At 69.9% G+C, this 107,059-nt stretch carries 96 protein-coding genes and 1 pseudogene (1 of these 97 running past the window's edge); 60 read left to right on the plus strand and 37 right to left on the minus strand.

The genetic code is table 11. The annotated features are described in order from the left end of the window. On the minus strand, positions 1-447 hold the start of the coding sequence (locus BMZ18_RS14135; RefSeq protein ID WP_068099851.1) for a Re/Si-specific NAD(P)(+) transhydrogenase subunit alpha. It extends 675 nt beyond the left edge of the window; only the first 447 of its 1,122 coding nucleotides appear in the window; it begins with the start codon at positions 445-447; its stop codon lies beyond the left edge, outside the window. A gap of 304 nt (positions 448-751) precedes the next feature. Here BMZ18_RS14135 and BMZ18_RS14140 point away from each other — a divergent pair, with 304 nt between their 5' ends. Both BMZ18_RS14140 and BMZ18_RS14145 read left to right on the plus strand, forming a co-directional pair. Beyond that, on the plus strand, positions 752-1,585 hold the full coding sequence (locus BMZ18_RS14140; protein ID WP_068361024.1) for an SIR2 family NAD-dependent protein deacylase: 834 nt from the start codon (positions 752-754) through the stop codon (positions 1,583-1,585). Next, positions 1,582-2,004: an HIT family protein gene (locus BMZ18_RS14145; RefSeq protein ID WP_068361023.1), complete on the plus strand. Its 423-nt coding sequence runs from the start codon at positions 1,582-1,584 to the stop codon at positions 2,002-2,004. The genes BMZ18_RS14140 and BMZ18_RS14145 overlap by 4 nt, the downstream gene beginning before the upstream one ends. Positions 2,005-2,012: 8 nt before the next feature. On the opposite strand, the gene BMZ18_RS14150 is transcribed toward BMZ18_RS14145, so the two are convergent. Next, a complete protein-coding gene (locus tag BMZ18_RS14150) occupies positions 2,013-3,722 on the minus strand; it encodes a dihydroxyacetone kinase family protein (RefSeq protein ID WP_068361021.1) in 1,710 nt (569 codons plus the stop codon). A gap of 81 nt (positions 3,723-3,803) precedes the next feature. Here BMZ18_RS14150 and BMZ18_RS14155 point away from each other — a divergent pair, with 81 nt between their 5' ends. Then, on the plus strand, positions 3,804-4,451 hold the full coding sequence (locus BMZ18_RS14155; protein ID WP_068361018.1) for a Type 1 glutamine amidotransferase-like domain-containing protein: 648 nt from the start codon (positions 3,804-3,806) through the stop codon (positions 4,449-4,451). Positions 4,452-4,521: 70 nt separating this feature from the next. Here the strand turns inward: BMZ18_RS14155 and BMZ18_RS14160 are convergent, their stop codons facing one another. Further along, positions 4,522-4,923 carry a hypothetical protein gene (locus tag BMZ18_RS14160; RefSeq protein WP_342028304.1) on the minus strand — a complete coding sequence of 134 codons (402 nt, stop codon included), beginning with the start codon at positions 4,921-4,923 and terminating at the stop codon, positions 4,522-4,524. 325 nt (positions 4,924-5,248) lie between these two features. Between BMZ18_RS14160 and BMZ18_RS14165 the strand changes: the two genes are divergently transcribed. Together BMZ18_RS14165 and BMZ18_RS14170 are read left to right on the plus strand one after the other, a co-directional pair. Then, the gene (locus BMZ18_RS14165; protein WP_068361015.1) at positions 5,249-6,616 is read left to right on the plus strand and encodes an FAD-binding oxidoreductase; all 1,368 of its coding nucleotides are present in this window, start codon (positions 5,249-5,251) and stop codon (positions 6,614-6,616) included. A gap of 143 nt (positions 6,617-6,759) precedes the next feature. Then, the gene (locus tag BMZ18_RS14170) at positions 6,760-7,059 is read left to right on the plus strand and encodes a DUF1540 domain-containing protein (protein WP_068099845.1); all 300 of its coding nucleotides are present in this window, start codon (positions 6,760-6,762) and stop codon (positions 7,057-7,059) included. Between the two features lie 9 nt (positions 7,060-7,068). Here BMZ18_RS14170 and BMZ18_RS14175 read toward each other — a convergent pair whose 3' ends face one another. Both BMZ18_RS14175 and BMZ18_RS14180 read right to left on the minus strand, forming a co-directional pair. After that, positions 7,069-8,646, minus strand: a complete 1,578-nt coding sequence (locus BMZ18_RS14175; protein WP_068361012.1) for a carboxylesterase/lipase family protein — start codon at positions 8,644-8,646, stop codon at positions 7,069-7,071. A 23-nt stretch (positions 8,647-8,669) separates the two neighbouring features. Further along, complete coding sequence (locus tag BMZ18_RS14180) at positions 8,670-9,059, minus strand: SRPBCC family protein (RefSeq protein WP_068105121.1); 390 nt, start codon at positions 9,057-9,059, stop codon at positions 8,670-8,672. A gap of 88 nt (positions 9,060-9,147) precedes the next feature. On the opposite strand from BMZ18_RS14180, the gene BMZ18_RS14185 reads away from it, so the two are divergent. The 10 genes from BMZ18_RS14185 to BMZ18_RS14230 all read left to right on the plus strand — a co-directional run bounded on the left by BMZ18_RS14185 (position 9,148) and on the right by BMZ18_RS14230 (position 19,574). Next, positions 9,148-10,593, plus strand: a complete 1,446-nt coding sequence (locus tag BMZ18_RS14185) for a sugar porter family MFS transporter (protein WP_280141994.1) — start codon at positions 9,148-9,150, stop codon at positions 10,591-10,593. Positions 10,594-10,804: 211 nt separating this feature from the next. Next, complete coding sequence (locus tag BMZ18_RS14190) at positions 10,805-11,539, plus strand: TenA family protein (RefSeq protein ID WP_068361007.1); 735 nt, start codon at positions 10,805-10,807, stop codon at positions 11,537-11,539. Further along, positions 11,524-12,540 carry an ABC transporter substrate-binding protein gene (locus tag BMZ18_RS14195; protein ID WP_074922262.1) on the plus strand — a complete coding sequence of 339 codons (1,017 nt, stop codon included), beginning with the start codon at positions 11,524-11,526 and terminating at the stop codon, positions 12,538-12,540. Before BMZ18_RS14190 ends, BMZ18_RS14195 begins: the two co-directional genes overlap by 16 nt. A gap of 7 nt (positions 12,541-12,547) precedes the next feature. Then, entirely contained in the window at positions 12,548-13,348 is an 801-nt protein-coding gene (locus tag BMZ18_RS14200; RefSeq protein ID WP_371828505.1) for an ABC transporter permease, read from the plus strand. After that, entirely contained in the window at positions 13,345-14,073 is a 729-nt protein-coding gene (locus tag BMZ18_RS14205; protein ID WP_068361001.1) for an ABC transporter ATP-binding protein, read from the plus strand. The genes BMZ18_RS14200 and BMZ18_RS14205 overlap by 4 nt, the downstream gene beginning before the upstream one ends. Positions 14,074-14,111: 38 nt before the next feature. After that, on the plus strand, positions 14,112-14,411 hold the full coding sequence (locus BMZ18_RS14210; protein ID WP_068360996.1) for a GNAT family N-acetyltransferase: 300 nt from the start codon (positions 14,112-14,114) through the stop codon (positions 14,409-14,411). Positions 14,412-14,472: 61 nt separating this feature from the next. Continuing rightward, on the plus strand, positions 14,473-15,810 hold the full coding sequence (locus BMZ18_RS14215) for a T3SS (YopN, CesT) and YbjN peptide-binding chaperone 1 (RefSeq protein ID WP_068360995.1): 1,338 nt from the start codon (positions 14,473-14,475) through the stop codon (positions 15,808-15,810). Between the two features lie 37 nt (positions 15,811-15,847). Then, positions 15,848-17,074, plus strand: coding sequence for an alkaline phosphatase family protein (locus tag BMZ18_RS14220; RefSeq protein WP_068360994.1), 1,227 nt, complete (start codon positions 15,848-15,850; stop codon positions 17,072-17,074). An 86-nt stretch (positions 17,075-17,160) separates the two neighbouring features. Continuing rightward, complete coding sequence (locus BMZ18_RS14225) at positions 17,161-18,357, plus strand: LLM class flavin-dependent oxidoreductase (protein WP_068360993.1); 1,197 nt, start codon at positions 17,161-17,163, stop codon at positions 18,355-18,357. Beyond that, on the plus strand, positions 18,354-19,574 hold the full coding sequence (locus BMZ18_RS14230; protein WP_068360990.1) for an SfnB family sulfur acquisition oxidoreductase: 1,221 nt from the start codon (positions 18,354-18,356) through the stop codon (positions 19,572-19,574). The genes BMZ18_RS14225 and BMZ18_RS14230 overlap by 4 nt, the downstream gene beginning before the upstream one ends. A 21-nt stretch (positions 19,575-19,595) precedes the next feature. Here the strand turns inward: BMZ18_RS14230 and BMZ18_RS14235 are convergent, their stop codons facing one another. From BMZ18_RS14235 to BMZ18_RS14245, 4 genes are all read right to left on the minus strand, one after another. Continuing rightward, positions 19,596-20,366: a YqjF family protein gene (locus BMZ18_RS14235; protein ID WP_244516539.1), complete on the minus strand. Its 771-nt coding sequence runs from the start codon at positions 20,364-20,366 to the stop codon at positions 19,596-19,598. After that, the gene (locus BMZ18_RS19775) at positions 20,359-20,502 is read right to left on the minus strand and encodes an MFS transporter small subunit (RefSeq protein WP_156511591.1); all 144 of its coding nucleotides are present in this window, start codon (positions 20,500-20,502) and stop codon (positions 20,359-20,361) included. The genes BMZ18_RS14235 and BMZ18_RS19775 overlap by 8 nt, the downstream gene beginning before the upstream one ends. Further along, on the minus strand, positions 20,499-21,848 hold the full coding sequence (locus tag BMZ18_RS14240) for an OFA family MFS transporter (protein ID WP_068360987.1): 1,350 nt from the start codon (positions 21,846-21,848) through the stop codon (positions 20,499-20,501). The genes BMZ18_RS19775 and BMZ18_RS14240 overlap by 4 nt, the downstream gene beginning before the upstream one ends. A 104-nt stretch (positions 21,849-21,952) precedes the next feature. Continuing rightward, positions 21,953-23,038 (minus strand): hypothetical protein, encoded by a 1,086-nt coding sequence (locus tag BMZ18_RS14245; RefSeq protein WP_068360985.1) that lies wholly within the window; start codon positions 23,036-23,038, stop codon positions 21,953-21,955. Between the two features lie 99 nt (positions 23,039-23,137). Here BMZ18_RS14245 and malQ point away from each other — a divergent pair, with 99 nt between their 5' ends. Next, entirely contained in the window at positions 23,138-25,276 is a 2,139-nt protein-coding gene (gene malQ, locus BMZ18_RS14250; RefSeq protein WP_371828506.1) for a 4-alpha-glucanotransferase, read from the plus strand. Positions 25,277-25,316: 40 nt separating this feature from the next. On the opposite strand, the gene BMZ18_RS14255 is transcribed toward malQ, so the two are convergent. Then, positions 25,317-26,498, minus strand: coding sequence for an NAD(P)/FAD-dependent oxidoreductase (locus BMZ18_RS14255; protein ID WP_074922263.1), 1,182 nt, complete (start codon positions 26,496-26,498; stop codon positions 25,317-25,319). 253 nt (positions 26,499-26,751) lie between these two features. Here BMZ18_RS14255 and BMZ18_RS14260 point away from each other — a divergent pair, with 253 nt between their 5' ends. Genes BMZ18_RS14260 through BMZ18_RS14275 form a run of 4 tightly spaced genes read left to right on the plus strand, consistent with a single transcriptional unit; the run spans position 26,752 to position 30,519 of the window. Continuing rightward, positions 26,752-27,762 (plus strand): ATP-binding cassette domain-containing protein, encoded by a 1,011-nt coding sequence (locus BMZ18_RS14260; RefSeq protein ID WP_068360979.1) that lies wholly within the window; start codon positions 26,752-26,754, stop codon positions 27,760-27,762. Then, complete coding sequence (locus BMZ18_RS14265; protein WP_068099832.1) at positions 27,759-28,562, plus strand: ABC transporter permease; 804 nt, start codon at positions 27,759-27,761, stop codon at positions 28,560-28,562. Before BMZ18_RS14260 ends, BMZ18_RS14265 begins: the two co-directional genes overlap by 4 nt. 59 nt (positions 28,563-28,621) lie before the next feature. Further along, positions 28,622-30,085, plus strand: coding sequence for a DUF2079 domain-containing protein (locus BMZ18_RS14270; protein ID WP_244516540.1), 1,464 nt, complete (start codon positions 28,622-28,624; stop codon positions 30,083-30,085). A 47-nt stretch (positions 30,086-30,132) separates the two neighbouring features. Beyond that, positions 30,133-30,519 (plus strand): hypothetical protein, encoded by a 387-nt coding sequence (locus tag BMZ18_RS14275; RefSeq protein WP_068360977.1) that lies wholly within the window; start codon positions 30,133-30,135, stop codon positions 30,517-30,519. A gap of 16 nt (positions 30,520-30,535) precedes the next feature. Here the strand turns inward: BMZ18_RS14275 and BMZ18_RS14280 are convergent, their stop codons facing one another. The 5 genes from BMZ18_RS14280 to recC form a co-directional block, all read right to left on the minus strand. Beyond that, positions 30,536-31,576: a hypothetical protein gene (locus BMZ18_RS14280; RefSeq protein WP_139203978.1), complete on the minus strand. Its 1,041-nt coding sequence runs from the start codon at positions 31,574-31,576 to the stop codon at positions 30,536-30,538. Continuing rightward, positions 31,573-32,832 (minus strand): DUF8176 domain-containing protein, encoded by a 1,260-nt coding sequence (locus tag BMZ18_RS14285; protein WP_139203979.1) that lies wholly within the window; start codon positions 32,830-32,832, stop codon positions 31,573-31,575. The genes BMZ18_RS14280 and BMZ18_RS14285 overlap by 4 nt, the downstream gene beginning before the upstream one ends. A 363-nt stretch (positions 32,833-33,195) precedes the next feature. Beyond that, the gene (recD, locus tag BMZ18_RS14290) at positions 33,196-35,076 is read right to left on the minus strand and encodes an exodeoxyribonuclease V subunit alpha (RefSeq protein ID WP_068360971.1); all 1,881 of its coding nucleotides are present in this window, start codon (positions 35,074-35,076) and stop codon (positions 33,196-33,198) included. Continuing rightward, positions 35,073-38,384, minus strand: coding sequence for a UvrD-helicase domain-containing protein (locus BMZ18_RS14295; RefSeq protein WP_244516541.1), 3,312 nt, complete (start codon positions 38,382-38,384; stop codon positions 35,073-35,075). The genes recD and BMZ18_RS14295 overlap by 4 nt, the downstream gene beginning before the upstream one ends. Before the next feature lie 68 nt (positions 38,385-38,452). After that, entirely contained in the window at positions 38,453-41,776 is a 3,324-nt protein-coding gene (gene recC, locus BMZ18_RS14300) for an exodeoxyribonuclease V subunit gamma (RefSeq protein WP_068361068.1), read from the minus strand. Between the two features lie 245 nt (positions 41,777-42,021). Between recC and BMZ18_RS14305 the strand changes: the two genes are divergently transcribed. The 5 genes from BMZ18_RS14305 to BMZ18_RS14320 all read left to right on the plus strand — a co-directional run bounded on the left by BMZ18_RS14305 (position 42,022) and on the right by BMZ18_RS14320 (position 47,549). Then, positions 42,022-43,419: an aspartate ammonia-lyase gene (locus tag BMZ18_RS14305; protein WP_068360966.1), complete on the plus strand. Its 1,398-nt coding sequence runs from the start codon at positions 42,022-42,024 to the stop codon at positions 43,417-43,419. 70 nt (positions 43,420-43,489) lie between these two features. Continuing rightward, positions 43,490-44,956 (plus strand): amino acid permease, encoded by a 1,467-nt coding sequence (locus BMZ18_RS14310; RefSeq protein WP_068360963.1) that lies wholly within the window; start codon positions 43,490-43,492, stop codon positions 44,954-44,956. Then, on the plus strand, positions 44,953-45,969 hold the full coding sequence (locus BMZ18_RS14315; protein WP_068360957.1) for an asparaginase: 1,017 nt from the start codon (positions 44,953-44,955) through the stop codon (positions 45,967-45,969). Before BMZ18_RS14310 ends, BMZ18_RS14315 begins: the two co-directional genes overlap by 4 nt. Before the next feature lie 10 nt (positions 45,970-45,979). Continuing rightward, entirely contained in the window at positions 45,980-46,048 is a 69-nt protein-coding gene (locus tag BMZ18_RS20330; RefSeq protein ID WP_371828508.1) for a putative leader peptide, read from the plus strand. Positions 46,049-46,175: 127 nt separating this feature from the next. Then, on the plus strand, positions 46,176-47,549 hold the full coding sequence (locus BMZ18_RS14320) for a dicarboxylate/amino acid:cation symporter (protein ID WP_068360956.1): 1,374 nt from the start codon (positions 46,176-46,178) through the stop codon (positions 47,547-47,549). 40 nt (positions 47,550-47,589) lie between these two features. Here the strand turns inward: BMZ18_RS14320 and BMZ18_RS14325 are convergent, their stop codons facing one another. Further along, positions 47,590-48,015, minus strand: coding sequence for a hypothetical protein (locus tag BMZ18_RS14325; RefSeq protein ID WP_068361065.1), 426 nt, complete (start codon positions 48,013-48,015; stop codon positions 47,590-47,592). 76 nt (positions 48,016-48,091) lie between these two features. On the opposite strand from BMZ18_RS14325, the gene BMZ18_RS14330 reads away from it, so the two are divergent. Genes BMZ18_RS14330 through BMZ18_RS14340 form a run of 3 tightly spaced genes read left to right on the plus strand, consistent with a single transcriptional unit; the run spans position 48,092 to position 52,059 of the window. Further along, positions 48,092-49,111 (plus strand): GTP pyrophosphokinase, encoded by a 1,020-nt coding sequence (locus BMZ18_RS14330; RefSeq protein ID WP_157889487.1) that lies wholly within the window; start codon positions 48,092-48,094, stop codon positions 49,109-49,111. A 21-nt stretch (positions 49,112-49,132) separates the two neighbouring features. Next, positions 49,133-51,394: an ATP-binding cassette domain-containing protein gene (locus tag BMZ18_RS14335; protein ID WP_068360953.1), complete on the plus strand. Its 2,262-nt coding sequence runs from the start codon at positions 49,133-49,135 to the stop codon at positions 51,392-51,394. Between the two features lie 20 nt (positions 51,395-51,414). Beyond that, on the plus strand, positions 51,415-52,059 hold the full coding sequence (locus BMZ18_RS14340) for a DedA family protein (protein ID WP_068360949.1): 645 nt from the start codon (positions 51,415-51,417) through the stop codon (positions 52,057-52,059). On the opposite strand, the gene BMZ18_RS14345 is transcribed toward BMZ18_RS14340, so the two are convergent. Both BMZ18_RS14345 and BMZ18_RS14350 read right to left on the minus strand, forming a co-directional pair. Further along, on the minus strand, positions 52,060-52,500 hold the full coding sequence (locus BMZ18_RS14345) for an SRPBCC family protein (RefSeq protein WP_371828507.1): 441 nt from the start codon (positions 52,498-52,500) through the stop codon (positions 52,060-52,062). A gap of 65 nt (positions 52,501-52,565) precedes the next feature. Beyond that, the gene (locus BMZ18_RS14350) at positions 52,566-53,048 is read right to left on the minus strand and encodes an OsmC family protein (protein WP_068360946.1); all 483 of its coding nucleotides are present in this window, start codon (positions 53,046-53,048) and stop codon (positions 52,566-52,568) included. Positions 53,049-53,135: 87 nt separating this feature from the next. Here BMZ18_RS14350 and BMZ18_RS14355 point away from each other — a divergent pair, with 87 nt between their 5' ends. Then, positions 53,136-53,582: a DoxX family protein gene (locus BMZ18_RS14355; protein ID WP_068360943.1), complete on the plus strand. Its 447-nt coding sequence runs from the start codon at positions 53,136-53,138 to the stop codon at positions 53,580-53,582. Here the strand turns inward: BMZ18_RS14355 and BMZ18_RS14360 are convergent. Beyond that, positions 53,560-54,084: an O-acetyl-ADP-ribose deacetylase gene (locus BMZ18_RS14360; RefSeq protein WP_068360939.1), complete on the minus strand. Its 525-nt coding sequence runs from the start codon at positions 54,082-54,084 to the stop codon at positions 53,560-53,562. The genes BMZ18_RS14355 and BMZ18_RS14360 overlap by 23 nt on opposite strands. Continuing rightward, positions 54,081-55,028 (minus strand): ADP-ribosylglycohydrolase family protein, encoded by a 948-nt coding sequence (locus BMZ18_RS14365; RefSeq protein ID WP_068360936.1) that lies wholly within the window; start codon positions 55,026-55,028, stop codon positions 54,081-54,083. The genes BMZ18_RS14360 and BMZ18_RS14365 overlap by 4 nt, the downstream gene beginning before the upstream one ends. Before the next feature lie 61 nt (positions 55,029-55,089). Here BMZ18_RS14365 and BMZ18_RS14370 point away from each other — a divergent pair, with 61 nt between their 5' ends. Continuing rightward, entirely contained in the window at positions 55,090-55,749 is a 660-nt protein-coding gene (locus BMZ18_RS14370; protein ID WP_068360933.1) for an NUDIX hydrolase, read from the plus strand. A 30-nt stretch (positions 55,750-55,779) separates the two neighbouring features. On the opposite strand, the gene BMZ18_RS14375 is transcribed toward BMZ18_RS14370, so the two are convergent. Further along, positions 55,780-56,817 (minus strand): SMP-30/gluconolactonase/LRE family protein, encoded by a 1,038-nt coding sequence (locus BMZ18_RS14375; RefSeq protein ID WP_068360930.1) that lies wholly within the window; start codon positions 56,815-56,817, stop codon positions 55,780-55,782. A gap of 146 nt (positions 56,818-56,963) precedes the next feature. On the opposite strand from BMZ18_RS14375, the gene BMZ18_RS14380 reads away from it, so the two are divergent. Next, positions 56,964-57,401, plus strand: coding sequence for an SRPBCC family protein (locus BMZ18_RS14380; protein ID WP_068360928.1), 438 nt, complete (start codon positions 56,964-56,966; stop codon positions 57,399-57,401). Between the two features lie 38 nt (positions 57,402-57,439). Here BMZ18_RS14380 and BMZ18_RS14385 read toward each other — a convergent pair. Continuing rightward, positions 57,440-57,820, minus strand: a pseudogene (locus tag BMZ18_RS14385) (RidA family protein); the annotation flags it as partial. Positions 57,821-58,010: 190 nt separating this feature from the next. On the opposite strand from BMZ18_RS14385, the gene BMZ18_RS14390 reads away from it, so the two are divergent. Then, positions 58,011-58,262, plus strand: coding sequence for a helix-turn-helix transcriptional regulator (locus BMZ18_RS14390; RefSeq protein WP_068099809.1), 252 nt, complete (start codon positions 58,011-58,013; stop codon positions 58,260-58,262). Positions 58,263-58,461: 199 nt separating this feature from the next. Here BMZ18_RS14390 and BMZ18_RS14395 read toward each other — a convergent pair whose 3' ends face one another. From BMZ18_RS14395 to BMZ18_RS14415, 6 genes are all read right to left on the minus strand, one after another. Beyond that, on the minus strand, positions 58,462-59,241 hold the full coding sequence (locus BMZ18_RS14395; protein ID WP_068360925.1) for a DeoR/GlpR family DNA-binding transcription regulator: 780 nt from the start codon (positions 59,239-59,241) through the stop codon (positions 58,462-58,464). Positions 59,242-59,267: 26 nt separating this feature from the next. Continuing rightward, on the minus strand, positions 59,268-60,290 hold the full coding sequence (gene pdxA / locus BMZ18_RS20080; RefSeq protein ID WP_068360922.1) for a 4-hydroxythreonine-4-phosphate dehydrogenase PdxA: 1,023 nt from the start codon (positions 60,288-60,290) through the stop codon (positions 59,268-59,270). A gap of 9 nt (positions 60,291-60,299) precedes the next feature. Continuing rightward, a complete protein-coding gene (locus tag BMZ18_RS20085; protein ID WP_244516542.1) occupies positions 60,300-61,406 on the minus strand; it encodes a four-carbon acid sugar kinase family protein in 1,107 nt (368 codons plus the stop codon). A gap of 67 nt (positions 61,407-61,473) precedes the next feature. After that, positions 61,474-62,151, minus strand: a complete 678-nt coding sequence (locus BMZ18_RS14405) for an SDR family NAD(P)-dependent oxidoreductase (RefSeq protein ID WP_082894890.1) — start codon at positions 62,149-62,151, stop codon at positions 61,474-61,476. Beyond that, positions 62,139-63,320, minus strand: a complete 1,182-nt coding sequence (locus tag BMZ18_RS14410; RefSeq protein WP_068360912.1) for a sialidase family protein — start codon at positions 63,318-63,320, stop codon at positions 62,139-62,141. Before BMZ18_RS14410 ends, BMZ18_RS14405 begins: the two co-directional genes overlap by 13 nt. 14 nt (positions 63,321-63,334) lie before the next feature. After that, positions 63,335-64,909 (minus strand): ABC transporter substrate-binding protein, encoded by a 1,575-nt coding sequence (locus tag BMZ18_RS14415; protein WP_068360909.1) that lies wholly within the window; start codon positions 64,907-64,909, stop codon positions 63,335-63,337. 280 nt (positions 64,910-65,189) lie between these two features. On the opposite strand from BMZ18_RS14415, the gene BMZ18_RS14420 reads away from it, so the two are divergent. Genes BMZ18_RS14420 through BMZ18_RS14445 form a run of 6 tightly spaced genes read left to right on the plus strand, consistent with a single transcriptional unit; the run spans position 65,190 to position 70,582 of the window. After that, a complete protein-coding gene (locus BMZ18_RS14420) occupies positions 65,190-66,218 on the plus strand; it encodes an ABC transporter permease (RefSeq protein WP_235606427.1) in 1,029 nt (342 codons plus the stop codon). Next, positions 66,219-67,184 carry an ABC transporter permease gene (locus BMZ18_RS14425; RefSeq protein WP_068360906.1) on the plus strand — a complete coding sequence of 322 codons (966 nt, stop codon included), beginning with the start codon at positions 66,219-66,221 and terminating at the stop codon, positions 67,182-67,184. 1 nt (position 67,185) lies between these two features. Continuing rightward, positions 67,186-68,016 (plus strand): ABC transporter ATP-binding protein, encoded by an 831-nt coding sequence (locus BMZ18_RS14430; RefSeq protein ID WP_068360902.1) that lies wholly within the window; start codon positions 67,186-67,188, stop codon positions 68,014-68,016. After that, positions 68,013-68,846 carry an ATP-binding cassette domain-containing protein gene (locus BMZ18_RS14435; RefSeq protein ID WP_068360901.1) on the plus strand — a complete coding sequence of 278 codons (834 nt, stop codon included), beginning with the start codon at positions 68,013-68,015 and terminating at the stop codon, positions 68,844-68,846. Before BMZ18_RS14430 ends, BMZ18_RS14435 begins: the two co-directional genes overlap by 4 nt. 17 nt (positions 68,847-68,863) lie before the next feature. Then, complete coding sequence (locus tag BMZ18_RS14440; protein ID WP_211267462.1) at positions 68,864-69,811, plus strand: aldo/keto reductase; 948 nt, start codon at positions 68,864-68,866, stop codon at positions 69,809-69,811. Positions 69,812-69,820: 9 nt separating this feature from the next. Further along, positions 69,821-70,582 carry an HpcH/HpaI aldolase family protein gene (locus tag BMZ18_RS14445; protein WP_068099798.1) on the plus strand — a complete coding sequence of 254 codons (762 nt, stop codon included), beginning with the start codon at positions 69,821-69,823 and terminating at the stop codon, positions 70,580-70,582. A gap of 109 nt (positions 70,583-70,691) precedes the next feature. On the opposite strand, the gene BMZ18_RS14450 is transcribed toward BMZ18_RS14445, so the two are convergent. Further along, complete coding sequence (locus BMZ18_RS14450; RefSeq protein WP_082894889.1) at positions 70,692-71,597, minus strand: type IV toxin-antitoxin system AbiEi family antitoxin domain-containing protein; 906 nt, start codon at positions 71,595-71,597, stop codon at positions 70,692-70,694. 203 nt (positions 71,598-71,800) lie between these two features. Between BMZ18_RS14450 and BMZ18_RS14455 the strand changes: the two genes are divergently transcribed. From BMZ18_RS14455 to BMZ18_RS14465, 3 genes are all read left to right on the plus strand, one after another. Next, positions 71,801-72,229, plus strand: a complete 429-nt coding sequence (locus tag BMZ18_RS14455; RefSeq protein ID WP_068360898.1) for a DUF4262 domain-containing protein — start codon at positions 71,801-71,803, stop codon at positions 72,227-72,229. Positions 72,230-72,307: 78 nt separating this feature from the next. After that, the gene (locus BMZ18_RS20090) at positions 72,308-73,711 is read left to right on the plus strand and encodes a hypothetical protein (RefSeq protein WP_139203980.1); all 1,404 of its coding nucleotides are present in this window, start codon (positions 72,308-72,310) and stop codon (positions 73,709-73,711) included. Further along, entirely contained in the window at positions 73,708-74,439 is a 732-nt protein-coding gene (locus BMZ18_RS14465) for an HD domain-containing protein (protein ID WP_068360895.1), read from the plus strand. Before BMZ18_RS20090 ends, BMZ18_RS14465 begins: the two co-directional genes overlap by 4 nt. Here BMZ18_RS14465 and BMZ18_RS14470 read toward each other — a convergent pair. The 3 genes from BMZ18_RS14470 to BMZ18_RS14480 are packed head-to-tail and all read right to left on the minus strand — an operon-like array spanning position 74,436 to position 79,575. Further along, positions 74,436-75,734 carry an amidase gene (locus BMZ18_RS14470; protein ID WP_244516543.1) on the minus strand — a complete coding sequence of 433 codons (1,299 nt, stop codon included), beginning with the start codon at positions 75,732-75,734 and terminating at the stop codon, positions 74,436-74,438. The two genes, BMZ18_RS14465 and BMZ18_RS14470, sit on opposite strands and share 4 nt — an antisense overlap. Beyond that, the gene (locus BMZ18_RS14475) at positions 75,683-77,497 is read right to left on the minus strand and encodes a hydantoinase B/oxoprolinase family protein (protein WP_082894887.1); all 1,815 of its coding nucleotides are present in this window, start codon (positions 77,495-77,497) and stop codon (positions 75,683-75,685) included. Before BMZ18_RS14475 ends, BMZ18_RS14470 begins: the two co-directional genes overlap by 52 nt. Further along, entirely contained in the window at positions 77,494-79,575 is a 2,082-nt protein-coding gene (locus BMZ18_RS14480) for a hydantoinase/oxoprolinase family protein (protein ID WP_068360890.1), read from the minus strand. Before BMZ18_RS14480 ends, BMZ18_RS14475 begins: the two co-directional genes overlap by 4 nt. Before the next feature lie 397 nt (positions 79,576-79,972). Between BMZ18_RS14480 and BMZ18_RS14485 the strand changes: the two genes are divergently transcribed. The 8 genes from BMZ18_RS14485 to BMZ18_RS14520 all read left to right on the plus strand — a co-directional run bounded on the left by BMZ18_RS14485 (position 79,973) and on the right by BMZ18_RS14520 (position 88,494). Continuing rightward, positions 79,973-80,692 (plus strand): FadR/GntR family transcriptional regulator, encoded by a 720-nt coding sequence (locus BMZ18_RS14485; RefSeq protein WP_068360887.1) that lies wholly within the window; start codon positions 79,973-79,975, stop codon positions 80,690-80,692. A 138-nt stretch (positions 80,693-80,830) separates the two neighbouring features. Beyond that, positions 80,831-81,379 carry a MaoC family dehydratase gene (locus BMZ18_RS14490; protein ID WP_068360885.1) on the plus strand — a complete coding sequence of 183 codons (549 nt, stop codon included), beginning with the start codon at positions 80,831-80,833 and terminating at the stop codon, positions 81,377-81,379. After that, the gene (locus tag BMZ18_RS14495) at positions 81,376-82,584 is read left to right on the plus strand and encodes a CaiB/BaiF CoA transferase family protein (RefSeq protein ID WP_068360882.1); all 1,209 of its coding nucleotides are present in this window, start codon (positions 81,376-81,378) and stop codon (positions 82,582-82,584) included. The genes BMZ18_RS14490 and BMZ18_RS14495 overlap by 4 nt, the downstream gene beginning before the upstream one ends. Further along, positions 82,581-83,951: an MmgE/PrpD family protein gene (locus tag BMZ18_RS14500; RefSeq protein WP_068360879.1), complete on the plus strand. Its 1,371-nt coding sequence runs from the start codon at positions 82,581-82,583 to the stop codon at positions 83,949-83,951. The genes BMZ18_RS14495 and BMZ18_RS14500 overlap by 4 nt, the downstream gene beginning before the upstream one ends. Positions 83,952-83,968: 17 nt before the next feature. Continuing rightward, positions 83,969-85,132 carry an acyl-CoA dehydrogenase family protein gene (locus BMZ18_RS14505; protein WP_068360876.1) on the plus strand — a complete coding sequence of 388 codons (1,164 nt, stop codon included), beginning with the start codon at positions 83,969-83,971 and terminating at the stop codon, positions 85,130-85,132. Continuing rightward, positions 85,129-85,947 carry an HpcH/HpaI aldolase/citrate lyase family protein gene (locus BMZ18_RS14510; RefSeq protein WP_068360874.1) on the plus strand — a complete coding sequence of 273 codons (819 nt, stop codon included), beginning with the start codon at positions 85,129-85,131 and terminating at the stop codon, positions 85,945-85,947. Before BMZ18_RS14505 ends, BMZ18_RS14510 begins: the two co-directional genes overlap by 4 nt. Before the next feature lie 48 nt (positions 85,948-85,995). Continuing rightward, entirely contained in the window at positions 85,996-86,793 is a 798-nt protein-coding gene (locus BMZ18_RS14515; RefSeq protein ID WP_068360870.1) for an acyl-CoA thioesterase, read from the plus strand. 75 nt (positions 86,794-86,868) lie between these two features. Beyond that, positions 86,869-88,494, plus strand: coding sequence for a long-chain fatty acid--CoA ligase (locus BMZ18_RS14520; protein ID WP_068360867.1), 1,626 nt, complete (start codon positions 86,869-86,871; stop codon positions 88,492-88,494). On the opposite strand, the gene BMZ18_RS14525 is transcribed toward BMZ18_RS14520, so the two are convergent. After that, a complete protein-coding gene (locus BMZ18_RS14525) occupies positions 88,478-89,350 on the minus strand; it encodes an alpha/beta fold hydrolase (protein ID WP_139203981.1) in 873 nt (290 codons plus the stop codon). The genes BMZ18_RS14520 and BMZ18_RS14525 overlap by 17 nt on opposite strands. Before the next feature lie 29 nt (positions 89,351-89,379). Then, positions 89,380-89,913: a dihydrofolate reductase family protein gene (locus BMZ18_RS14530; protein ID WP_068360862.1), complete on the minus strand. Its 534-nt coding sequence runs from the start codon at positions 89,911-89,913 to the stop codon at positions 89,380-89,382. Positions 89,914-89,975: 62 nt separating this feature from the next. Between BMZ18_RS14530 and BMZ18_RS14535 the strand changes: the two genes are divergently transcribed. Together BMZ18_RS14535 and BMZ18_RS14540 are read left to right on the plus strand one after the other, a co-directional pair. Further along, positions 89,976-91,832 (plus strand): helicase-related protein, encoded by a 1,857-nt coding sequence (locus tag BMZ18_RS14535; protein ID WP_244516544.1) that lies wholly within the window; start codon positions 89,976-89,978, stop codon positions 91,830-91,832. 22 nt (positions 91,833-91,854) lie between these two features. Continuing rightward, positions 91,855-92,415, plus strand: a complete 561-nt coding sequence (locus BMZ18_RS14540; protein ID WP_211267461.1) for a GNAT family N-acetyltransferase — start codon at positions 91,855-91,857, stop codon at positions 92,413-92,415. 47 nt (positions 92,416-92,462) lie between these two features. Here the strand turns inward: BMZ18_RS14540 and BMZ18_RS14545 are convergent, their stop codons facing one another. Then, positions 92,463-94,358 carry a flavin-containing monooxygenase gene (locus tag BMZ18_RS14545; RefSeq protein ID WP_068360858.1) on the minus strand — a complete coding sequence of 632 codons (1,896 nt, stop codon included), beginning with the start codon at positions 94,356-94,358 and terminating at the stop codon, positions 92,463-92,465. A 174-nt stretch (positions 94,359-94,532) separates the two neighbouring features. Between BMZ18_RS14545 and BMZ18_RS14550 the strand changes: the two genes are divergently transcribed. The 5 genes from BMZ18_RS14550 (at position 94,533) to BMZ18_RS14570 (ending at position 99,761) form a co-directional block, all read left to right on the plus strand. Further along, on the plus strand, positions 94,533-95,180 hold the full coding sequence (locus BMZ18_RS14550) for a nitroreductase family protein (protein WP_068360855.1): 648 nt from the start codon (positions 94,533-94,535) through the stop codon (positions 95,178-95,180). A gap of 26 nt (positions 95,181-95,206) precedes the next feature. Next, positions 95,207-96,769: a class I adenylate-forming enzyme family protein gene (locus BMZ18_RS14555; protein WP_068360852.1), complete on the plus strand. Its 1,563-nt coding sequence runs from the start codon at positions 95,207-95,209 to the stop codon at positions 96,767-96,769. Further along, a complete protein-coding gene (locus BMZ18_RS14560; protein WP_068360851.1) occupies positions 96,766-97,392 on the plus strand; it encodes a TetR/AcrR family transcriptional regulator in 627 nt (208 codons plus the stop codon). The genes BMZ18_RS14555 and BMZ18_RS14560 overlap by 4 nt, the downstream gene beginning before the upstream one ends. 43 nt (positions 97,393-97,435) lie before the next feature. Continuing rightward, the gene (locus BMZ18_RS14565; RefSeq protein ID WP_244516545.1) at positions 97,436-98,545 is read left to right on the plus strand and encodes a serine hydrolase domain-containing protein; all 1,110 of its coding nucleotides are present in this window, start codon (positions 97,436-97,438) and stop codon (positions 98,543-98,545) included. Positions 98,546-98,666: 121 nt separating this feature from the next. Next, complete coding sequence (locus BMZ18_RS14570) at positions 98,667-99,761, plus strand: hypothetical protein (RefSeq protein ID WP_139203982.1); 1,095 nt, start codon at positions 98,667-98,669, stop codon at positions 99,759-99,761. Between the two features lie 115 nt (positions 99,762-99,876). Here the strand turns inward: BMZ18_RS14570 and BMZ18_RS14575 are convergent, their stop codons facing one another. Next, positions 99,877-102,111, minus strand: coding sequence for an NADP-dependent isocitrate dehydrogenase (locus tag BMZ18_RS14575; protein ID WP_068360843.1), 2,235 nt, complete (start codon positions 102,109-102,111; stop codon positions 99,877-99,879). 232 nt (positions 102,112-102,343) lie between these two features. On the opposite strand from BMZ18_RS14575, the gene BMZ18_RS14580 reads away from it, so the two are divergent. The 4 genes from BMZ18_RS14580 to BMZ18_RS20095 all read left to right on the plus strand — a co-directional run bounded on the left by BMZ18_RS14580 (position 102,344) and on the right by BMZ18_RS20095 (position 105,429). Beyond that, positions 102,344-103,030, plus strand: a complete 687-nt coding sequence (locus tag BMZ18_RS14580; protein WP_068361047.1) for a GNAT family N-acetyltransferase — start codon at positions 102,344-102,346, stop codon at positions 103,028-103,030. Then, positions 103,027-104,259 carry an MFS transporter gene (locus BMZ18_RS14585; RefSeq protein ID WP_074922265.1) on the plus strand — a complete coding sequence of 411 codons (1,233 nt, stop codon included), beginning with the start codon at positions 103,027-103,029 and terminating at the stop codon, positions 104,257-104,259. Before BMZ18_RS14580 ends, BMZ18_RS14585 begins: the two co-directional genes overlap by 4 nt. Before the next feature lie 121 nt (positions 104,260-104,380). Continuing rightward, a complete protein-coding gene (locus BMZ18_RS14590) occupies positions 104,381-104,677 on the plus strand; it encodes a hypothetical protein (protein WP_068360836.1) in 297 nt (98 codons plus the stop codon). A 50-nt stretch (positions 104,678-104,727) separates the two neighbouring features. Beyond that, positions 104,728-105,429 (plus strand): hypothetical protein, encoded by a 702-nt coding sequence (locus tag BMZ18_RS20095; protein WP_244516546.1) that lies wholly within the window; start codon positions 104,728-104,730, stop codon positions 105,427-105,429. Between the two features lie 492 nt (positions 105,430-105,921). Here the strand turns inward: BMZ18_RS20095 and BMZ18_RS14600 are convergent, their stop codons facing one another. After that, complete coding sequence (locus BMZ18_RS14600; protein ID WP_082894885.1) at positions 105,922-106,842, minus strand: DUF1942 domain-containing protein; 921 nt, start codon at positions 106,840-106,842, stop codon at positions 105,922-105,924. Between the last annotated feature and the right edge of the window lie 217 nt (positions 106,843-107,059).

The raw sequence follows: 107,059 nt of genomic DNA on the forward strand, positions 1-107,059 counted from the left end.
GAGCAGCACGGCCTTGTAGCCGGCCACGTTCGCCTGGGAGGACAGCGCGTCCATCACCTGCGCGCGAGAGATGCGGGGAATCGCCTCCACCGCGAACGCCTGGACGCCGGCCGCGGCGAGGGCCGGGATGACGGTGTCGGCGTTGCGCGGCGCGAGAAAGCCGATGAGGGTGGTGCCGGACGCGAGCTTGCCCACCTCGGACTCCGACGGCGGCGCGACCTTGACCACGACGTCCGCCGACCACGGATCACCGATCTCGGCCCCCGCGTCCACGTAGAGCTCGTCCGGGATGAGCGCACCGAGACCGGCTCCGGCCTCCACGACCACCCGGACACCCTTGCCGACCAACGACGACACGACCTTGGGTACCAGGGCCACCCGCCGCTCGCCCTCGGCGCTCTCGCGCACGACCCCGACGAGCGGCCCGGCGCCCCGAGAATTCTCCACCACTGACGACTTCCTCTACGAACGCATCGACGTCCCGACAGGGGTCGAGACGAGAGATGACCTGCGCATCGCCGGCCCGCCCGTGGTTGGGGACGCGTCGGCAGGGCCGTGGCCATGCAAGAAGGAACGACGGGCGACGGGGGCGGTTCGCACACGCCACGTCACCGATCGGTTCCGCATCACGGCCGGATAGGGCCGACCAGAAACGTAACGCACACCACAGACACACAGCCGCATACCGGACACGGATTGTGAGAGAACTCATAACACCCGTCCGGTCCGCTCACCGGGCACACTCGACGGCGTGACCGCCACCGTTCCCGACGACGTTCTCACCGCGCTGCGCCGCGCCGACTCGATCACCGTGTTGACGGGTGCGGGGATGTCGGCGCAGTCGGGTATCCCCACGTTCCGCGACGCGCAGACGGGCCTGTGGTCCCGCTTCGACCCCGCCGACCTGGCCAGTCACGCCGCTTTCGTGCGCGATCCCGATCTGGTGTGGGGGTGGTACCGGCGGCGGGCCGCGCTGGCCGCACGGGCCGAACCCAACGCCGGCCACGTCGCCCTCGCGCGGTGGCAACAGCACGCGGAGAGCCGCGGCGCGTGCCTGACGATCGCCACGCAGAACGTGGACGATCTCCACGAGCGCGCGGGGTCCGTCGTCGCCGCCCACGTGCACGGTTCGTTGACCGCGGTCCGGTGCTCGGTCTGCGACGCGCCGTACCGCGGTCCGCTGGACGACGACACCGACATCGGCGCCGGCGACGACGCCGGCAACGACACCGACGAGATCCGCGTGCCGCCCCCGTCGTGCGCCGAGTGCGGCAGTCCGGTCCGGCCGGACATCGTCTGGTTCGGCGAGGCATTGCCCGAGGACGCCTGGCGGGCCGCGGAGAGTGCGGCCGAGGAGGCCGACGTCGTCCTCGTCGTCGGCACGTCCGGCGTCGTCTATCCGTTCGCGGGCCTGCCGGCACTCGCCCGCAGCGCCGGCGCACTGGTGGTCGAGATCGACCCCGCGGAGACGGCCGTGTCGGACATGGCCCACCACCACCTGCGGGCCGGCGCTGCCGACGTACTCCCCGCGCTGCTGGACAGCGTTCTCGATCTCAGCGTTCCCGACCACGGAGAGGTGCGATGACCCCCGACTGCATCTTCTGCGCCATCGTCGCCGGCGCCGCACCGGCCACCGTGGTGCACGAGACGGACACGACGCTGGCATTCCTCGACATTCGACCCGTCACGACCGGCCACACGCTCGTGATCCCGAAGGCCCATTCGGCCGGGCTGGCCGACCTGGACCCCGCGATCGCCGGGGACGTGTTCCGCACCGGTCGACTGCTCGCGGCCGCGGTCCGGCGGGGCCTCGGCGCGGACGGGGTCAACCTCGTGATGAACGACGGGCGGGCGGCGTTCCAGACGGTCTTCCATTCGCATCTGCACGTGGTTCCGCGGCACGACGGCGACCGCATCCGGTTCGTGGCGGGTTTCGTCACCCGGCGTCCGGGCGACCTCGCCCGCACCGGCGAGGCCATCCGGGCGGCCGTGGTCGCCGACTGACTCTGCTCTCAGGAACGGCCGGCCGCGTCGGCGCCGGCGGCGAAGAACCACGCCACCGGGAGCGCACCGGGGTCGACGACGTCCCGAGCGGCGTTGCCCACGTAACTGGCGCGGCCGCGCCGCGCGGTCATGCCGGCGGTGTCCTGCGCCCCTCGCGCCGCGGTATCCGCAGCGGCGGTCAAGGCCGCCGCCAGCGTCTCCGCCCGCGCGTCGTGCAGGGCGTCGGCCGCCGGGGCGAGCGCGTCGACCATCGTGCGGTCGCCCGGGGCGGCGCCGCCCAGTCGCACGACGATCTCGAGCGCGCCCCGCACGGCGTCCGCCATCGTGTCGGCGTCGACGTCCCGCCCGGCGAGTCCGTCGGCCAGGCGGTGGAACACCGCCCCGAAGAGCGCACCGGACGTTCCCCCGGCGTTCTCCAGGAAGCTGCGGGACAGCGCCGCGAACATCGCCGCGGCGGGCAAAGCGGACGACGCGTCGGGCGCATCCCGCAGGCCCGCCTCCATGGTGACGCCGAAGTCGCCGTCGCCGGCGCGCCGGTCCAGCTCGGTCAGCTCATCGACGGCGTCGCGCACCCGTTCCGTGAATCCGGTGATCCACGCGGTGATCACCGGATCGGGCTCCCCCTCGCCGGCCGACGCCGAACCGGCCGCATCCGACCGACTCTCCCCGTCCACGACCGAATCCGAGCTCGGGTCACCGGCCGGCGCGTTGGGCCACGCGGGCGCGGCGGTGGGGGCGTCCCACAGGGTGAGGACCTCGTCGGTCGGCAGGTCGGGACCGCACCGCACGACCGTCAGGGACACACCGGCCATGTCGAACGCGGTCACGTAGGTCCCGACGAGGTGGCGGCGCACCCGCACCCCGCGGGCGGCCAGGGCGTCCAGGGCGTCGCCGAAGACCACCGCGATCTCGAGCGCGTGCGTGCCGCCGAGCCCGTTGACCACCAGAAGCACCTCGTCCCCGTCGCCCGCCCCGAGGGCGGCCAGCACGGGATCCAGCAGGGTGTCGACCACCTCGCGAGCGGTCAGGGTGCTCGTCCGGGCGGTGCCGCGCTCGCCGTGGATCCCCACGCCCACCTCCACCTCGTCGTCGCCGAGCTCGAACGACGGCGTGGACGCCCCGGGCACCGTGCACGCACGGAAGGCGACGGCCATGCTGCGCGACGCGGCCGCCACCCGCCGGCCAAGATCGGCGACGGCGGCCAGCTCGTCCCCGCGTGCCGACGCGGCACCGCACAGCTTCTCGACGACGACGGTCGCCGCGGTGCCGCGACGGCCGGGACCGTCGGAGTCCGAAGAGTCCGTGGCGACGTCGTCGTCGACCAGGACCGTCTCGACGTCGATGCCGTCCGCGCGGCAGAGGTCCGCCGCCACACCGAAATTGATGACGTCGCCGGTGTAGTTCTTGACCACGTGCAGCACTCCGGCGCCGCCGTCCACGGCGCGAGTGGCGGCCTCGATCGCGAGACTGTTCGGCGACGTGAACACCGCGCCGGGCACGGCCGCATCGAGCATGCCCGCGCCGACGAAGCCCGAGTGCAGGGGCTCGTGACCGGAACCGCCGCCGGACATCACCGCGACACGGCCCCGGTCCACGGGGACGCGACGGGTGAAGTAGCCGGGCCGCTCGACCCAGCGCAGGTCGTCGGCAGCGCGCGCGGTGGCGCGGCAGGCGTCGGCGACGACGGATCCGGGATCGACGATCTTCGAGGACGGCATGACTCGACCCTACGGCCGAGTGCGGCTCCACGGACCGGATGCGACGGCCGGGGCGGGACCGAGGGGATGGGAGACTGAACCATGCGACTGTTCCTGGCGTCCTACCGATTCGGCGCGCACGGAGACCGCCTGCTCGAGCTGGTGGGCACACCGGGTCGCATCGGCGTGATCGCCGCGGCGGCCGACGCCTGGCCGGTCGCGGCACGGACCGCGGCGCTGACGAGCGACATCGCGCTGCTCACCGAGGCGGGATTCGATCCCGTCGAGATCGATCTCCGCGCGGTGACGCCGACGACCGCCGAGGCCGCCCTGGCCGGACTGTCGGCCGTCTGGGTGCGCGGCGGGAACACGTTCGTCCTGCGTCATCGGCTGGCCACGTCGGGCGTCGATCACGTTCTGCGCGAACGACTCCGACGGGACGATCTCGTCTACGCCGGATACAGCGCGGGCGCGTGCGTCATGGGACCGTCACTCACCGGCGTCGATGCCGCCGACCCGCCGGCCGAACTCGGCGAGATCACCGACGATCCCGTGCCGCAGGACGGACTCGGAGTCATCGACGACGTGCTCGTCCCGCACTGGTCGACACCGACGGCCCCGTCCGCACTGGACCCCGACGGTGCCGCCCGAGCCATGGCCGACGCGTGTCGCGCGGCGGGCGTGCGGTACCGGACCCTGACCGACGATCAGGTGTTCGTCCGGGACGGCGACGACGACCGGGTGCTGTGAGGCCGGTAGTTCGACGAGCGGGTCACCCGCTGTGTCGACGAGCGGGTCACCCGCTGTGTCGACGAGCGGGTCACCCGCTGTGCGCGATGGGGAACGTGAAGGGTGCCAATCGATCCATCGAGGCCCACGCCAGCCGGCACCGCCGGACCGTCATCTCGTCGGCGTCGGTGAGCAGAGCATCGAGCAGCAGCGACGGCCGCTCCCCCCACTCGCGCGCGACGGCGGCGACCTCGGACTCGGCGAGCAGACCCGACTGCGCGAGAGCCTCGATCCACGCGGAGATCTCGCCGCGGTGCAGCGCCTCGAGGGTGTCGTAGTCGACCCCGTCCTCGACGAAGTCGTAGGAGAACATCGCGGCGGCCACCGCGGCCGCGCTGGTGTTCGACGTGCGCTGCTGCGTCGCAGCTGCCGTCGTGCGGTGCTGCGCCGCAGCTGCCGTCGTGCGGTGCTGCGCCGCAGGCGCTGCCGTCATGCGCTGTGTGGTGCGTGACCGGGCCATGGGAACCCTCCTTGCTCGCCCCCTCGGTGTCGGCGGAGGTGCCGAGGTGCCGTGGTCCGACGCTAACTCTCGGGTGCCCCGTTGTCGGCAGCTCGCGAGGCACGATCTGGTAACAGAGTGAACACCGTGACTGATGTGACGACGGCCCGGCGAGGCCCCACCGTGATCGCAGGTCGCCCTGCCGAACCGCTCGGTCTCGTCGGGAAACCCCCTCGGCGGGCATCGGTGCGCGGGTAGCGTCGGTCCCGGGTGCTCGCGCGAACGCGCCCCGCACTCGCAGCAAGGGAGGGAACAGTCGATGACCGACACGCGGGTGCAGGACCTGATCGGACTACTGGACGAGAAGGTCGTGGTGACCGACCCCGACATCCTGGCCGGCTACCGACAGGACTGGGCCCGTGATCCGGACGCCGGAACCCCGCTCGCCGTCGTCCGCGCCCGCAGCACCGACGACGTCGCGGCCGTGATGCGCTGGGCCACGACGCATTCCGTACCCGTCGTCCCCCGCGGCGCCGGTTCGGGCCTGTCCGGCGGGGCCACCGCCGTGGACGGCGGCATCGTGCTCTCCACCGAGAACATGCGGGCGATCACCGTGGACCCCGTCACGCGGACGGCCGTGGTGCAACCGGGCCTGCTCAACGCCGAGGTCAAGGCGGCCGCGGCGGAGCACGGACTCTGGTATCCGCCGGACCCGTCGTCGTTCGAGATGTGCTCCATCGGTGGCAACGCGGCCACCAACGCCGGCGGTCTGTGCTGCGTGAAGTACGGCGTCACCACCGATTACATCCTGGGACTCGAGGTGGTACTCGCGGACGGCGTCGTGGTGCGTCTCGGTGGCGCCCGCCTCAAGGACTCCGCAGGGCTCTCGCTCACCAAGCTGTTCGTCGGCAGCGAGGGAGTGCTGGGCGTCATCACCGAGGTGACCCTGCGGCTCATCCCGGCACAGCCCCCGGCCAGCACCGTCGTCGCGACGTTCGCCGAACTGTCCGACGCCACCGACGCCATCCTGGCGATCACCCGATCGCTGCGCCCCGCGATGCTCGAATTCATGGATCGCACGTCGGTGAACGCCGTCGAGGACGCCATGAACATGGGATTGGACCGCGACGCCGCCGCCATGCTCGTCGCCCGTTCGGACTCCCCCGGCGCGCACCGCACCGAGGAAACCGAGATCATGGCTACCGCGTGCACCGAGGCAGGCGCGGCCGAGGTGTTCGTCACGGACGACCCCGACGAGGGCGAAGCCTTCGCGGCCGCACGCCGATTCGCGATCCCGGCGGTGGAGCGCACGGGGTCGCTGCTGCTCGAGGACGTCGGTGTACCGCTCCCGGCCCTGGCCGATCTGGTGCAGGGCATCGAGAAGATCGCCGACGCCCGGCAGGTGACCGTGGCCGTGATCGCGCACGCCGGCGACGGCAACACCCACCCCCTCATCGTGTTCGACCCCGAGGACCGGGACATGGAGGAGCGGGCGCACCAGGCGTTCGGCGAGATCATGACGCTCGCAATTTCTCTGGGCGGCACCATCACCGGTGAGCACGGCGTCGGTCGGTTGAAGAAGGCGTGGCTGCCCGACCAGGTCGGCGACGACGTCATGGAGCTGACCCGACGCATCAAGAATGCGCTCGATCCGGCGGGAATTCTCAATCCCGGCGCGGTGCTCTGACCGCGGGCGAATCATTTCGGCACACCCGCGTTGCTGAAAGGCAAGCCATACTCAGGTCAGCCTGACCTTGCTGGTGAGAGGGGTTTTTCTCGGTTACCGTCGTGTCCAGACGACCCGACCACGTCACCGAAACGGAGAATGTCATGGCCACCTTGGAAATGCCCGAAGTCACCGACTGTTCGGTGAGCAGCTGCTCCTACAACCACGACGGTTGCCACGCCTTCGCCATCAGCGTCGGCGGCAGCAACGGCACCGCCGACTGCGCCACCTTCATTCCCCTGTCCACCAAGGGCGGACTCGACGTCGTCTCCCCGCAGGTCGGTGCCTGCCAGCGCGCGGACTGCGCCCACAACAAGGACCTCGAGTGCACCGCCGCCGCCGTGCGCATCGGTGCGGGCGAATCCTCCGATACCGCCAACTGCCTCACCTACAGCAAGGCCTGAGACCAGCGCTCAGCTGAAGCCGAGGACCTCGTCGCCCCACACCTCGCGGAGTTCGCGGTCGGGGTCCAGGGCCAGCGAGTCCCGCGAGTCGATGAGCAGCGTTCGCCGACGAGAGTCGTAGGGCGCCCAATGTTTCGAGCCGTCCAGCGCAGCAGGGACCCCGTGCCAGGCGAACGCCACCCAGCGTCGCTGCACCCGCCGGGAGATCTGCTGCGCTGCTCTGCGTCCACCGAGCCAGAACGTCGGATCACGGTCGAACGTGCCGAAATTCCCGAAGACGTAGGGCAGTTCGGTCGCGTGGCCGGCACCGATACGGGCCGCCCGCAGCACCGGTGTCGCGTGATCGAAGCGGTAGACGAACGTCGGGGACCGGCGGCAGTGCGCGTCCGCGATCCACAGGCTCGGCATCCGGAAGCCGGCGTCTCGGGAGAGCGCCGCGGCCCCGGCGCTCGCATCCCGCGAGAAGGCCAGCGCCGCAGCGCTCTTCGGGAGGTCCGGATAGGCCGCCATGATCTCGGCGACACGTTCGGGCGAGAGATCCGGATGGTCGGCGGCGATGGCCTCGAACATGGTGGCCACCGTCTCGGGTGTGACCGGCATCAGCGGTGACTTCATCAGCCGGAACACCGAGGCCTCGTCCTTGTTCGACCCGATGATCAGAGGAACGGGGTGCGAGTAACCCTTCTGGAACGCCGCCACCGGGTACCGGGGCACCACGTCACCGTCCACGACCGGCGCCAATCCCAGTGTGCCCGGTACCTTCTCAGGGATCTCGTACACGAGCAGGTCCGACGCCTCGACGAGCCGCTCGACCGGCATGTCGCGGAGTTCCTCCACCCGATCCGGACTCAGCTCGACCAATTCGAGGAAGCGCTCCGCGACGGTGCGGGCACGCTCGGGCCCGTAGACGGAGGTGGCCGGCGCGCTCTGGGCTATGGCCTTGTGGAACAGACCGGCCGCCGGGGGCGAGGTCATGAGCGTCGTCACCGACGCGCCCCCGGAGGACTCGCCGAAGATCGTGACGTTCTCCGGGTCGCCGCCGAACGCCGAGATCGCCTCGCGAACCCAGGTCAGGGCGGCGATCTGGTCCCGGAGGCCGAGATTGGTGTCGAAGCGGTCGCCGCCGAGCGACGGGTCCGACAGATCCAGCCAGCCGAGCGCGCCCACCCGATAGTTGATCGTCACCACCACCACCTCGCCGAGGTGCGACAGGCGATGGCCGTCGTAGATGCGCTGGGCCGAGGACCCCAGGGAGTAGGCGCCGCCGTGGATCCACACCATCACCGGCCGGAGCACGCCGTCGGGCACCGGAGCCCACACGTTGAGGGTCAGACAGTCCTCGTCGATGGGCAGGGTGGCGTCCATCGGGACCGGTCCACCGCGCCCCTGCGGCGCCATGGCACCGAAGGCGGACCCGTCACGCTCGCCGTCCCACGAGACCGGCGGGCCCGGCCGACGGAAGCGGCGCTCGCCGACGGGCGGCTCGGCGTACGGGATCCCCTTCCAGGAGACCACCTCGCCCCGGACCACGCCGCGGACGCGGCCGAACGGACAGGCGACCACCCGGGTGCTCTCGCTCTGCGGCACCCGGCCGACGCTACCCGGCCCGCTCAGGGCCGGACCAGGCCACCGAGCGCGAGATACGCGGCCGGCGAGTAGGCCAGCACGATCGGGGCGAGACCGTCCACCGTGAGCCAGGTCGAGGACCCGGTGCCCCGCGCTTCCACTCCGTGCTCGAGGGTCAGACCGGCACTTCGCGCGCCGATCCACGCCCGCCAGGCCCATGTACGGGCCGACTCGTCGACTGCCAGCACCTCGAAGGACACGCGAATGCCGACCGGTCCCTTCACGGTGCCGGTGGTACCGACCGCCAGTCGGTCGGTGGAGGCGTCGACCCCGAGGATCTGCGGCGCCCACGTCGGCCACAACGAGATGTCGGCGTAGCGCTCCCAGGCGGTGTCCGCCGTGGCCTGTCCGCGTCGTCGCAGCGTCGTCCTCACCGCGGGCGGATTGACCCCGCGACCCGAATCCAAACCCGCGATCGACACCCGGTGGGAGTCTCGGACCACGGGGAACAGCAGCGGCGTAGTGTCCGAGAACGGACCACGACAGTCGTCAGAAACGGGTACGCCAATGACCAGTCAGGCTTCGGCCAACCACACCGCGAAAGTCATCGGCGTCACCGTGGCCGCGGCGGTGGGCGGCTTTCTCTTCGGTTTCGACTCCTCCGTCATCAACGGTGCGGTCGACGCCATTCAGGGCCATTTCGTCCTCGGTGAGTTCCTCACCGGGTTCACGGTCGCCATCGCGCTGCTCGGGTGCGCCGCCGGGGCCTGGTTCGCAGGTGGACTGGCCGATCGGTGGGGCCGCAAGAAGGTGATGCTGCTCGGCTCGTTCCTGTTCATCGTCTCCTCGATCGGATCGGGCCTCGCGTTCAGCGTGCCCGACCTCATGGTGTGGCGCGTGCTCGGCGGTCTGGGCATCGGCATCGCCTCGGTGATCGCGCCCGCGTACATCGCCGAGATCTCCCCGGCGCGCATGCGCGGAAGCCTGGCGTCCCTGCAGCAGTTGGCCATCACCGTCGGCATCTTCGCGGCACTGCTGTCGGACGCGGTCCTGGCCAACAGCGCCGGCGGCGCGTCGAACGACTACTGGTTCGGCATCGAGGCGTGGCGCTGGATGTTCATCGTCGGCGTCGTGCCCGCGGTGGTGTACGGCGTTCTGGCGCTGTTGATTCCGGAGTCCCCGCGCTACCTCGTCGGGCAGCATCTCGACGAGGAAGCGGCGCGGGTTCTCGCCGAGGTGACCGGTGAACTGCATCCGGACGAGCGCATCCACGAGATCCGGCTGACCCTCCGCAAGGAGAAGCAGTCGTCGTTCGCCGACATCCGCGGCCCCCGCTTCGGACTCCAGCCGCTGGTCTGGATCGGCATCATCATGGCCGTCCTGCAGCAGTTCGTCGGCATCAACGCGATCTTCTACTACTCCACCACCCTGTGGAAGTCCGTGGGGTTCAGCGAGTCCCAGTCGTTCACCACCTCCGTCATCACCTCCGTGATCAACGTGGTCATGACGTTCGTCGCCATTCTCTTCGTCGACCGGATCGGGCGCCGAAATCTCCTCATGGCCGGGTCGATCGGCATGTTCGTCGGTCTCCTCCTGGCCGCGGTCGCGTTCTCCCAGCAGATCGGCAGCGGCGACGACGTCTCGTTGCCCGAGCCGTGGGGTGTGGTCGCGTTGATCGGTGCCAACCTCTTCGTCGTCTTCTTCGCCGCCACCTGGGGTCCGGTGATGTGGGTCCTGCTCGGCGAGATGTTCCCCAACCGGATGCGGGCGATGGCCCTGGGTATCGGCACGGCAGCCAACTGGGTCGCGAACTTCGTCATCTCGCTGATGTTCCCGCAGCTGACGGAATGGGTCGGACTGTCGATCGTGTACGGCGGGTTCGCATTCTTCGCCGCCGTCTCGTTCTTCTTCGTCAAGGCGAAGATCCCCGAGACCAAGGGCCTCGAACTGGAGGACATGAAGTTCTGACGGCTCCTCTGTCGTCCGCTCTCCGCTCACCGAATCCGCGGTCCCGCACGTCGGGGCCGCGGATTCGTTCGCTTCCGGGACCGGTGTTCGGGCACGCGGGGCGGTGCTACTGTCGCGGCGTACCGACACGGGGTGCTTCGCCGACCGCGGCGAGGCTGAGATGACACCCGCGAACCTGATGCAGATAATTCTGACGAAGGGATGTCCGGCGATGCCGCACACCACGCTGCCCGAAACACCGCTGCCCGCACCACCGGGCGAGTCGACGCGCTTCACCGACCACCTCTGGGACGTCACGGCCGACCTGCGCCGCGCCATCGACGGTCTCGAATTCCTGCGCCGACTCGGCGACGGCACCCTCCCGGTGGAGAGCTTCCGCACGTACATCGAGCAGGACGGGCTGTACCTCGAGGGGTACGCGAAGGCGCTGGCGCTGCTCGCCTCCCGCGCGCCCGATCCGGTGGACGGCGCGTTCTGGGCGACGTCCGCGGCCACGGCCGTGACCGTCGAGAAGTCGCTGCACGCCGACCTGCTCGGCGACCCGCGGCTCGGGGACGCACCGACCTCGCTCGAGCACAGCCCCGCCTGCCTCGGCTACGTCTCCTACCTCACCGCCACCGCCGCGACGGACAGCTACGCCGTCGGTGCCGCCGCCGCATTGCCCTGCTTCTGGATCTACGCCGAGGTGGGTCGTACGCTCGCGGCGTCGGCGCGCGAGGTGCTCGCCGCCGATCCCGACCACCCCTACGCACGGTGGGTGACCACCTACGACGCCGAGGACTTCCAGGTCTCCGCGGCCCGCGCTCGCGAGGTGGTCGACGCCGCCGCGCGCGGCGCCGGGCCGGACGAGCGCGCGCGGATGACCCGCGCCTTCGTCGTCGCACTCCGGTACGAGTTGCTGTTCTGGGACACCGCCCTGCACACCACGCCGTGGCCCGCGGCGTGAGGGCGCGCGCGGCAGCGGCCGCCACCCTGATTCTCGCGTCCACCCTGGCCGGGTGCTCGTCGGCCGGCGCGTCCGCGGACACCGTCCGGTTCGCACTGGACTGGACGCCCAACACCAACCACACCGGGTTCTTCGTCGCCCAGCAGGAGGGCTACTTCGCCGACGCCGGTCTCGACGTCGAGGTGCTCCCCTACAACTCGACGTCGCCCGACACCCTGGTCGACTCCGGCAACGCCGAGTTCGGCGTCAGCTTCCACAGCTCGGCCACCCACGCCAAGGCCGCCGGCGCGAACATCGTCTCGGTGATGGCGCCGCTCCAGCACTGGGCCACCGGGATCGGGGTCCGCGCCGACCGTCCCGACATCGCGTCACCGCGTGATCTCGACGGCAAGACCTACGCCGGATTCGGCGACGCGGGCGAGTCGGCCTCCCTCGCGGAGGTCATCCGGAACGACGGGGGCACCGGCGAGTTCGAGACCGTCGTCCTCGGCACCAGTGCATACGAGGCCGTGTACGCCGGCGAAGCGGACTTCACTGTGTCCTACTTCGCCTGGGAGGGCCTCGAAGCCGAGCGCGCGGGCACGCCGATGAAGTACTTCGACTACACGGACTACGGCTTCCCCGACTCGTATGCCATCGTCATCGACGGGAACGAGGACTGGCTTGCCGAGAACCCGGACCGGGCACGAGCTTTCGTCCAGGCACTGCAGCGCGGGTACGCCTTCGCGGCGGAGAACCCCGACGCCGCGGCGCAGGAACTGATCGACGCCAACCCGGGCGCCTTCCCCGACGAAGACCTCGTCCGGGAGAGCCAGCGCATCCTCTCCGAACGGTATCTCCGCGACGAGAACGGACGCGTGGGCACGCAGACGCTGGACAAGTGGTCCGGGTACTCGCGGTTCCTCTACGAGGCGGGCGTGCTCACCGGACCCGACGGGGCACCGCTCGCCGAGGAACCGGACTGGTCGACGTACTTCACCGATGAGTATCTCGCCGACTGAGCGGGCGGTGAGCAGGCCCACCGGTCCGTCGACGTCGCGACGGACGGTGGGCCTGCACCCGACACGATGGGCGCCGTCGCTGATCCTCGTGGTCGCTCTGATCGCGGTGTGGGAGAGCTACGTTCGCCTCGCCGGCGTCTCGCCGCGGATCCTCCCGGCCCCGAGCCGAGTCGCCGCGCAGGGGTGGGCCGCGCGGGACGTGATCGCGGGTCACGCCGCGTCGACTCTGCAGGTGACCTTGCTGGGTTTCGCACTCGCCCTGGTGGTCTCGTGGATCATCGCAACCGCGGTGGACTTCTCGCCGAAGCTTCGTCGCGCCGTCGTTCCCCTGCTCGTGGTCTCGCAGACGCTGCCGATCGTGGCGCTCGCACCGCTGATGATCATCTGGTTCGGATTCGGCATTCTCCCGAAGCTGCTCGTCGTCGCCCTGGTCACGTTCTTCCCGATGACGGTCGGTCTGATCGAGGGATTCGCCTCGGCCGACCGCGAATCCGACCGTCTGCTGCGCAGCATGGGCGCCTCGCGTCGTCAGCAGTTCCGGTACGTGCGCCTGCCGTCGGCCGTCCCGCGCTTCTTCACGTCGCTGCGCATCGGCATCACGTACGCGGTGGTCGGGGCCGTGTTCTCCGAATACGTCGGTGCCACCAGCGGTCTCGGCATCTACATGAGCCAGCAGAAGAACGCGTTCCGCACCGATCTGGTGCTCGCGGCGGTGGTCGTCACGGCGCTGTGCTCGATCGCGCTGTTCCTGTCGACCTACGTGGTCGAGCGCATCGTCGCGCCCTGGGCCGTTCAGGAGGCATCGTGACCCCGCCCGACCCCGTGGTCGATCTGCGGAACGTCCACAAGGGATTCGACGGCCGCCCCGTCCTGGACGGCATCGATCTCGCCGTCGAGGCGGGCCGCTTCGTCTCGATCCTCGGCCCGAGCGGCTGCGGGAAGTCCACCCTGTTCTCCGTGATCGCCGGACTCGACCGCGCGGACACCGGATCGGTGGACGCCCCGCCCTGCGCCTACATGCCGCAGAAGGACCTGCTGTTTCCCTGGCGGACCGTCCTCGCCAACACCGCGCTGGGCCTCGAGGTGCAGGGCGTGCCCGCCGCACGCGCACGGGAGACCGCGAACGAGCTGTTTCCCGCGTTCGGACTCGACGGGTTCCAGGACGCACGGCCCGCGGCGCTGTCCGGCGGCATGCGACAACGGGCAGCCCTCCTGCGCACGGTGGTCCAGGGGCGCGAGGTGGTCCTGCTCGACGAGCCCTTCGGCGCGCTGGATTCGATCACGCGGTCGGCCATGCAGGACTGGCTCGAGGACGTCTGGCAGCGGTACCGGTGGACGGTGCTCATGATCACCCACGACGTGCGGGAGGCGGTGCACCTCTCCGATCGCGTCGTCGTTCTCTCGCCCCGACCGGCGCGGGTGGTCGACGACGTCACGGTGACTCTCCCCCGTCCCCGCGGAGCGGACCGCGTGACCACGCCCGAGTTCGCCGAGTACGAGCGTCGGTTGCTTGCGTCGTTGCGCACCGCGTGATCGGTCCCCGCAGAGGAGTGGGCGAGTAGATTCGGGCCATGGCCGAACCGGACGAGACCACCCGCGTCGAGCACCACGCCGACCGGCACCGCTTCGAGATCCTCGTCGGCGACGAGGTCGCCGGGTACGCCGAGTACCGTCCCGGCGCCGGGTCGCGGGACTTCGACCACACCGTGACGCTGCCGCAGTTCCGCGGGCGGGGGCTGGCGGCCGTGCTGGTGCGTGACGCCCTCGACGACACGCGGGCGGCCGGCCTGAGCGTCGTCCCCAGCTGCAGCTACGTTCGGCACTTCGTGGACACGAATCCCGAATACCGGGATCTCGTCGCGGGAGCCTGATCGGCCGGCCGGTCACGAGCGACGGAGCGATCGTGTCGGTGGTCACCGCTACGGTCGCGGCATGAACGAGGTGGACACGCTCGACGGCGCGACGCACAGCGCCTGGGTGACCTTCCGCGCCCTGCTCGCCGACGGTGTGGCGGCTCTGGCGGCGGGTGACACGCTGCTGGTCACGTGCCCGCGCACACCGTCGGATCCCGCACCGCCGTGTGTGCAGTTCCACGGCTGGGACGAGTCGGTGGTGCGGTGCGAGGTGCTCTCCGACGACTACCTCGCTCCGCACCGAGCCTGGACGTCGTTCGGCTCCGCGCTTCTGACCGAGCTCGGATTCCACGCGCCTCCTCGCACCGCGGAGGACGCGGGCGCCGCACCCGACGACACAGAGGACGCGTCGATACCGGTCAACTGGTACCTCGACCTGAGCCACCGGTACGCGGACCGCGCGGCCGACGCGTGTGTGCGCGTGCTGCGGGACGTCTGGCAGGTGCCGCACCCCAGTTTCCTCACCGTCGCCGGGCGGGCCGATGCGGAGGTGTGCGGCATCGGTCGCACGGTCGCCGAGTCCGCGCCGGCGTTCGATCCGTTCGTCGCCGTCCGCACCGCAGACGCCGCCGGCCGTCGCGCCCTGGTCGAGGCCACCCTGCGGCACCTGCTCGGCTTTCTTCCGGACGCGGACGAGGACGGCGACTACCCGTTCCGGCTCGGTCCCGCCTGGCTGTACCTGTGCCCCACCGAGGACGCACCGTTCGTGCAGATTCTCGCCCCGGTGGCCGCGGGCATCGCGGACACCGTGCACGCTGCCCGGGTGATCGCCGACGTCAACCGTCGGTGGCCGCACGTCAAACTCGTACTCGACGAGGATCGGGTGGTGGCCACCGTCGACGTGACGGTCGTGCCGTTCGTCCCCCAGCACGTGCTCGACATGCTAGCGGTGATGGAGAAGTTCGTCGCCGAGACGGCGGAGGACGTCGTGACGGCTCTGGGCGCACGGCCCTACCTGGACCGCACAGGCGTGGTCACGCCCGAACCGGAGGGCCGTACGCCCCTGCTGCCGGAGTCGTTGTGCCGGCTCGCGGAGGCCGTGTGGGAGCGCGGTGCGGACGTGAGCGTCGGTGAGGTCCTCGCCCTGTGCGGCGGGGATCGGACGCGGATCGCCGACCTGCTCTCTCTCGCCCGCGGTTGCGAGAACCAGTCCCTGACCCGGACGGTGTGGGACGACGAGCGAGTGGCCGCGTCCGCGGGGCTCGACGCTCGCGTGTGGCGGGTGACGGCTGCGCTCCTGACCGCCGCGCACAGGCGACTCGTCGCCGAGGCGAGGGACGGCTCGCCGACGGTGCAGCTCGACCTGTTCGGTGGCGTCGACCCGACGGGCGGTGTCGGTGACACGCTCTTCGACTGAGCCGGTCGGTGCGGAACGCCCGGGTAACGTCGGAGCGATGGTCTCCCCGGTGATGTCGGTGCCCCGCTACGGGGAGAACACGCTGTCCGATCTGTTACCCGCCGTGCTCGGGGCGGTGACGGGAAACGACGTCGCCCCGTCACTCGACCTCGCCGGCGTCCGGCGCGTGTGCGTTCTCCTGATCGACGGACTGGGAGCACAGCAGCTCGCCGCGCGGGCGGAGCACGCTCCGATGCTGTCGTCGATGAGCGGCGAGACGTGGACGTCGACCTTCCCGTCCACCACGGCCACCAGCCTCGCCTCGCTCGGTACCGGCCGCCCGCCGGGTCAGCACGGCATCGTCGGCTACCTGACGGCGGTCGAGGGGTACGACCGGCCGATGAACCCACTGCACTGGCGGTTGCACGGGCAGGCCGGAGGCCGGTCGGGGAAGGACGGGCAGGCCGGAGGCCGGTCGGGGAAGGACGGGCAGGCCGGAGGCCGGTCGGGGAAGGGCTCGTCGGATTTGTTGTCCACCCTCGTGCCGGAGGAGTTCCAACCGCACCCGACGGTGTTCGAGCGGGCGTCGGCGGCGGGGATCGCGGTCACCCGGGTGGCACCGTCCTATCAACGGGAGTCGGGACTGACCCGCGCGGTGCTGCGCGGCGGCGACTTCGCGGCGTCGGTGTCGGCGGGTGATCTGGTGGCGCGCACGCTGAGCGCGCTGAACCGAGGTGACCGCTCGGTGGTGTATTCGTACTGGTCGGAGCTGGACCTCACCGGCCACGTCCGTGGCCCGTCGTCGGATGCCTGGAGTCACGAACTGCGGCAGGTCGATTCGATGGTCGAGGCCATCGTCTCGCGGCTGCCGCCGGACGCGGCGTTGGTCGTCACGGCGGATCACGGGATGGCGGACGTGGAGGAGCGTGTCGACGTCGACACCACCCCGGCGCTGTCGCTGGACGTCACGATGATCGCGGGTGAACCGCGGGCGCGGCACGTCTTCGCTCGCCCGGGTGCGGCCGCCGACGTGGCGCAGCGCTGGCGCGAGACGCTGGGTACGGACTACCTGGTGGTCGACCGCGACGAGGCGATCGGCCGCGGGTGGTTCGGGCCGGTCCGGCCGGCCGTCGCTCGGACGATCGGGGACGTACTGACGCTGGCCCGCGGATCCGGTGCCGTGGTGCGGTCGGGGGCCGAGCCGAATCAGTCCGCGCTGCTGGGCCATCACGGGTCGCTGACCGACGCGGAGACCCGGGTGCCGTTGCTGATCGCGCGGTCGTAACACCGGGTTCGTGGTTCGCGCCGGGGTTCGAATCGCGGCGAGCACAACCGTGGGCTCGGCGCGCCTGCACTCCTAGCGTCGGACGAGTGACTGTCGACAGCGCGACTCCTCCGCCCTCCCTGGCCCTGCACTGGTTCCTGCCCACGTACGGCGACAGCCGATCCATCGTGGGCGGCGGTCACGGCAGCCGGGCGGGCGCGGCCAGTGGTGACCGGCGGGCGACCATCGGCTACCTGTCCTCGATCGGCCGGGCCGCCGAGGAATTCGGCTTCACCGGCGCCCTGACACCCGCGGGGGCGTGGTGCGAGGACGCGTGGCTCACCACCGCGATGGTGGCCCGCGAGACGGAGAAGTTGGCCTTTCTGATCGCCTTCCGCCCGGGCCTGATCAGTCCGACGCTCGCGGCACAGATGGCGGCGACCTTCTCCCGGCACGCGCCCGGCCGACTGCTGCTCAACGTGGTGACCGGCGGCGAGGCGCACGAACAACGGCAGTACGGCGACCACCTGAGCAAGGACGAACGGTACGCCCGCACCGACGAGTTCCTCACCGTCGTGCGGGGACTGTGGCGGGGTGAATCGGTCACCCACCAGGGCACCCACATCCAGGTGGAGGACGCGTCGCTCCCCTTCCTGCCGGATCCGATCCCGCCCCTGTACTTCGGCGGCTCGTCCCTGGCGGCCGGTCCCGTCGCCGCCGACCACACCGACGTGTACCTGACCTGGGGCGAGCCCCCGGCGGCGGTGGCGGCCAAGATCGCCTGGATCCGCGATCTCGCCCGCGAGCGCGGGCGGACCGTGCGCTTCGGAATCCGTCTGCACGTCATCACCCGCGACACCGCGGAGGACGCTTGGGCGCAGGCGGGCGCCCTGGTGGACGCCCTCGGCGAGGACACCGTCGCCACTGCGCAGGCGAACCTGGCTCGCAGCGAGTCGGTGGGTCAGCGCTCGATGCTCGCGCTGCACGAGGAGAGTCGACGCGACGGGTCGTGGAAGGACCCGCGGGCTCTCGAGATCGCCCCCAACCTCTGGTCCGGCGTCGGGCTGGTGCGCGGCGGTGCCGGCACGGCGCTCGTCGGCAGCCACACGGAGGTGGCCGACCGGATCGCCGAGTACGCGGCCCTCGGTATCGACGAATTCGTGTTCTCCGGCTACCCCCACCTCGAGGAGCTGTACTGGTTCGGCGAGGGCGTCCTGCCGATCCTGCGACGTCGTGGGTTGTTCACGGCGGGTGCACAGCAGACCGGGGCCGCGCACACTCCGTTCCTCCCGGCCTCGCGATGACGCCACCCCTGCTCGACGACGCCGGCGCGCTGGCCGCGGCCGAGGCGGTGCGGGCGGTCCTCGCGACGGGCGCCGCGGCCCGCGACCGTGACCGCGTCCTCCCGCGCGCCGAGCTCGACGCGGTGTCGGACTCGGGCCTGTTGGGCATCACGGTGCCCGCCCGGTTCGGCGGTCGCCCGGTGTCCACCCGGACGGTGGCACGGGTGTTCGCGACGCTGGCCCGTGGGGACGCGAGCGTCGCGCAGATTCCGCAGAGCCATCTGACGTTCCTCGACGCACTGCGCCGGACGGGCACCGACCTGCAGCAGAAGCGGTGGTTCGGCGAAGCTCTGGCCGGGCGTCGCTTCGCGAACGCGCAGAGCGAGCGCGGTACACCGACGGTGGGAATCGACCACACCTCGTTCGCGCCGCAGCCCGACGGCTCCTTACGGGCCACCGGGACCAAGTACTACTGCACCGGAGCCCTGCTGGCGCACTGGCTGGTGGTGCGTGGCGTCGTCGGCGACCATCGTGCGCCGGACGCGCAGAGCCGCAAGGTGCTGGCGTACCTGCCCGTCGACACTCCCGGCATCGACATCTCGGACGACTGGGACGGTCTCGGGCAACGGACGACGGCATCGGGCACCGTGACGCTGACCGATGTCGTCGTTCCTGCCGACGCGGTGATTCCGTACTCTGCGATCTTCGACGACGCCACCACCTACGGCGCCCGAGCCCAGCTCGTCCACGCCGCGATCGACGTCGGCCTCGCTCGGGCCGCGATGGACGCGGCGCGAGGCGCGGTGGCGTCCGCGCGTCCCCCGGTGGACGCGGCCGTGGCGTCGGCGGACCGAGATCCGTTGCTGCTCCAGCAGTTCGGCGACCTGGAGATCACGGTACGGTCCGCGGAGGCCCTGCTCGTCGAGGCGGGTGAGGCGATCGATCGCGCCGAGGACGCCCGTGCCGACGACCCCGGCAGCGTCGACCCCGATGCGGCCGCGGCCGCCTCGATCGCCGTGGCCGCGGTCAAGGTGGTGGCCACCCGGGCAGCACTGGAGACGAGCTCCGCACTGTTCGACGCGGGCGGAACCCGCAGTGCCGCAGCGTCGTCGGGCACGGACCGCCTGTGGCGGGACGCCCGGACGCACACCCTCCACGATCCGTCGCGGTGGAAGGTTCAGCACGTCGGGCGCTACGCCCTCACCGGCGCCCACCCACCGCGGCACGGCCTCGTCTGAGCTGGAGTGACGCGACCCGCGTCAGGCCGGCGTCACCCGGAACGGGCGCCCGAACTGAGTCCGTACACCGGGCGACCACAGCACCGAGTCCGGCGGCCGGTTCGCGACGCCCGGCAGGCCCGCCGCCGCCACCAGGTCGTCGCGCAGTCGCACCACCTCCGCGTCGTACAGCGGCCAGCGCCGGTGCGTGTTCGGCACGTAGATCGGTCGGCCCGCGACGGCCGTGTGCATGCCCCATCGGGCGGTGAGGAACACCGCGAGCGGATCGTCGCTCCGGTCACGGGAACCGCGCCGGACGGCGAAGTCGGTGGCGGCGCCGCGATGCGGCGGCGCGAGGCGACTGCTCGCGTAGCCGAACACCACGCCGTCGTCGGCGATCCCGATGCGCGAGAAGCGATACGGCACGCCGGCGAGGTTGGTTCCCAGGACGACGGCGAGCCGCGTCGCCTCCAACGACCGGAACACGACGCCGCGGCGACCGTCGCCGTCCCGGCTGTAGAGGCGGACGTTGATCTCGCCGAACGTGCCCAGGTACGGCACCGGGAGACCGTAGCCCGGTCCGGCCCCCACCATGTGAAAGCCGATCAGGCCGACCCAGGTGGACCCGTCGAACTCGTCGGGCACCACACCGGCGGGGAGCAGCGGTGCCACGCGGTCGGTGTCGACGCGCCAGTGCAGGAACAGCAGTCGTTCCCAGCGTTGGTCGAGCAGGACCGGTCGCGGCAGGATCGGGGGTCGCGGCCACAGACGCGGCCCGCGATCCGGTCGCGGCCGGCCCGCCCCGTCACCCACCGAACAGGTTCTTCGCCTTGAGAATCAGCTCGTACAGACCCCAGGCGAAGGGCACGCCGACCCACAGCCAGGACACCACGACGACGGGAACGGACACGGCCGAGGACGGCGCGCTCGAGCGTTCTTCGGTGGTCACGTGCGGACACCTTCCTCGCGGGTGGGAGCAGCTTCCGAGTACTTCGGATCCACGGGCTTGATCAGTTCGTTGGCGACGAACCCGATGGACAGCAACACGATCATCGTGACGAAGGCCGGTACGTAGCGGCCGGTGGTGCCCGCCTCACCCAGGTCGGCGATGGCGTTGACGATGAGCGGTCCGAGCACCCCGGCGACGGACCAGGCGGTGAGCAGGCGGCCGTGGATGGCGCCGACCTGGTAGGTCCCGAACAGGTCGCGCAGGTAGGCGGGCACCGTCGCGAAGCCGGCGCCGTAGAACGAGAGGATGACCATGGCGCTGACGAGGAAGAGCACCTTGTTGCTGTTGGTGAACAGCGAGATGTACAGGTAGAGCAGCGCTCCCACCCCCAGGTACATCCGGTAGATGTTCTTCCGGCCCACCAGATCGGACACCGAGGACCACACGAAGCGGCCGAGCATGTTGGTCAGGGAGAGGAACGCCACGAAGCCGGCCGCGGCCGCCGCGACGGATTCGGGGGCGGCCGGATCCGGGAAGAAGTCGGTGTAGATGCCGGCGGCGCGCTCGAGGATGCCGATACCCGCGGTCACGTTGAAGCACAGCACGATCCACAGGAGCCAGAACTGCGGCGTCTTCACGGCGTTCGCCGCGGACACACGCTGGTTGTGCTCGCCCTCCTTCGGCTCGGGCGGGGTCCATCCGGCGGGCCGCCAGTCGTCCGCGGGCACGCGGATGAGGACGACCCCGAGTGCCATGAAGATCGCGTAGCCGACGCCGAGGGTGAGGAAGGTGGTGGCGATCGACGACGTCGTGTTGCCGCCGTAGGCGGACAGCAGCTTCGTCGTCAACGGGGACGCCACCAGGGCGCCGCCGCCGAAGCCCATGATGGCGATGCCCGTGGCCATTCCGGGCCGGTCCGGGAACCATTTGATGAGCGTCGACACCGGGGAGATGTAGCCGATTCCGAGGCCGATGCCGCCGATCACGCCGTACCCGAGGACGACGAGCCAGAACTGTCCGATCGACATGCCGAGAGCCGACACCAGCAGACCGGAGCAGAAGAAGAGCAGCGACATGCTCATGGCCCAGCGTGGACCGTGGACCTCCACCTTGGTGCCGAGGACGGCCGCCGACAGGCCCAGCATGACGATGGCGAGCTGGAAGGGCAGCGCGGTGGCGGTGCCGCTCAATCCCAGTGCGGTGTCGGACGATATGGCGGCCTTGAAAACACTCCAGGCGTAGGCCTGACCGATCGCCAGATGGATGGCGAGCGCGGCCGGCGGGACGAGCCATCGACTCCACCCCGGTGGGGCGACGATGCGTGCGCGTTCGAGTACAGCGGGCATGGGCGGTGGGGTCCTCTCCGATCGTCGGCTCGTGGATCGGAGCCGACCGCTCTATCCGATCATTCGGAAGGGGGGCTCGGGTGGGATTCCGCCCGATCGGGTTCTCACCATTGATCGCGCGAGATCTGATCGGACACGGAATGGGTGTTGTCCGCCGAGATCTCGCGGTCGCCCGAGCGACCCAGGAGGTCCTCGATGCGGCGGTCCAATCCCGCCGTCTGCGCGAGGACGTCCAGCGAGCGGTGCTCGACCTCGGCGACGGCGATCTCGTCCACCACGCGGGACAGGGCAGCGACGCGGTCGATCACCTGGTCCCAGACCGGGATGAGATCGCCGCGGCGACGGAGGATCTCGCGACGGCCCTCGTCGTCGATCGCGTCGCCCTGCGCCTCGAACGCGGCGGTCAGGTCCGCGTCGAGGGTCGCCAGCGCCACCACGTCGACCGCGATGCCGACCAGTTCGAGGCCGGGGTCGAGCTGGGCCCGCGCCACCGCGAAGAGGTCGGTGTGCCAGATGCGCGCACCCAGAATGCGGTCGTGGTACGTGCCGGCGAGGAAACCGATGGTCTCGTACCGGTCCGTGAAGCGGTCGACGTCGATTCCCGCCACGGATCGAGCCAGCGCGGCACCGCGCTCGTGCACCGGCTCGAGCCGGTCGGCCGCCAGGCCACCGAGAATCTCCCGTGCCCGACCCAGCGGACCGGGGCCGGCCCCCAGCGGGGCGGGGGTGTGGCACAGTGCCTCGAACAGCGCGGTGCGTTGATCGACGTCCAGATGCAGACCGTCGCGTCGGTCCCGTCGGATCGCCCGCACGCCCGTCGCGTAGTGGGCCGAGCTCATGACGAATCGCGTCCGCAGACCACCGAGACGCCGAGACAACAGCGCCTTTCGCTGCATCAGCGCCACCCGCGTCGGACCCGCGCGGCCATGAGACAGCCGCTCCTCGATCCAGTCGAGCTCCCGCACCAGCGGACGCAGCGCCGCGAAGCCCCCGATGGCCGGGAAGCGGCGACCGGCGCGCAACCGCGCGAGCGCGACGGACCGGACGGTGTCGTCCACCCGACCCAGCGCGTAGAGCAGCGCCGCACGATCGGAGAGCGGCTCGTGGACCGCGTCGATGCGGGCCGACTCCGCGATGCGGCGGACCGTGTCCGCGCGTCGAGCGCGATCGTCGGTGGGATCACCGGGCATGCGTCACACCTCGCTGGAAGCCGAACCGGGTTCGTCGGACCTCTCCATCGTTCCAGACCGTGGACGCATCACCGGTCCACCGCGGCCCTCGGTCCCGGGATGACGCCCCGACCGCGCACCGCCTCTACGATCGATCGGGTGACCGACATCGATCGCCTCCGCACGCTCGCCGACCTCCACGGCGTCGCGACTTCGTACGAAGGATGGGACAAGACCCGTCGCGACGTCGCCGAATCCACCCTGCGCGCGGTGCTCGGCGCGCTCGACGTCGACGCGAGCGACGACGACGCGGCCGACGCCGCCATCTCCGCGCACGAGCAGGCCCCGTGGCGGCGCACCCTGCCACCGTCCGTCGTCACCGTGGCGGGCACGGACCGCGACGTGCCGGTGCACGTTCCCCACGGGCGGTCGGTGACGCTGTCGATCGAGACCGAGAGCGGCGAGCGCCGCGAGACGCAGCAACGTGACGTGTGGGTCGACCCCCGCGAGATCGACGGCGCGCTCGTCGGTCGCGCGACCTTCGCCCTGCCCACCGACCTCGAGCCCGGGTGGCACACCCTGATCGCCGACGTGGACGGTGACGAGCCGTCGACGTGCACCCTGGTGGTGACCCCGCCCGTGCTGTCCACCACCGCGGCACTGGCCGACCGGCAACGCTGGGGCGTCCTGGCGCAGCTGTACTCCGTCCGGTCCCCGCGGTCCTGGGGCGTCGGCGATTTCGCGGATCTGGCCGACATGGCGTCGATCCTCGGCGAGGACCACGGCGCGGACTACGTGTTGGTGAACCCGTTGCACGCGGCCGCGCCGCGCCCGCCGATCGAGGCCTCGCCCTATCTCCCCACCACCCGTCGGTTCGTCAACCCGCTCTACATCCGGGTCGAGAACATCCGGGAGACGGCCATGCTGCCGCGGGACAAGTACGCGCGGATTCGCGACGCCGCCCGTCGCCTGCACCGTGCGAACACTCGCACCGATTCGATCGACCGGGACAAGTCCTTCCGCGCGAAACTGCGTGCCCTGGAGGCCGTGTTCCTGGTGCCGCGCAGCCCCGCCCGCGAAGCGGCGTTCGCCGAGTTCCGTCGCGAGGAGGGCGAGGGGCTCTACAACTTCGCCACCTGGTGCGCGTTGACCGAGAAGTTGTCGCCGTCCGACGAGCGGTGGCGGACCAAGGCCGCCGGGCCGCGCACCCCGTGGGTCGAGCGGCAGCAGGTGAAACTGACGCACCGCATCGACTTCCACTGCTGGCTGCAGTGGATCTGCGATGAGCAGCTGGCCGACGCGCAGGAGTCCGCACACCGCGCCGGCATGGACATCGGCGTCGTGCACGACCTCGCCGTCGGCGTCGCGCAGGGCGGTGCCGACGCGTGGTCGCTGGGATCGGCTCTGGCCGAGGGCGTCACGGTCGGCGCCCCGCCCGACGACTTCAATCAGCAGGGCCAGCAATGGAATCAGCCGCCGTGGCGGCCGGATCGGTTGGCCGAGTTGGGGTATGCGCCGTATCGCGACATGCTGCGCACCGTGCTCAAGCACGCCGGTGGTCTCCGGGTCGACCACATTCTCGGCCTGTTCCGCCTCTGGTGGATTCCGACCGACGCGGCGACGCCGGCCGAGGGCACGTACGTCACCTACGACCACGAGGCCCTGATCGGGATTCTCGTCCTCGAGGCGGACCGCGCGGGCGCCGTGGTGGTCGGCGAGGATCTCGGCGTGTTCGAGCCGGTCGTGCAGGAGTACCTGGCGTCGAGAGGCGTTCTGGGAACGTCCATCCTGTGGTTCGAACGGGACGACGACGGTCCGATCGATCCCGCCGAGTATCGCGAACTCTGCCTCACCTCGGTCACCACCCACGACCTCCCGCCCACCGCCGGGTATCTCGCGGGCGAGCACATCGACCTGCGTGCGCGATTGGGCCTGCTCGAGCGTGACGTCGAGTCCGAGCGGGAGCAGGACGAGGCGCAGCGAGAGTCGGTGCTGGACCTGGCACGTCGGCACGGGTTGCTGTCCGACGACGCCTCGACGGCCGAGACCGTCGCCGCGCTGCACCACCTGATCCAACGCAGTCCGTCACGGCTGCTGGGGGTGGCCCTGGTGGACATGGTCGGCGAGCACCGCATCCAGAATCAGCCGGGGACCGACGAGACTCAGTACGAGAACTGGCGAATCCCGTTGGCGGACAGCGCCGGTCGTGCGGTCTCGGTGGAGGACCTGCGCCGGGCGCCGTCGCTGATCGAGGACTGAGCTCGGCCCGGGTGCGGCGCCCCGCCGCACCCGGCCGAGGTCACAGTGCGCCGACGAGGTCCTCGCGGGAGCGCGGCGCGTCCGACTTCAACATCTCCTTGGCCTCGTCGAGGCCCTCCCAGACGTTCCACATGAGCACCCCGCGCAGCACGGAGTTCTCGTCGAGGTAGTACACGACGCCCTCCTTGCCCGGCGTCTTCCAGTCCTCGACGGTCGTCAGCTCGGTGCTCATCGTCCCGACGGCCTGATAGCCGTTGTCGTAGACGTCCGAGTAGAAGTACGGCGTGTAGGTGTAGGGATCGGTGGAGCCGGCCATGATGCGGCCCGCGGTCGTTCCCATCTCGTTGGCGTTGTCGACGTGCTCGATGCGACGACGCCCGAGGATCGCGTCCGGATAGTTCGCGACGTCGCCGGCGGCGTAGACGTCGGGATCCGCGGTCCGGAGATACTCGTCGACGACGATCCCGTTGTCGACGTCGAGTCCGGCCTGCTCGGCGAGGTCGACGTTGGGCTTCACACCGAGACCGAAGACGACGGCGTCCGCGTCGAGCGTCGATCCGTCGTCGAGCGTCAGGGTGACCGACGAGCCCGACTGCTCACCGGAGGACACCTTCACGCCCGTGCGGATGGTCACGTCGTGGTCGACGAAGCTCTGGTGGAACTCGCGCGCGAGGGTCTCGGGGAACATGTGCCCGCCGACGACGTCGTCGCTGGTGACGAGCGTGACGGTCACGCCGTTGAGCGAGAGCGCGGCGGCGATCTCGGTGCCGATGTACCCTCCGCCGACGACGGCGACGTGCGTGCCCTCCGACGCGAGAGCCCGCAAGCGTCGATAGTCGGCGAACGTCCGGAAGTACACGACGCGTTCCGACGGCGGCAGGTCGAGCTGCGTCGGTGCGGCGCCGGTCGCGAGCAGCAGCGACCGGTAGGTGTGGGTGTCGCCGGCGTCGGTGGTGACCGTGTGGGCGTTCCGGTCCAGTCCGGTGACGGTGGTGCCCGTGACCACGGTGGCGCCGGTCTCCTCGGTACCGAGGGGCACCTTGTCCGTGGTGAACTCCTCGTCGGTCCACAGCTTCTTGCTCAGCGCGGGACGGGTGTACGGGGCGTCGACGTCGTTGCCGACGACGAGGATGGACCCGTCCGGGTCCTGTTCGCGAATTCCCTTCGCGGCATTGTCGGCGACCATGCCGCCCCCGACGATGATGTAGTCGTACTCGGACACCGCGAACCCCGTTCTGTCGTCTACCTGCGAACGCCGAGTCGGAGGCGAGAGCCACCGCACCCGGCCGTGACGGTCGAATAGCCGCACCCGTTCCCTCCTCAAACCACCGACGCACCCCCGGGGGACCGGCCCGGGGTCCGCGTGGGGCGAATCGTGTCGGTGGCTCGTGGTGCGATGAGTTCCGCGGTCGGCCGGAGTCAGTCGTAGGTAGGTCGGCGCGAACCAGGCGAGAACCGGGCGAGAAGGGGAGAACATGGGCAGACGGGGAGACTCCGGACCGGCCATCGTGGCCACCGGGCTGGTCAAACACTACGGGGACGTTCACGCGCTCGACGGCTTGGACCTCGAGGTCCAGGAGGGGACGGTGATGGCGCTGCTCGGCCCCAACGGCGCGGGCAAGACCACCACCATTCGTGTTCTCACCACCCTGTTGACGGCGGATGCCGGCACGGCCACCGTGGCCGGGTTGGACGTGGTGAAGGACGCGGCCGAGCTGCGATCCCGCATCGGCGTGTCCGGGCAGTACTCGGCGGTGGACGAGTACCTCACCGGCTTCGAGAACCTCGACATGGTGGGGCGGCTCTACCATCTCGGAGCCAAGCGCAGCGCCGCCCGCGCGCGCGAATTGCTCGAGAGGTTCGACCTCGTGGAGGCGGGCGATCGCCCGGTCAAGGGGTATTCCGGTGGCATGCGCCGTCGACTCGACCTGGCCGGCGCCCTGGTCGCGGATCCGCCCGTGCTGTTCCTCGACGAGCCCACCACCGGACTCGATCCGCGCGCACGCATCGAGCTGTGGTCCGTCATCGACGAGTTGGTGGCGGCGGGCACGACTCTGCTCCTCACCACGCAGTACCTCGAGGAAGCGGATCGTCTCGCCGACCGGATCGCGGTCATCGACCACGGCGTGGTGATCGAGCGGGGAACGGCGGACGACCTCAAGTCCCGCGTGGGCGGCGCTCGCATCGATCTCACTCTCGGCTCGGACGACGATCTACGCACCGCCGCCGAGGTCCTCGGCCGGACCGCCGGGGACCTGTCCACCGACCCCTCGTCCCGGCGAATCACCATGCCGGCGTCCGACGGTGCAATCACGCTGTCGGACGCGCTGCTGGCGTTGCGCGAACGTGACGTGATTCCCACCGACGCCTCGTTGGCCAAGCCGAGCCTCGACGACGTGTTCCTCACCCTGACCGGCCGCGCCACGGCCGACGACACCGCCGATTCCGACGCCGCGGCGTCCGCCTCGACAGGATCCGTCCGATGACCGCTCCCCTGCTCGCCCTGTCCGACGGCGTCACCATCGCCCGGCGCAACCTCATCAAGCTCAAGCGGGTTCCGGACCTGATCGTCTTCACCCTGCTCTCGCCGATCATGTTCGTGCTGGTCTTCGCGTACATCTTCGGATCGGCGATCGACGTCCCCGGCACCTCCTACCGCGAATTCCTCATCGCGGGCATCTTCGCGCAGACCGTGATCTTCGGCTCGACGTGGACCGGGCTCGGGCTCGCCGAGGACATGCAGAAGGGCATCATCGACCGCTTCCGGACACTGCCCATGGCCCCGTCGGCCGTGCTGGTCGGCCGCACCAGCAGCGACATCCTCATCAACGTGATCTCGCTGGTGGTCATGTCGCTGACGGGCCTGCTCGTCGGATGGCGCATCCGGTCCTCGTTCCTCGAGGCGCTCGCGGGGTTCGCACTCCTGTTGCTCTTCGCCTACGCCCTGTCCTGGGTGATGGCCGTGATCGGACTGTGGATCCGGACGCCGGAGGTGTTCAACAACGCGACCTTCATCGTTATCTTCCCGCTGACGTTCATCGCCAACACCTTCGTGCAGAGCTCGGACCTGCCCGGTCCCCTGCGTGTGGCGGCCGAGTGGAACCCCATCTCGGCCATCACCCAGGCCTGTCGCGATCTGTTCGGCAACACCAGCCCGTTGGCACCGGTCCCGGACGTGTGGCCGCTGCAGCATCCGGTCCTGGCCACCCTCGGATGGTCGGCCCTGATCCTCGCGATCTTCGTGCCGCTCGCCATTCATCGCTACAAGAAGGCCGTCAGCCGCTGACCCGGCGACGGGGTCGTTCACAGCCGCGTCTCACGATCGTCGTGTAGACACTGAATGCTGTGACGGCCCTCGAGAACGCTTCGACCACCGCGGCCGCACCGGCGACCCGAGCCGGTGCGGCCGACCGCGCGCACTCGGCCGTGGCGAGACTGCTGCGTCCCGGCGTCGCTCTCCCGGCCGCGGCGTTCCTGCTCCTCGCTCCGCTCTACGCCGCACTCTCGGTGACCGGCCACTACCAGGGCCGGACGTCCGGCTTCGACCTCGGGATCTTCGTGCAGCAGATCTCGTCCTACGCGGCTGGGCGGGCGCCCACGTCGGATCTGCTCGGCACGGGATGGAACACCCTCGGGGACCACTTCTCCCCGATCACGGTGCTGCTCGCCCCGCTCTACGCGCTGGCGCCCGCACCCGAGACGCTCCTGGTGGCGCAGGCCGTGTTGTTCGCCGTCGGCGTCGTCCCCCTCACCCGATGGGCGTACCGCGACCTCGGGTTCGTCGCCGCGCTGGTGGTCGCCGTCGGATACGGACTGTCGTGGGGACTGCAGTCGGCCCTGAACTTCGACTTCCACGAGATCGCCTTCGCCGTGCCGCTGCTGGCCTTCGCGATGTCGGCACTGGGGCAGGGACGGTGGCGTGCCGCCGCGGCGTGGACGCTCCCACTGGTCTGGGTCAAGGAGGACATGGGCCTGACGGTGGTCGTCGTCGGCGCCCTGATCGCGCTGTGGACCACCGGGCGCACCCGGCTTCTGGGGGTGGCCACCGCGGCGTGGGGTGCCGCGTGGACCGTGCTCGCGGTGACGGTCGTCGTGCCCGCGCTGAGCCCGGACGACGCCTACGGGCAGGGGTCCAAGCTGCCGCCGCTGACCGAAGGCATCGCGGAGACCACCCACGGCCTGGTGAGCGGCGATTCCCGTGCGGCGACGATTCTGCTGCTGCTCGCGATCACCGGGTTCGCCGCGCTGCGCTCACCGCTGACGCTCGTGGCCGTCCCCACGGTGGCGTGGCGGTTCCTCAGCGACAACACGAACTTCTGGAAGCCGATCTTCCACTACAACGCCGTCCTCATGCCGATCCTGTTCGCCGCGCTGATCGACGCCCTCGTGCGAGGGCGGACGCGCGGCGAGCTCTCGCCGCGGGCGGAACGCATCGTGCTCGCTGTGGTCGCCGCCGTCGCCCTGATCGCGCTGCCGTTCCAACCCTTGGCTCGGCTCGCCTCCGCCGACGGATGGCGCGTCGATCCACGCATCGAGACGGTGCGCGAGGTGAGCGCGGACATCCCCCGCGACGCCCGGGTGTCCGCGTCGAACGATCTGGTGCCCCACCTCGTCGCCACGCACCCCACAACGGTCTTCCCGCAGCGTCCGTCGGACTCGACCACTCCCGACTGGATCCTGGTCGACCAGGCGAATCCGCCGGGCTGGCCCCAGAACGCCGAGGGCGACCGCCGGGCGGTGAGCGCCGCGCTGGACGACGGGTACCGCGTGGTCGACGACGTGAACGGCATCCTCGTTCTCCGGCGCTGACGGGCCGGCAGGTGGAGTGGACGGCGAATCGGGGTATGACGCCGGGTATGACATCGACGACGTCCTCCCTGCTGACCCGCGCTCCCCGCGTGCTCGGCGCTCTCACCGTGGCGTACAGCGCCGTGGTCCTCGCCTCCCCGCGGACCCTGGCCGCGCCCGCCGGCTTGACGTCGGATTCCGGGTTCGTCTCCCCGTCCGTCGCCACCGCGGTGCGCGGCCTCGCGTTGCGGGACGTCGCGAGCGGAGCAGCCATGGTGGTGGCACGGCGAGGAACCCCGCTGCGCACGGCGATCGGCGTGCGGGTCGCCTCGGACCTCGGTGATGCGGCGCTGTTCGCCGTCGCGGCCCCCGACGCCGCGACGCGGGCCAAGGCCGTCGCCGTCGCACTCGGTTGGGGTGCATTGTGCGCGGCCTCCGCGCGTGTGGCGGGCTGAGGCGACCGTCCTCGCCCTAGCCGGGAGTCGGGTTGGTCCACCCCGGATCGGCACCGTGACCACCGCCGTCGTCGGACCCGGACGGAGCCGGATTCACCCACGACGGTCCGGACGTCGACTCGGTCCAGGTGGCCTCCGCGCCGGCCGGCGGTCTGTCGGCAGCCGCGTGTCGGCTGCCCGACTCCCCTGGTCGCTCGCCCGCGGGCCACGTCGCCCCGGCGCCGGCCACCCGATCGGCCGGTCCATCGGGGCCACCCGGCAGGTCGGGATCAGGACCGCCCGCGTCGGGATCGGGACCGGCGCCTCCCCCGCCGTGCGGTCCGGGCCCACCCGTCGGCGCCGACGGGGCGGTCTGGACCTGGGGCGTCGCGGGTAGCGGTACCGGACTCGGCACGGGGGCACGCTGCGGTTCCGGCTCCTCCGGAACGTCCTGTGAGGGCGGTACCTCTTCCAGCGCGCCGGACTGCGGCGGCGCGGGCCGGTCCGGTTCCTCGACGACGGCCGGCTCGATGGGCACGTCGACGGCTGTCGGAGCCGGGGGCTCCTCGGCAGCAGGCGGCGGGGCCGACGGCGCGGACACGGCCGGTGCAGGAGGCGGCGGCGGGGTGAGTCCGGGGACCTCGAACGGCAAGGGCGGCAGCGGCGGCAGGACCCACGGCGCCGGAGCCGGGGCCGGCGCCGCGCCCGACTGGCTGTTCGCGGCGGCGGCCTCGGCGAGCGCAGCGCGCTCGGCACGCGCCTCCGCCTCCTTGCGCTCCTCCTCCTCACGTTCGGCGGCAGCGCGGTTTCGGGCGGTGTCTTCCATGACCCGTTCCTGGAAAGTCATCCCGGACCGGCGCTCGTCGTCGGCTTTCCGCTCCGACAACGACATCTCGTCACGGTCCGCCGTGGACGGGTCCTCGTCGGACGTCGACGGCGCCGCCAGCGCCGAGGTCGGCGCGCCGATCGCGACGGCGGCCACCCCGCCGGTCACCAGGCCCGCCGCCGCGATCCACGGCATCAACCCGCGGGACCACCGCGATGGTGCTGCCCGGTGCAGCGTCGCTGTCGGTCTCATCGTCCCGTCTCCGTATCCGTTTCGGTGGGCGCGGAACACGCTGCGCTGCACTCGATCTTGCGCACGATGGTGAATCCGCGGTCGCCGCCGCGCACGACGAACTGCTGGTCGAAATCGAACTGCCGACCGTCCGGCGTGATCAGAGTCAGGACGGCGTCGTACACGTCCGGGGCGCTGGTCGGACGAATGTCGAGGCGATGGGTCGTACCCGGCTGCACCGCGTCGATGGACGACTGGAGGTCGGCGACCATCGCGGCACGGTCGACGCCCGCGGGCAGGTCCCACAGCGCGGCCGCCGCGGCGGCGTCCCGGTCCCGGTAGTAGAGGTCGTCGAACCGGGCGATCACGCCGGGACCGTCCAACACCACCTCGGCCGTCGACGCGCTCGCCGCGTCCGCCCGCGTCGACGCGCTCGCCGCGTCCGTCCGTGCCGACTCGGGGGCCGAATCCCCGCCACCGCCACCGCCACTCGCGAACAGCGCGACCGACGCACCCAACCCGACGACCAGGACGACAGCTGCCGTGGCGAGCGGAGTAACGACGGAACGGCGACGACGTCCGCCGCGCGCGCCTCCGATCGACCGACCGAGGCCGTGACCGACGCGGCCCCGCTCGCCGTGCGACCGGGCGCGGAGCGTGGCCGTGGTGCTCTCGAAGGACAGCACCGGTTCTGCGGAGGCGTGGCCGCGACCGGCCGGTCGCGGACGCAGGATCACCGCCGCGGCACGCGACCAGTCGGCGTCGGCGCTGTCGGCTTCGCCGGCTGCGATCCCCGGGAGCCCCTCGCCCCCGTCGAGTCCCTCGACACTCTCGGTCACGTCGAGGACGGTCCGGATGCCGGCCTCCCCGAGCCGGCGTCGCACCTCGGTGGTGCGTCCACACGCTCCGCCCGGGCGCACCACCGTGAGTCGCCCGGCGTCCACCAGGTCGGTCAGCGCGATCGCGCGCGAGACCGTCTCGTCGTCGACGACCGGCACCACCACGGCGTCCGCGTCGCCGGCGAGGACCTCGAACCAGGGATCGTCCGGTCGCGCGCAGACGACGACGGTCTGGCGCATCGAGGACAGCCGCGCCACCGCCGCCGCGACGTCGGCGGTGGTCAACGGGCGAGCGGATCGGCCCGACGCCACCTCGTCGACGCCGGATCGGCGCGTGCGCAACGGAGACCCCGTCGGGGGCATCCGGTCGGCAGCACCGTCACCGGTCGAGGCGAGCGCGAGTGTCGCCGCCGCCGCGTCGGCGGGATGCCACGCCACGACGCTGCCGGGACGATACCGACCGACCGCGTCCGCCAGGTCGCGGAGCACCCGCCGGGCGGGGTCCGACCGGTCGGACGGGCGGGCGGAGGCGGACGAAGATGGAGCCCCGAGGTCGACGACGAGGACGCGGTGGCGCAGCGGAAGCGGTCCGGCGAGGACTCGGTCGACACCTGAGGCGGCACCGGAGGACGACGGATCACCGTGCCCGTTCCGGGGGCGGGAAACAAGCCCCGCGACCACCGTCGACCTCATCAACCGCCCCCTGCCGCCGTTCACGGCTCTCGGCGCAGTCCCCCCCGACTGCGGACGCGGTGAATATAGCGCACGCGCATCTGCGGCGCCGGACCTCGAGACCGCCCCTCAGGCCTCACGCCCGACGGGCGTTCCCGGGTCGCGTCGGAGTCCGCTGGCCCGGAGCACTCGACGTCCCACGCCGCTGCGCACGGCCTCCTCCGACCCGAGAACGCGGACGACCTTCCGGGCACGGGTCACCGCCGTGTAGAGCAATTCGCGGGTGAGGAGCGAGGACCTGTCGTCCGGAAGCACCACCGACACGGTGTCGTACTGACTTCCCTGCGATCGATGAATGGTCATGGCGTGCACGCTGACGGCGCTGGACAGGCGGCTGGGGTGCACGGTGAGTGGGCGGTCGCCGCGGGCGAAGGCCGCGAGTACCCCGCCGTCGCCGTCGCTCACCACCACCCCGGTGTCACCGTTGTAGACCCGGTTGTCGTGATCGTTCACGGTGATCAACAGCGGGCGCCCCACGTACCAGGTGTCCTCGTCGAGGAAGGATCCGCGGTCGGCCCCGATCCGTTCGGCCGCCCGCGCGGACCAGTGCCGGACGCCGTACGGGCCCTCGCGATGCGCACACAGGATGCGGTGCCGCTCGAGCGCGTCCAGCGCCGCGGCGGCGTCACCCACCTCGGCCGCGGCGAGAACCGAACGCGCGGTGGCGACCACGTCCCGGTCCACCGCGTCCGCGGCCGAATCGGGGTGGAACTCGATGCCCGGCGGCTGCGCGCGGAGAATGTCGATCACGGTGTCGGCGTCACCGTCGCGAACGGCCACGGCGAGATCGGCGATGGCACCGCCGAACCGGCGACCGCGACTCAATCGCACGATGCCCGCAGCCAGTCGCTCGCGCTCGCGCGTGCCGAGCGCGCGTTCCGGCCCGGCCCCGGGCAGTGTGTCGGCCAGGTCGCGCGCGGTCAGACGCGTCACCGCGTCCGGCACCGGGCCCGTCACGGGACGGGCGACGAGGTCGGCCAGCACCGCACCCGCATCGACCGAGGTGAGTTGGTCCGGGTCGCCCACCAGGATCAGTCGGGCATCGCTCCGCATCGCGGCCAACAGCCTGCTCATCATCGTCGAGGAGACCATCGAGGTCTCGTCGACGACGACGACGTCGTAGGGCAGGCGGTTGTGGGCATCGTGTCGGAACCGGCTGCGGCCGGGACGCCACCCCAGGAGTCGATGCACCGTCATCGCGCCGGGCACGTTCCGCAGACCCAGCTCCTCGCTCTGGGTCTCGACGGACTCGCGCAATCGCGCCGCCGCCTTTCCGGTCGGCGCGGCGAGACCGAGACGCAGGTGCGGCTCGTACAGGGACTGCAGCAGCGCGAGGATGCGCGCCACGGTGTGCGTCTTTCCGGTACCGGGACCACCGGCGATCACCGTCGTCCACGCGGTGGCGGCCACGGCCGCGGCGATTCGTTGCCGATCGGGCGGCTCGCTGCCGGGGAAGTACCGGTCGAGCGCCGCCGCCACCGCGTCGACGTCGACGTCCGGTGCGCTGCGCGCGCGGTCCGCGAGGACGTCACGAATGGTGCGTTCCTGCAGGTAGTACCGCTGGAGGTAGAGCAGAGGACCGTCGGCGGTGTCGATCAGCAGGATGGGCCGGAGCGGTCCGGCCTCGCTCCCGAGGACCAGCGGACTGCGACGAACGGCGTCCAGCACGGCGGCATCGTCCGGCCAGGGCAGCGCGTCGAGGTCCACGTCCTCGTCCGCCGTGACGTCGCGCAGTCGGGTCATGTCGAGGCACACCGATCCGGCGCGGACGGCCCGAACGGCGAGCGCCACGGCGAACAGTGCGGCCTCGTCGGACTCGCCGCCGAGCTTGCCCAGCCGCAGGGCCACGTGGACGTCGGCGGCGGTGAGCACGCCCGCCTCGTCGAAGTCGCGGAGCAGACCCTTGCCGCGTTGCGCGACCGACGCCGGGTAGCGGTCCCGGTCGATCATGCGGCTCCTCCCGACACCAGATCCGAGAGGTCCGTCACCAGATCGGCCGACGGGCGCCACGCGAACACGCCCCGACCCGGCGGGGTCTCCGGACCCGCCATTCCCCGCACGAAGTGGTACTGCACACCGCCGAGATGGACCTCGGGCCGATAGCCGGGCAGTCGCCACCGCAGGAATCTGTGCAGCGCCACCGAATACAGCAGAGCCTGCAGCGGGTAGTGCGCCGAGATCATCTCCGTCGCCATCGCCTCGGTGGTGAAGTGATCGACGGTGAGATCACCCGCCACGATCCGGTTGGTCTTGTAGTCGACGACGACGAAGCTCGGCTCGCCGCGCTCGGCTCCATGGACCCGGATCACGGAATCGATACTGCCGGTGAGGTATCCGCGCAACTCCCGATCGTCGAGGCGACGCAGGTGGCTCGGATACTCGCCGAGGACGTCGTCCGCCGGGAGATGCCGCGTCACCAGGTCGGCGATGTCGTGCACCGAGGCGCACCGGCGGTCGGCGCGATCACCACCGCCGAGCGGGAGTTCGAAGTCCAACTCCGACAGTCGATCCGCCGGACCGACCTCGGCGAGCGTGCCGAAGCCGAGCGGGGTCCGCAGCACTGCACCGAGTGCGCGGGCCAGGTGCGCGGGGTCGAGGTCGGCCCCGAGCCGCGACGCCGCGTCCCGACATCGTGCGTCGAGTTCGGCATCGAGGTCCGGCGCCGAGGTGTCGACGAACTCCAGGACGTCGTGCACCAGCGTGCCGAACGCCGCGCCCGCCGGCAGTCCGTTCATCGGCGACGCCAGCGCGGACCCCTCGGCGGACCCGGTCTCGGCGACGACGGCAGGTCCCGCCGGCTCGTCGACCACGCCGGGATCCTCCGACTCGTCCACCTCCGCGTCGGTGGTCGGACCGTGCGCCTGGTGCGCTCCGGCGGTCAGGGCGGTGTACGAGGTGCGATGCCACGCGTGATCGAGCGTGCGATCGAACACCGCTGCGGCGAGCGGCTCCGGAGTACCGGCTCCGCCCCGCGGGTCGAGTCGCGATGTCGCGGGGGCCCCGACGGCCTCGACGCTCACCCGGCCGTCGGCCCACGCGAACAACTGGGTCAGCGCGGCGTCGTCGGACGGGACGCGACACGCACGTTCCGGCGCGGCGACCCCGGGCAGCCGACCGAACAGCAACCGGTGCAGCGGACCCGTTCGGGTGATGGCCGAGGGCGCCCACCAGACCACGACCTGGCTGCGAGCGCGGGTCAGCGCGACGTAGAGCAGGCGCAATTCCTCCCCCGCCGCCTCGTCGTCGTGCAGCCGGCGCCGTGCGGCGTACCCGGGCGCGCTGTCGCCGCCGACGTCGAGGATGCGTCGTCCGTCCTCGTGGTAGAGCAGCGTCTGGAGATCGAAAGCCCCGGTCGCGGCCCACGCGAACGGCACGAAGACCACCGGGTACTCGAGGCCCTTGGCCGAATGCACGGTGGCAACCTGCACCGCGTCGGCATCGCTGTCGAGTCGACGACTCCGGTCCGACGCCGTTCCCAGGGTGGGATCGGCGACGCGGTCGGCGAGCCATCGAGTCAGTGACGCGATCCCGTGACCCGCTCCCGGGAACTCGCGGTCGAGCAGCTGGGCGACGTGGGTCAGGTCGGTCGACTCGCGTTCACCCCGCTCACGACCGAGGACGCGAGAAAGGAATTCCGTGGTGCCGGTGAGAGATTCGACCATCGCCGCGAAGCCGACGCGCTCGGCCAACGACGCCAGCTCGCGGAACCGGGCGCTGAGCTCGGACGTGGCCGCGTCGCCCTCGGCGTCCAGCCGCGCCGCCGTCCATCCGAGCAGAGGAGTCAGTGCCGCGCGGCGCACGACGTCGGCCCGGTGCGGCTGCTCCACCGCCTCGAGCACACGGAGCCACTCGGCCGCGGCGGGCGTACCGAACACGTCGGCACCGCCGGTGAGCACCGACGGCACCGCCGCGGCGTCGAGCGCGGAGCGCACCGTCTCCGCCTGGCTCTTGGTCCGCACCAACACCGCGACGTCACCCGGACCCACCGGCGCTCCCTCCACCGTGACACCGCTGGTCAGCAGCGTGACGATCTGCTCGGCGACGTCACGGGCGATCCGTTCCCGGATGCGCGGTGCCGACGGGAATCCCGACCGCCCCAGCGGTCCGCACCCCGTGCGCGGCAGGACGCGCAGCCGCATCGGATCGGCCGTCCCCGGCGGACCCACCAATCGGCGCGTCCGGTGCGCCGCCGACACGTCCGTCACGACGATCTCGTCGGCGCCGAGCGCCGCGCCCTCGTACAGGTGAGCCAGCGAGCGCACCACGTCCTCGTCGCTGCGCCGATTGGTGGTCAGTGCGAGTCGGTGGTCGGCGACGCCGACCGCGTCGAGGTAACTGGTGACCTCGGCGCCGCGGAACGCGTAGATGGCCTGCTTCGGGTCGCCGACCAGCACGAGGACGCCGCCGTGACCGTGGAACGTGCGCCGCAGGATCTCCCACTGCAGCGGATCGGTGTCCTGGAACTCGTCCACGAGCACCACGGGGAACCGGTCGCGAATGCGCCGGCAGGCCGCCTCGCCGTGCTCCGGGTGGACCAGAACGTCGTGCAGGAGACCCAGCAGATCGTCGTAATCGCGGATGCCTGCGAGCCTCTTGCGGCGCTCGGTCTCGTCCCGCACCTCGCGGGCCAGGGCGACGCGGTCCCCCGCGGTGGTGCCCTCCGGCGCTTCGGGGCCGAGGGTCGCCCGACGATCCGCCACGGCCGCCCGCCCGACGGCGCGCGCGTCCTTGGGCGGGACCGGCGGCGTCTCGGACAGTCGGCTGTAGCGCCGGAGGTAGGCGTCGTCGACGACGTCGACCACGATGTCGTCGACGGACTCGACGAACACCGACCCGGGCTCCGGTTCACCGGCGACACCGAGACCGTCGAGCATGCGCTGGCAGAAGCTGTGTGTGGTGGCGATGGTGCCGGCGTCGAACTCCGACAACGCACGCAGCAGACGGTGGCGACGTACGACGACGTCCGCATCGGCTGTCGACGCGAGGTGGGCCGCGAGCTCGTCCCCGGATGCGCGCGCTGCGTCCGGATCCGCCAGTGCCGCGGCGAGCTCGGTGAACCGGGCGCGGGTGCGCTCGCGAAGCTCACGGGTCGCGAACTTGCTGAACGTCACCAGCAGGATGTCCGAGATCTCGGCGATCCCCTCGGCGACGTACCGCGCAGCGAGGCCGACGATCGCGTACGTCTTGCCCGTCCCTGCGCTCGCTTCGAGGACCGTCGTTCCGAACGGAAGCGGTCCGGTCAGGTCGAACGAATTCACTGACGCGCCAGCACTCTCGGTCACTATTTCTCCAGCTCTTTCGGTCACTGGCGTTCCGACTCTCTCGGTCACTGACGCTCCAGGGTCTCGTGAGCCAACAGTGGCGCCCAGAGTCGACGGGCCAGCACCCCGAACCGGGTGGGGTCCGGCGACCAGGCCCGTTCCTCGTCCCGCGGGGTCTCGGCGGTGATGTCTCGGAAGGCGACCGTCGGCCCGTGGACCAGACGCACGGCGGCGTCGGAGCCGTCGCCGAACCCCCCGAACTCACGTTCCGCGGCCTCCAACGCCGCGTCCTCGCGGACCCCGTTGGTCACCCGGTCGGCGTACAGGCAGCCGGCCTTCGTGGTCAGCGGCAAGGGTTCCCGCAGTCCTCGGTCCCGCAGATCGATGAGATCGCGCAGGACGTCCGTCGCCGCGTCCGGGGTGCGGAGTACCTGACGGAGCGCCCGGTTCGAGGTGCGGCCGGTGGTCACCGCCGTCCACCCGCGCGACGGGTCCTGCGCGGTCAGCGCCACCAGATGCACCCAGGCTTCCAGCCGATGCACGGCACTCAGCGTCGAGAAGCGAGCGCGCGCGACGGTGGTGCCGTGGACACCGGGAACGCTGCCCGTCAGTCGGCGTCCCTCCCCGAGGTCGACGGCGACGTCGAGGGTGTCGGGAACACCGACGTGGACGGGCGCCGCGGCGCGGTACACCTCCCCGACGACGAACTCGACGTCCTCGAGTTCACGACGCCCCTGGTGATGCGGGGGCAGGGAGCCACGACGCCACTCGGCCGCGCGGATCCGCGCGGCGTCGACGCCCGACAACATCTGGGTGAGCATGCGGTCGCCCAGCGCCCACTTCGCCAGCGGCGCCAGCTGCACCGCGAGGGCGTCCTCGATCTCGTCCTCGGTGATGTCCGCCCGCACCTGCAGACGCTGCCGCAGGAACGCCCCGATCGGGTTGCGCACGAACGCGAGCAGATCGGTCAGGTCGACGTCCTCCGCCGGGGCGGGCGGCAGCGGCTCGGCCAGGAACGGAGGTGCCGGCGCGGGCGGACGCTGCAACGCTCGCGCCCCGGCGAGGGCGGCCGGATCGAAGCTGCGCGGGGCCGCCGCCGCGAACGACGACGGATCGAACGGCTGCAGGGGGTGTCGGACGACGGGCGATCGTCCGGCCGTCGCCGTGACCGCGTCGATCACGTCGGCGAGCGGAATGGCCGGCGGCTCGACCACACCGGTGGTCGGGTTCGCGCCGGTGTAGAACAGCAGCAGCCGATCGGTGGCCGCCATCACCGCGTCGAGCAGCAGCTGCCGGTCCTCGCTCCGCACGTCCCGTTCCCCGACGACGGGGTCCCGCGCGAGCACGTCGTCACCGTCGACGTGGCCCACGCGGGGAAAGACGTCGTCGTCCAGACCGAGCAACGCGACCACGCGGTGAGGCACCGATCGCATGGGCACCATGGTGCAGACGGTCAGTTCGCCGGTGCGGAAGTTCGACCGCGTGGGACGGCCGGCGAATCGCTCGTCCAGAAGGGCGCGCACGTCGGCGGACCGCAGCGGCACGTCGCCCGCACCCTCGAAGGCCGCGGAGATCTCGCGACCGGCGTCCGCGCGGATCCAGTCGTCGCTGGGACGCACGTCGGCCAGCAGGTCCATCGCGAGCACCAGATGATCGCGCCACTCCGTGGCGGGACGTTCGCCGCGCAGCCCGTGGAGCACCTTCGACACGCGGTCGACCAGTTCGGCGAACCGACCCACCAGGTCGAGGTCGGCGCCGTCGACGTCGTCGACCGGCAGCGCGAGCCCCAACCATTCGCCGGTGGACTCGTCGGCGGCCGCCCCCAGCAGCAGGCGGTCGAGCGCCGCCGAGAAGGTGTTCTGCTCGAAGTCGCGAAGCCCGAACGCCGACCGCTGCACGGTGTCGATTCCCCACCGTGCGCCCGACTCCCGCGTCCACTCCCGCAGGCGCTCGAGGTCGTCGTCGGTGAATCGGAACCGCGTGCGGACGGCCGAGAGGGCGGCGACGTCGAGCATCTGCGTCGCCGTCACGCGCGCGGTGCCCAACTCGATCATCGTGGCGACGACCTCGAGGACCGGGTTGGTGCGCCGCAGGCCTCGATCGGCCAGCCGGACACGGAGCGTGTGCGCGGGGTGACCGGGCACCCGCCGGACCCCCGGAGCCGCGGCCGCGGTACCGCCGAACGCCGCGCGGATCAACGGCGCGAAGGTCTCGACGTCCGGGCACATGACGAGAACGTCCCGCGGTTCGAGGGTCGGGTCGTCCCGGAAGGCGTGGAGCAACGCGTCCCGGAGAACGTCGACCTGGCGGGCCGCGCCGTGGCACGCGTGGACCTCGACGCTGCCGTCGAACTCGACCCCGACCTCCGGCGACGGCGCACGATCGGCGACGACGTCACGCTGCAGTCGCCGCAACACGGTGTCGCCGGCGGAATCGGGCTCGGGGGTCAGGTACTCGTCCGAATCGGCCATCGGGCCGACGAGCGGGCGGAGTTCGCGGACGTCCCGCGCCAGACTCACCAGCAGGGGGTGTCCGCCGGACAGAGCGCGGTCGACCTGTCGGCGCCGACTCCCGGGCGCGATGGTCGAGGCCGCGTCCCACAGAGCCGGTGAGGGATGCGGCAACCAGAGGTGGACCGCCCGGTGTGCGGCGAGCGCGTGCAGGACGTCTCGCTGCGCGGTGCTCAGTCGGGTCGGCCCGAACACCGACACCCGCTCGGGCAGCGAGAGCAGGCCGGGCTCCTGCCGGAGCTGCGCGCAGACCGTTTCCCACCGCTCCGCCGGGTGCGGGCCGAGCCGGCCTCGCAGACGGCGGAACAGCTCGGCCTCCCATCGGAGGTCGTCCGGCAGGTCGCCGCCCGCCCCGTCGGAGTCGACCCCGGCGGCCCAGTCCCGGAGCATGGCGGGCCGCTGCGCGGCGTAGGTGCGAACCAACCCCGACACCCGGGCAGCGGTGGACCAACGGCGCCCGCGCCGATGCTCGTCCGCACCGTCGGACTCGTCGAACTCGGCAGCGGCGCCGATGCTGGCGGCGAGCACGGCGCACCACGGCTCGGCCGTGCACTCGTCGATGGTCCGCAGCGTCGCCCACACCGCGGCGTCCGCCGCCCACGGATCGTCGGCGGGATCGATCCCGCCGACGGTGGACACGACGTCGTCCACGAGCCGACTCGGCGAGGGGAACTCGATGCCGGCGGCGATGCCGTCGGCCATCCGCTCGGAGCCGACGCCGAGGACGCCGGACAGTCGCTGATGCAGCCACCGCTCCACACCCTTGGCCGGCACGGCGACGATCTCGGTGGTGAACGGATCCGCGAGCGGCGTGCGCAGCAGGTGCGCCAGGGCGTCGGCCAGAGTGTCGGAGCGCTCGGCGCGATGAATCTCCAGCACTCGTCTCTCCCGTCCGACGCGTCGTGGACGACCCGCGAAGGACACCCACCGTGCGACCCGTTCGAGCCGCGTGCCCGCGACCGTAACCCGACCCGCCGACACGCGGCGCGGACCCGCGATGGACACAGATCGAACGCGATCGAGAAATCCACCGTTGACACGTCGTGTGTGGTGCGCCACACTCAACCTGTCAGACAGCCGGACACCACAAACCGCCACAGCTACACCGACCCGAGGAGACCGACGTGGCCGCCACCCGCATCGAGCACGACCTGCTGGGAGACCGCGAGGTGCCCGCCGACGTGCTCTGGGGCATCCACACCCTGCGCGCCACCGAGAACTTCCCCATCACCGGTCGGCCCATCTCGAGCAACCCCGCCCTCGTCCGCGCCCTCGCCGCGGTCAAGTACGCCGCCGCTGCGGCGAACCGCGACCTCGGCCTGCTCGACCCCGAGCGCGCGGACGCGATCCTCGCCGCCTGCCGGGAGATCCTCGACGGGCAGTGGCACGACCAGTTCGTCGTCGACGTCATCCAGGGCGGCGCCGGCACCTCGACCAACATGAACGCCAACGAGGTCATCGCCAATCGCGCTCTGGTGCTGCTCGGCCACCGCCCCGGCGAGTACCGGTACCTGCACCCCAACGAGCACGTCAACCTCGGGCAGTCGACCAACGACGTCTACCCCACCGCGTGCAACATCGCGACCATCATGGCCGTCGGGGTGCTGTCCGAGTCGATGCACCACCTGCAGAAGACGTTCCGCGCCAAGGCCGAGGAGTTCCGCACCGTCGTCAAGATGGGGCGAACGCAGTTGCAGGACGCGGTGCCCATGACGCTCGGCCAGGAATTCGGCACCTTCGCGGTGATGATCGAGGAGGACCGCGCCCGGCTCGAGGAAGCCTCGCTGCTGGTCCACGAGATCAACCTCGGCGCGACCGCCATCGGCACCGGGCTCAACGCCGCGCCGGGTTACCGCGACGCCGCCGTGCGCCACCTCCGCGAGGTCACCGGCCTCCCCCTCGTCAGCGCGACCGACCTGGTCGAGGCCACGCAGGACGTCGGCCAGTTCGTCCATCTCTCGGGCGTGCTCAAGCGCTGCGCGGTCAAGCTGTCCAAGGTGTGCAACGACCTGCGCCTGCTGTCCTCCGGCCCGCGCGCCGGCTTCGGCGAGATCGACCTGCCCGCCGTGCAGGCCGGATCGTCGATCATGCCCGGCAAGGTGAACCCGGTCATCCCGGAGGTGCTGAACCAGGTCGCTTTCCAGGTGATCGGACAGGACGTCACCGTCACCATGGCGGCCGAGGCCGGTCAGCTCCAGCTGAACGCGTTCGAACCCATCATCATGGAATCGCTCACCTCCGGCATGACGCATCTCGGCGCCGCCTGCCGAACCCTCGCCGACCGGTGCGTCGTGGGCATCACCGCCCACGCGGCGCACCTGCGGTCCGACGTCGAACACTCCATCGGTCTGGTCACCGCGCTCAACCCGCACATCGGTTACCAGGCGGCCACCGAGATCGCCAAGGAAGCGCTCGACACCGACCGCGGCGTCGCGGAGCTCGTGCTCGAACGGGGCCTGCTCACCGCAGATCGCCTCGAGCTGCTGCTCCGCCCGGAACACCTGGCCAACCTGCAGAGCTGACCGACCCGCTCGGTCCACTCCACCCGACCCCCCGCCACCCGAGCTCTCCCGCACCCACCGAGGACGCAGCATGACCACTCCCACCACCGACCACCGGGGCGCCGACGCGACGCTCCACGCGGTCGAGAACCAGGGCTACCACAAGGGCCTGAAGACCCGTCAGGTCCAGATGATCGCCATCGGCGGCGCCATCGGCACCGGCCTGTTCATGGGCGCCGGCGGCCGTCTGGCCGGGGCCGGACCGGCGCTGGTGTTCGCCTACGCCACCTGCGGCTTCTTCGCCTTCCTGATCCTGCGGGCGCTGGGCGAGTTGGTCCTCCACCGTCCCACCTCGGGGTCCTTCGTCTCCTACGCGCGCGAATTCTTCGGCGAGAAGGCGGCTTTCGTCACCGGCTGGCTCTACTGGCTCAACTGGTCCATGACCGCGGTGGTCGACGTGACCGCCGTCGCGCTCTACATGCAGTTCTTCGGCAAGTACTCCGCACCGATCGCCGCGGTCCCGCAATGGATCTGGGCACTGATCGCCCTGGTGGTCGTGCTCTCGCTGAACCTGGTGTCCGTCAAGGTCTTCGGTGAGCTGGAATTCTGGTTCGCCCTGATCAAGGTTCTGGCCCTGGTCGCATTCCTCTGCGTCGGCCTCTACCTGCTGATCGCCGGCACCCCGAACCAGGAGCAGGGACTGTCGATGATCGCCGACAACGGCGGCCTGATCCCCAACGGCCTGCTGCCCGCCGTCGTCATCATCCAGGGTGTCGTCTTCGCCTACGCCTCGATCGAACTGGTCGGCACCGCCGCAGGCGAGACGCCGAACCCCGAGAAGGTGATCCCCAAGGCCATCAACACCGTCATCATCCGCATCGCGGTGTTCTACATCGGCTCGGTCACCCTGCTCGCCCTGCTGCTGCCGTACTCCGCCTACCGCGCCGGGGAGAGCCCCTTCGTGACGTTCTTCGGCTCGATCGGCGTCGAGGGCGCCGACACCGCGATGAACCTCATCGTGCTCACCGCCGCGCTGTCGTCGCTCAACGCCGGCCTCTACTCCACCGGCCGCATTCTGCGCTCCATGGCCGCCGCGGGCAGCGCGCCGCAGTTCGCCATGCGCATGACCAAGTCCGGCGTCCCCTACGGTGGAATTCTGCTGACGTCCGTCGTGACGCTGCTCGGAGTCGCACTCAACGCGGTCGTCCCCGAGCAGGCGTTCGAGATCGTGCTCAACCTCGCCGCCCTCGGCATCGTCAGCGCATGGGCCATGATCGTGCTCTGCCAGCTCAAGCTGTGGCAGCTGTCCAAGGAGGGTGTCCTGACCCGGCCGTCGTTCCGTCTCTTCGGCGCCCCCTACACGGGCATCGCCACCCTCGTCTTCCTCGCGGTCGTCGTCGTCCTCATGGGCTTCGACTACCCCGTCGGCACCTACACGCTGGCGTCGCTGCTGCTCATCGTTCCCGCCCTCGCCGTCGGATGGCGCGTGGCCAAGCCGCGCATCGAGCAGCTCGCCCGCGAGCGTGCCGACGGCCGCGGCGGCGCGGTCGCTCGATGACGGCGTCCCTCCTCGCGTCCGTCCCGTCGGTGGTCGTCCTGACCACCGGCGGGACCATCGCGAGTCGAGTGGGTGACGACGGCGTCAGCACGCCCGGCAAGGTCGCCGTGGATCTCGACGCCATCGCGGCTCGGCTCGGCGTGCGCGTCACGGTCGTCGACGTCCTGCGTGTCGACTCCGCCGCGATGTCCCACACCGACCTCGACACCGTGTCGGCCGCCGTCGAGCGAGCCCTGCGGCCCGACGTCACCGGCGTCGTGGTCCTGCACGGCACGGACACGCTCGAGGAGACGGCCATGCTGGTCGACCTCGTGCACGACGACCCGCGCCCGGTCGTCTTCACCGGCGCCCAGCGCACCGCCGACCACCCCGACGGGGACGGACCGCACAACGCCGAACTCGCCGTCGCGGTCGCGGCCGACCCGGACCGCCGCGGACAGGGCGTGCTGGTCGCGTTCGGTCCGCGGGTCCTGTGCGCTCGGGGCGTCCGCAAAGCGCACACCACCGAACTCGACGCGTACGCCGGAGTGCCCGCCGCACGGACGGAGTCCCGAATCACGCTGAGGCGCAACCCGATCGCGGGTATTCGTGTCGACGTCGTCGCCTTGTATCCCGGGGTCGACGGCGTCATGATCGACGCGGCCCGGCATCACGGCGCGGCGGGAATCGTGCTGGAGGCCATGGGCGCCGGCAACGCCAACGCCGACGTCGTCGCCGCGGTACGACGGGCCGTCGACGCCGGCATCGTCGTCGCCCTCTCCACTCGCGTGCCGTCCGGTGGCGTCGTCACCACCTACGGCGGCGGGGGTGGCGGCGCCGACTTGGTCGCCGCGGGCGCGGTGTCCGCCGGCGAGACGAGCCCGGCACAGACGCGAATCCTGCTGTGCGCGTTGATCGCCGAGTCGACGCACGACGTCGCCGGACGGTTCGCCGACGTCGTCGCAGCCCCGTCGACCCGAGCGTCGAATCAGGCGTCGGCCCCCTCGCGGACCTCGGTCCGAATCCAGGCGTAGCATCGAACGAGTGCCCCTTCTGCTGACCTCGCGTCGACACGTCGACCTCCGCAGACAGGCCAGTGCCATCTGTCGGTGACCCCGCTCCGCGTCACCGACGCCGCCATCTGTCGGTGACCCCGCTCCGCGTCACCGACGTCGCCATCTGTCGGTGACCCCGCTCCGCGCACGTCACCCCTCCACGCACTCGTCGAACAGGCACACCTATGTCCTCGCCCAGCGCTGCCCCCACCCGCCGGCTGCCCCAGTGGGCCACCGCCTTCGGACCCCAGATCGTCGCCGGACTGATCCTCGGCGTCGTCCTCGGGCTCGTCGCCCGCTCCATGCCCGACGCCGCCGACGGCAACCCCAACTGGCTCGTCGAAACCCTCTCCACCATCGGCTCGAGCTACGTCAAGCTCCTCACCGTCGCCGTCGTCCCCCTCGTCTTCACCGCCATCGTCAGCTCCATCGCCAACCTGCGCGCGGTCACCAACGCCGCCCGCCTGGCCGGCCAGACGCTGCTGTGGTTCGCGATCACCGCGTTCGTCGCCGTGATCGTCGGCATCGTCATCGGCCTCGTCGCGCAGCCGGGATCGCGCACCGGAGTCGACGCCGCGCTGGAGAAGGCCCCCGCCACCTCCGGCTCCTGGTGGTCCTTCCTCACCGGCCTGGTACCCAACAACTTCCTCGCGCTCGGCGCCCGCACCAGCGAGACCGAGGGCGCACTGTCGACCAGCCTGAACTTCAACATCCTCCAGCTGCTCGTCGTCGCCGCAGCCATCGGCATCGCGGCACTGAAGGTCGGCAAGGCCGCCGAGCCGTTCCTCACCTTCAACGCCTCGCTGCTCGCCATCGTGCAGAAGGTGCTGTGGTGGATCATCCGCCTGGCCCCCGTCGGCACCGCCGCCCTGATCGGCAACGCCGTCGCCAGCTACGGCTGGGACGCGATCGGGTCCCTGGGCGTGTTCACCGTGTCCGTCTACGTCGGCCTCGCGATCGTGTTCTTCGTGATCTACCCGATCATCGTGCGCGCGCACGGCCTGTCCGTCCGCAGCTTCTACTCGGGCGTCTGGCCGGCCACCCAGCTCGGTTTCGTCTCGCGCTCCTCGATCGGCACCCTGCCGCTCACCCAGCGCGTCACCGAGCGCAACCTCGGCGTGCCGCGCGAGTACGCCTCGTTCGCGGTGCCGCTCGGCGCCACCACCAAGATGGACGGCTGCGCCGCGATCTACCCGGCCATCGCCGCGATCTTCGTCGCGCAGTTCTACGGCATCGATCTGACGCTGACCGACTACCTGCTCATCGTCGTCGTCTCCGTCGTGGGGTCCGCCGCGACCGCCGGCACCACCGGCGCCACCGTCATGCTCACCCTGACGCTGTCCACCCTCGGCCTGCCGCTCGCCGGTGTCGGTCTGCTCCTCGCCGTCGAGCCGATCGTCGACATGGGCCGCACCGCCGTCAACGTCACCGGCCAGGCACTGGTGCCCACCATCGTCGCCAAGCGAGAGGGCATTCTCGATCGGGAGCGTTACGACGCACCGCGCCACGGCGACCCGTTCGACGACGACGCCGAGAGCGACGTCGCGCTGGCGCGCTGACGGTCCGGCGCCGGCGCGGTAGGGATACAGCGCCGGCGCGTCAGAAGAACTGCGCCCGCACGAACCCGGCGATCAACACACCGAGGCCGACGATCTCGACCCCGGCCAGCGCGACCATGAACGCGTGCGTTCCCCGCACCGGGTTCACGAACTGGTTGTCGGTGTCGCGTCGGGCGCCGTGGACGACGTAGCTCACGATGGCTGCGACGAAGAAGAACACCACGGCGCCCGACGCGATCAGGTTGACCGCCGTCGACCACGCCCCGAAATGCACCAACGCGGCGAGCACCATCGTGGCGAAGGAGTAGAGCAACGCCGCGCGGTGGGCGATGTCGACGTAGGGGTGCGCCTGCCCGGTCGGCGAGGTCGCCATGCCGCGGAATTTCCAGACCCCGAGCACCAACGCCCACAGCAGGATCAGGCCCGAGACGAGCACCAGCACGGCCGTGTCCACGGGGAGGGTCATGCCGCCCAGTTCACCAGATGCGCGGTCCGGGCGCGTCCGACCGGCGAGGTCGGGTGATACGGCACAATCGGCGACCATGCAGAAGGAGCCGACCATGATCGACCCCGTCGGTACCTACCGCGATCGCTACGACTGGTTCGTGCGGGCGACGGCCGCCCTGGCCACAGCGGTGGAGTCGATCGTCGCCGACGCGGGCCTCGACGTGGACGCGGTGGAAGCCCGCACCAAGTCGGTGGAATCCGCGGCCGGCAAGTTCGCGCGACTGAAGCCCGACGGCTCGTTGGAATTCACCGATCCGTTGACCGAGGTGACGGACCTCGTGGGCGTTCGGGTCATCACCTACCTCACCTCCGACATCGAGCGGGTGGCGGAGGCGTTGTCGTCGCGGTTCGAATTGCTCAAGACCATCGACAAGTCGTCGCTCGCCCAGGAGACGGGCGTGTTCGGCTACGCCGGCAAGCATCTGATCCTCACGCCGGGTGGTGACCGGGTTCCGCCCGGCTGCGGGGACGTCGTCGGTCTCGGGTTCGAGGTGCAGATTCGCACGGTGCTACAGCACGCGTGGGCCGAGATCGAGCACGACATCCGGTTCAAGAACTCCCGCACCCAGGGCTCCCCGGTGATCGACCGCGCGTTCACCCTGGCGGCCGGATTGATCGAGCTCGCCGATCAACAGTTCGAGCTCGCGGACCGTCACCACAAGGAGAAGATCGCCGAACTGCGCGCAGCCGACGCCGCGCGCGGCATGGACCTGGAACTGACGGCGGAGAAGCTGCGCAGCATCGTCACCGATCTGCTGCCCGAATACGCCTCCAGCCGGCCCACCCACTACGAGTGGTTGCTCACCCTCGTCACCGCGAACGGCATCACCACGGGTGCAGAACTCGAGGACGCTCTCGATCCGTCGCGCGTGCCGTTCGTGGTGGGGGCCATGGACTATCAGCATCGGCCCGGCCACGTTCGCCTCGTGGACGACCTGTTGCTCGATCGGTTCGGGGAGGCGCACATCGTCCGCACGGCGACGCTGACCACCGAACGGGACCGGCTCGGCAAGCTGCGGTACCGGCTCACGAAACTGCAGGCGCATCAGGAGTGAGATTCTGGTAGAAGGGCCTGCGTGACCGATGCCCTCTCGACCATCACCGTCCGCGGCGCCCGCGAGAACAACCTGAAGGGGATCGATCTCGATCTCCCCAAGGGCGAGTTGGTGGTGTTCGCCGGCGTGTCCGGATCCGGCAAGTCCTCGCTGGTGTTCGACACCATCGCCGCCGAGGCGCAGCGGCAGATCAATGCGACGTTCAGCGCGTTCGCGCAGACCTTCCTGCCGTCGTACGGGCGTCCGGACGCCGACCTGATCGCGAACCTGTCGGCCGTCGTGATCGTCGACCAGAAGCGTCTGTTCGGCTCGCCCCGATCGACCGTCGGCACCATCACCGACATCGGGGACTGGCTGCGCATGCTCTACGCCCGCGGGGTCCGTCCGTCGATCGGCCACGCCAACGCGTTCTCGTTCAACGATCCGGCCGGCATGTGCCCGGACTGCGAGGGACTCGGCGAGGCCAAGGTGATCGACGTCGACGAGTTGGTCGACTTCTCGAAGTCGTTGCGCGAAGGACCCATTCGTCATCCCGACTTCCAGCCGGGCAAATGGCCCTACCGGCTGTACGCGGACTCGGGCCTGTTCGATCTCGACGTTCCGCTCGAGCAGTACTCGGCGCGGGAGCGGCACATCTTTCTCGACGCCGCCCCCGGCGAGGTGGCCATGCCGAACACCGACGGCGTGTTCACCACCTACGAGGGACTGCTCTCGAAGTTCCGTCGCAGCTACCTGACCAAGGACGCGGCCACGCTGAAGGGCAAGGCCAAGGAGGCCTACGAGCGCATCGTCACCCGCGGCGTCTGTCCCGCCTGCCGCGGCTCTCGGTACAACCCGACGGTTCACGGCGCACGCCTCGAGGGTCTGTCGATCCCCGAGGCGTTCGCGATGCAGGTCTCCGATCTCGCGGACGTCATGGACGGCTGGTCTCTCGGCGTTCTCGACGCACCGCGGCGGGAGGTGGTCACCCAGCTGCGCCGCCTGGGCGATCTCGGCCTGGGGTACCTCAGCCTCGACCGTGCGACGTCGTCGTTGTCCGGCGGCGAGGCGCAGCGCATCAAGATGGTGCGCCACCTCGGGTCGACGCTCAACGACATGCTCTACGTCTTCGACGAACCCACCACCGGTCTGCACGCCCGCGACGTCCACCGGTTGAACGCGATGCTGCTGGCCCTGCGCGACAAGGGCAACACGGTCCTGGTGGTCGAGCACGATCCCGAGGTGATGGCCGTCGCCGATCGCATCGTCGAGATCGGCCCCGGGGCGGGGGCGGACGGCGGCACCGTCGTCTTCGTCGGCACGCCGCAGGACCTGCGCACCGCGGACACGCGCACCGGGCGTGCCCTGCGAGAAGTGGCCACCGCACCTCGTCGTCCGCGGACGCCCACCGGATCGGTGCGCATCGAGAACGCCCGCACCCACAACCTGCGCAGCGTCACCGTCGACGTGCCGCTCGGCGTGCTCGTCGCCGTCACCGGGGTCGCCGGGTCCGGCAAGTCCAGCCTGATCCACCACCATCTGCCGGCCGTCCGCCCCGACGCCGTGATGATCGACCAGTCCCCCATCCGCGGGTCGCGGCGATCGTCGCCCGCGACCTACACCGGCCTGCTGGATCCGATCCGGGCGCACTTCGCCAAACGCACCGGCCGCCCGGCGGCGCTCTTCTCCCCCAATTCCGACGGGGCCTGCCCGGACTGCCAGGGCACCGGCACCATCTTCACCGAGCTGGGCTTCACCGACCCGGTGACCAGCACGTGTGAGACGTGCCAGGGACGCCGGTTCCGCTCGGGGGCGATCAAGTACACGGTGGACGGCGTGTCCATCGCGGACGTCTTCGAGATGTCCGTCGACGCCGCATTCGAGTTCTTCACGGCGCCGAAGATTCGCGCCGTGCTGGGGCGGTGCCGTGATGTCGGTCTCGGTTACCTCACGCTGGGCCAGAACCTCACCTCGCTCTCCGGCGGGGAGCGCCAACGACTGAAGCTGGCCACCGAGCTCACCGGTACGGCGGCGCTGCTGGTGCTCGACGAGCCCACCACCGGTCTTCACCCCTCGGACGTGAACAACCTGGTGGCGCTGCTGTCGGGCATGGTCGACGAGGGCCGATCGGTGGTGGTGATCGAGCACGATCTCGCCGTCGTCGCGGCGTCGGACTGGGTGATCGATCTCGGCCCGGACGGCGGTCACGACGGCGGCCGGGTGGTGTTCACCGGCACTCCGGCGGACCTCCTTCGAGACTCCGGCCACACCGGTCGGCATCTCGCGCGGCGGCTCGGAGGGTAAACCGTCGGTAAAGTGCAGGCATGAGCGACACCGTCACCGCTGCCGCGAGTACAGAACTGGGTGGATTCGCCGGGTGGGCCGTCGGGCTGATGGAGGCCATCGGAGGCCCCGGCGCCGGCCTCGCCGTCGCCGTGGAGAACTTCTTCCCCCCGATTCCGAGCGAGATCATCCTCCCGCTGGCCGGGTTCACGGCGTCGCAGGGCGGCTTCTCGTTGTTCAGCGCGCTGTTCTGGACGACGCTCGGTTCGGTGGTGGGCGCGGCCGTCCTCTACTGGCTGGGCGTGAAGCTCGGCCGGGACCGCCTCTACGCGATCGTGGACCGGATGCCCCTCGTCGACACCGAGGATCTGGCGAAGGCGGAGGATTGGTTCGCCCGCCACGGCCGGTCGGCCGTCTTCTTCGGCCGCATGATCCCGATGGTGCGGTCCGGCATCTCCGTCCCGGCCGGCGTCTCCCGCATGCCCTTCTGGCAGTTCCTGCTCTACACCACCGCCGGCAGCTTGCTGTGGAACTCGATCTTCGTGCTCGCCGGGTACTACCTGGGCGAGAACTGGCATTACGTGGAGAACTACGCCTCCGTCTTCCAGTACGTCGTCATCGGCCTGGTCGTGGCACTGATCGGCTGGTTCGTGACCAAGAAGGTGCGGGCCCGGTCCGCCGCCTGATCACCTCTGCAGCAGCCCCTTCAGGGTCTCGAGGTCACGCTGGACCGCCGCGCAGTCCCGGTCGAACTCGGCGTCGGTCATGCCGAGCCGACGCACGGTGAACAGCACTTCCGCACCGTGCGGATGCGGGACGACGCGCAACGGATTCAAGACCTCGGTGCCGTCGGGCAGGGTGACGGTGTGGTCCAGCACGCCGAGGTCGTTCTGGGCCGCGAACCGGACCCGCACCGTTCCCATCGGCGACTCGGTCACCAGATCGTCACCGTCGCGGGTGACCCCCGACGCGAGGCCCGCCGCCCACGCCGTGAGGTTCTCCGGGCGTCGGGCGTAGTCGTAGACCTCGCGCGCCGAGGCCGCGATCACCACCGACAGATGCCTGCTCTCCCCATGGTCCGGCACTGCGGCGTCGTCCTGCATGACGGCCTTCCTCTCGTGGGTCACCACCATCGTGCTCGGTGACGGGTGTGCCGGCGAGAGGTATCGGCGTCGGGGCAGGTCGGTTCGGGTCAGGTCAGGTCCGCACGCTCCCAGCGATTGACGAACTCGAGGCCGCTGCGAACGAACAGCTGCGAGACCGGGCAGCGTCGCTCGACCTCGGCCACGAAGCGGTCGAACGCCGCACCCTCGGCGTCGGTCTGCACGGTCGCCTCGACGGTGACGCGGTCGAAGTTCGCGTTACCGTCCTCCCCTGCCACGAGGACGCCGGTGTCCAGATCGCCCTGCACCCGGAAGGTGAACTCGCCGAGCGTGATACCCAGATCCTTGGCCACGAGACTCGCCGTCACCTGGTTGCACGACGTGAGCGCGCCCAGCGCGTAGAACAGCGGGCTCGGCGCGGCGTCCCGGCCACCGAAGGCGGGGTAGGCGTCGGCGTCGAACTCGTGGCCGGCCGTGCCCTCCACCGACAGGTGCTGGGCCACCCCGGTGCCGCGGGCGTCGACGACGAAGGGGACGACGGAGGTTCTCACGGAGGTCTTCGCAGAAGTCATGCCGACGACGGTCGTCGGCGGCGCGCCTCGGGTCCAGGTTCAGAATCACCTCGAGTGCAGACCCATCCGCCGCGTAGGTTGGCGGACATGACGACACGACCCGCGGCGGACCACCGGACGTCGGCGCCGCGCACCGTCACCCGCGTGCTTCTCGGCGCCTTCCTCACCTTCGCGGGACTGTCGCACCTGTTCTGGGCGCGTGAGGAATTCCGCGCCCAGGTCCCGACGTGGGTACCTCTCGACGTCGACGCGGTGGTGCTCGCGTCGGGCGTCGTGGAGGTGGTGCTCGGGATCCTCCTGCTGTCCGGGTGGCGACGGACCGTCGTCGGGTGGATCGTCGCCGCGTTCTTCGTCGCGGTGTTCCCCGGCAACATCTCGCAGTATCTGACCGGCACGGACGCGTTCGGCCTCGACAGCGACAACGCCCGCGCGATCCGACTCCTCTTCCAGCCGCTGCTCATCGGCTGGGCGCTGTGGAGTACCGGCGCGTGGGCCGCATGTCGCGACCGCGTTAGGCCATCGCGCGCAGCGTGAGGTCTCGGACGGCGGCGGAGAAGGCCACGACGGTGACCACGTCGACGGCCGTGTCGGCGCCGCGGATCGCCCGGATCTGCTCCCGCACGGCCGACTCGACCGGCCACCCGTAGGCGCCGCCGGAGATCAGCGGGAACGCGACCGACGAGGCTCCCAGCGAGTCGGCCAGGATCAACGACCGCTCGTACGCAGCCCGCAGCAGCGGCGACCGGTCCTCGCGTGCCGAGTACCGCGGGCCCACGGTGTGGATCACCCAGTGCGCCGGCAGGTGACCCGCCGTCGTGGCGACGGCGGCGCCGACGTCGAGTCCGTTCGGGAGCGTCGTCGCGCGCAGCAGGCGGCAGGCATCGAGAATCGCCGGCCCACCGGCCCGGTGGATCGCGCCGTCCACCCCGCCGCCGCCGAGCAGGGTGGAGTTGGCGGCGTTGACCACCACGTCCGCCCGGACCGTGGTGATGTCGCCGAGGACGACGTCGAGTCGCCGGGGTCCCGAGGTGGTCATGACGCTCCGTCCGTGAGGGTGTGGGTCAGGGTGATCAGGTCGGCCGCTCGGCGTCCGGGGTACCCGTGCAGCAACTCGATCCACTCCGCCGGGATCGCCGAACGCCCCCAGCGAGCGCCGAGCAGGCCACCCGCGATGGCCGCCGTGGTGTCGGTGTCGCCGCCGGCCCGGACGCACTTCTCGAGCGCCCGCGGCAGTTGCCGCTCGTCCTCCTCCGTCGTGGCGATGGCCCACCACGCGGTCTGCAGGGCGTGGACCACCCACCCGTTGTTCGCGAAGTCCGCCGGCGTTCCGGTTTCCGCCGCCTCGAGCAGGGGCGACCAGGTGTGCGACAGGGCCGGATCCGCGGACAGGGCGAGGCGGAGGCCGTCGTACGTTCCGTGCAGCACCGCGTGGCGGATGGCGACGGACCACAGGGCGCACGCTTCCCCGGCCTGTGGATCGGAGTGGGTCAAGGCGCTGATGCGGGTGGCCGCGTCGGCAAGCGCGCGCTCGTCGTGCAGGAACGCCAGGGCGACGGGCGCCGTTCTCATGAGCGAGCCGTTGCCCCCGGTTCGGCCCGACAGACCCGCGGCCCGCCGAGTCATCGCGTCGGCCGACGGGTCGCGGTGGGAGAGCACGGCCCGCGTCTGGTTCCCGATGTCCGGCGGCCGTGTGTCGTACCAGGTGACGAAGTTCGCCGCGACGGCGTCGAGCATTGCGGCGTCGGCACTCCCGGCGGGCGCGTCGGCGTCGCGCAACGCCAGCGCGTCGGCGACGCACAACGCCATCGACGTGTCGTCCGTCCATTCACCGGGCGCCCAGTCGAACGGCCCGCCCCCGATCATCGCGATCTCCTGATCGGGGGTGGGATACCCGAATTCGTAGCCCGCCCCGAGGGCGTCGCCCGCCGCTGTTCCCAGCAGGACACCCTCGGCCCGGTCGATCCGATCCGTCGTCAGCATTCCGTGCCCCTTTGCTCGATTCTGCGCTAACCATAGATCAACCCTGCGCTAAGATGCAAGCGTGCCGTCAGACCTCACCGACTTCCCCCGCCCGTCCGTCGCGGTCGACGTCGCCGTGCTCACCGTCACCGACCACGGGCCGGCGGTCGTGACCGTGGACTCCCGGTGGGGCGACGCTCTACCCGGCACTTTCCTGCACCCCGGCGAGACCCTGGCCGACGCGGCCGGTCGGGCGCTCCGCACCAAAGCCGGAATCGAGGGAGTGGCGTTCCACCAGCTCCGCATGTTCGACGCACCGGATCGCGACGATCGCGGATGGGTGCTGTCGATGGCGCACGCCACCGAGGTCGCCGCGACCACCCTGCCGCCCGACGGCCGCGCGGTGACCATCGAGCACGGCCGACCCACCGTGCCCATGGCCTTCGACCACGCCGACATGGTCGCCGCCGCCGTCCTGGACCTGCGCACGCGCTACGCCGACGCCCCCGACCCGTCGGGCCTGCTCGGGCCGCGATTCACCCTGCTACGCCTCCGTCGCCTCTACGAGATCGTCTTCGACCGCACGCTCCCCAAGGACACCTTCCGTCGGCACGCCCTCGGCGCGATCCACGGCACCGGGGAGGTCACCGCGGCCGACGGCGGCCGGCCGGCCGAGCTCTACGAGCGCCTCCCGGGCGCGTCGTTTCCGAGAACAATGGCCGCACTCCTCGGCGGCCGATAACGACGGCCGCACTCCTCCGCAGCCGAGTCGTCAGCGCGGAACGGCGCTCACGGTGAACGGCTCCACCGGCTCGCCGCCCCGCTTGTCGAACTGGCTGTTCACCACCAGCAGCCGGTCGTCCACGGCCGCCGCGGTCGTGGGGTAGGCGAAGCTCGGGTCGCGGATCTCCCCGGTGACCCGGCCCGAGCGGCCGTCGTCGGACAGGTCGACGCGAGCGATCAGGCCGTCCCGGTTCCGCACCACGTACAGCGTGTCGTCGTCGTACTCGAGACCGTCGCCGTTCTGCACGGTCGCGCCCCCGAGGTCGACCTGCGTCACCTCGCGGGAGTCCTCGTCGACGCGGTACAGGTTGCCGGTGGAGGACTGCACGATCACCAGAGCGTCGTCGTCGACCTCGACGATGCCGTTCGCATTGAAGCCCTCGCCGTACACGAAGGGCGTGCCGTCGAAGTTCACCGCCGGCTCGAGCTGCCCGTCGCCCTGCGCGCCGGGCGGCACGCGCCACAGCACCGGGCTACGCGAATCGGTCACGTAGGCCTCGCCGTCGTCACCCACCACGACGTCGTTGAGGAACGTGGCGTCCGCGCCGAGACCGTTGGTCAGGGTCGCCCGGAGCTCGCCGGTTTCCGCATCGTGAACCCACACTCGACCGGTCGCACCGCCGGCGATCACCAGGACGCCGGACTCGTCGTCGTCCCCGTCCTCGACGTCCAGCCCGGCGGCACCCGTGCGTCCGTTCTCCCCGGCCGCCAGGAACGGCCGAACCTCCGGATCGCCGACGGTGCCGCGGAACACCGCCCCGTCGGACGTCGACGTCACCCAGAACGAGTCGTCGTCGGCGGTGATCCCCTCCGGGAAGACGCCCGTTCCCGGCAGCCGGTACACGAACGCCGACGACGCCGACTCGGGTGACGCCGTGGCGGACTGCGCCGTGGACGAGACCACGGACCCGATCGACGACGCCGCCGGGTCGGCCGTGGGCTGCCCGTCCTCCGTCGACGAGCATCCGGACAGAACGAGGGCGAGAACGCCGGCGGACACGGCCACGGGAGCGCGAAATCGAGACATGATCCGAGAGTGCCCGATTTGTCGTGTCACGACACAGGTCGGCGTTTCGCGTCCGCTCCCCTCCCCCGGTGACCTACGGTCGTCGAGTCCAGCTGTCGGGGCCCGACCCTGCCGGCCCGTCCGGCTGCACGCACCACGGAGGATGCATGCCCGTCATCACTCGCGAGGTCGAGATCGCGGTGTCCGCGGCCGACGCCTTCGCCTACCTGTCCGATCACGCGAACGTGCCGCACTGGATGTTCGGCGTCACCTCGTTCGACCCGGTCCGGCCGGTGACCAGGGACGTGGGCGACCGGTTCGACGCGGTGATGAAGCTCGGCCCGAAGACCCTGACGTCCACGCTCGACGTGGTCGAGTGGGTGGAGAACGAGGTCTTCGCGCTGCAGTCCGTGGCCGGGTTCGAGACGAGTTCGCGGTGGCGCGTGACCCCGATCGACGACGACCGGTGCCGCGCCGACGTCGAGTTCGGCTACGAGTTCCCCGGCGGGCTCACCGGTCGAGCGCTGGCCAAGATCGTCGAGCCGTTCATCGGCCAGGGTGTGGCCATGACCGATCGGAACATCCGCCAGCGCCTCGAGGTGTAGCCGCGTCGGGCCGTCAGAGCGTCTCGAGACGCACCGCGTCAGAGAATCGCCACCGCGTCGATCTCCACCAGCATCTCCTCGCGCGGCAGTCCGGTGAAGACGGTGGTGCGGCTGGGCAGGACGTCGCCACGCGTGTGCTCGAGCACGAAGGCGCCGTAGGCGTCGTTCATGATCGCGAAGTCCTCGCGCTTGGTGAGGTAGACGCGGAGCGTCACCACGTCGTCGAAGGTGGCGCCGGACGCCTCGACGATGGACTTGACGTTGGTCAGGGTGCGGGTGGTCTGCGCGGCGACGTCGCCGGGGTACAGGTACTCGTTGGTCTCGGGGTCCACCGGACCCTGGCCGGAGACCTGCACGAAGTTGCCCTTACGGACGCCCTGGGAGAACGTGTGCGCGGGGGCGGGCGCGTCGGTGACCCGGCCTGCATCACCGGTCGCCGTCTGTCCGCCGCTCGAGGGACAGACGGCGACCTCGTCCGTGTGGTTGCATTCGCTCAGCACCTTCTCCCGCAGTGCCCCCAGAAATGGGGTCTGTCGCGGTCCCCGCATCGGAACATACGGTCGGTCCGGCGGTCGATCGACGCCGCAGGAACGGCCCGGGGGGAAACGGATGCAGACGCTGATGGACGAGAAGGTGCGCCCGGCGCTCAGTGCGCGGGAGGTCGAGGTCCTCCTGGCCTGGATCGTGCGCGATTCCAAGGACGACGTTGCACGGTCGCTCTACATCTCCCCCGCCACTGTCGGCACCCACATCGCCCGCGTCCGGGACAAGTACGAGGCCGTCGGCCGGTCGGCCAAGTCCAAAGCCGCGCTGGTGGCACGGGCCCTGCAGGACGGCTACATCACCCTCGACGAGCTCTGACGGCCCCTCCCCACCCGATCCGCGCGACCTCCAGGGATCCGCGTCTGCTGCAACCGCAGCGGATCGCTGGAACAGAAGCGGATCGGGCGGTGGGCCCGTGGCCGGTCCCCGCCCCTCCCCACCCGATCCGCGCGACCTCCAGGGATCCGCGCCTGCTGCAACCGCAGCGGATCGCTGGAACAGGAGCGGATCGGGGTGGTCAGGCCGGCGCCTGCACCCGCACGACGACGATGCCGGCGTCCTCGAAGGGCGCGGTGTCGGCCTCGGTTGCGGTCGCGTCGGTCACCAACGTCACCCCGGCCGGCAACGGCGCCCAGGCGTGGAACGGCCGTCGTCCGAGCTTCGCGGCGTGCGCCAGCACGTAGATGCTGCCGGCGCGATCCATCATCAGTTCCTTCAGCCGGGTCTGCTCGATCTCTGCCTCGCAGATCCCCCGATCCGCCGTCACCGCGTCCGCCCCGAGGAACGCGCGGTCGTAGGACACCCGCGCGAGGGACGCCTCGGCGAGCGGACCGACGAAACCCTGGGACAGATGCCGCAGCGTTCCCCCGAGACACTCGACCCGCACGTCGTCGGCGTCCGCCAGCGATTCCAGTGCCGTGAGGCCGGCCGTGATCACGGTCAGGCGAGGGCAGTCCCGCAGGAACTCCCCCATCGCCCCCACGGTGGTGCCGGCGTCCAGCAGTACCGTCTCACCCGGGTGCACCTCGCCCGCAGCCCATTTCGCGATAGCCCGCTTGGCGTCGAACCCCTCCACCGCACGCTGGCGGATCGAGGACTCCGGATGCGGATCGAGCGCGATGGCGCCGCCGTAGGTGCGCGCGAGCAGACCCCGCGTCGTCAGGTGGGACAGGTCCCGGCGGATGGTCGACGCGGTCACGCCGAACTGCGCCGAGAGCTCGTCGACGCTCGCCAGACCACTGGTCTTGGCCAGTCGCACGATCTCCGCGCGCCGCACCTCCGACTCCCGCACCGCCACCGGTCCTCCTTCGCTCCGACCCGAACCTAGCCGACGGAGGTGGTGCTGGTCGCGAGTTCGGCCGCCTGCCGGAGCGCTTCGACCATGCTGCCGGATTCGGCGATGCCCTTGCCGGCGATGTCGAAGGCCGTGCCGTGGTCGACGGAGGTTCGGATGACGGGCAGGCCGACCGTGATGTTCACGCCCGCTTCGATTCCCAGCACCTTCACCGGACCGTGCCCCTGGTCGTGGTACATCGCGACGATGAGGTCGTAGTCGCCGCGCCCGGCGAGGAAGAACGCGGTGTCGGCGGGCAGCGGGCCCACGGCGTCGATGCCGTCCGCACGCAGAACCTCCACGGCCGGAACGATCTTCAGGTCCTCCTCGCCGTAGCCGAACAGTCCGTTCTCCCCGGCGTGGGGATTGATGCCGCAGAGACCGATCTTCGGGTTCGGCGTGCCCGACCGCACCAGGGCGTCGTGCCCCCGTCGCACCGTCCGCTCCACCAGGCCCGGCTCGATCTTCGCCACCGCGTCGAGCAGGCCGATGTGGGTGGTCACGTGAATGACCTTGAGCTTCGGCGTCGAGAGCATCATCGACACCTCCTCGGTGCCCGTGAGATGCGCGAGCAGCTCGGTGTGACCCGGGAAGACGTGTCCGGCGGCGTGCAGTGCCTCTTTGTTGAGGGGTGCCGTGCAGATGGCCTGGACCTCGCCGGCCACCGCGAGCTCGCTGGCGACGCGGATGTACTCGTAGGCGGCGTGACCGGCCACGGACGACAGCTCACCCCAGGGCAGGTCGGCCGGGATCAGACCCAGATCGACCACGTTGATCCGCCCCGGCCGGAACTCGGCGTCGCGGACGTGGTCGACGGCGACGACGTCGCACGTAACACCGAGAATCTCTGCGGCGGAACGCAACCGGGCCACGTCGCCGATGACGACGGGCCGGCACCACGCGGCGACCCGCTCGTCGAGGACGGCGGGCACGATGACCTCGGGCCCGATACCGGCCGCGTCGCCCATGGTGAGGGCGACGACCGGGAGGTCGAGGGTGGGAGTGGACGTCATGGTGGGTCCTCAGCTCTGGGAGACGGCACCGACGGGGAGGCCGGCGAGGTGGGCGTGGATGGCGGACAGGCTGTGGCGGTCGCCGAAGCTGCCCGGTCGGGTGACGATGCGACGGCCGTCCGGGGCACGGAGGACGACGGCGCCGTAGTGGACCTGGCCGACGGGCCGCAGGGTGGTGATGCCGAGCGCGTCGACGACGGCGCGGGCGGTCTCCCCGCCGGTCAGGGCGAGGTCGACGGCGCGCCCCGCCGCGACGCGGGCGACGAGGTGCCCCAGCGCGACGACCAGGCGGCCGGAGGCGGACGGGTCGAGCGGGCCGGAGACGGTGAGGACGGCGGATCCGCGGGCCAGGGCGCCCTCGAGCTCGGCGGTCGAGGCGCGTCCCGCGAGGACCGCGGCGGCGTCGACCGACACGACGGGCACGCCGTCCTCGGCCAGCCGGGCGACCTGGTCGCGGGCGCCGACGGATGCCGTGCCGACGACGGTGAGCACGTCACGCGCGGGGTCGGCGGGATGCGTGTCCCGCGCCGCCGTCGCTGCGGGCAGCGTGCGGACCAGCGCGGCGGCCAGAGCGCCCGACCCCACGAGGACGACGTCCGGGTCGTCGGCGACCGAGGCCACCACGTCGTCGAGGTCGCGGTTGCCGGTCACGTCCGGAACGGCGACGGACGGCGCCGTGCCGACGACGTCGCGTACGGAGGCGGGCGGAAGCCCCGGCTCGGCGTTCCACACCGACGAGCGGTGCAGCGGAACGTCGTTCACGTACAGCACGCCGTTCCGGACGATGCGGCCGAGACCGGGATGACCGGCGGCGACCACCACGCGGCCCCGGCGGGCCAGCACGTCGACGGTCGTGGCGACGTGACCGCGCAGCAGCGAGTCGATCTTGACGACGACCCGAGTCCCCGCGGGGACGGCTCCGAGCGCGGCGGACAGGCGGGCGCCGGCCTCGGCAGCCGATCGCGAGCGGGTGTCGAGGTCGACGATGCCGACGGCCGCGGTGAACCCGTCGACACCGGAGAGCGACAGTTCGAGATCCGTCGTGCGCTCGAGCACGGTCCCGGCCACCTCGGCCGCGCCGGAGAGGTCGTCGGACAGCACCACGGTGCGGGTCATGTCGCCACCTCCCTTGTTGCGCGAATCACGCAAACCATCGTACGCGTATTGCGTGTTTCGCGCAGCATCACAACGACGCTCCGGCGCACTGCACGATGGTCTGGCCCGTGATGTTGCGGCCCAGCGGACCGAGCAGGAACGCGGTCAGGCCGGCCACCTCCGCGGGCTCGATGAACGAGCCCAACGGCGGGGTCCGGGGCGGCGTGTGCGCGCGCGACGGGTCGCCGAGCATCGCCGTGTCGGTCGGCCCGGGTGCCACCACGTTCACGGTGATACCGCGCGACACCAGTTCCATGGCCCACGACCGCGACATGCCCGTCAACGCCGACTTGGTGGCGACGTACTGACTCTTGCCGGCGTTCCCGGTCATGGTCCGGCTGCCGATGAGGACGATGCGTCCGCCGTCGGCGATTCGGTCCACCACCCCGTTCACCAGCACCTCCGCGGCGGCGACGTGGACGCGCCACATCGCCTCCAGATCGGCGACGTTCAGGCGGCCGAGCGGCGCCGAGCGTTGCAGACCGGCCGCGTGCACCACCGCGTCGACATCGGTCAGCTCGGCCGCGACGGCACGCACCCGGTCCACATCGGCGAGATCGGCCTGGATCCAGTCGAGTCCGACGGGCTCGGGTTCGCGCCGGCTCAGACCGGTGACGCGCCAACCCTCGTCCACGAGGGTGGTCGCGACGGCGGCGCCGATGCCGGAACTGACGCCGGTGACGACGGCGTGCTTCACGAGAGCCACTCGGGGGTCAGCTCGCAGTACTCGATGGCCTGCCGGAACCGGGTGAACGCCACGTGCAGCGTCGTGCCGTCCGCGACGATCGACGGGTACGAGAACTCACGATTGAGGCCGTCGCGGGAATTGTTCGACAGGCAGTAACCGTCACCCTCCTCGAGGTTCCGCCGGCGCGGCCAGGTCACTCCGCGATCGTCGGACAGCGCGAGCGTCATCGGCGCGCGCGGGGCACCCCAGAACGCCTGACGCGGATCGCCGTCGGTGAGCGGTGCGCTCTCCTCCACCGTGCCCTGCGTCTCCGCGATGCCGTCGTCGTCGATCTCGTCGTAGAGCGAGAGCCGCCGCTCCGTGGCGTCCGCGCGACTGGACTCGTTGTACACCAACGCTAGTCGGTCGCCGTCCAGCACGACGAACTGCACCGACGAGTTGTTGTTCGGCAGCTCGGTCGGCTCGGGCGCACTCCACGTCTCGCCGTCGTCGTCGGAGACCGAGCGATACACGTGATCGGCCCAACGGCTGCGGTAGAGCGCGACGAGTTGCCCGTCGGACAGTCGGCCGATGTTCATGTGGACGCATCCCGTGCTCTCCGGCACGGTGACCTCGCGCCAGGACGCGCCGTCGTCGTCGGAGATCATCACGCCGGAGTAGTCGCGATCGCCCACCCACTTCCGGCCGTCGATCCTCACGCAGTGGAAGACCGGGAGCAGGATGCGCCCCGACGGCAGGGTGACCATCGGCTGCCGGACGAAGACGCCGCCCGCGTCGGTCTCGGGGACCAGGACGTCGGTGGCGCCCCAGGTGCGGCCCCCGTCGGTCGACACGCGCCGCAGCACGCGTGCGGTGTCCTGGTTGCCGGCGTGCTGCGAGGTCCACAGCAACCACACCTCACCCGACGCCCGCACGTTCAGGACAGGGTTCTGCTCGGACCGCCCGGGGTCGTCCGACAGACGCACGGGCTCGGACCACGCGTCACCCTCGCGGCGGGAGAACCAGACGCTGATGTCCGGGACGCCTTCCTGCGTTCCGGCGAACCAGACGCAGGCCAGCGTGCCGCCCGGCAGCACGGCAAGATTCGCGGCGTGATTCTGGACCTCGGGCGGGAACAGCAGGGCGTCCCGACGGCCGGCGTCGGCGGTGGGACGAACGATGCCGTCGGCATCGAGGGCGGTGGTCACGGCGAATCTCCCGTTCAGACGAGGGTGGCGGCGGACAGGTTGTACGAGTTGGTCGGGCGCAGCGTGACGTCCTGGATCCGATCGCGCTTGGCCAGCACGGATTTCGGGACGAACGACCAGAGGCACGGGACGGTGTCCCAGATCTGCCGCTGGGCGTCGGCCAGCAGCTGACCGCGACGGGTCGGGTCGACCTCCTCGGACGCGCGCGCGATGGCGGCGGCGATCTCCGGGAACTGATACCCGTGGTAGGTGTCGCGGGTCGCTTCCTTCTCCGGGGTGCCGGCGTACATGCCCTGCATGATCGTGATGGCGAGCCCGGTGGGGCTCGGGAAACCGTTGCCCAGCACGTCCCAGTCGCCGGCCTTGCCCTGACGCCACTGCATGATGTCGCCGCCGGGCTCGAACTGCTGCAACGACGTTCGGACCCCGATGTCGGAGAACATCTGCACGACCGACTCCATGATGTCGGTGTCGGCCGCGAATTCGCCGGATTCCCAGATGATCTTGAGATTCAGGTCCCGCACACCGAGTGCGTCGAGCTCGCCGCGAGCACGGGCGGGGTCGTACACGTACTCGCCCGTCTCGATGGCGCCGTCGAGGATGGACGGGATCACGCCGCGGGAGGCCGTGGCCGATCCCTGCATGACCTGATCGATCAGCGCGGGACCGTTGATCGCGTACGTCAGCGCCTTGCGCACCCGTGCGTTCGCGAGCGGGTGATCGGCCGGCTTGCGGAAGTTGTAGAACAGCTGGTTCAGACGCACTCCGTCGACCCGCTCCACGCCGACGTTCGACAGGCCCTCGAGCTGATCGGCGGCATCAGGGGTGATGGAGTCGATGACGTCGACCTCCCCGCTGCGCAGCGTGACCACGCGGGAGGACTCCTCGGGCACGAAGCGCACGCGAACGGTCTCGATGTTCGGCGCCGGCCCCCAGTACTGCGTGTTGCGCTCGAGCGTGTAGTTGCCGGTGCCGCGGTCGGAGGAGGTCACCACGTACGGTCCCGATCCGACGCCGGACTGCAGTTCCTCGGGCCGGTTGGCCGCGGCGGGTGTGATGAGAATGTTCGACATCAGGTAGTCGAGTACCGGCACCGGTTTGGTGGTGAGCAGGGAGAAGCTCGAGGCGTCCATCGGTTCGACGGTGGGCCACTCGGGGAAGAACCCGCCGACGAAGGACCCGTCCACCTCGCTGTACATCTTCAGCGCGGTCGCGACGTCCTCGACGCGCACCGGCGAGCCGTCGGAGTAACGGACGCCGTCGCGCAGGTGAACGAACCACCGCGTCGGCTCGACCAGCTCGAAGCGGTCGGCGAGGACCAACTGCGGCTTCAGGTTCGCATCGATCTCGGTCAGGGCCTGCCGGACGCCGCGCTGCACGGTGAGTGCGGCGTCGAACTGATTGAGCTTGTTGTCGAGGCTGACCAGGGACCGGTTGAGCGCGAGGCTCACGGTGGTCGGTCCGGGCGTACCGGTGGGCGTCGCGCATCCGGTGGCGGCCCCGCCGAGCAGGACACCGCCGCCGAGCAGCAGCCCGCCGCGCATCAGGTTGCGCCGCGAGAACCGCTGGTGGAGCAACGAATCGGTCATGGTCGACCTCTTTCGATCGAGGATGTCGTGGGGCCAGGCACGCCCGTCGCCGACGGCGGGGCTGTGACTGCGAGCACACCGGAACTGTACGCAGATCTGCACGAAACACGCAACTACCGATTGCCACTTGCGCGATTCGCGCACGGGTGTCATTGTGAGCTGAGTTACAACGACGCCGAAGACGGAAGCTCCGTACCCGGATCCCGCCCGGAGCGTCGAGTCCGCAGAAAGGTCGATCGATGCATCAGCCCTGCTCACGCCACCGTCTGTCGAGCGCGCGATGACCGCCGGCATGATCGCGCCGGCCGACGAGCCCACCTCGGCGCCCGCCGACCCGACGGCCGGATCGGCGAAGACGAAATCCCGGTCCGCCGGCACGGCCCGCTACGTCGTCAAGCGCCTCGGTCAGAGCGCACTGGCGATCTTCCTGACGCTCACCACGGTGTTCGTCCTCGTCCGCATGGCGCCGGGCGACCCGGCCTACGCGATGGCCGGCCCCCTCGCCTCGAGCGAGGACATCGAGCGCATCCGCCAGTCGATGGGCCTCGACCAGTCGATCGTCACGCAGTACTGGAAGTACCTTCAGGGACTTCTCCAGCTGGACCTGGGCACGTCGTACTCCTTCCAGGCACCCGCGTTCGACGTGGTGCTGGACCGTATGCCCTACACCCTGACGCTCACCGTCGCGTCCATCGGCCTGACCACGCTGCTCGCGATCCCGCTGGGCGTGTGGATGGCCCGCCGCGCGGACACCCGCCGTGAACTGGGCGCGAACGTGCTCACCATCGCCGGCCAGTCCATGCCCGACTTCTGGACGGGCCTCATGCTCATCACCCTCTTCGCGGTGGTGCTGCCGATCTTCCCCGCCGCCGGCTTCGCCACGTGGTCCTCGCTCGTCCTGCCGATGGTGACCGTGGCGATCCTCCAAATCGCCCTCATCTCCCGGATGGTGCGACGAGAGATGGTGGGCGCGTTCTCCTCCCAGTACGCCACCGTCGCCCGCGCCCGCGGTGTGTCGGAGCGGAAGCTCGTCTGGCGGTACGCCCTGCGCAACTCGTCCATCCCGGTGCTCACCGCGCTCGGCACCCGCTTCGCCTCGATGCTCAACGGCGTCGTCGTCGTCGAGGTCGTGTTCGCCTGGCCCGGCGTCGGATCGCTCGTGGTCCGCGCGCTCGAAACTCGTGACTACCCGCTCATCCAGGCCACGGTCCTCGTCACCGCCGTGCTCGCCGTCCTCGTCCAACTGCTCGTCGACCTCTGCTACCCGCTGCTGGACCCCCGCGTCCGGCTGGGGAAGGGAACGTCCTAGATGACCGCCACCCTCGACGCGTCCGGTCCGGCACCGGCCGACCCGACGCGACGCGAACGACCGTCCGCGGTCACTCCGAAGCATCTCGCTGCGGCCGGCGCCACCCGGCGTGCCCGCGACAGCCGCCTCAAGATCTGGGTGGGCAGCGTCTGCGCGCTGATTGTGATCCTGCCCGTCGCGTTCGCCCGCGTGCTGCCGCTGCAGAATCCCGACGCGACCGACCTCGGCTCGCGCCGCCTGCCGCCGCTGACCGACGGGCACCTGTTCGGTACCGACCAGCTCGGCCGCGACCTGCTGGCCCGCATCCTCTACGGCGGTCAGGTCTCGCTGCTGGTGGGCATTCTCGCCGTCCTCGTCTCCGGGTTGATCGGCCTCGTCCTCGGCTCGATGGCCGGCTACTTCGGCGGCTGGGTCGACACCGTCGTCAGCCGACTCCTCGAGGCGCAGCTCTCCCTCCCCCTGCTGATGATGCTGTTGCTCGTCGTCGCGCTGATCGGCCCGTCGATCCCGGTCATCACCTTCGTCATCGCCATCGCGCAGTGGCCCGAGATCGCCCGTCTCACAAGATCTCTGGTCCTCGTGGAACGCGAGAAGCCGTACATCGCCGCGTCCCGCGTCCTCGGTTTGGGGAAGACCGCGATCCTCACCCGGCACATCGTCCCCAACGTGATCAAGCAGACCTCCCTGGTGGTGCTGCTGCTCCTCGCACAGGCCGTGCTGCTCGAGTCCGCGCTCAGCTACCTCGGCGCCGGCCCGCAGCGCCCGTTCGCGACCTGGGGTCGCATCATCTCCGACGGCCAGGACTACATCACCACCTCGTGGTGGCTGGTCACCCTGCCGGGCCTGGTCATCGTCCTGCTCGTGATCGGCGTCAACCTGCTCGGCGACGGACTCCGCGACCGGCCCGCCGGATCCGGCCTCCGCGCCCTGCTGGGCCGCCTCGCACTCACGGGAAAGAAGGCCTGACATGACCGAATCCCTGCTCACCGTCGACGAACTCCAGATCGAGCTCATCACCGACCGGGGTGTCGTCCGTGCGGTCGACGGCGTCTCCTTCACCATCGCGGCGGGCGAAACGGTGTGCATCATCGGCGAGTCCGGATCCGGCAAGTCGACGACGGCCATGGGCCTGCTCGGTCTGCTCCCCACCGACCTCGCCGTCCTGTCCGGCCGAGCGCAGTGGAAGTCCGCCGACATTCTCGGCGACGACGCCGCGCTGCGCCGGGTCCGCGGGTCCGAGATCGCGTTGATTCCCCAGGACCCGATGACGGCACTCTCGCCGGTGCACACCATCGGATCGCAGCTGCGAGAAGCCGTTCATCACAGCGGTATCCGCGGCAAGAGCGCCCAGACCGCCCGGGCGGTCGAGTTGCTCGAACGGGTGCACATCGTCAACCCCGCCGACCAGCTCGGGCGGTACCCGCACCAGCTGTCCGGCGGAATGCTCCAACGCGTGCTCATCGCCTGCGCGCTGGCCGCCGACCCCGCCCTCATCGTTGCCGACGAGCCCACGAGTGCGCTGGACGTGACGGTGCAGGCGAGCATCCTCGATCTGCTGCTCGAACTGCAGGAGCGCACCGGGATCGGCATGTTGCTCATCACCCACGACCTCGGGGTCGCGCGCCTGATGTCCGATCGCATCCACGTCATGAAGTCCGGCACGTTCGTCGAGAGCGGCGACGCCCGCACCCTCGTCGACAACCCCACCCACGCCTACACCCGGAAGCTGCTCGGGGCCGTGCCCCAACTCGGCGACTGGTCCGGGGCCCCCGCCACCCGCGAAGGAGTGCTCGCATGAGCCTGCTCACCGTCGAGGACCTCGTCGTCGACTACCCCGTGGCCACCGGAACGTTCCGCGCCGTCGATCACGTCAGCTTCAGCGTCGACAAGGGCTCCACGCTCGCCGTCGTCGGTGAGTCGGGATGCGGCAAGTCGACCATCGCCAAATCGATCGTGCGGCTGCTGACCCCGACGTCCGGGCGGATCCTGGTGGACGGCACGGACATCGCCCGGTTGTCGGAGCGAGCACTGCGCCCGTTCCGGTCCCGAGTGCAGATGGTGTTCCAGGACCCGTACGGCTCGCTCGATCCACACCTGACCGCCGTCGACATCGTCGGCGAACCCCTGCGCCTGCAGGGCATCCGGTCGAAGTCCGAACGCCACCGTCGCGCCGCCGAACTGCTCGACCAGGTCCAGCTGCCGCCGTCGTCCCTCGGGCGTCGTCCCGCAGAGTTCTCCGGCGGCCAGCGTCAACGCATCGGCATCGCCCGCGCTCTGGCGTCGGGTCCGGAGATCCTGGTGTGCGACGAGGCCACCAGCGCACTCGACGTGTCCGTCCAAGCGCAGGTGCTCGACCTCCTGCGGTCGATCCAGCAGGACACCGGCATCACCTACGTGTTCATCTCGCACAATCTCGGGGTCGTGCGCGAGATCAGCGATCACGTGATCGTCATGCGCAAGGGCGCGGTGGTCGAATCCGGTTCCACCGCCGACGTTCTCGCCGATCCACAGCACCCCTACAGCGCAGCGCTGCGTGCCGCTGCGCTGGACCCCACCACCATGGTCGGCCTCAAGCCGCGCTACGTTCTGTCCGGCCGTCCCGCCCCCGTCGCCACCCGAGGAGTCTGACGACAATGGAATCCGGAATGCACTTCGGTTCGATGGTGCTGGGCACCATGACCTTCGGCGACACCGTCGACCTCGACGGGGCGCGGGCTCTGCTCGACGTTGCGCTCGACGCCGGGATCACCCACCTCGACACGGCCAACGGCTACTCGGCCGGTGACGCGGAGCGCATGCTCGCCGAGCTGCTCGCAGGCCGCCGAGATCGCGTCACCGTCGCCACCAAGGCCGGCATGTACCTCGGCGACGCGGGTGGTCACTCGCCCCTGTCCCCCGAAGGCCTGCGGCTGAGCCTGGAGGCGAGTCTCGTGCGACTCGGCGTCGAGCACGTCGATCTGTACTACCTGCACCAGCCCGATCGCGCCGCCTCGCTGCACGACACTCTGTCCACCGTCGCGAAGTTCGTCGCCGAGGGCAAGATCGGCGCGCTGGGCGTCTCGAACTTCGCCGCCTGGCAGATCGCCGAGGTGAACCGCGTGTGCGACGAGGTCGGCGCGCCCCGACCCGTCGTCGCCCAGCAGCTCTACAACCTTCTCGCCCGCCGCATCGAGGAGGAGTACGCCGAGTTCGCCTCGACCACCGGCATCGCCACGATGGTCTACAACCCCCTCGGAGGAGGCCTGCTCACGGGCAAGCACACCTTCTCCGACGAGCCCGGCGAAGGGCGCTTCGGCGATTCACGTCTGGCCGGGATGTACCGCGAACGCTACTGGAACGCCGACATCTTCGACGCCGTGTCGCGGCTCGCGGCCGTGGCCGACGGCGCCGGCATGCCGCTGACCGAGCTCGCCCTCCGGTGGCTGCGCTCGACCCCCACCGCCGGCCCCATCCTGCTCGGCGGATCCCGAACCTCCCACCTGCAGGCCAACATCGACGCCCTCGGCCGGGGCCCGCTGCCGGCCGACGTGGTGGCCGCCTGCGACGAGGTCGGCGCTGCTCTGCGCGGACCCATGCCCGCCTACAACCGATAGGAATCCCTCGTGTCCGTCGACGATTTCGCCCGCCGCCTGCGCGCCCGTGAGCAGGTGTTGGGCTACTGGTCCGTCATCGATTCGCCCGTGTCCACCGAGTGGCTCGCCCACGTCGGGTGGGATTACCTCTGCCTCGATCTCCAGCACGGACTGATCGGTTACGACGGCCTGCTCCGCGGACTCACCGCCGTCGACGCCGCGCACGGCCCGGCCGGGCTGGTCCGAGTGGAGGCGAATGATCGGACCTACATCGGCAAGGCGCTCGACGCCGGCGCCCGCGGGGTGATCGTGCCGCTGATCGACACCGCCGAGGACGCCGCCCTCGCCGTCTCCTACTCCCGGTACCCACCCGTCGGGGTGCGGTCCTACGGGCCTATGCGCTCGCAGCTCCGCGTCGGCCCCCTGCCCGCCGAGGCGAACGACGCCGTGGTGGTGCTCGCCATGATCGAGACGCCCGAGGGTCTGGAGAACGTCGAAAGCATCTGCGCCGTTCCCGGACTGGACGGCATCTACGTCGGACCGTCGGACCTGCGCATCGCCGTCGGAGGCAGTTCTCCCGCCGACAGCTCCGTCGACGAGGTCTTCGACGCTGCCCTCGTGCGCATCGCCGACGCCGCCGCGGCCGCGGGCATCGCCTGCGGCATCCACACCCCGTCCGGCGAGGTCGCGGCCCGGCGGCTGACGCAGGGCTTCACCTTCGCCACCGTCGCCTCCGATCTGACCCACCTGAAGGCCGCGTCCGAGGCGCACCTGGTGGCGGCGCGGGGTTGAGTCGGGTGGGTCGGGTCTGCGCTGGGGCTAGCGCCGATCCGCGCGACTTTCAGGGATCCGCTGCTGCTGCAGCCGCCGCGGATCGCTGAAACACCGGCGGATCGGCGAGTCACGGCACTCGGTGCGTCAGCGGCGGGGGTCGGCCCTTGGCCATCGCCATCGCCCGACGGACCTTGACGGCTCCCGCGTCCGAGGCGAGGTCCGCCCACGTCAGCCGGGCCACCACCCACCCGAGCGACATCAACTCGTCGTGCCGCTTCTTCTCCTCGAACAGGACCTGTTCGGAGGTGTACTTCACCCGGCCGTCGAACTCGACGATCACCCCGTCGAGCAGGAAGTCGGGGCGACACACGAACGAGCCGTGACGCAGAGTCACCTGCAGCTCGAACGCGGGAAACCCGAAGCGCTGCAGGTACACCCGAGTTCGCGACTCACCGATACTCTCGCTGCTCCCGTCGGCGAAAGCCACGGTTCGACGGGCCGAGCTGCACCCGGTCATCCCGGCGCACCCGTCGAGCGCGGCATCGACGTCCGCCCGCGACGTCACCGCGAGTGCCGAATCCACCACGCACACCCCGGCTTCGAACGGCAGTTGCCGTGCGAGGTCCACGGCCGTCTTGGCCACGGTGGTGGCGGTCAGACCGCGGACCCGAGTGAGACAGCCGTTCAGCCTGTTGGTGTGCGTGTGTACGCGAGCAGTCCGCCGACCGCCCCGCGCGGCGTCGACGCTGAGGTGCACCCGCGACAGGTCGGGGTTCCACATCCGCAGGTCGTGCAGGACCGCAGCGGAGACGTGACTGACGACGGGGTTCGTCCGAGCGGCAACGACCCCGCGGACCGCGAGGAGGTGACGGCCTCGCTCGCTCGTGTCCGCGTAGGCGGCGGCGTCGCTGTAGACGCCGCGACCGACGCAGACCAGTCCGCCCCGCCGACGTGCAGTCCTGATCTCCTGGTCCCCGACTCCCGCTGCGGCGAGCTGCGCACGCGTCAGGAAGGTTCGCCCCGTGATGTCCACCGACTCAGCGTCTCTCACTGGCTCGTGCGACTGCGGTGACCGTCCACAGGGCATCGCGTTGTCCACAGCGCCCCGATCCGCGCGCGGTTCAGCACTCCGCGTGAGCTACAGCCGGCGCGGACTACTGGAACTGCAGCGGATCGGAAACCGTGTCGCGGTCCGGCGTTAGCTTCGCGGTCCACATCGACACCAAGGGGGACCATATGTGCGACGGACCGATCGATCTCGGCATGGTCAAGAAGAACATCAGGAACCGCGGCTGGCACGTCACGGCTGTTCACGGGGGCGGGGACTTCGCGTACACCAGCGGGCTCACCGAAAACGGACTGCCGGAGCTGCTCTGTCACGGGCTCCCCGCACGGCTTGCCTACGAGGTGTTCGCCGAGCTGCGCGAGACGATGCTCGACGATCCCGCGCTGGTGGCCCCGTCGATGACGATCCACGGGGCGGTGGGCGGCATTCCCGCTCTGTCGTTCGTCGAGGTGCTGGACCGGTCCGACATGGTGGTCACCCGAGCCCTCTATCCGCAGTTCACCGCTCTGCAGGTGGTGTGGCCGGATGCCTACGGGGTGTTCCCGTGGGAGGAGCACTACACGATGTGCGCCGACCACCAACCCCTGCGCGGGATCTGATTCCTGTCGGACCCCTCCTGTAGACAAGGGGTGAGCGGTGAACGGTCCCGCTCGTCGGGCATCACCCAGGAGCACCCCATGTCTCACTCCCCTTTCGGCCTGTTCGGTCGACCGGCCGGTGACCCCGGCTTCACGGTCGCCATCGAGATCGGCACCGATCTGTACGACCTCGAGCTCGAGCAGCAGTGCCGCATCCTCGAGCTGACCGGACGCCCCGGGGCGGACTTCGATCAGTCCGCCACCGGGTGCGCTCGGGTGGTCTACGAACTGCCGCACACCGGTTGGGTTCAGGCCGGCACGGACGCACTCGACGTCCTACAGGCGGTGCTGGGCGAGTTCGAGGTGTTCGGGGCCGAGATCTGCCGGTCCGATTTATGGGCCGAGGAGCCGATTTTCCCCACGATGCCGAGCGAGGTGCGTACCGGTCGCCCACCGGACCAGGACCTCACAGTCGTGACCGTGGAGCTGGACTCGTCAGTACGACGTTCGACGGCCGATCTCGGTCGGGCGCTCCTCGAACTGCGAGCCGTTGGGGGCGCTCATTGCACACCGGCGCCGGAAGACCGCCACCATCTGATTGTGACCATGCCGAATCGCAGCAGCCTGGTCAGCGCCAGCGCCGTCGCGGGGAAGTGCTTGATCCCAGTCGGTCACATGTGGCAGATCAACCGCGTTCGTGTCGTCGAGTCACAGACGTACCACCTCGAACTGGAGGACCGCGCCCGCTACCACCCACCACGCGTTCCGGACTGGCAGTTCGCGCTCGGCGGCGAGGACGGGCGGATGGTGGTCGTTCCGGACGGCTCGGCGAACCTGCACGGGTGGACGGTCGCGTCGCGACAGTCGGACGGGCAGGAACACACCGCAGAGCTCACCCGCGATCTGGTGTGGATCGACGAGGCCGGCCTGGTCAATCTGCTCGGGCACGGAGACCGCATCGAGGCCTGGACCGCGACACTCCCCGGTAGTGCGCTGCTCACGTCGTTCGCGACGCCGCAGGGCACGGAGTTCCTGGTCGACCGGTGGGACGGCATGACCAACTGGCTCGTGGAAACGCTGGTGCGCAACGGCTCCGGACTGATCGTCGACCTCGGGCCGGGCGGTTACGTCGCTCCGGTCGACGAGGACGTGGACGACGACCTCGGGCTCGCCGACGTCCTCGACCCGGACGACGAGGTGATCAACGCCCAGCTCCATGTGCTCGACGACGGCGTGGTCATGGTACGGCGTTCCCGCACCGTGCTGCGCCGACTCCGGCTCGGCGACCACTCCGTCGAAGGCCTGGAGCTCGACGTGTGGCACCACGACGGCCATTTCGACGACTGCACGGACGGGTATCTCTTCACCTCCGACCTGCACCTCGCCGCCAGTGCGTGCACGGCGTGGTTTCGCGACCACGGCGGTCTCGAGGCCCTGGACGCCCTCGGCTGCGACTACTCCTTCGCCGACGCACTTCCCGCCACCGACCGAGAGGACGCATGACCACTTCGACACCCAGCACCCCGACGTCCACCCATGAACTTCTGCTGACGGCGCTGCGAGCGACCGCCTTGAAGGACATGGACCCCTCCCTGCTCTTACACGCGATCGACATCGAGGCCGACGCGCGGGGCATCGACCGAACAGATCTCGACCACGCTCTGGCGGTGGCGTCGTACGCCCACCTCGAGCAACGGCGCACCCAACGGGGCGACCAGGTCGCGGACCCCTACATCACGCATCCGTCGCGCAACACGCTGCGTCTCCTGCGATACGGGTGCACCGACCAGGCCGTGCTCGTCGCGACGGCACTGCACGACGTGGTAGAGGACCAGCCGGACCGCGTGGTGTCCCTGCTCGGCGGCTCCGACGCCGCCGCCGACGCGCTGCGACGCCACTTCGGCGACGACGTGGCCGATCTCGTCGCTGCCGTCACGAATCCCCAGCGCGATCCTGCGCGTGACAAGGCCGAGCAGTACGCCGAGCACGTCACCGCCGCGATCGCCGATAGGCGCGTGTTCCTGGTCAAACTGACCGACTTCGTCGACAACGCCGGAAGCCTGAAGTACCTGGCCGACGACGCCAAGCGATTGAAGCTGGCCGCCAAATACGCACCGCTGGTGCCGATCTTCGCGCGGGCCGCCCACCACCGCGGCGACCGACTGGGCCTGCCGCCGGAGGGCATGGCGGCCATCGACGACCACCTGCGCGCGATAGCCGACCAGACCTAGTCCGGAACGCACACCTCCGGCCGCACGGTGTACCACCGCGTCACGGCCTGGTACCGCTCACCCACACCGAAGAGCGCCCCCTCGTGCCCGACCGGGGCGGTCAGCTGCATCCCCACCGGCATGCCCGATTCGCGGTGGAAGCCCACGGGCACAGCGAGAGTCGGGCCCTCGTGCAACGACCAGGGATACGTGAACTGACCCATCCGACGCGACTGCGCCAGGACGTCGTCGCCACCGTCGATCGGCGGCACGTCGACGGGCATGGTGGGCGTGAGCACCACGTCGACGTCCTCGAACAGCGGAGCGAGCCCGTCGCAGAACCGACGACGCGCGTCCGCCGCGTTGCGTCTCTCGGCCTCGGAGATGCCCCGCCCCAGCGAGATTCGCTCCAGTGTGGCGGGCTGGAAGAGGTCGGGACGGGAGTCCAACCGCTCGCAATGAATCCGCGCGGCGTCGTGATAGATCGCGGTGTAGACCACGTCCTGCGCCGAGGTCGCCTCCGGCACCTCGACGGGCACGATCTCGTAGCCGAGCATCGCCAGATCGTCGACGGCGGCCGAGACCACCTCGGCCACAGCGGGATCGACGTCGGCGGTGATGAACACGTCGGGCACACCGATGCGCCGTACCGTCCGTGCGACGGGCGGTCCGGCCAGCACCGCGAATGCGTCCGCGACCTCGCGCACCGTCCGGGCCATCGGCCCCACGGTGTCGAATTCCGGGCTGACGGGAAACACGCCGTCGTTGCTGATCGCGCCGCGGCTCGGCCGCAGGCCGCTGACGCCGCAGGCCGAGGCGGGCAGCCGGACGGACCCGCCGGTGTCGGTGCCGAGCGCGAGGTCCACGATGCCCGCCGCCACGGCCGCGCCGGAGCCACCGCTCGACCCGGCCGGTACCCGTATCGTGTCCCACGGGTTGCGCGGCCCGCCGGCCGCAGAGTTCTGCGACGTCACACCGACGGCGAATTCCGCCATGTTCAGGGTGGCGACGACGGCGGCGCCCGCGGCGCGCAGCCGGCGCACCACCTCGGCGTCGGTCTCGGCCACGCGGTCGGCGAAGAATCGGGAGGCGCAGGTCGACCGCACCCCTGCGACGTCGATGTTGTCCTTGACGCCCACTCGCACGCCCGCGAGCGGACCGTCACCCGACCCGGCGTCGTCGATCCACGTGACGACGCTGTTCACGTGGTCGTCGACCCGCTGCGGGGACGGGCCGCGCGAGGCGGCCCGTCCCCCGTGCACCATCAGGCCGCGCTCGCGCGCAGGTCGGCGGTGGCCTTCTCGTCGATGGTCCACGAATCGACGTCCACGGCCACGCCGTAGTCCCGACGCGCGTCCTCGGCGGTGATGTACTCGTCCCACACGTCGCTCAGGACCTGGAAGGGGTCCCGCTCGAACGGGTTTCCGAATCCACCGCCGGACGGCAACTTGATCTCGAGGGTGTCGCCGGACTTGATGGTCTCCTGGGTGACCTTCGAGTACAACACCTCCTCACGGTCCGTTCCGGCGTTGCGAGTGAAGGATCCGGAGACGCCGTCGTGGCCACCGAGCGCACCGGCGGGTGCGTCGGACCGGTTGTCCGCCTCAGAGCCGAGGAAGGTGTCGGTCTCCATGAGCCACTTGCGCACGCTGCCGATACCGCCGCGCCACTTGCCGGGAGCCGGTGCCTCGTCGCGCAATTCGTAGCGCAACGCCCGCATCGCGTGGTTGAGCTCGAGTTCTTCGATGGGGTTGTTGCGAGTGTTCGCCATGAGGGCGTCGACGGCATCCATGCCGTCCTTGCCGTTGCGGCCGCCGTAGGAACCCTCGTTGATCTCGATGTACACCCAGTAAGATTCGCCGTCGGGCGCGATGCCGGAGTAGGCGATGGCACACAGCGCGGCCGACGACCCGGCGACGGCGTGGTCCGGCAGAACCGGTGCCAGCGCAAGGTTGATCGAGTCGAAGACCCGGTTGACCTGGGAGAAACGTGCGAAGCACGACGCCGGGAAGTCCGGGTTGAAGATCGTGCCCTCCGGTGCATACGCCTTGACCGGGCGGAAGCAGCCGTCGTTCTGGGGCACGAAGTCCTCGGAGACGTCCTCGTCGAGCAGGATCGTCCGGATCGCGGAGACCGCGACGGGCAGAACCGATCCCTCGAACGGCACGTTGAAGGCGGTGGGCACCTGACTGTTCGAGCCGGTGAGGTCGATGAGGATGTCCTCGCCGTCCACCTGCACCCGCACCGCGACCTTCAGCGGCTCGTCGCGGTTCTTGCCGTCGTCGTCGAGGTAGCCCAGGGGCGCCTCGTAACTGCCGTCCGGAATCTCGCGAATCTTGTTGCGCAGCTTGGTCTCGGAGTAGTCCATCCACCGCTCGCCGGCACTCATGACGGTGTCGAGTCCGTACTTCTCGAGCAGCTCGGTGAACCGCTTCTCGCCGATGCGCGAGCACGCGATCAGAGCTTCGAGGTCGCCGCGGTTCTGCTCGGGGGTCCGCACGTTGTCCAGGATGTGCTGGATCAAATAGTCGTTGCGGACGCCGGCCTCGTAGATCTTCATCGAGTCCATGAGCTTGCCCTCGGCCCACACGTCGACGACGTCCATGCACAGGCCAGGGAAGTTGCCGCCCACGTCGGACACGTGACCGGTGCAGCCGGCGAATCCGATGTGCTCACCCTCCCAGAAGATGGGGATGATGACGCCGTAGTCCGGCGAGTGCGCCGCGCCGTGGTACGGGTGGTTGTGCAGGATCACGTCGCCCGGCTTGTACGTACCGGCCAGTCGCCGGTTCACGCCGCGGATGTAGGCGGGGATCGAACCACAGTGCATCGGAGTGGAATCCGACTCGCACAGCTCGCGCCCGTTGACGTCGAAGATGCCGGCGCCGAGGTCCTCGGACTCACGGATGAGGCTCGAGTACGCCATGCGGTAGAGGACCTGCGCCATCTCCTTCGCCATGGACTGCAGGGCGCCACCGATCACCCGCAGGGTGATGGGGTCGACGTCCACGTCGTTCCACGTGCGGGTGGCCTCGCCGGCGAGCGAGACTCCCGTCGTGGGCATCAGCGCCTTGCTCATGCGGACTTCCTCTCGATGATGATGTGACCGACGGCGTCGACGGTGGCGTGCTGGTTCATGCCGATGATGGTGGTGGAGTCGAACTGCTCGACGATGGCCGGACCGCTGATCTCGTTGCCCGCCAACAGCTGCGAGCGCTCGTAGACCGGGGTGTCGACCCACTCGGGGGCTGCGGTGTCGTCCTTCCAGAACAGCGCACGGGCCGTCGTCTTGATCGCGCCCGACGCATCCGCGGTGCCGCGCTCGATCTCGGCGATCTGCACGTGCGGGACGGCGCCGACGCCGGTGACGCGCACGTTGACCAGCTGGACGGGCTTGTCGTCGAACCGCTGCGAGTACGTGCGGCCGTGGGCCTCGTGGAACGCCTCCGCCGTCGTCTTGACCCAGACGTCGTCGATCTCGCCGTCCGGCGCCTGGACACGCAGCTCGTACCCCTGCCCGACGTAGCGGCAGTCGACACTGCGCTCGAGCGAGATGTTCTCCGGCGCGATGCCATCGGCTTCGAGCTGGGCGACGGCCTGCTTCGACAGGCGGTCGATCTGGTCCTTCAGCAGCTCGATGTCCGGGTCGGCCGACGACGTCCACACGGTGGTGGGCTCCTCGTACCGAATGTCGGTGGTCAGCAGGCCGACCGCCGAGGTGATGCCGGGGTGTCCGGGGACGATGACGCGCGGGATCCCGAGCTGATCGGCGATCTGCCAGGCGAACAGCGGTCCGGCGCCGCCCTCGGCGATGAGGGAGAAGTCGCGCGGGTCGTAACCCTTGCGCACCGAGTGCAGACTGATGGCCTCGGTCATGGAATGCGCCAGGATCTTGAAGATGCCCATGGCGGCCTCGTCGATCGAGGTGTTCAGCTTGTCCGCGATGTGCGTCTGGATCGCGGTGCGCGCGAGCTCCGGCTGCACCTCCATGGTGCCGGACAGGAAGCTGTTCTCGCGGAGCCAGCCCATCATGACCATGGCGTCGGTCGACGTCGGCTCGGTTCCGCCGCGCCCGTAACAGGCGGGGCCGGGGACGGCGCCTGCGCTGCGCGTTCCGACGCGGAACATGCCGCCGTCGTCGACGACGGCGATGGACCCACCGCCCGCGCCGATGGTGTCCACATCGGCCATGGGCACCATGGCGTGGTAATCGCCGATCCTGGTGTCCAGCAGGTGCTTCATGCGCAGCGCGCCGTCCGGTGCGACACCGACGTCGGCGGACGTCCCACCGACGTCGAGGGTGATGACGCTGGGGTAGCCCGACGCCTTGCCGATCGCGCAGCCGCCGAGCAGTCCGGCGATCACGCCGCTGGTGAGCAGCGAGACGGGAATCTCGGTGGCGCTGCGGGAGGTGACGAGGCCACCGGCCGACGTCATGAGGTGGACGTCCTCGCCGACCTGCGCGTCGCGCGCCTTGCGGGCGAGGTTCTCGATGTACTGACTCGTCTTCGGTCCGATGAACGCGTTGAGCGCCGCCGTCGAGAAGCGTTCGTACTCACGATATTGCGGCGCGACCTCGCTCGAGAGGGAGACGAAGACGCCGGGGAACTCCTCGGCGATGATGGCCTTGACCCGCTGCTCGTGCGTGGGGTTGCGGTAGGAGTGCAGGAACGCCACCGCGATGGCCTGGACGCCGCGCTCGCGCAGCAGGCGAACCTGCTCACGCACCGTGTCCTCGTCGAGCGGGGTGAGGACGTTTCCGGCGGCGTCGATGCGCTCGGGTACCACGCGGCGATTGCGGCGCGGGACCAGCTGCCACTTCTGCCAGGGCAGGTCCTGGTAGTTGGAGTAGTTCAGCGGGCGCTTCTTGCGGGCGATGTGCAGGAGGTCGCGGAACCCCTCCGTGGTGATCATGCCGACGTCGCACCCGTTGTGCTCGAGAACGATGTTGGTGGCCACGGTGGTGCCGTGGAAGAACATGTCGATCTCGGACGGGTCGATGCCGGCGCGCTCGGCGAGGACGGCGATGCCGTCCATCGTGCCGATCGACGGATCGTGGTTGGTCGACGGCGTCTTGTGGACCACCACCGTGCCGTCGTCGTCCCACAGCACCAGGTCGGTGAAGGTGCCACCGACGTCGACTCCGATTCGTTTCATGGGCCATCCGTTTCTGCTGTCGGCGCTCGCGTGAGGAGCGGGAGGTCGGGCCGTGCGAGGCCGGTGCCGAAGATCCGAGTTCGCCGCTCGGGACGCGCGATGCGGGCCCGGTGTCGGAGTCTCGGAGGTGATCGTGGCCGCCCTGTTCGGGTGACACGAGTCATAGTGCTCCAAGTGTGTTTCGAAAGCAATACCTCAGATGTTTCGGGCGCGTGACGCCTCGATCGAGCCACCTGACACCCCCGCCCCGCCTGGATCCCGACGAAAGAGCCGATCTTTACCTGTTTCGCGGCGGCACGCTCAACCGCCGCCGGAGCCAGCGTCCTCGCGCTACGCTCGGGCGGTCAAGCCCCGGCGACCCCGACGAGAGCGACCCCGACGAGAGGCCCGTTCGACCGTGACCGACACCCCGACCAAGTCCGGCCCCGCCTACGCGGTGCTCGCCGCGCGGTTGCGCGAACGCATCCTCTCCGGCGATCTCCAGCCCGGTGAGCGCCTGCCCGGCGACGCGGAGCTGACGGCGGAGTTCGGCGTCGGACGCAGCACCATCCGCGAGGCCCTGCGATCACTGGCGAGTCAGAACCTCATCCACACCACCCGCGGCGTGACCGGCGGCAGCTTCGTGGCCACGCCCAGCGTGGGCCACATCAGCGAGCACCTCGAGACGGGCGTCGCGCTGATGACGGCGGCGGAGACCGTGACGGTCGATCAGTTGATGGAGGTCCGCAACCTCATGGAGGTGCCGGCGGCAGGGCTGGCCGCGTTCCGGCGCACCGAGGAGGATCTGGCTCGGCTGCGGGACACCATCTTCGATCCCACCGAGACGCAGGGACCGGACACCTTCGCCAAGAACCAGGAGTTCCACCTGGTGCTGCTGCGCGCGAGCCGCAACCCCCTCCTGGAGCTCATCACGGCGCCCGTCTTCCGCGTGCTGTCCAAGCGCTTCGGCCGCGACCATGCACCCGAGGGGTTCTGGGAATGCGTGGACCACGATCACCGCGCCATCCTCGAGGTGGTCGAGGCCGGGGACTCGATGACCGCGATGAACGAGATGCGGCGGCATCTGGACCACCTGGGCGGCTCGTACCGGCAGATGGACACCCTGCGCACCCCGTAACCCTAAAAGATCTGCTCTTTTGTCCTCGTCCCGCCTCGTCAACTCGTCACATCGGGTCCGTTCATTCTCTTGACGCCGTAATCATCTGATGTTTAGTGTCGAGACACAGACTTCGCAGACTCGACACGAGGAGATTCCGTGGCAACCCACCCGGCCGTTCTGGGGCGCTTCTTCGAGGATTACGTGGTGGGGGACGTGTACCAGCACCCCCTGGGCCGCACGATCACCGAGACCGACAACACGTGGATCACGTTGCTGTCGATGAACACCAACCAGAACCACTTCAACGCGCACCTCGCCGCGCAGAACCCCATCACCGAGGGTCGGGTGATCGTCAACTCCGGCTTCACCGTCGCCGTGGTGCTGGGCATCTCGGTGCTCGACATGAGCCAGAACGCCATCTCGAACCTCGCGTTCACCGACATCAGGATGTCGCACCCGGTCTACGAGGGCGACACCCTCTACGCCGAGAGCATCTGCACCGGCCTCCGCAAGTCCGAGTCGCGCCCCTATGCCGGCATTGTCTCCATGATCACCCGTGGCCTCAATCAGGATGGCGTCGAGGTCATTTCGTGGAAGCGCTCGGTCATGGTCGCCACGCGGGAGAGCGGCATCGGCCAGAACTATTTCCCCGAAGCACAGAACGGGCCGCTGCAGCTGCCCGAGGAGAAGGGTGCCACCGCATGAAGCCACTCGAGGACGTCCGCATCATCTCGCTCGAGCAGTACGGCGCCGGCCCGTTCGGCAGCCTCCATCTCGCCGACCTCGGTGCCGACGTCATCAAGATCGAGGACCCGAACGCCGGCGGCGACGTCGGCCGCTATGTCCCCCCGTTCAACGAGGGCGAGGACTCGCTGTTCTTCGAGTCGTTCAACCGGAACAAGCGCAGCCTTTCGCTCGACTTGTCGACTCCGGCCGGGCGCAGCGTGTTCGAGGACCTGGTGCGCGGCGCGGACGCGGTGTACTCCAACCTGCGCGGCGACGTTCCGGCCAAGATCGGCATCACGTACGACGATCTCAAGCATCTGAACCCCGCCATCGTGTGCTGCAGCCTCACCGGATTCGGCATGACCGGCCCGCGGGCCAAGGAGCCCGGCTACGACTACATCCTGCAGGGCCTCGCCGGCTGGATGTCGGTCACCGGCGACCCGGACGGTCCGCCCACGAAATCCGGTCTTTCGCTGGTGGATTACTCCGGCGGGTTCGTCGCCGCGATCAGCCTGCTGTCCGGACTCCACGCCGCGCGTCGCGACGGCATCGGCGGCGACTGCGACGTCTCGCTCTACGACACCGCGATGAGCCTGCTCACCTACCCCGCCACGTGGCACCTGAACGCCGGCTTCGAGCCCGTGCGGACCAAGAACTCCGCCCACCCGTCGCTGGTCCCGTTCCAGGCCTTCGAAGCGAGCGACGGCTGGCTGATCGTCGGCTGCGCGAAGGAGAAGTTCTGGGAGCGACTGGTCGTCGCCATCGGACGCCCGGAACTCGGCCAGGACCCCCGCTTCACCAGCTTCGCCCTGCGCGGACAGAACAAGGACGTCCTGCTCCCAATGCTCGAGGACACCTTCGCCACGAACACCGTGGCGCACTGGCTGTCGCTGCTCGGCCCCGCCGGAGTCCCCTCGGGACCGATCAACGACGTCGCCCACGCCCTCACCGAACCTCACACGCTCGCACGCAATCTCGTCGTCGAGACCGAGCATCCGGTGTACGACACGGTGAAGCAGGTCGCGTCGCCGGTCAACTTCGGTCCCGAGCGTCCGACATACCGCCGCGCCCCGCGTCGCAACGAGGACTTCGCCGACGTCGTGAAGGAGCTGGGATACGACGCGGACCGGGTGGCCGACCTCTCGTCGGGCGGCGCCTTCGGACCGGTCGAGGCCACCGTATGACCTCGACCGTGCTTGCCGAGTGGGCGGCCGACCTCGGTCTGCCCGACCTGTCCCACGACGTTCGTCACGCGACAGCCCGGCATCTGATGGACGGCGTCGGGAACGCCATTGCCGCAGCACGTCTCGGCTACGGTCGTCCCGCGTGGACGGTGGCCACCGCGCTCGGCGGTCCCCCCGAGGCCCGGCCGCTGACCGGGACGCAGGCGCTGTCGGCGCCGGCCGCCGCCTTCGCCACCGGGGTGATGGTGCACGCGCTGGACTTCGACGACACCCACGCCGGAGCGCTCGTCCACGCCACCGCCGTCACCCTCCCCGCCGCCATCGCGGTCGGTCAGGAAAAGCAGTCGTCCGGGGCCGACGTCCTGCTCGCCGGGGCCATCGGTCTCGAAACCGCCTGCCGTCTCGGCGCAGTCAGCCCCCACGGGTTCCATTCCGGTGGTGTCCATGCGACCGGCGCCGTCGGACCACTGGTGGCCGCGCTCGTCGCGGGCCGGCTGTCCCGGCTCCCCTCGGCGACCCTGATCCACGCCCTCGGCATCGCCGGGTCGTCCGGCGCCGGCCTGCTCGAGTTCCTCGACACCGACGCCGACACCAAGGCGCTGCACCCCGGCTCGGCGAGCCTGAACGGGGTTCTCGCCGCTCGTCTCGCCGCGGCCGGCGCCACCGGACCGTCGTCCGTGCTCGAAGGGCGACGCGGCCTCTACGCCGCGCTGACGACGCGGCCCGCCGACTTCACCGCGCTCACCGAGGGTCTCGGAACCCGCTGGGAAGCAACGCGTATCGGGATCAAGCCGTACCCGAGCTGCCAGTTGATGCACGTCGCCCTCGACGCGGTGTCCGCCGCCGTGGCCGGTCACGACGTCGCCGCGTCCGACATCGCCGACGTCGAAGTGGCCGTGCATTCGGATTCGCTCCCGATCGTCTGCGGCCCCAACGCCGGCGTCGCGGCCCCGAGGAGCACCTACGACGGCAAGTTCGACCTGCCCTGGAGTGTCGCCGCGTTGCTGCACGACGGCGTCGTCGACGTCGCCACCTACACCGACGAGTCCATCGCGCGCGCCGACGTGCTCGCCACCGCGCGTCGCGTCCGCTCGGTAGAGCTGGCCACCGACGGGCCGGCCGCCGCCGCACCGGGTCGCGCCGTCGTCACCCTCACGGACGGCCGCGTCCTCACCGGCACCGTCGACGGAAGTCGAGGCAGCGCAGCACTTCCGCTGTCCGACGACGACCTTACCGACAAGTTCATGGCCAACTGCGGCCACCGGCCGCGGGCGAAGGAACTGTCCGCACGGTTGCTCGACCTCGCCGGCGAATCGGACCTCACCGCGGTCCTCGACCTCGCCGCCGCCCTCGCTTCTTCTTCCTAGAACACAAAGGACTCACCATGGACTTCACGTTCGACGAACAGCAGACCGCGTTCCGCAAGGCCCTCCGCACCTTCGTGGACAAGGAGATCGTGCCCGTCGCGAGTGAGTGGGAGCGCTCCGGCCGCTACCCCACCGAGATCGTCGACCACATGAAGGCGATGGGTCTCTTCGGCATCACCACGCCGGAGGAGTACGGCGGCATCGACCTCGACAAGGTCTCGTTCACCCTCGTCTACGAGGAACTCGCCCGCGGGTGGATGGGCATCGCCGGCATCGTGGGCAGCCACAACCTCTCGTGCTGGATGATCGCCAAGCACGGCACCGAGGAGCAGAAGCAGTCGTTGCTGCCCAAGCTGTCCGCGGGTGAGTGGCGCACGGGCGTCGGCCTCACCGAGCCGGGCGCCGGCACCGACCTGCAGGGCATCAAGACCACCGCCAAGCGCGACGGTGACCACTACGTCGTCAACGGCGCCAAGACGTGGATCACCAACGCGCGCCACGCGAACGTGTTGCCGGTCCTGGTGAAGACGGACTCCTCGGCCACCCCGCCCCACAAGGGCATGAGCCTGCTGCTGATCGACACCTCCACCGAGGGCTTCGAGGTGCAGCGGGACATGGGCAAGCTCGGCTACAAGGGCACCGAGTCCTGCGAGATCACCCTCGAGAACGTGCGCGTCCCGGTCGACGCCCTCCTCGGCGGCGTCGAGGGACGCGGTCTGCAGCAGGCTCTCTCGGGCCTCGAGATCGGTCGCCTCAACATCGCCGGCCGCAGCGTCGGCATCGCCCAGGCCGCGTACGACGCCGCGCTCCAGTACGCGAAGGAGCGCACGGCGTTCGGTCAGCCGATCGCCGACTTCCAGGCCATCCAGCTCAAGATCGCCGACATCGCCACGCAGCTGCAGGCCGCCCGACTCATGACGTACTGGGCTGCCTCGCAGGCGGACTCGGGCAAGCGCGTCGACATGGAGGCCGGGATGGCCAAGTACTTCGCCTCCGAGACCGCCATCACCGCGAGCCTCGAAGCCATGCGCATCCACGGCGGCTACGGCTACTCCACCGAGTTCGTGGTCGAGCGCCTCTACCGCGACGCTCCCCTCATGGCCATCGGCGAGGGCACCAACGACATCATGCGCACGGTCATCGCCAAGTCCCTCGTCGCGGGCACGAGCGTGATCGGGTGAGCAGCGCCCTCACCTATCTCTACGTTCCCGGCACCAAGCCGGAGCGATTCGACAAGGCGCTCGCCTCCGGCGCCGACGCCGTCGTCATCGACCTCGAGGATGCGGTGGCGTTGCAGGACAAGGACTCCGCTCGGCGGACGGTGGCCGAGTGGGTCGCTCAGGTCGAGCCCGGTGACGTCGAGATCTGGGTTCGAGTCAATCCGGGTGCGCTGCAGGAGGACGACGTCCGAGCGGTCGCCCACCCGACGCTGACCGGGTTCTGGCTGCCCAAGGTGGGATCCGCCGACGAGGTGGCCGCGGTGAGCACCCTGCTGGCCGAGGTGTGCCCGCAGGCCGAGGTGTCCCCGATGATCGAGACGGGCGGCGGGGTGTTCGAGGCACTGTCGATCGCGCGGGCGCCGCGAGTGCGCTTCCTGCAGATCGGCGAGGTCGACCTGGCCGTCGATCTGGGTGTCGACGCCGAGGCGGACGACAGCGCGCTGCTCTTCGCCCGGTCGCAGGTGGTCGCGGCCAGTGCGGCGGCGGGGGTGCAGGCTCCGCTCGCGGCGGTGTCCCGCAACTTCCGGGATGTCGAGGCGTTCACGGCCGACTGCCGCCACCTGGCGCGCCTCGGTTTCGTGGGGCGGGCGTGCATCCACCCCGCGCAGGTCACGGCGGCGCGGGACGTCTGGTCGCCGACCGACGACGACGTGCGGAAGGCGCAGGCGATCCTCGCGGCGCTGGAGGCCGACGGTGCCGGGGTGGACGCCGACGGGTACCTGATCGACGAGGCCGTGGCCAAGCGGGCGCGGCGGGTTCTCGAGCACGTGAGCTGAGCAGGGTGGTGGAATGGGTCGGCCAGTCCGACCGACCCCGGGAGACCGATGAGCACCCACCCGTTCGACGACGCCCTCGAGCTCGAGCAGCTCGGTGACGGACGCTTCCGGGGCCGCACCACCGCGCCGTACAACAACATGGTGGGGCCGTTCGGCGGCGTCACCGCGGCGATCCTGGTGCGGGCGATCGAGCTGCACCCCGACCGGCTGGGCGATCCGGTGAGCCTGACGGTCAACTTCGCCGGCCCCGTGGCGGAAGGCCCCTTCGACATCGAGGCGCGGCCGGTACGCACCAATCGCAGCAACCAGCACTGGTACCTCGAGCTCTCGCAGGACGGCACGATCGCGACCACGGCCACCGCGGTGTTCGGCACCCGCCGGGAGACGTGGGACGACATCGAGTCCACCCCGCCTGCCGTTCCTGCTCCGGACGAGATCGAGCGGGCTGGTCTCCCGGATTTCATCGCGTGGGCCCAGAACTACGAGATGCGTTTCCACGCAGGCGCCCTGGACGAGACCGGCTCGGCCGACTCCGCCGCCACACTCTGGGTGCGCGACTCCCCACCGCGCCCGCTGGACCACGTGGCTCTCACGTCGATGACCGACATCTTCTACCCCCGTGTCTTCCAGCGCCGTGGGCAGTACCTGCCGGCGGGCACCATCTCGCTCACCATCCATTACTTCGCGACGGCGGAGGACCTGGCCGCCCACGGTGACGCTCACGTACTGGCGACGGCGCACGCGCGTCGGTTCCACCGCGGCTACTTCGACCAGTCGGCCGAGCTGTGGTCGGCGGGCGGCGATCTGCTCGCCACCGGGCACCAGGTGGTCTATTACAAGGGCTGACAGCCGTTTCCGCTCCCACTGCGCGGCGCACCCGGCACTATGTGATCGGGACCACTCGCCGACCCGAGGAGCGCCATGAAGAGCACGATGCAGGACACCCCGCTGTCGATCGGACAGCTCGTGCGGTTCGGCACGTCGATCCATGCGACGGCGACGGTGACCACCTGGTCCGAGACGGGCCCGACCACCGTGACGTTCGCGGATCTCGGTCGCCGCGCAGCGCAACTGGCGCACGGGCTGCGCTCCCTCGGTGTCGACGGGGACCAGCGCGTCGGCACCTTCATGTGGAACAACTCGGCCCACATGGAGGCGTACATGGCGGTGCCCGCGATGGGCGCCGTGCTGCACACCCTCAACATCCGTCTGTTCCCCGAGCAGCTGACCTACATCGTCGAGCACGCCGAGGATCACGTGATCATCGCGGACGGCAGCCTGCTTCCCCTGCTCGTCCCGTTGCTGCCGACCATGTCGACGGTGCGGCACCTCGTGGTGGTCGGGGCGGATCCGAGCTCCGTGGACGCCCCCGAGTCCATCACCGTGCACGGGTACGACGACCTGCTGTCCCGCCGCCCCGAGACCTTCGACTGGCCCGAGCTGGACGAGACCGACGCCGCGGCAATGTGTTACACCTCCGGCACCACCGGTGACCCGAAGGGCGTCGTGTACTCGCACCGGTCGATCTGGCTGCACTCGATGCAGGCCTGCATGACCGACGCGATGGCGCTCTCGCAGCGAGATTCGGTGCTCGCCATCGTGCCGATGTTCCACGCCATGTCGTGGGGGCTGCCCTACGCCGCGTTGATGGTCGGGGCGTCGCTCATCATGCCGGACCGCTTCCTTCAGCCCGCGCCGCTGGCCGAGATGCTGTCGACGCTGCGCCCCACCGCGACCGCCGCGGTGCCGACCATCTGGCAGGCCCTGCTCGTGCACCTCGAGGAGCACCCGGTCGATCTGTCCAGCCTGCGCGAGGTGCTGGTCGGCGGAAGTGCGTGCCCGCCCAGCCTGATTCGCGCGTTCCGCGAGAAGTACGGTGTGCCGATCTCCCAGGCGTGGGGCATGACGGAGACGTCGCCTCTGGGCACGTCGGGCCGTCCCGACGCGGGCCTGTCGCCAGAGGACGAGTTCGACCGTCGGTGCACGCAGGGGCGCTTCGTCGCCGGGGTCCGGGCCCGGCTGGTCGACGACGCCGGCACCGTCCTGCCATGGGACGGCGAGCAGGTCGGCGAGCTCGAGGTGCGCGGCCCGTGGATTACCGGAAGTTATTACCGCGCCGACGGTTCCGACAAATTCGACGACGGCTGGTTGCGGACCGGCGACGTCGGCACCATCTCCCCCGAGGGTTATCTCACCCTGACCGACCGGTCCAAGGACATCATCAAGTCCGGCGGTGAGTGGATCTCGTCGGTGGAACTCGAGAACCACGTCGTCGAGCACCCGGCGGTGCTGGAGGCCGCCGTGATCGGGGTCCCGGATCCGAAGTGGGACGAGCGGCCGCTGGTTGCCGTCGTGGTCAAGGACGGTCAGTCGGTCACCCCGGAGGAACTGCGGGAGTTCCTCGACGGGCGTGTCGCCCACTGGCAACTGCCCGAGCGGTGGACGTTCATCGACGAGGTGCCCAAGACCAGCGTGGGCAAGTACGACAAGAAGCGGCTGCGGGGTTCGCATGCCGAGGGGAAGCTCGACGTCATTCAGCTGAGCTGAGCACCTCGCGCAGAGTGGCGGCGAATTCGTCGGGCTTGCCCATCTGGCCGTATTCGCCGCCCAGGAAGCCGTTGTGGCCACCGGGGAAGACAACGGGATCCCGCCCCAGCGCGGCGGCAATGGCACGGGCTGCGCGACCGGCCAGTTCGCCGTCATCGGGTCCGCCCGACTCCTCCCCCACGGCAAGAATGATGCGTGTCGACGCCTGCCGGAGACGATCGACGTCGGCCGCGAAGTCGCATCCGAGTCCGCGCAGGTTCGACATGAGCGGATCGGTACGGTCCCCGGTGTCGTCGGTCGGCATCCCGAACTGCGCGGGGTCGGGTGCGGGCTGCGCGAGGTAGACGTCGTCGACCTCCCCGCGATGCATCGCGATGCCGATGAATTTCGCCATGGCCCAACCCATTCCGGACGCGTCGTAGGTCGCCACGATGTCGGCGCACACGGCGGAGATCGCGACCCGGTCCGGGAGCGCTCCGCCGGCGGGGGGTTCGTGGGCGACGAGCGTGCGCATCGCATCGGGATGGCGCTCGACGCAGGCAAGGGCGTTGACGGCTCCGCCGCTGGAGGCGAACACGTCGACCGGACCGGCACCGAGAGCGACGATCAGGGTGCAGAGATCGTCCGCGTGCTGCTCGGGCGTCACGGCTGCAGTGGGCTCGTCGCGCCGGCTACGACCGGCGTTGCGCGGGTCGTAGGTGACGACGGGGCGGTCCGTGATCCTGGACCGCAGCGACTCGAATCCGGCCGCGTCCATCGGTGACGCGGCGAGAACGAGGGGCGTCCCCGACGACAGGTCGCCGTGGACGTCGTAGGTGAGAGTGGCGCCGTCGACGGCGAGCGTGTGAGTGGTCATGTCGTATCGACCCGACGAGGGAGCCGAACTCATCGCCCGACGGGGCGGTACTGCAGCACGACGGCCCCGGACCGGAGGTCACGACGGTCGACCAGCTCGAGATCGACGGCTTGGCGCAGGCCGCCGAACACCGACGGCCCGTGGCCCACGATCCTCGGGTGCACGATGAACTCGTACTCGTCGATCAGGCCCATCTCGGCCAGCGCTCGCGGAAGCTGCACGCCGCCCGTCGCGATGCCGGTGCCCGGCTGCGCTTTCAGCGCTTCCACGGCCGTCCGCAGATCACCCTGCACCAGCTCGGCGTTCCAGTCGACGCTCGTCAGCGTGGACGAGACCACGAACTTGCGGGCGGCGTCGATCGCGCGGGCGAAGGGGTCGTCGGGATCGGACCGGCCACGGAACGCCTCCTCCATCATTCGGTAGATCACTCGGCCGAACAGCAGCGCGTCCGAGCGCGCGAAGTTGTCCGCGGCGACCTGGTGCAGTTCCTCGTCGGCCGGGATGGCCGTGTGGTCGCAACACCCGTCGATCGAGACGTTGATGGAGTAGCGGAGGGGGCGCATCGAGCAAGGCTACGGCCGGGCGGTGGGGCGGGTTGTCGGTTCGATCGGTCAGACTGCTCGCGATGCCTCCTCGCAAACCCACCACCACCGCCCGCACCGTCCGCGCCGGCAGCCGCCGCGCCGCTCTCACCCGGAAGCCGCGCCGAACGGCAACGCGGAAGTCCGCCGACCCGGACCTCCGCGCTCCCGCTCCCGGCGAGCGCGTGTGGGTGCTCGACGTGCCGTTCGAGGACCGCTCCGCGGCGGGCGCGGCCGGTGCTCGGTGGCAGGCCGGGCCGGGAGTGTTCGCCTACTACGGCACCGAACTCCCTGAATTCCTGCAGCCGTACGAGTCCTCGCCGTACAGCCTGCAGCGGTGGCTCGAGGACAACGCGAACGAGTCCTCCAATGACGAGGTCACCATCCGCGCCCGCTCCATGACCCCGCGGGAGACTCAACTCGAGTCGGTGCGCCGCCAGCTGGCAGCGATCGAGAGCGGCGTTCCGTACTTCGCACAGATGGATTCGACGGGTCTGGGCAAGACCCTGTCGGTGTGCGAGGCGGTGCGGCGGATGCTCGACGTCGCCACCGTGTTGGTGGTCGCGCCCAAGGGCGCGCTGCCCGGCTGGCGCCGCACCATCGCCGACAGCGAGGCCGATCTCGACCCCGCCGAGCGCAAGCGATGGCTGCTGGTGACGTACCAGTCGACGAAAAAACTGCTGTCCGTTCCCGCCGACACCGATCTGGGCAAACGCAAACGGACGCAGAACAAGCGGACCATCGCGCTCGGTGACCTGCGTTTCGACATCGACGTGGTGATCGCCGACGAGGCGCATGCGCTGATGAACATCGAATCGCAACAGTCGCAGATCGTCTGGCGCTATCAGGAAGCGGCAAGCGCCGTCGTGTGGCTGTCGGCCACGCCCGGCTACCAGCCGCTCCACTTCGCGTACATGGCGCGCGCGATCGAGCGGGCCCGCGGGGTCGACATCGTGGGTGACGACGGCGCGCTGGGCTACGCCCTCACCGTTCGGTGGGCGCACTTCCTGGAGGAGTCGGGTTTCGCCGTCAAGGCCGGCAAGGCGTCGACCGGATTGACGACATGGCGCTGGGATCCCGACGACGCCGCGCAGCGAGCCCGCGACATCGACGCCGTGCACCGGTGGCTCTCGGGAGGTGCTGTGCCGTGGTCGATCTCGCGTCCGTCGCCGCCCACGCCGCGGGAGCCGCTCGGCCAGGAACTGACCGCCGCCCAGAAGCGTCTCTACAACGCCGCGTGGGTGGACTACCGCAAGGAGGTCGGCCTCCCCGTGTGGACGACGTCCGGTGGTCGTCAGGTGCTGCAGAAGAACCCGAGCGTGCGGGCGGCAACGTTGCGGTTCCGCCAGAAGTGTTCGTATCTGCGGATTCCGGCGTCGGCTGATCAAGTGCGGGCGTGGGTGAAGGCCCGCAACCAGGTGTTCGTGTCCATGTTCTACCGCGAGTCGGTCGCCGCGCTGGCCGACGACCTTCGCGACGGCGGACTCGAGGTCGCCGTGGTCGACGGCAGCATGAGCAGCGCGGAGCAGGAAGTGGCGATCCGTCGCTTCCAGACGGGTGCGGCTCCGGTGATCGTCTCGACCACCACGAGCGCGATCAACCTGCACACCAACGAGTTGCTGCTCCCAGAGGGGACGTCGTCGACCCTCGCACCCCGCATCACCCTGATCCACGACCCACGGTGGACGCCCATCGAGATCCGGCAGATCGAGGGGCGGGCGAACCGCATCGACCAGGACCACAACCCCACGTCGTCGACCTGCTACTACGGCTACGCCGAAGGCACGGTCGAGGAGGAGATGGTGCTGACGGGGGTCGAGCGCATCGCCGATCTGGGGTCCATCGTCGGTCAGGCGGACCTCATCGATCCGGAGGCGTTCCTGGCCGCGCGGGTCGGCTGACGCGTCGGGATACCCTCGCGGAGTGGCTCCGATCGTCCTGCGCACCGAGCGGCTGACCCTGCGGCCGTACGCGAGAACAGACGTCGACGACGTGCTCGCGTACTACAGCCGGCCCGGGGTCTGCCGGTACCTCTTGCACGAGCCGATGACGAGGTCCGATGCCGAGGCCACCGTCGAGAAGCGTTCCGCACGAACAGCTCTGACCGACGGTGCGGTGGCCTTGGTCGCGGAGCACGATGGACGAGGCGTCGGCAACGTGGATGCGTGGACCGTCGACGACTCTCCCGCGTTGGTCGAGCTGGGCTGGACCTTCTCCCCCGAGGTCGGCGGACGCGGCCTGGCCACGGAGGCCGTGTGGGCGCTCCTCGACCACGTCTTCGACCACGACGTCGTCCACCGCGTCACCGCACGCATGGACGGCCGCAACACGTCGTCGGCGAAGTTGGCCGAGCGTGTGAGGATGCAGCGCGAGGCGTACTTCCGGCAGGATTGGTGGAGCAAGGGCGAGTGGACGGACACGGCCGTCTACGCGATGCTGCGGAGCGACCGAGGCCCGGGTCTAACGCTCCCGTTGCACCCCTGACGTGCGGGATCCCGCCCGCAGCCGACGCAACCGGAGCAGAAATCGCGCTACCCCCGCCGGGGCTCCACCACGAAGTCGTCCAGGTCGGCGCTCCGCGTCATCTGCCAGTAGTCGACGATGCGCCACGGCAGGGTCGAGACCACCCGGCCCGCGTCGTTCCGATACCAGTTGTCCATGCCCTCGTGCGTCCAGATCATGCGTGCGTGGGCGTCGTCGTGACGCTGGACGTAGTCCTGCTCTACGTCGGCCTTGACCTCGACGGCGCCCAGGTCGCGCTCGGCCATGGTGGCCAGTACGTCGAGGATGTAGCGCATCTGGCACTCGGCGATGGTGATGTAGCTGCCGCCGTGTCCCAGCACGGTTCCCGGCCCGCAGGTGATGAACAGATTGGGGTAGTCGGGCACGGTCACCCCGAGATAAGCGTGCGCGTCCTCCTCGCCCCACGCCTCCCGGATCGAGCGACCCGATCGGCCGCGAACATCGATGGGCGTCAACAGCTTGTGAGTCTCGAAGCCCGTCGCCAGGATCACGACGTCCACCTCGGCGACCGTGCCGTGAGCTCCCCTCACGTGATGCGCGTCGACGGACGCCACGGCTTCGGGAACGAGAGTCACGTTGTCTTGCCGGAGCGCCGCGTACCACCCGTTGTCGAGCAACATCCGCTTGCCGAAGGGCGGGTAATCGGGCAGCGCCTTCTCGATCAGGTCCGGCCGACCGTCGAGTTCCTTCTCCAGGTACCGCGTGAACACGCGGCGGTGGGCGTCGTTCATCGCGTTGATGGACACCGCAGGGTTGTCCCACTCGGGGTCCTTTTGCAGCGACGGGTGGACGCGGTCGTTGAAGTTCCACGCCAGCCGCGCGCGGTACCAGAGTCGGTACAGCGGAACGAGGTCCATGAGGTAGTTGACGTCGTCGACGATCGGCTCGAAGTACACGTCGCTGGGCGCCACCCACTGGGGCGAGCGCTGAAACACGGTGGCGTGCGCGACGGTCGACGCGATGGCCGGGAGCACCTGCATCGCACTCGCGCCGCTGCCCACGATGGCCACGCGCTTGCCCGTCAGGTCGAGGTCGGCCGGCCACTGCGCGGTGTGGAAGATCGGGCCGGCGAAGTCAGCGAGCCCCGCGATGGGCGGGACCTTGGGTCGGTTCAGCTGCCCGGTCGCCGTGATGACGACGTCCGCCGTCAGCACTTCCCCCGCCACCGTCCGCACGGTCCAGCCCTGGCGGTCGGCGTCGTACTCGGCCGTCGACACCTCGGTGTCGAACCTGATCCTCGACCGCAGATCGTGCTCGTCGGCCACCTCCGCGAGGTACTGCCACACCTCGTCGCGCTTGCCGAAGTGCGACGTCCACGCCCGCGGCGCGAAGGAATACGAGTAGAGGTGACTCGGCGTATCGACGCCCGCGCCCGGGTAGGTGTTCTCGAACCATCCCCCGCCGACGTCCGAGTTCTTTTCCAGGACGACGTGGTCGATCCCGGCTTCGCTCAGGCGGATCGAGGCCAGCATGCCCGAGACGCCGGCGCCGATGACGATCACCGACAGGTGCGACGGTCGGACCTCGCGGGGAGCCGGCACCGCGAAACCCATGTCCTCGGCGATCATCTCGGCGAACTCGGGCGGGACGGGCTCACCGACCGCGGCGCTGATCATCTCGATGAGCTGCTCGCCGGACGGGGCGGGTATCGCGACGGGTCGGCCGTTCACCCACGCCTCGATGGCGTCGACCGCCGCGGCGCGAATGCGCTCGGCCACGTCGGGAGCGAAGCCGCCACTGTCGTTGTCGTCCATACCGCGGCTGCGGGTGGGCCGATGGGGATCGGTAAGCCAGGTGCGGTCGCCGGTGAGCTGGTGCAGCACGGCGACGAGCGTGGGCATGTTCGCCGACTCGACCGCACGCGTGAGTCGCTCGCGGTCGACGGTGACCGTGGGTGTCGACATGATGCCTCCCTCGTCGGTCCGGGCCGGACCTCATCGAAACTAACCACAGTTAGGCTTTTGCAGGCAAGGGTCTGCAGGCAATGCGATTCACAGCTCCAACAACCCTTGACAATGTGTCCCACGCCACAGCATGCTGCGAACGCAACCTAACGGCGGACAGGCAAGGGGACAGCGATGGAACTCACCGAGGCGATGCGGACCACGGGGACGTGTCGGCGATACACGAAGGACCCCGTTCCGGACGAGGTTCTGCGCACCGCCTTCGACCACGCACGGTTCGGCCCCCAGGGCGGCAACCGCCAGCCCGTACGATGGATCGTCGTCCGAGACGCGGAGCGCAAGCAGGCGCTCCAGGACCTCTACCTCCCGATGTGGGACGCCTACTTCCAGGGCATCACCGGCGGCACGGTCTCCGTGGGCGCGCTGCCCAAGACGGTGCAGGACGCCGACTACTTCGCACGCCACCTCGCAGAGGTCCCCGCGATCATCGTCGTATGTGCCGCGCTCGACGGTCTGCACCCCACCGACCACGAACTCGGCCGACTGTCGGTGGTCGGCGGCGCCTCCATCTACCCCACCATGCAGAACCTCTGCCTCGCCCTCCGCGACCAGGGCGTGGCCACCGCGGTGACCACCCTGCTCTGCCACGAGGAGCCCGCCGTGCGCGAAATGCTGTCCATCCCGGACGAGTACATCACCGCCGCCCACATCGCGGTCGGCTATCCGGAGCGCGCGTTCCCCACCAAGCTGACGCGCAGCCCCGTCGAGGAGATCGTGGCGCTCGAATCGTTCGACCGCCCCATGTTCGCCACCACCGTCTGATTTCCCGCTACCCGACAAGGACTCTCGTGCCCGGACTCGCCCCCCAGCATCGTTCCCTCACCGGCCGCGCCACGATCGGTGACCAACTCCGTCGTCACGCCCGGACGCAGCCGACCAAGACCGCGTTCATCTCCTACGATGCCGACGGCACGAGAGTCGTCACCACCTACGGCCAACTGGACAGCGCGGCCAACCGCTTCGCGAACGTCCTGCTCGGCCTCGGCGTGTCACCCGGTGATCGCGTGGCGTCCATGGCGCGCAACAGCATCGACGTCGTCGTCGCCTACTACGGCACCCTCAAGGTCGGGGCCGCCTTCACGGGCATCAACGTCCTCTACCGCGACGCCGAGGTCCGTCATCAACTCGAGCACGCCGAGCCGACCGTCGTGGTGGCCGGTCCCGAGTTCGCCGAAACGGTGCGCCGGGTCCTGCCCGACGGCACCACGCTGCTCACGTACGGAGACGACTGCGCGACGGCGATGGCGGACGCGTCCGACACCGAACCCGACGTCGAGATGGACGAGAACGACATCGCGATGATGGTCTATACCTCCGGCACCGAGGCGGCGCCGAAGGGCGTGATGATCCCGCATCGCAACTTCCTGATCTCGACGGCGCCGGCGTGGAGTTGGGGTCTGCGTACCGGTCCGGAGGACACCTGGCTGTTCGTCATGCCGTTCCACACCATCGCCGGCCTGGGATCGATGACCACCCTGACCCTGATGGGTGCCACGCTGGTGCTGCCGTCGAGCGTGGAACCGGCGCGGTCGCTGCAGATCATCGCCGACGAGAAGGTCTCGGTCATCGCGCAGACGCCCACCTTCTACTTCGCGCTCGCGCGGGAGGCCACGTTCGGTCCCGACGCCGTCGGACAGGTGCGTCGTTGCCTGACCTACGGCGGTCAGGTCTCCCCGCACACCATTTCCGCCTGGGCGGACGCTGCGCCCGAGGCGATCTGGGGCACGTACTGGGGACAGTCGGAGCTGTCCCAGCTCGGCTCGGTCGGCTGGTTCACCACGCTCGACGACATCCCGGACGGGGACCCGTCCTGGATCGGCAAGCCCGTCACCCACCTCGAGGTGCGCGTGGTCGACGCCGACGGCAACGACGCCGAGGTCGGCGAATTGCTGTGCCGTACACCGTCGGTGATGCTCGGCTACTTCAAGGACGACGAGCGGACCGCGGAGGTGTTTCGCGACGGCTGGGTCCACACCGGCGACATGGTGCGTCGCGACGCGGACGGCAACCTGTTCTTCTACGATCGCAAGAAGGACATGATCAAGTCCGGCGGAATGAACGTGTCGAGCCAGGAGGTGGAGCGGGTGCTGCACAGTCACCCCGACATCGCCCGTGCGGCCGTCGTCGGCATGCCCGATCCCTACTGGTCCGAAGCCGTCACCGCCTTCGTCATCGCGGCCGACGGCGTGCATCCGAATCCCGACGCCGTCATCGAGTTCTGCCGGACCGAGCTCGCCTCGTACAAGGCACCGAAGTCGGTGCACGTGGTCGCGGAACTACCCGTCGACGCGCAGGGCAAGATCCTCAAGCGGGAGCTCCGCACGCTGGCGGTGGCGCCGGAACCGGCGTGAGCACTCCCGACGATGCCGCCGCAGTCCCGCGCGCGGTGCGGACCCTGCGGCGCAAGGAGGACATCGCGTCCCAGGCCGCCAGAATCTTCGCGCGGGACGGCTACGCCAACGTCGGGATGCGCGACATCGCGGATGCGGTCGGAATTCGGGGAGCCAGTCTCTACCACCACTTTCCGTCCAAGGAAGAGATTCTCTTCGCGATCTGCCTAACCGTCACCCGCGAGCCGGTCGAAGAGAACCTGCCGCTGCTCGATGCGCCGGGCACCCCCACCGAACGACTGTCGGCCCTGGTCCGCGCGCATCTGCACCACCTAACCCGGCGGCGGGTCGAGTACGTCGTCGGACTGCACGAGCTGGCGTCGCTGCTCCCCGAGCACCGCGCGGCCGTCGAGGACTACCGTCGTCACTATCAGCGACGCGTGCGCGACGTGGTCGCCGCCGGCATGCGCACGGGCGAGTTCGGGGTACCCGACGCTCGGATCGCCGCGTTCGCTCTGGTGGACATGCTCAACGGCATCAGTGCCTGGTACCACGAGGGCGGGGATCTCGGCATCGACGAGGTCAGCGATGCGTACGTCGATCTCGCCGTGCGTCGACTACTGGGAGGTGTTCCGCGTGGGTGATTATTCGTCGGTCGAAGGACGTTGCGACGCAGCGTTTCACGACGTGGCCGACACGCTGCGGGCGAACCTCGCCTCCGGAGCCGAGGTCGGCGCGTCGGTCGTGGTCGACCTCGACGGCGAGACGGTGGTCGACCTCTGGGGTGGGCACCGCGACGCCGAACGCACGACGCCCTGGACCGAGGACACCGTCGTCAACGTCTGGTCCACCACGAAGACGGTGACCGCGCTGGCCACCCTCATGGTGATCGACCGCGGCCTCCTCGACCCCTTCGCCCCGGTCGCGCGATATTGGCCCGAATTCGCTGCGGCGGGCAAGGATCGGATCGAGGTGCGGCACATCCTGTCGCACTCGTCGGGCGTCTCGGGCTGGGACCGCCCGATCTCCGTGCAGGATCTGTACGACCACGAGTCCGCCGTCGCGAAGCTCGCCGCACAGGCGCCGTGGTGGGAGTCGCGCACCACGTCCGGGTATCACGCCGCCTCGCAGGGGCATCTGCTGGCCGAACTGATCCGGCGCGTCACTGGAAAGACGCTGCGCGAGTTCGTCGCCGACGAGATCGCCGGCCCGCTCGGCGCGGACTTCCAGATCGGCCTGCGCCCCGAGGACCGCCATCGGGTGGCCGACGTCATCGCCCCGCCTCCCCCGCCGCGGGTCGACGTGCCCGACCCGGACAGGATCCGCATCAGAACCTTCGGCGGCCCGGTCGTGGCGCCGGATGCCGCCAACACCGACGAGTGGCGCGCCGCCGACATGGGCGCACTCAACGGGCACGGCAACGCCCGGTCCGTCGCGCGGATGCTGTCGGCGATCTCGCGCGGCGGGGAGGTGGACGGGGTTCGCCTGCTGAGTCAAGGCGCCGTCGACCTGGCTTTCGAGCCGCAGACCGACGGACTGGACCTGGTGCTGGGCATCCCCCTGCGCTTCGGCATGGGATTCGCCCTGCCGCACCCCGAGACGGTTCCCTACATCCCCGACGGCCGCATCTGCTTCTGGGGCGGCTGGGGTGGGTCGATGATCGTGATGCACCCCGAGTCGCGGCTGACCTTCTCCTACGCGATGAACAAGATGGGCAGCGGCATCATCGGGTCCGACCGGGCCGAACAGTACCTGCGGGCGACGTACTCGGCGCTGGCGAGGACAACGACTCGATGACCGCAGCGTGCGACTCGGGATCGTGGAATCCGAACCCCGCATTCCGGGGCTGAAAATCCACGATCGGCTCTTGTCAGAGCCCTCCCCTACTCTGCGCACACACCATCCTGGGGGGGAACCTATGAGCAAGAGTCAACGTCGGGCCAAGGCCGCGAAGCGCACCGCGGCAGGCCGACCGAAGCAACGAGTGGCACTGTCCTGGCCCACGGTGCTGAAACGATTCGCCGAGTGGTTGCTGCACTCGGGCTGCACCGCGGATCCGTTGGCGGCCTATTCGACAGCGATGGCAGTCGACCGATCCAGCGCCGATCGCCGCATCGTCATCGCGGGGGCGGACCTACCGTTGGAGTTGTTCGACATGGACTTGTACGCGGAGGACTGCCTGCACACACCGTGGTCACCCGACGACACTGCCGATGCTCTCGCCTTGTTCGCGCGATTCGTTGTCGCCGAGCGCATGTCGCCCGACCAAGAGGACCTGTTGACGGAGTTGGTCGACTTGGACCCCGTGGTCCCGCCACGGACGGCACCTGTCCCGCATCGGGGCTCGGCACCCCTCGGTCCGACCACCCTGACGTCGCACGTTCGACGGGTCGCGGCCTGGTGCGAGGACAACGGCAGCGTTCCCGATCCTCGTTTCGCACAGCCCAGCTCGAGCAGGCAGGTTCGCGATGCGATCTACCCGGCGCAGGACGACGAGAACGACGTCGTCAGCGGACTGCTGTCGACGCTGAAGTACTACGTCGTGGTCCAGACCGCGCTGGGAGCTGGCGTCCTCCGCCGCGAGGACCGCACGCTTCGAGCCGGCGACGCGTTCGATCACTGGCTCGCAGAGCCGAGCGAGGAGTGGGGGCGCCGCAGTCTCGTGGAGGCCTATGTCGAATGCATGCGACCGGTGGTCGCGCTCGACGACGCCCGGGAGAAGCAGGAGGTGGCCGCCGCCTGCGACGCGCTGTGGATGATCCTCGTTCGTTCCCTGGTCGGAGACGCTGCCCATGACGGCGAAGCGTTCGCCGTGGGCATCGGCACCGACAGCGAGAAAGTGAGAGCGTGGCTGTCCGTGCGACTGTCCACCATGATCGACCTCGGACTGATCGTCCCGGTGAACGGGCAGATGTGTGTTCCGGACTCCCACGCGCCGGCCCTTCTCGACGCGCTCGATCGCGTTCGTCTCGACACCCCGGCGTCGGCGGGAGAGTGGCTCGCACTCACGTGACCCCGACCGTGGAATCTGGGACCCGCTTTCCGGGGGCCCGGTTCCACGATTCGCCCCACCCACGACAACGGCCCGACCCCACCAAGGTAGGGACGGGCCGCGTCGCGGAAGCTTCTTACTTCCCTGCCGACTCCAACGCCTTGTTGAAGGTCTCGCTGGGACGCATGACCTTGGCGGTCAGGTCCCAGTCGGGGTAGTAGTAGCCGCCGATGTCCACGGGCTCGCCCTGGGCGTCGTTCATCTCCTTGACGATGGCGTCCTCGTTGTCCGCCAACGACTTCGCGAGCGGCGCGAAGTACTCGGCCAGCTCGGTGTCCTCGGTCTGGTTCGCCAGTTCCTGCGCCCAGTACAGGGAGAGGTAGAACTGGCTGCCGCGGTTGTCCAGCTCACCGGCAGCGCGCGAGGGTCCCTTGTTGTTCTCGAGCAGCTTGCCGGTGGCGGCGTCGAGGGCCTTGCCCAGGACGTTGGCCTTGCCACCGGTCTTCTTGCCGAGGTCCTCGAGACTGACTGCGAGAGCCAGGAATTCGCCCAGCGAGTCCCAGCGCAGGTGGTTCTCCTCGAGAAGCTGCTTGACGTGCTTCGGCGCGGAACCGCCGGCGCCCGTCTCGTAGAGGCCGCCGCCCGCCATCAGCGGAACGATGGAGAGCATCTTCGCGGAGGTGCCCAGCTCGAGGATCGGGAACAGGTCGGTGAGGTAGTCACGCAAGATGTTGCCGGTCGCGGAAATGGTGTCCAGGCCACGAATCACGCGCTCGAGGGTGTACCGCATGGCACGCACCTGGGACATGATCTGGATGTCCAGGCCCTCGGTGTCGTGGTCCTTGAGGTAGGTGCGGACCTTCTTGATGAGCTCGTTCTCGTGCGGCCGGTACGGGTCCAGCCAGAACAGCACGGGCATGCCGGAATCGCGAGCTCGGTTGACGGCCAACTTGACCCAGTCCTGGATCGGCGCGTCCTTGACGATGCAGAGGCGCCAGATGTCACCCTCTTCGACGGTCTGGGTGAGGAGCACCTCGCCCGTCTCGATGTCGGTGATGTTGGCGGTGCCGCCCTTGGAGACCTCGAAGGTCTTGTCGTGCGAGCCGTACTCCTCGGCCTTCTGCGCCATCAGACCGACGTTGGGAACGGTGCCCATGGTGCGCGGGTCGAACTGCCCGTTGGTCTTGCAGAAGTTGATGATCTCCTGGTAGATCCGGGAGAACGTCGACTCGGGGTTGACGGCCTTGGTGTCCTTCGGCCGACCGTCGGCGCCCCACATCTTGCCGCCGGCGCGAATCATGGCGGGCATCGACGCGTCGACGATGACGTCGGACGGCGAATGGAAGTTGGAGATGCCGCGGGCCGAGTCGACCATGGCCAGCTCGGGCCGGGTCTCGTGGCACTTGTGCAGATCCTCGATGATCTCGTCGCGCTTGGTGGCGGGCAGCGACTCGATCTTGCTGTACAGGTCCGACAGGCCGTTGTTGACGTTGACGCCGAGCTCTTCGAAGAGGTCGTTGTGCTTGGCGAAGGCGTCCTTGTAGAACACCCGCACTGCGTGACCGAAGACGATGGGGTGCGAGACGCGCATCATCGTGGCCTTGACGTGCAGCGAGAACATGACGCCGGTCTCGTAGGCGTCCTGCATCTCGGCCTCGTAGAACTCGATGAGCGCCTTCTTGCTCATGAACATGCTGTCGATGACGTCGCCGTGCGTGAGCTCGACCTCGGGCTTGAGCACCATGGTCTCGCCGTCGTCGGTGATCAGCTCCATCTTGACCTTGCGATCGCCCTCGACCACCGTCGACTTCTCGCCGTGGTAGAAGTCGCCGTGGCGCATGTGGGCGACGTGCGTGCGCGACGCCGGCGACCACTCGCCCATGCTGTGCGGGTGCTTGCGGGCGTACTCCTTGACGGCCTTCGGCGCACGACGGTCCGAGTTGCCCTCACGCAGAACAGGATTCACGGCGCTACCGAGACACTTGGTGTAGCGCTTGCGAATCTCCTCCTCTTCCTCGGTCTTCGGGTTGCCGGGGAATTCGGGGAGGTCGTAGCCCTTGTCCTGCAGCTCCTTGATCGCGGCGCGCAGCTGCGGCACGGAGGCGGAGATGTTGGGGAGCTTGATGATGTTGGTGTCGGGGTTCTGAGTCAGCCGACCCAGCTCGGCCAGGTTGTCCGGAACCCGCTGATCCTCGGGGAGCAGGTCGGAGAACTCGGCCAGGATGCGAGCCGCGACCGAGATGTCGGAGGGCTCGACGTTGATGCCGGCCGCACCCGCAAAGGTGCGGATGACCGGAAGGAACGCATGCGTGGCGAGCATGGGCGCCTCGTCGGTCAGGGTGTAGATGATGGTCGGCTGCTTGTCGCTCATGTCAGGACTTGCCTCGTTTTCCGTCGGTTCGACGTCGTCTGTTCCTTGTGGGTTCGATGACAACTTTAGTCGTCTTCGTTCGTGCTGTGGCGACTGCGGTCGGAGCGGCTCGATGTGGCTCGAGACATACCTGACCAGCGACGACGCCGCCCGCTGACGACGCAGATTTCCTACTCGCCGGTAACCGACCGTGACCGGCGGGAAGACTCGGCGCACCGGCCATACTGACGTCGTGGTCACGCCCGAGACATCCCTCGACCATCCGGTCGCCGAATCGCTGCGCACCCGCCACGCGCACCTCGCTCGTCGCCTCGGAGACGCGGTCACGTACGACACGGACGTCGCCACCTTCGCCGACGTCGGCACCGACTGGGCGGCCCTGGCGGAGTTGCTCAGGCCCGGCCGGATGGCCGACCTCTTCTCCTCCGAGGCGACGCCGCCCGCGGACTGGGAGCCGATGTTCGAGCTCGCCGGTCTGCAACTGATCTTCGCGGGCGACGTGCCCACGGCGTCGTCGATCCGGATCGTCGACCTCGGCGAGGCCGACTACCCCGCCATGCGCGCGTTGATCGACGCCACCCGGCCCGGCCCGTTCTGGCCACGAACGCCGGAGCTGGGGACGTACCTCGGTGTGCGTGACGACGACGGCACGCTCGTCGCCATGGCCGGCGAGCGTCTGCGACCGCCGGGGTGGACGGAAATCAGCGCGGTCTGCACGCTCCCGTCTGCGCGGGGTCAGGGGTTGGCCGGCGCGTTGGTCGGCGAACTCGTCCGACGCATCCTCGCCCGCGGCGACCGACCGTTCCTCCATCTCGCGGAGGCGAACACGGCGGCGTTGCGGGTGTACGAGCGGCTCGGGTTCGTCCTGCGGCGGCGGGTCGTGTTCCGGGGGTTCCGCACGCCGGGAGGCGATGCGTGACCCGCGTCGGCGGCGTGTTCGCCCTCCTGGCCGGCCTCTACTTCGCGCAGGGGCTGCCGTTCGGCTTCTTCACCCAGGCGCTGCCGGTGGTGCTGCGGCAATCCGCTTATTCGCTGGTGACCATCAGTGCGACCGGGGTTCTGTTCGCGCCGTGGGCGCTGAAGTTCCTCTGGGCGCCGTACGTCGATCGCTACGGGACGCGGCGACGGTGGCTGGTCTCGTTGCAGTGCGGGGCGGCCGTCGTGGCGCTGGTGTTGGCGTCGCTCGATCTGTCGTCGGGTCTGGCGTGGCTGTTCGTCGGCATCGCGGTGATCAACCTGTTGTCCGCGACGCAGGACGTCGTGACCGACGGTCTGGCCGTGCGGTTGCTGTCGGCCCGAGATCGCGGCGTCGGCAACGGAATTCAGCTGGGCGCGTACCGGATCGGCATGATCGTCGGCGGAGGAGTGCTGCTCTGGCTGTTCTCGCTCGCCGGGTGGCGGGCGCTGTTCGTCGTCATGGCCGTGCTGATTCTGGTGTCGACGGTGCCCGTACTCGCGTTGCGACGGACCCTCGAGTCGGCCGACGCCACCCCCGTTGTCGACTCCTCCGCGGTGCGGCTGGCCGGGGCGTGGTGGGCGCGGTTGCGACGGCCGGGTGTCGTGGCGTTCGTCGGGCTGATCGTGGCGTACAAGTTCGGGAACTCGATGGGGTCGGCGTTGGTGGGCCCGTTCCTGTCGGACCTCGGGTTGTCGCTGGGGCAGATCGCTCTGCTGGAGGGCGGACTGGCGTCGGCCTCGGCGCTCGTCGGCGCGGCGCTCGGTGCCTGGTACGCGACGCGGTTCGGACGACGGCGTGCCTTGCTGGTCGCGGGCATCACCCAGACCCTGGCCCTCGGTTCCTACGTCGCCGCCGCGCTCGGGGTGGGCGGGTTCGCGATGGTGGTCACCGCCAACGTCGGTGAGCACGTCTTCGGCGGGGCCGCGACGGTGGTGCTGTTCGCGCTGATGATGGACGCGTCCGAGCGCGCCTTCGCCGGCACCGACTACACCCTGCTGGCCTGCGCTGTCGTGTTCTCGCAGGGTACGGCCGGGCTGGCTGCCGGGGTGGTCGGTGAGCTCTTCGGCTACGCCGTCATGTTCGGGACGGGGTTGGTGCTGTCCGGGGTGGGGTGCGCGGTGCTGCTCGTCGGTTTGCGGCGGGGGTGGGGGCCGGCCGTGCTGCACCGGGAACCGGCTCGTGCTCCGTGAGTGTCGGACCCCTGTGTCACAGTGTCGCTCCCACGCGAGAACGGACCAGGGTCATGACGAACAACTTCCACAACAGCCCGAACTACGGACCATCAACATCCACCAGACGACCGTCGGGTACGTGGTGCCGCAGCGCTCGTGGCCTCGTCGTCACCCGATCCTCACCCTGATTCTCGGGTTCTTCGCGCTCGGGTTCGTCGTGGAGTACTGGTGGCTCGCGCTGCTCGGCGCTGCTGTCTGGCTGGGCGTCCGGTCGTACCGGAAGCGCGAGGCGAGTCGCGAGCTCGCGCGGCAGGAGCAGATGCGTCTGATCGCCAGCGCGCACGCGCAGAATCAGGCCTTCCTACAGGGCAACCAGTTCGGCACGCACGGGCACTTCCCGGTGGACGGCCGCTACATCCACCCGCCGCAGGGATAACGCCTGCGGCCGGGGTCGATCCTCGACGGGCGTCGCCTCGAACCACAGGCATGACCTCAGCTCCGGACGGCGTTCCGTCGTGGACCTTCGCCTCGGACGATCTCATGACCCGCTACGTCGTGGTGACCGACGCACGGGTCGACATGACGGGGTGGTCGATTCATTACCACCACGTCGAGGGCCTGCCGGATTCGTCGCCCTTCGCGCCGGTGTCGGTGCGGGTCGAGCCGCCCGACGACTTCGTGTTCGACGACGACGGTGACACCCAGCTGTGGGCCGCCACCATCGAAGCGGCAGCGTTGCTCGACAGCTTCGTCTCGCCGGAGGGCCGCATCCTCGCGGTCGACCAGTGGGATGCGATGACGACGTGGCTGGTGGAGTCGATGCGCGACGAGCCGGCGGGCCTCATCATCGACCTGGGGCCGAACACCGAGATCCCGGAGGACGAGGTCGACGACATCGAGCTGGTCAACGCTCAACTCCATGTCCTCGACGACGGCGTGGTGATGGTGCGACGCTCGCACCGCATCCTGCGGCAGCTGCGGCTGGTCGACCACGCCGTCGACGGCCTGGCTCTCGACCAGTGGCACCACGACGACACGTTCTACGACTGCACCAACGGCTACCTCTTCACCCGCGACCACGTCCTCGCCGCCAGCGCCTGCGTCGCGTGGGTGCGGGATGCGGGTGGGGTGGAGGCGGCCAATCGGCTCGGGTGTTCGTTCGATTTCGCGGACGAACTACCGCGGTGACACTGATCGGAGCAAGCTGCCGGGACTCACAAAATGCTGGTCCCATGGTGGATGGTTGACAAGCGCCTGGCGCAGGCTCAATTACCGTTGCCACGGGTCGACAGTGCCGCAATCCAAGACGGACAGATCCGGGTGCCAGTCGCCGTCAAAGGAATTTTCGAATAGCCGAGCGACGTCCTTTTACGTTTGAGTCTCGCAAGGGTCATGGCGCGCGTCGGTAGGCGCTCCGGGGGACGCCTCGATTCCGCGGAGGCCGCAGAATTGATAAGACTCGATCGCAACCGTCTCTGACGGCAGGGGGCTGTCCAATGCAGTGGCCTCAACGACGCCATCACCGCGCGGAGCTTGCAACAAGCCGACCCCGTGCGACGCCGGTCGACTCAGCACCCGGCCGAGCTCTCGCCGTCCCTTTACCACCCGCCGATCCACGGTTGGCGGCGGCTCCAGGCGTGTTCTATCCAGTTGCACTCTGCTCCGACCAGGCAAGTTTTTTCAGCACGGAATGATGTAGGCCGGATCAGTGGTTCGGTCCAACCACTTACCATAAGATCCGGCAGGCGATGCATTCACTGCAGCGCAAACTTCGCCTTCGCTGCGACCAGCGACGCGGTATACGGCATAGATGGGATTGCCCTCCGCAGATTCCTGCCGCAGGGAAGGACACGAGTTGTCGGTCCTCAAGTAGGACGCGCCCGGATTTCGCAATAGCTGCGTTGCAATCTCCTGCTCATAGGACCCCGGGGCGGTCGCCGAATACAGAATGACAACACCTGTACCGTCGCAGGCCGGAACCGAAATCTCGGTGTCCAGGCCCAGGTCGCCGTTGACTATTCCGCCCGTGGGGCCCGTTTGCTCATCATCGGTCCGCTCACCCGGCGTCAGTTCTCCGTCCCATCTTGCCAATTCTTCCCCGAGCGCACCGTTGTAGCGGATAGACGCAATCGGGGGTCCCGTCACATCGAACGCAACAATTCCTTTGATCCGGTCACCAACCGACACAGTCCCTGCGGGCAACTGCCCGTCGACCGATGCGAGGGCCGCCTGATACGTCGTTCCGTCCGCCGCGCGGGCCGTGAAGTACAGCGGGTTGACGTTCGTAGTGCCCTTCAGACCCTCCAAAGTCACCGATATTTGCTGCAAGTCACCCGCGGGTGACAGACCGAACTGCGTCGGCGTTGCCGGCACGAGACTCTCCACCGTCACCCGTGTGACTACGCGACGCCCATCGGCGACGTTCTGACTGGCACCGATCGGCACAGTCTGCGCCTCATCATCCGCCTCGCTCTGCATCGTGGCGCTCGTGCTGGGTTCCGATTCTGCAGTCCCAGCAACACGCTCGCTACATCCGATCAAAACCGCAGCCAGTGGAACCATCACAACCATGCCACGGGCAATCTCTCGCTTGATGCGCATGACGTGGCTCTCCTTGATTCCCGACTTCTGAAATTAGCTGAACTAGTGAGGTCGATGGAGACGAGCTGGCCCCATCTCACGTTCCTTGCCGCCTGCGGCTGACGACCGTCAGCGTCCCCACGCTAGGGCGTGTCTCCCATAGTTAAGCGGTAACCCGCGAGACCGTGGCCGTATGGGACAGACGAAGTCACGATTTCGCCAGTTCACCGACGAGCAG

Source organism: Rhodococcoides kroppenstedtii, from assembly GCF_900111805.1.
In the GTDB taxonomy this organism is placed as follows: domain Bacteria; phylum Actinomycetota; class Actinomycetes; order Mycobacteriales; family Mycobacteriaceae; genus Rhodococcoides; species Rhodococcoides kroppenstedtii.

Coding starts and splice junctions, on each gene's coding strand:
- BMZ18_RS14155 (WP_068361018.1), top strand. CDS start 3,804: ATGCGACTGTTCCTGGCGTCCTACCGATTCGGCGCGCACGGAGACCGC.
- BMZ18_RS14160 (WP_342028304.1), bottom strand. CDS start 4,923: ATGACGGCAGCGCCTGCGGCGCAGCACCGCACGACGGCAGCTGCGGCG.
- BMZ18_RS14500 (WP_068360879.1), top strand. CDS start 82,581: ATGACCTCGACCGTGCTTGCCGAGTGGGCGGCCGACCTCGGTCTGCCC.
- BMZ18_RS14145 (WP_068361023.1), top strand. CDS start 1,582: ATGACCCCCGACTGCATCTTCTGCGCCATCGTCGCCGGCGCCGCACCG.
- BMZ18_RS20090 (WP_139203980.1), top strand. CDS start 72,308: ATGTCTCACTCCCCTTTCGGCCTGTTCGGTCGACCGGCCGGTGACCCC.
- BMZ18_RS14265 (WP_068099832.1), top strand. CDS start 27,759: ATGACCGCTCCCCTGCTCGCCCTGTCCGACGGCGTCACCATCGCCCGG.
- BMZ18_RS14525 (WP_139203981.1), bottom strand. CDS start 89,350: ATGACCACTCACACGCTCGCCGTCGACGGCGCCACTCTCACCTACGAC.
- BMZ18_RS14480 (WP_068360890.1), bottom strand. CDS start 79,575: ATGAAACGAATCGGAGTCGACGTCGGTGGCACCTTCACCGACCTGGTG.
- recD (WP_068360971.1), bottom strand. CDS start 35,076: ATGATCGACCGGGACCGCTACCCGGCGTCGGTCGCGCAACGCGGCAAG.
- BMZ18_RS14455 (WP_068360898.1), top strand. CDS start 71,801: ATGTGCGACGGACCGATCGATCTCGGCATGGTCAAGAAGAACATCAGG.
- BMZ18_RS14440 (WP_211267462.1), top strand. CDS start 68,864: ATGCACTTCGGTTCGATGGTGCTGGGCACCATGACCTTCGGCGACACC.
- BMZ18_RS14375 (WP_068360930.1), bottom strand. CDS start 56,817: ATGTCTCGATTTCGCGCTCCCGTGGCCGTGTCCGCCGGCGTTCTCGCC.
- pdxA (WP_068360922.1), bottom strand. CDS start 60,290: ATGACGTCCACTCCCACCCTCGACCTCCCGGTCGTCGCCCTCACCATG.
- BMZ18_RS14165 (WP_068361015.1), top strand. CDS start 5,249: ATGACCGACACGCGGGTGCAGGACCTGATCGGACTACTGGACGAGAAG.
- BMZ18_RS14575 (WP_068360843.1), bottom strand. CDS start 102,111: ATGAGCGACAAGCAGCCGACCATCATCTACACCCTGACCGACGAGGCG.
- BMZ18_RS14535 (WP_244516544.1), top strand. CDS start 89,976: ATGCCTCCTCGCAAACCCACCACCACCGCCCGCACCGTCCGCGCCGGC.
- BMZ18_RS14315 (WP_068360957.1), top strand. CDS start 44,953: ATGACGGCGTCCCTCCTCGCGTCCGTCCCGTCGGTGGTCGTCCTGACC.
- BMZ18_RS14530 (WP_068360862.1), bottom strand. CDS start 89,913: ATGCGCCCCCTCCGCTACTCCATCAACGTCTCGATCGACGGGTGTTGC.
- BMZ18_RS20095 (WP_244516546.1), top strand. CDS start 104,728: ATGACCTCAGCTCCGGACGGCGTTCCGTCGTGGACCTTCGCCTCGGAC.
- BMZ18_RS14190 (WP_068361007.1), top strand. CDS start 10,805: ATGCCGCACACCACGCTGCCCGAAACACCGCTGCCCGCACCACCGGGC.
- BMZ18_RS14415 (WP_068360909.1), bottom strand. CDS start 64,909: ATGACCGATTCGTTGCTCCACCAGCGGTTCTCGCGGCGCAACCTGATG.
- BMZ18_RS14475 (WP_082894887.1), bottom strand. CDS start 77,497: ATGAGCAAGGCGCTGATGCCCACGACGGGAGTCTCGCTCGCCGGCGAG.
- BMZ18_RS14495 (WP_068360882.1), top strand. CDS start 81,376: ATGAAGCCACTCGAGGACGTCCGCATCATCTCGCTCGAGCAGTACGGC.
- BMZ18_RS14600 (WP_082894885.1), bottom strand. CDS start 106,842: ATGCGCATCAAGCGAGAGATTGCCCGTGGCATGGTTGTGATGGTTCCA.
- BMZ18_RS14320 (WP_068360956.1), top strand. CDS start 46,176: ATGTCCTCGCCCAGCGCTGCCCCCACCCGCCGGCTGCCCCAGTGGGCC.
- BMZ18_RS14280 (WP_139203978.1), bottom strand. CDS start 31,576: ATGAGACCGACAGCGACGCTGCACCGGGCAGCACCATCGCGGTGGTCC.
- BMZ18_RS14150 (WP_068361021.1), bottom strand. CDS start 3,722: ATGCCGTCCTCGAAGATCGTCGATCCCGGATCCGTCGTCGCCGACGCC.
- BMZ18_RS14360 (WP_068360939.1), bottom strand. CDS start 54,084: ATGACCACCTCGGGACCCCGGCGACTCGACGTCGTCCTCGGCGACATC.
- BMZ18_RS14210 (WP_068360996.1), top strand. CDS start 14,112: ATGGCCGAACCGGACGAGACCACCCGCGTCGAGCACCACGCCGACCGG.
- BMZ18_RS14170 (WP_068099845.1), top strand. CDS start 6,760: ATGGCCACCTTGGAAATGCCCGAAGTCACCGACTGTTCGGTGAGCAGC.
- BMZ18_RS14340 (WP_068360949.1), top strand. CDS start 51,415: ATGAGCGACACCGTCACCGCTGCCGCGAGTACAGAACTGGGTGGATTC.
- BMZ18_RS14515 (WP_068360870.1), top strand. CDS start 85,996: ATGAGCACCCACCCGTTCGACGACGCCCTCGAGCTCGAGCAGCTCGGT.
- BMZ18_RS14260 (WP_068360979.1), top strand. CDS start 26,752: ATGGGCAGACGGGGAGACTCCGGACCGGCCATCGTGGCCACCGGGCTG.
- BMZ18_RS14330 (WP_157889487.1), top strand. CDS start 48,092: ATGCAGAAGGAGCCGACCATGATCGACCCCGTCGGTACCTACCGCGAT.
- BMZ18_RS14380 (WP_068360928.1), top strand. CDS start 56,964: ATGCCCGTCATCACTCGCGAGGTCGAGATCGCGGTGTCCGCGGCCGAC.
- BMZ18_RS14545 (WP_068360858.1), bottom strand. CDS start 94,358: ATGTCGACACCCACGGTCACCGTCGACCGCGAGCGACTCACGCGTGCG.
- BMZ18_RS14425 (WP_068360906.1), top strand. CDS start 66,219: ATGACCGCCACCCTCGACGCGTCCGGTCCGGCACCGGCCGACCCGACG.
- BMZ18_RS14570 (WP_139203982.1), top strand. CDS start 98,667: ATGAGCAAGAGTCAACGTCGGGCCAAGGCCGCGAAGCGCACCGCGGCA.
- BMZ18_RS14420 (WP_235606427.1), top strand. CDS start 65,190: ATGACCGCCGGCATGATCGCGCCGGCCGACGAGCCCACCTCGGCGCCC.
- BMZ18_RS14230 (WP_068360990.1), top strand. CDS start 18,354: ATGACGCCACCCCTGCTCGACGACGCCGGCGCGCTGGCCGCGGCCGAG.
- BMZ18_RS14430 (WP_068360902.1), top strand. CDS start 67,186: ATGACCGAATCCCTGCTCACCGTCGACGAACTCCAGATCGAGCTCATC.
- BMZ18_RS14275 (WP_068360977.1), top strand. CDS start 30,133: ATGACATCGACGACGTCCTCCCTGCTGACCCGCGCTCCCCGCGTGCTC.
- BMZ18_RS14245 (WP_068360985.1), bottom strand. CDS start 23,038: ATGCCCGGTGATCCCACCGACGATCGCGCTCGACGCGCGGACACGGTC.
- BMZ18_RS14310 (WP_068360963.1), top strand. CDS start 43,490: ATGACCACTCCCACCACCGACCACCGGGGCGCCGACGCGACGCTCCAC.
- BMZ18_RS14350 (WP_068360946.1), bottom strand. CDS start 53,048: ATGACTTCTGCGAAGACCTCCGTGAGAACCTCCGTCGTCCCCTTCGTC.
- BMZ18_RS14520 (WP_068360867.1), top strand. CDS start 86,869: ATGAAGAGCACGATGCAGGACACCCCGCTGTCGATCGGACAGCTCGTG.
- BMZ18_RS14365 (WP_068360936.1), bottom strand. CDS start 55,028: ATGCTGACGACGGATCGGATCGACCGGGCCGAGGGTGTCCTGCTGGGA.
- BMZ18_RS20085 (WP_244516542.1), bottom strand. CDS start 61,406: ATGACCCGCACCGTGGTGCTGTCCGACGACCTCTCCGGCGCGGCCGAG.
- BMZ18_RS14215 (WP_068360995.1), top strand. CDS start 14,473: ATGAACGAGGTGGACACGCTCGACGGCGCGACGCACAGCGCCTGGGTG.
- BMZ18_RS14325 (WP_068361065.1), bottom strand. CDS start 48,015: ATGACCCTCCCCGTGGACACGGCCGTGCTGGTGCTCGTCTCGGGCCTG.
- BMZ18_RS14390 (WP_068099809.1), top strand. CDS start 58,011: ATGCAGACGCTGATGGACGAGAAGGTGCGCCCGGCGCTCAGTGCGCGG.
- BMZ18_RS14355 (WP_068360943.1), top strand. CDS start 53,136: ATGACGACACGACCCGCGGCGGACCACCGGACGTCGGCGCCGCGCACC.
- BMZ18_RS14220 (WP_068360994.1), top strand. CDS start 15,848: ATGGTCTCCCCGGTGATGTCGGTGCCCCGCTACGGGGAGAACACGCTG.
- BMZ18_RS14550 (WP_068360855.1), top strand. CDS start 94,533: ATGGAACTCACCGAGGCGATGCGGACCACGGGGACGTGTCGGCGATAC.
- BMZ18_RS14465 (WP_068360895.1), top strand. CDS start 73,708: ATGACCACTTCGACACCCAGCACCCCGACGTCCACCCATGAACTTCTG.
- BMZ18_RS14435 (WP_068360901.1), top strand. CDS start 68,013: ATGAGCCTGCTCACCGTCGAGGACCTCGTCGTCGACTACCCCGTGGCC.
- malQ (WP_371828506.1), top strand. CDS start 23,138: ATGACGCCCCGACCGCGCACCGCCTCTACGATCGATCGGGTGACCGAC.
- BMZ18_RS14505 (WP_068360876.1), top strand. CDS start 83,969: ATGGACTTCACGTTCGACGAACAGCAGACCGCGTTCCGCAAGGCCCTC.
- BMZ18_RS14240 (WP_068360987.1), bottom strand. CDS start 21,848: ATGCCCGCTGTACTCGAACGCGCACGCATCGTCGCCCCACCGGGGTGG.